The organism is Janthinobacterium sp. CG3 (assembly GCF_000344615.1).
Taxonomy (GTDB): Bacteria; Pseudomonadota; Gammaproteobacteria; order Burkholderiales; family Burkholderiaceae_D; genus Janthinobacterium.
In genome coordinates this window covers 3,311,583-3,422,949 of sequence record NZ_KB467824.1, presented here as the reverse complement: position 1 = coordinate 3,422,949, position 111,367 = coordinate 3,311,583, and the positions used below count along the sequence as shown (strand labels likewise).

Below are 111,367 nucleotides of genomic sequence, written 5' to 3'. Positions count from 1 at the left end.
GCTGCCGGGTTTCGTGCCGATGCAGGCGAGCGCAACCAAAGCCGAGACCTAAGCGTCCTTGCCGACAACGGAAACATGTTATTGACGAGGAGCTTACGCAATGTCCACGAGTCCAGTTCCCGGGTCGCCGGGTGCGCTATCCCCGTTTCACGCCGGCGAGCGCGCCGTACAGGAGCGGCTTGGCGTGCGCGCCAAACTTGAGGCGCACGCTAGTTCGTTCATCCGCGCGGAAATGCCGGATCAACATCGCGAATTCTTCGCGCAATTGCCTTTCGTCCTGGTCGGCAGCGTCGACCGCGCCGGGCAACCTTGGGCCTCGGTGCTGGTCGGGCGGCCCGGATTCATCGTCGCGCCGGACCCGACGCACCTGTCGATTAGCGCCCGTCCCTTGTTCGCCGACCCGCTGGCCGGGGCGCTGTCGCCGGGCGCGCCGCTGGGCCTGCTGGGCGTCGAGCCGCACACCAGGCGGCGCAACCGGGCCAACGTGACGGTGGAACGGCTGACGGAAGCCGGGTTCGCGGCGCGCCTCGACCAGAGTTTCGGCAACTGCCCGAAGTATATCCAGGCGCGCCAGCCGGCGCTGCTGGACGCCGCGGCGGGGCGGGGCGAGCGCCGGGTACGCCGCGGCGAGGGTCTCGACGGCGATATGCGGCGGCTGATCGGCGCGGCCGACACCTATTTCATCGCCAGCGCGTTTGCCGGCGACGCCGGGCAGCCGGCCGGCGTCGACGTGTCGCACCGCGGCGGCAAGCCGGGTTTTGTGCGGATCGACGACGAGCGGACCTTGTCGGCACCTGAGTTTTCCGGGAATTTCTTCTTCAATACGACCGGCAACCTGATGCTCGATCCGCGCGCCGGCTTGCTCTTCATCGATTTCGCCAGCGGCGACCTGCTGTACCTGGCGGTGAGGGCGCGCATCGTCTGGGACGGCGCCGAGGTTGACGCCTTCGTCGGCGCGCAGCGTCTGTTCCGCTTCGACATCGTGCGGGCCATTTTGGTGGAAAATTCCCTGCCTTTGCGCTGGGGCGAGGCGCAGATGTCGCCTTTGTTGGAGAGGACCGGATCATGGCCGCAGTCCGGCGCCGCGACGGACTAGTAAACCTTGCGGTTTCCCGGCACGGCGTTTAAATTGGGCGACTAACACGCAACCGCCTCGCTTCCATGTCCACTGCCGCCCTTCCGCGCGATGAAATCGTCTTGCGCATCCTCGCCGCCTTCCGCCAATACGGCTATGAGGGCGCCAGCCTGGGGCGTCTGTCGAGCGCCACCGGGCTGGGCCGCTCCAGTCTGTACCACCATTTTCCGAAGGGGAAGGAGGACATGGCCAACGCGGCGATGTCGGCGGTCAGCGCGTGGTTTGGCGAACACGTCCTCGCCACGCTGGCAGGAGAGGAGCCGGCGGCGCGCCGGCTGGAATGTTTTGCCGCCAAGCTCGCCGAGTTTTACCGCCAGGGTGAATCGTCCTGCCTGACCGACGTGTTCACCATCGGCGAGGCCGGCGCGGTTTTCCAGCAGCGCATCGGCGAACGGATGAAGCTGCTCATTGGCGCGCTGGCGAAGACGGCGCAGGGGGCCGGCGTGGCGCCGGGCGAGGCGCTGCGGCGCGCCGAGGACGCCGTGGTCAGCATCCAGGGTTCGCTGATCGTCGCGCGCGCGCTGGGCGACACCGCGCCGTTTCTGCGCGCGATGCAGCAGTTGCCGCGGCGCTTGCTGGGGGAGTGAATTTGGCGGTTGCGCCGCCGGTTTTGACTGGCGCGGCGGTGCTGTCGGGCCGGCGATGTCGGCTTGCGCGCCGCGCGCTAACCCGACCTGCAAAAGCGCGGCGGTGCGCCCTTACGCCAGCTTGGCGAAGACGCGCCGCGCCGCCTCGATGGTGGCGTCGATGACGGCGTCGTCGTGCTGCGCCGAGACGAAGCCCGCCTCGAACGCCGCCGGCGCGAAGTACACGCCCTCGTCGAGCATGGCGTGGAAGAAGGCGTTGAATTTGCCGCGGTCGCCCGCCATCATTTCGGCGTAGCTGGTCGGCACCGTTTCGCTGAAGTAGATGCCGAACATGCCGCCGATGGCGTCGGCGCAGAAGGTCACGCCGGCTTCCTTGGCCGCCGCCGTCAGGCCGCGCGCCAGTTTGTGCGCGGTCGCGCCGAGCGCCTCGTAGAAGCCGGGCGCCTGGATCAGTTTCAGGGTCGTCATGCCGGCCGCCACCGCCACCGGGTTGCCCGACAGCGTGCCGGCCTGGTAGACCGCGCCCAGCGGCGCCATGTGCTGCATCAGCGCCGCGCTGCCGCCAAACGCCGCCACCGGCAGGCCGCCGCCGATGACCTTGCCCAGCGCCGTCAGGTCCGGCCGGATGTTGTACAGCGCCTGGGCGCCGCCCAGCGCGACGCGGAAGCCGCACATCACCTCGTCGAAGATCAGGATCGCGCCGTGCTCGCTGCACAGCGCGCGCATCGCCTGCAGGAACGCCGGCGTGGCCTTGATCAGGTTCATGTTGCCGGCCACCGGCTCGACGATCACGCAGGCGATCTCGGCGCCGAAGCTGTCGAAGGCGTCCTGCAGTTGTTCGACGCTGTTGTAGTCCAGCACCAGGGTGTGCTTGACGAAGTCCTCCGGTACGCCGGCCGAGGTCGGGTTGCCGAAGGTCAGCAGGCCGCTGCCGGCCTTGACCAGCAGCGAGTCGGCGTGGCCGTGATAGCAGCCCTCGAACTTGACGATCTTGTCGCGCCCGGTGGCGCCGCGCGCCAGGCGCAGCGCGCTCATGGTCGCCTCGGTGCCCGACGAGACCAGGCGCACCTGCTCGATCGACGGCACCAGCTTGTGGATTTCCTCGGCCATCTCGATTTCACCCTCGGTCGGCGCGCCGAACGACAGGCCGCGCGCGGCCGCCCGCTGCACCGCCTCGACCACCTCGGGGTGGGCGTGGCCGACGATGGCCGGACCCCAGGAACCGATATAGTCGATGTAGCGCTTGCCGTCGGCGTCCCAGAAATAAGGGCCTTCGGCGCGCGTGATGAAGCGCGGCGTGCCGCCGACCGAACGGAAGGCGCGCACCGGCGAGTTGACGCCGCCCGGTGTGGTTTTCTGGGCGCGGGCGAACAGGGTGTCGTTTTTCGAGATGTTTGTCATGGTCGGGTTTTCCGAAAGTGAGTCGTTGAGCTGGATGGTCGTCGGGCTTGCTTTACGCGGCCAGGCCGAGCTGGCGGAACAGCCGGTTCGGCACCAGCTTGCCCATGCCGAAGCGCTGCGCGTGCGCCAGCGCGCCGGCGGTGTAGTCCTGCGCCGCCCGCAGCGCCAGCGCGGCGTCGCAGCCGCCGTCGCCCTGGCGCGCCATCAACGCCGTCAGCGCCGCCGACAGCGTCGCGCCGGCGCCGCTGAAACTGCCGGCCAGCGGCTGCCAGGGGTCGTGCCGCACCACGCCGTCGCTGCCGAACAGGGTGTTGGCGCGCAGCGCGTGCTCGCCCTGGCCCGGGTTCGGGGTGCCGGTGACGAGCACGAATTCGCAGCCCAAAGCCAGCAGGTAGTCGACGTCGGCGCGCAGCGTGTCGGCCGGGTCCGGGTCGCGCCAGGTTTCGGCCAGGCGCTCCAGTTCCACCTGCGACAGCAGCAGCACCGTCGTCTGCGGCACCAGCAACTGGCGCAGCGCGGTCAGCATTTCCTCGCCGTCGATGCCCTGTTCCGGCAGCGCCGAGGTGAACGGGTCGAGGATCAGCGGCACGTCCGGGTAGTCGGAGACGATTTCGGCGATCGCGGTGATGTGCTCGACGCCGAACGGCGCGCCGATCTTGATGGCCGCCACGGCCATGTCTTCGAGCAGCACGCGGGCCTGGTCGGAGACCCAGTCCGGGTCGACCTCCTGGATGTCTTCGACGCGCGCGGTGTCGCCGATCAGCAACGCGGTGCTGACCGTCAGGCCGTGGCAGCCGAAGGCGGAAAATACGGCCAGGTCGGCCTGGATGCCGATCGCGCCGACTGGATCGGACACGCCGAAGCTTAATATGAGGGGAGAAGTTTGGTTTTGCACGGCGGGTAGATTAAGATACCTAATTCAGCATTTTACTTGATTGAAGGGTGGCAGAACGTGAGTAGTAACGAAACAACGCAGCAATTCCAAACGTGGATGTGTCTTATTTGCGGCTGGGTTTATGACGAGGCGGCCGGTTTGCCGGACGAGGATATCGCGCCGGGCACGCGCTGGGCCGACGTGCCGATGAACTGGACCTGCCCGGAATGCGGCGCGCGCAAGGACGATTTCGAGATGGTGGTGATTTAGTTAATCTTGCCGCGGATCGGGAAAGGCGCCGGGTTTGCCCGCGCCTATGCTATCGTGTGGCTTCATGCCCCCAGTGAGCAAAAATGACGACAACGCCGCAGTCCACAGCCGTGCCGCAGGCCGGCTTGAAAATCATGGTGATCGACGATAGCAGCACGATCCGCCGCTCGGCCGAGATTTTCCTCAGCCAGGCCGGCTACCAGGTGGTGCTCGCCGAGGACGGCTTCGACGCGCTGGCGAAGATCAACGACCACCATCCGGCGCTGATCTTTTGCGACATCCTGATGCCGCGCCTGGACGGTTACCAGACCTGCGCGCTGATCAAGAAGAGCGCGAAATTCCACGCCACGCCGGTGCTGATGCTGTCCTCGAAGGACGGCTTGTTCGACCGCGCGCGCGGCGCGATGGTCGGTTCGGCCGCCTACCTGACCAAACCGTTTACCAAGGACAGCCTGCTGGCGGCCGTGCGCGAGCACAGCGCCGCGGCGGGCTAGAATGCGGCGCCGCGACCCCGGCTGGGGGCCGGGCGCGGCGCCGCACGTTTCGCACTTACACATACCAATAAAGCAGCAGGGGCGCACATGGCCATACATACAATTCTCATCGTCGACGACTCGCCCACCGAGCGCTACTACCTGACCGACATCCTGGTGCGCAACGGCTACGCCGTGACCACCGCCGACAACGGCGAGGAGGCGCTGCTGCAGATCAAGCTGCAAAAGCCGCAGCTGATCCTGATGGACGTCGTCATGCCCGGCGCCAACGGCTTCCAGGTCACGCGCTCGATCGCCCGCGACCCGGAACTGGCGGACGTGCCGATCATCATTTGCTCGAGCAAGAGCCAGGAAACCGACCGTATCTGGGGCATGCGCCAGGGCGCGCGCGACTACCTGGTCAAGCCGGTCGACCCGGCCGAGCTGCTGGCCAAAATCGCCGCGCTCGGCTAGCGATGGCGCCGCCCGGCCACCAGCCCCCCCCGGCCGCGCCCGACGGCGCCGAGCGCCGCAGCCGGCTGCGCCAGTACCAGGTGCAGCTGCTCGAACGCATGCAGGCGGCCAAGAGCGGCGCGGTCGACCGCAGCAAGCAGCTCGGCGTGCTGGTCGGCGCGCGCCACTGCCTGCTCGACCTGACCCAGGTCGGCGAGATCGTCGCGCTGGCGCCGATCGGCGCGGTGCCGCTGGCGCGCGACTGGTACCTGGGCCTGTGCAACCTGCGCGGCAACCTGACCGGCGTCGTCGACCTGGCGCGCTACCGCGGCGAGGCGGCCTGCGCCAGCGGGCCGGACAGCCGCGTCGTCACGTTCGCGCCGGCGCTGGGCTTCAACTGCGCGCTGCTGGCCGAGCGCGTGCTGGGGCTGCGCCAGAGCGGCCAGATGCAGGCGCAGCCGGACGCCGCCGCCGCGCCGGCGTGGGCGGCGCGGCACTTCGTCGACGCCGACGGCCAGGCTTGGAGCATGCTCGACCTGGCCCTGCTGGTGCGCGAGGCGCGCTTTTTACAGGTCGGTTTTTAAGATGACGAGCGCCGGCCGCCCGCCTTGGCGGCGCGGCCGGGCCACGAATACGCAACGCACACGCAGCAATTGGGAGATGGAATGGGATTGATATCAGCGATGTTCTCCAGGGCCAGGCCGGAGCCGGTTGACGAGCCGTCGGCGAACTCGGAGTTCGCCGACGCCGGCCCCGGCGCGCCGCCCCGGCCCGCCGCGGCGCCGGCCGCCGACGAGGCGCCGCTGCGCCTGCGCGACGCGCTCGGCAGCAAGAACCGCCGCGGGGCGCAGCGCGAGAGCAGCCGCGACAGTGACTTCCGCCTGCCGCTGGTCGGCCACCTGCCGTTGCAAAAGCAGCTCAGCGTGCTGTCGACGGTGCTGGCGCTGAGCCTGGCCACCAGCCTGCTGTTCGTCGCGCTGAACATCCGCCACAGCGCGGCGCTGTCGACCCAGACGCAAATCGCCAGCGACGCGCTGATGCACTCGCAGCGCGTCGGCAAGGCCGCGCCCAACGCGGTGCAGGGCAACGCCGAGGCCTTCCGCCAGCTCGAGCAGAGCCGCGCCGAATTGAGCCAGGACCTGGCGCTGATGGCCGGCGGCGGCAACTACCAGGGCCGCAACGTCGGCCAGGCCAGCGCCGCGCTGGCGCCGATGGTGGCCGACGCGCAAAAGAAATGGGCCAGCAGCGACAAGGCGGCGCAGGTGATCCTGCGCACCAAGGCCGAGCTGAGCGCCTTCGACCTGACGCTCGAGCAGTTGAACACGCTCTCGCCGGTGCTGCTCGACCAGAGCGAGGAGATCGTCGCGTTGAAGGTGCAGCGCGGCGCCAGCGCGCGCGAGATGGCGGTGCTGGGGCGCCTGATGATGCTGACCCAGCGCATGAGCCGCAACGCCAGCGAATTCCTCAGCTCCGGCGGCATCAGCTCGGAGACCGCGTTCCAGCTGGGCGGCGACACCACCTACTTCCGCGCCGCCATCGACGCCTTTTTGAACGGCAACGAGGCGCTGCAGGTCGGCGCCAGCCGCGACCCCGAGTTGCGCGACATGCTCAACGTGCTAAAAACCCGCTTCGACACCTACCAAAAGCTGGTCGCCTCGATCCTCGACAAGCTCGACAAGTACACCGCTGCCAAGGCGGCCGAGCAGCTGATCTTCAGCGAGAACGAGGGCGTGCGCCAGCGCCTGGCGCTGCTGCAGCAAACCTACCACAGCGACCAGGATTCGCTCGGCAAGGAATTTTGGGTGATGATCGCCTCGGCGCTGCTGACGCTGGTCGCGGCGGCCGGCATCGGCCGCGTGCTGCTGCAGGATTCCAGCAACCGCACCCGCGGCGCCGAGCGCCGGCGCCAGGACGCCGAGGCGCAGCGCCTGCTGTCGCAGCGCAAGGAGGAGCAGGCCAAGGCCACCAACGACCAGAACCAGGCGGCCATTTTGCGCCTGATGAACGAGTTGCAGGAGGTCGCCGACGGCGACCTGACGGTGCAGGCCACGGTGTCCGAGGACATCACCGGCGCCATCGCCGACTCGGTCAACTACACGGTCGAGGAATTGCGCGGCCTGGTCGGGCGCGTCACCGCCACCGCCGAGCAGGTCACGCGCGCCTCGACCCACGCCAACAGCATCTCCAGCGGCCTGCTGAGCGCTTCGCAGCAGCAGTCGCGCGAAATCCAGGACGCCAGCGCCACCGTCGTCAAGATGGCCAACGAGATCACCGACGTGTCGAAGTCGGCCAGCGAGTCGGCCGACGTGGCGCGCCAGTCGCTGGCGGCGGCGCGGCAGGGTTCGACGGCGGTGGAAAACGCCATCAAGGGCATGCACGAGATCCGCGAGCAGATCCAGGAAACCTCGAAGCGCATCAAGCGCCTGGGCGAGTCGTCGCAGGAAATCGGCGAAATCACCGAACTCATTTCCGACATCACCGAGCAAACCAACGTGCTGGCGCTGAACGCGGCGATCCAGGCCGCCTCGGCCGGCGAGGCCGGGCGCGGCTTCTCGGTGGTGGCCGAGGAGGTGCAGCGGCTGGCCGAGCGCTCGGCGGCGGCGGCCAAGCAGATCGGCGCGCTGGTGCGCACCATCCAGACCGACACCCACGACGCGGTGGCGGCGATGGAAAAGTCGACCCAGGGCGTGGTCGAGGGCGCGCGCCTGTCCGACGCGGCCGGCGCGGCGCTGTCGGACATCAGCCAGGTGTCGAACCGGCTGGCCGAGCTGATCCAGGGAATTTCCTACGCCACCGGGCTGCAGGCCACCTCGGCCAACGGCGTCGCGCTGAACATCCAGCACATCCTGGCAGTGACCGAACAGACCCAGGACGGCACCCAGCAGACCGCGCAGTCGATCCACAAGCTGTCGGTGCTGGCGCAGGAATTGAAAAACTCGGTGTCGCGTTTCCGCGTCGTCGCCTGACATGGCGCGGCCCCCATTGAATTGCCGAGGCAAGCATGAGCACAACTGATTTTTCGCCCGCGCCTGGCGCGCCCCACCCGGCCCCGGCCGGCTTCGACGCCGGCCCGCTGTCGTGGGTGATGGCGGAGGTGCGCGAAGCGCTGGGGCGCTCGCGCACCGCGCTGTTCGAGGCCGGCGGGCGCCAGTTGGAGGAGCGCGCCACCGCGCTGCAGCACGCCAAGTCGCACCTGCACCAGGCCCACGGCGCGCTGCTGATGGTCGACGTCGACGGCGTCGGCCTGCTGACCCAGGCGGCCGAGCAGGCGCTCGAGCGCTTCAAGCTCGGCAGCCTGGAATACAACGTCGACAACGCCCAGGCGGTGGCCGAGCTGTACCAGGGCGTCATCGAATACCTCGATGAGCTGCTGGCCGGCGCGCCGGCGCAACCGGCGCGGCTGTTCCCCTACTACCGCGCGCTGCAGACGCTGCTGGGGGCCGAACGCAGCCACCCGGCCGACCTGTTCTTCCCGCCGCCGCCGGGGGCGGTCAGCATCCGCGCCGCCGCCGAGCCGGCGCCGCAGGACTACCCGGCCTACCGCCAGCGTTTTGAAAAGGCCCTGCTGCCGTTCCTGAAAAGCGCCGCCGGCCCCGAGCAGGACGGCCACGCCAACGCGCTGCGCGAGGCCGTCAAGCTGGTCGCCGACGCCCAGCAGGACGGGCCGGCGCGCACCTTCTGGTGCGTGATGCAGAGTTTCGCCGAGCTGGTCGCCGCCGGCGAGCTGGCCAGCGGCCTGTACGTCAAGCAGTTGTTCGGCCTGATCAACCTGCAGATGCGCCGCCTGACCCAGGGCAGCGCGACCCAGCCCGAGGGCATGCTGCGCGACGCCCTGTTTTTCATCGCCAGCGTGGCGCGGCCGACGCCGGCCGCGCTGCAGATGCGCAAGGCCTACCGGCTCGACGGCCTGGTGCCGCCCGACTACGACGTCAAGCGCTACGGGCGTATCGACGCGGCCGCGCTGGAGCAGGCGCGCCAGGCGCTGGCGCAGGCCAAGGCGGCCTGGGGCAAGCTGGCCGAGGCCGCCGCCGACGCGCACGCGCCGGGCGGCGCCGCCGACCCGGCGCTGGAGGCCGCCTTCGCCCAGGCGCTGGCGCAGGTGGCGCGGCAGGCCGCGCTGTTGAAGGTGCCGGCGCTGGACGCGCTGATGCGCCAGCTCGGCGAGGTGGCCGCCGCGGCCGCGCGCCGCGGCCCCGACCTGGCCCTGGAGATGGCCACCGCGCTGCTGTTCGCCGAGCACGGCCTGGCGCAGATCCGCCGCCTGCCCGACGATTTCGCCGGCAACGCCGCCAGCATCGTCGCGCGGCTGGCCGCGCTGGTGGCCGGCGACGCGCCGCCGGCGCCGTCGCAGTGGCAGGGCGAGATGGCGCGCCGCATCGAGCAGGAGCAGACCGTGGCGGCGCTGGCGGCCGAGATGAAGGCCGGCCTGCGCCAGGTCGAGAAGGTGCTCGACGAATACTACGCCGACCCGGCCAGGCGCCCGGCGCTGGCGCAGGTCGACCCGCTGCTGCACCAGTTGCAGGGCGCCCTGGCGATACTCGACCAGGACCACGCGATGCGCGCCGCGCAGCACGTCCAGCAGGCGGTGCGCCGGCTGGCGCAGGGCCAGGACCAGCCGGGCGGCGCGGCGGGCGCGCTCGACGAGATCGCGCAAAACGTCGGCGCGCTGGGCTTTTTCGTCGATATGCTGGGCCGCAACGCCGAGGCGGCCAAGGGCCGCTTCCACTTCGACCCGGCCAACGGCGCCTTCCGCGCCATCCCGTACGGGAGGATCGCCGCGGCCGAGCCGGTGCCGCTGCTCGACGAGGAGCTGGCCGCGGCGCCGGCGCCGGCGGCGCCGCCCGAGGCGCCCGCGCCGCGGGGCGACGCCGCCGTCGAGGCCGAGCTGCTGGACATTTTCATCGGCGAGGCGCGCGACGCGCTGTCCTTCGTCGAGGGCACGCTGGCGCGCCCGCGAGCGCACAGCGCCGGCGCGGACCAGATGGCCATGCTGCGGCGCTCCTTCCACACGCTCAAGGGCAGCGGGCGCATGGTCGGCCTGAACCAGTTCGCCGAGGCCGCCGGCGCGGTCGAGCGCGTCATGAACGTCTGGCTGGCCGAGGACCGGGCGCCGAACGACGAGCTGTTCGGCCTGCTGGCGCACAGCTGGAGCCTGTTGAGCGACTGGCTCGCCGAGGTGGCCGACGGCGCCGCCTCGCAGCGCAGCGCCGCGGCGCTGGTGGCGGCCGCCGAGCGGGTCCAGCACGGCGCCGCGTTCGCGCCCGACGAGAGCGGCGCGCCGATCGGCGGCGTCGACCTCGACGAGGGCGCCGCGGCGGCGCGGCCGCCCGCGCCGGACAGCAACGTCATCGACTTCCCGACGGCGCCGAGCGCGCCGCGCGACGACAACCTGAAGCAGGTTGGCGAACTCGACATCAGCCTGCCGCTGTATAACATTTACGTGGCCGAAACGGACGAGTTGCTGCGCCTGCTCAGCGTCGACTTCAGCGAGTGGCGCCACGAACCGCGGCGCGCCGTCAGCGCCGAGGCGCTGCACGCGGCGCACACGCTGACCGGCTCGTCCGGCACGGTCGGCTTCAAGGCCTTGCGCGAACTGGCCCACGCGCTGGAGCAGGCGCTCGAAGTGGCGGTGCCGCCGGCGCCCGGCTTGAACGAGGCGCAGCGCGGCGTGCTCGACCAGGTCACCCAGCGCGTCGGCAAGATGCTGCAAAGTTTCGCGCTGGGCGAGCTGGCGCCGGAGCAGCCGCAACTGCTGGCGGCGTTGCAGCAGCTGCGCGAGCAGCTGTTGCAAGCCCCAGGCGAAGAGCAGGCCGCCCACCTCGACCAGATGGACCAGCTGGACCAGCTGGAAGGGCGCCTGAACGCGCTGTTCGCGGCGACCTACGACAGCATCGTCGGCGCCGGCGCGGCCGCGGCGCCGGCACCGGCACCGGCGCCGGCCGCGCCCGTGGCAACGCCGGCGCCGGCAAGCGAGCCGGCCGCCGCCGCGTTGTCGTCCGCTCCGGCCGAGCCGGCGTCGCAACTCGACGCGCTGTTCGCCGCCGCCTATCAGAGCATCGTCGGCAAGCCGCCGCAGCCCGGCGCCGCCGCCGATACCGCGGCCGACGAGGCGCCGACGGCCAAGCCGGCGCCGCCGCCGGCGTCCGACACCAGCGACGTCGACGATTTGTTCGACGCCATCTTCGACGACGCGCTGGCCGCGCCCTTGCTGACGCAGGCCGAACCGCTTGCCGAACTGGCGCCCGAGCCGCCGGCGCAAGTCGAGGCGGCAGCGCAGCCCGAGTCCGGGTCCGCGGCCGCGCCCGAACTTGGGGTGGAATCCGCGCCGGAGCGCGAAGCGATGATCCAGTCGCTGGCCGCGCCGGCGTTGGTCGAGGAAGTGCTGGTTGTCGCGGCGAGCCCGCGCGACGAACTGGACGTCGACCTGCTGCCGGTGTTCCTGGAGGAGGGCGCCGACCTGCTGCCGCAAATCGGCCAGGCGCTGCGCACCTGGCAGCACAACCCGGACGACCTGGCGCAGGCGCAGATGCTGCTGCGCCTGCTGCACACCGTCAAGGGCAGCGCGCGCATGGCCGGCGCGATGCGCCTGGGCCAGTACGCCCACGAGATTGAAACCCACATCGAGAACATGCTGCACGCGGGCATCGCCACGGCGCACGCCTTCGAGGAGCTGCTGGCCCACTACGACCACGCGCTGCTGCTGTTCGAACAGTTGCAGCAGGCCCCCGGGCAGGCCGCCGGGGCGGGCCAGGCCGGCGCGCCGGGCGAGGCCGCCCCGGCCGCCGACGCCAAGGTGGCGCTGGTGCGGGTGCGCGCCGACATCCTCGACCGCCTGGTGAACCAGGCCGGCGAGGTGTCGATTACCCGCTCCAAGCTGGAAAACGAAGTCGGCTCGCTGCGCTCGTCGCTGCTGGAATTCGCCGACAACCTGACGCGGCTGCGGCGCCAGTTGCGCGAAGTCGAAATGCAGGCCGAGTCGCAGATCGCCTCGCGCATGGCCATTTCCAGCGAGCGCGAGTTCGACCCGCTGGAATTCGACCGCTTCACGCGCCTGCAGGAACTCACGCGCATGATGGCCGAAAGCGTCAACGACGCCGCCTCCTTCCACGACAACCTGACCCGCACCGTCGACAGCGCCGCCGACGACCTGGTGCTGCAGGGGCGCCTGACGCGCGAGCTGCAACGCGACCTGATGCGGGTGCGCATGGTGCCGTTCGCCAGCATCGCCGAGCGCCTGTTCCGCGTCGCGCGGCAGAGCGCGAAAGAGGTCGACAAGCGCGTCAACCTCGACCTGCGCGGCGGCGCGGTGGAAATCGACCGCAGCGTGCTGGAACGCATGGCGGCGCCGTTCGAACACCTGCTGCGCAACGCCATCGCCCACGGCGTCGAGTCGCGCGCCGGGCGGGTCGCCGCCGGCAAGAGCGAGACCGGCGAACTGCTGGTGCAGGTCAGCCAGCAGGGCAACGAGGTGGTGATTGAATTTAGCGACGACGGCGCCGGGTTGGACCTGGCGCGGATCCGCGCCAAGGCGCGCAGCAGCGGTTTGCTGGGGCCGGACGAGGAGGTCGACGACGAGCGGGCCGGCGCGCTGATCTTCCAGCCGGGTTTCTCCACCGCCGACAGCCTGACCGAGTTGGCCGGGCGCGGCGTCGGCATGGACATCGTGCGCTCCGAGGCGCTGGCGCTGGGCGGACGGGTCGACATCCTGTCGCAGCCGGGCGTGGGCGCCTGCTTCACCGTGCATCTGCCGCTGACGCTGGCGGTGACGCAGGTGGTGCTGCTGTCGTGCGGCGGCACAACCTACGCGCTGCCGTCGCTGCTGGTCGAGCAGGTGCAGCAGTTGAAGGAGGCCGCGCTGGCCGCGGCGCACGCCGCCGGCGCGCTCGAGTCGCAGGGCCAGCAAGTGGCGCTGCACTACCTGTCGCACTTGCTGGGCGAGGAGGCGGCGCGCCCGCAGCTGCAGCGTTCCAGCCCGGTGCTGATGCTGCGCAACGGCAACGACCGGCTGGCGCTGCAAGTCGACGAGGTGCTGGGCAACCGCGAAGTCGTCATCAAGAACGTCGGGCCGCAACTGGCGCGCATGGCCGGCATCGCCGGCGCCACCGTGCTTGGTTCGGGCGACATCGTGTTGATTCTGAACCCGGTGGCGCTGGCGCAGCATCTCGCACTGCACCCGGAGCTGCGCGCCCACCATCCCGGCGCCGCCGCCGCCGGGCGGGCCGACGGCGGCGCGCCGCTGCCGCGCGACACGCTGATCATGGTGGTCGACGATTCGTTGACGGTGCGCCGCGTCACCCAGCGCCTGCTGGAACGCGAAGGCTACCAGGTGGCGCTGGCCAAGGACGGCGTCGACGCGCTCGAACAACTGCAGGGCGTGACGCCGGCGCTGATGCTGGTCGACATTGAAATGCCGCGCATGGACGGCTTCGACCTGACCCGCAACGTGCGCGGCGACGCCCGCACGCGCGCCATCCCGATCATCATGATCACCTCGCGCAGCGCCGACAAGCACCGCAACTACGCGATGGAGCTGGGCGTCAACGCCTACTTCGGCAAACCGTTCCAGGAGCCGCTGCTGCTGGCGGCCATCAGCGGTTTGTTGGCGCCGTAAGAAGCAGCGGCGTAACCCGGCCGGCGTCGGCGCAGGCTCGCCGGTCGGATTGCGCCCCGTGGGCTCATCCGACCGGCGCGATTACCTTCACCACCGCGTAGCGCTCCAGCGTGGTCTTGCGCGCGACGTCGTGCTGCACGATCGGTTCGGGGTAGTCGCGCCCCAGCCGGATGTTCTTTTGCTCCAGCAGCATCCGCGGCACCAGCCAGGGCGCGTGGATTTCCTTGTCGTGCAGCGCTTTCAGTTGCGGCAGGTAGCGCCGGATGAAGCGGCCGGCCGCGTCGAACTTTTCCGACTGCGTGACCGGGTTGAAGATGCGGAAGTAGGGCTGGGCGTCGCAGCCCGACGAGGCGGCCCACTGCCAGCCGCCGTTGTTGGAGGCCAGGTCGAAGTCGTTCAGGTGCAGCGCGAAGTAGGCTTCGCCGCGGCGCCAGTCGATGCCCAGGTCCTTGATCAGGAAGCAGGCCGTGACCATGCGCAGGCGGTTGTGCATGTAGCCGCTCTGGTTCAACTGCGCCATCGCCGCGTCCACCAGCGGGTAGCCGGTGCGGCCCTCGCACCAGGCGGCGAAGTCCTGCTCGGCCCGCGGCCCGCTTTCCCATTCGATGGCGTCGTAGGCCGGCTTGAAGGCGCGCTGCGCCACGTGCGGATGGTGGAACAGGATGGTGGCGTAGAACTCGCGCCAGATCAGCTCGGCGAGCCAGACCGGCGCGCCCTCGCCGCCGACGCCGCGGTCGATCAACTCGAGCACGGTGCGCACCAGGTGGCGCACCGACAGCGTGCCGAAGCGCAGGTGCAGCGACAGGTAGGACGGCCCCTTGACGGCCGGGAAGTCGCGCGCCGCGGCGTAGTTGGCCAGGCGCGGCAGGAAGTCCTCGATCAGCGCGGCGGCGCCCGACATGCCGGTGGGGATCGCCAGCTCGGCCAGGTTGCTCGGCTCGAAGCCCAGCTCGGCCAGCGTCGGCAGCGCCGCCTCCGGCATGGCCGGCGCGGCCAGGCGCGCCGCCAGCGGCTCGACCGACAGCGGCGCCGTGCAGTCCGGGTCGGCGCGCAGCTTTTTCAGCCAGGCGTTCTTGTACGGCGTGAACACCGAGAAGGTTTTGCCGGACAGCGTAGACACTTCGCTCTTTTCAAACACCACCTGGTCCTTAAAGCTGAACCACAGGCGGGCGTCGGCCGCCAGCGCCTGCGCCACGGCGGCGTCGCGCGCGATCGCCTGCGGCTCGTAGTCGTGGTTGGCGAACACCGCGTCGACGCCCAGTTCGGCCGCCAGTTGCGGGATCGCGGCGGCGGCGTCGGCGTGTCGCACGATCAGCTCGCCGCCCAGTTGGCGCAGCTCGGCGGCCAGTTCGGCCACGCTGGCGTGGATGAAGTCGACGCGCCGGTCGCGCCGCGGCAGGCCGGCCAGGATCGCCGTGTCGTAGACGAAGACGCAGTAGACGGCTTTGCTTTGCCGTAAGGCATGGTGCAGGGCGGCATGGTCGAAGACGCGTAAGTCGCGGCGCAACCAGACCAGGGATTTATCGAGTGTCATTTGCGTGTTCACGGTCAAGGTACCAGGCGGTTTTCATGCCTACCATCGGATGATGCCGAGGCACGCGGCGGCGCATACGCCGCCGCCGCGCCAATTCAGTGTAAACTGTAGGCAGTTGCGCGGCATGTCGCCGGCGTCGACGATCTTACCAGCAAAGCAGGATAAGCCAGCCAGCAGAGAGAGCAACGCGTATGAAAAAGAGCAAAATCGGCAAATCTCTACCTGTGCACGGATCGTTACAGGATCCCTCCGACCTTTTGGAGCCCGGCGGCGGCGGGGGCGCCCTCGCGCTGAATTTGGCGAACCATTTTCTAATCGCGATGCCGGCGATGCAAGACCCGATCTTCGGCGGCACCGTCGTGTATGTCTGCGAACACAATGAAAACGGCGTGCTCGGCGTGGTCATCAACAAGCCCACCGACATGACGATGCAGGTGCTGTTCGAGCGCATCGACCTCAAGCTCGGCGCCGGCATGGACACGCCGATGGTCAACGAGCCGATCATGTTCGGCGGGCCGGTGCAGGACGACCGCGGCTTCGTGCTGCACACGCCGGGGGGGCGCTATTCGTCGTCGCTAACGGTGACGGACGAGGTGGCCTTCACGACGTCGATCGACGTGCTCGAGGCGGTCGCCAACGGCGCCGGCCCGCAGCGCCTGCTGGTGTCGATCGGTTACGCCGGCTGGAGCCCCGGCCAGCTGGAGGACGAGATCGGCCGCAACGGCTGGCTCACCGTCGGCGCCGACGCCGACATCCTGTTCGACCTGCCGATCGAGGACCGCTACGTCGCCGCCATCAAGCTGCTCGGCATCGACCCCTTGATGCTCGCCTCCGAGGCCGGGCATGCTTGAACTTGACCTCGACCTCGACGTCGGCCTGTCCGTCGGCGCGGGCGCGCCCCTGTGAGCGCGGTGATTGACACCGTGCTCGGCTTCGACTTCGGCATCAAACGCATCGGCGTGGCGATCGGCAACACGATGATCCGCCAGGCCCAGCCCCTGTCCGTCATCGCCGCCATCGCCAACGAGCCGCGTTTCGCCGCCATCGCCGCCCTGGTCGACGAGTGGCAGCCGAGCCGCATCGTGGTCGGCCTGCCCAGCCATCCCGACGGCGTCGAGCATGAAATGAGCGCGCGCTGCCGCCGCTTCGCCAACCAGATGCACGGCCGCTTCGGCCTGCCGGTGGTGCTGGTCGACGAGCGCTACTCCTCGGCCGTGATCGCCGCCAAACGCGGCGAGGTCATCGACGACCGCGCCGCCGCCATCATTTTGCAACAATACTTTGACGACTATGCCCAATCCAACTAACCCTTCCCAACTCGACGCCGAGGCCCTGTACCAGGTCTTGCTGCAACAGGTACAGAGCGGCCTGTCCGGCGTGGCCGACGTCGCCATCATCGGCATCCACTCCGGCGGCGCCTGGCTGGCCGAGCGCCTCGCGGCCGACCTCGGCTTGCAAGCGCGCCTGGGCGTCATCGACGTCTCGTTCTACCGCGACGACTTCGCCCAGAAGGGCTTGCACGCCGACGTCAAGCCGACGCAAATCGGCTTCGACGTCAACGGCGCCACCATCCTGCTGGTCGACGACGTGCTCTACACCGGGCGCACCACGCGCGCGGCGATCAACGAGCTGTTCGACTACGGCCGCCCGGCGCGCATCATGCTCGCCGCGCTGGTCGACCGCGGCGAGCGCCAGCTGCCGGTGGCGGCCGACTTCGTCGCCGCCAGCGTCGCCATCGAGCCGGGCCGGGCGCTGGTGCTGCAGCGCGCCGACGCCGGACAATTCACGCTAACAATCGACAACGCCTAGACAACCACCATGCTTAATCCGCAACTGAACAAACACGGCGAGCTGCAGCATCTGCTGACGATCGAGGGCTTGCCGAAGACCATCGTCAACCACATCCTCGACACCGCCTCGTCCTTCGTCGGCGTCTCCGACCGGGACGTCAAGAAGGTGCCGCTGATGCGCGGCAAAAGCGTCTTCAACCTGTTTTTTGAAAACTCGACGCGCACCCGCACCACCTTCGAAATCGCCTCGAAACGGCTGTCGGCCGACGTCATCAACCTGAACATCCAGGCCTCGTCGGCGAGCAAGGGCGAGTCCCTGCTCGACACCATCGACAACCTGTCGGCCATGCACGCCGACATGTTCGTGGTGCGCCACGCCCAGTCCGGCGCGCCCTACCTGATCGCCAAGCACCTGCACGACACGCGGCAGAACCACGTCCACGTCGTCAACGCCGGCGACGGCCGGCACGCGCACCCGACCCAGGGGCTGCTCGACATGTACACGATCCGCCACTATAAAAAGGACTTCACCAAGCTGACGGTGGCCATCGTCGGCGACATCCTGCACAGCCGGGTGGCGCGTTCCGACATCCACGCGCTGACCACGCTGGGCGTGCCGGAAGTGCGGGCGATCGGCCCGCACACGCTGCTGCCGGGCGGCCTGGAGCAGATGGGCGTGCGCGTCTTCACCGACATGAACGAGGGCTTGAAGGGCGTCGACGTGATCATCATGCTGCGCCTGCAAAACGAGCGCATGAACGGCGCGCTGCTGCCGTCGGCGCAAGAGTACTTCAAAAACTACGGCCTGACGCCGGAGCGGCTGGCGCTGGCCAGGCCGGATGCGATCGTCATGCATCCGGGGCCGATGAACCGCGGCGTCGAAATCGACTCGGCGGTGGCGGACGGTCCGCAAGCGGTGATTCTGCCGCAGGTGACATTCGGCATCGCGGTGCGGATGGCAGTGATGAGCATTTTGGCGGGAAATCAAGGATGAACTTACATATCAAGAACGGCCACCTGATCGACCCGGCCAACGGCGTCGACAGCCTGCAAGACCTCTTCATCGCCGACGGCGCCGTGCTGGCCGTGGGCGCCATGCCGGCCGGCTTCGTTGCCGGGCGCGTCATCGACGCCAGCGGCCTGGTGGTCGCGCCCGGCCTGGTCGACCTGTCGGTGCGCCTGCGCGAGCCCGGCTACGAATACAAGGCCACGCTGGAGTCCGAACTGCGGGCGGCGATGCAGGGCGGCGTCACGCGCCTGGTCTGCCCGCCCGACACCGACCCGGTGCTCGACGAGCCGGGCCTGGTGGAAATGCTGAAATACCGCGCCAAGACCATGAACCTGGCCCACGTCCACCCGCTGGGCGCGCTGACCGTCGGCTTGAAGGGCAAGGCGCTCACCGAGATGGCCGAACTGACCGAGGCCGGCTGCATCGGCTTCGCCCAGGCCGAGGAGCCGGTCGAAGACACCACCGTGCTGCTGCGCGCCATGCAGTACGCCAACACCTTCGGCTACACCGTCTGGTTGCGCCCGCAGGACGCGCACATCGGCCGCGGCGGCATCGCCCACGCCGGACCGCTGGCCTCGCGCCTGGGCCTGTCGGGCGTGCCGGTGATGTCCGAAACCATCGCGCTGCACACCATCTTCGAACTGATGCGCGCCACCGGCGCCCGCGTGCACCTGTGCCGCATCTCGTCGGCGGCCGGGCTGGACCTGATCCGCGCGGCCAAGCGCGAAGGCTTGCCGGTCAGCTGCGACGTCGGCGTCCACCACGTCCACCTGACCGACGCCGACATCGGCTTCTTCGACCCGAACGCGCGCGTCACGCCGCCGTTCCGCAGCCAGCGCGACCGCGACGCCATCCGCCTCGGCCTGCTCGACGGCACCGTCGACGCGATCTGCTCGGACCACACCCCGGTCGACGACGACGAGAAGCTGCTGCCGTTCGGCGAAGCCTCGCCGGGCGCCACCGGCCTGGAACTGCTGCTGTCGCTGGCGCTGAAATGGGCCGACGACTACGCCGCCGGCCAGGCCACCGGCGAGCGCCGGCCGATCGCCCGCGCGCTGGCCAAGGTGACGGCTGACGCGGCGCGCGTCGCCGGCATCCCCGGCGGCAACCTGGCGCCGGGCAGCGTCGCCGACGTTTGCCTGTTCGACCCGGCGGCGCGCTGGACCGTGACGGGCGCGGCGCTGGCCAGCCAGGGCAAGCACACCCCCTTCCTCGGATACGAGTTGAGCGGTGTGGTGCGGGCGACCATCGTCGCCGGCCACGTCGCCTACCAGCGCTAGGTCGCGCAACAAGCCTCGGGTCAGGTCTCGATAGGACGGTTTTTGAAGCGGGAAAACCGCCCCAGGTGGACCCGACCCCGTTGTTGTTGTGTAAAAACCGTTATGCCGAGGCCGGTCCCGATGTTTGTTTGAACCGATGTTGTTGCGGCGCCGTGGCCGTGCTTATTTTTTGTTTGGTGTGATGTGAAACTATTGCTTATTTATCGGCTCGGGCGGGTCGCCGTGCATGTGGCGCTGGGTATGGCGACGTGCGCCGTGGTGTTTCCTTGGCTGGGCGCGCCGGCGCGCAACCGCCGTATCCGTATCTGGTCGCGCCAGTTGATGGCGGTCTGCGGCGTGCGCGTCGAACGCTCGGCCGGCTGGGAGCAGGCGCTGCCGCAGGCGATGGTGGTCGCCAACCATGTCTCGTGGCTGGATATTTTCGTCATCAACGCGGTGCATCCCTGCCGCTTCGTCGCCAAGGCCGAGATCCGCGACTGGCCGCTGCTGGGCTGGCTCAGCGCCAAGGCCGGCACCGTGTATATCGCGCGCGGCAAGCGCCGCGACCTGCGGCATATTTTCAAGGGCCTGGTCGACAAGCTGGTCGACGGCGAGCGCATCGGCTTCTTCCCCGAGGGCACCACGGCGCCGCAGGGGCAGTTGCTGCCGTTCCACGCCAATTTGTTCGAGGCGGCGATCGACGCCAAGGTGCCGGTGCAGCCGCTGGCGCTGTCCTACGTCGACGCCAGCGGCGGCTCGCATCCGTCGGTCGATTTCATCGGCGACATGAATTTCGCGCAGAGCCTGGTGGCCATCCTCAGCGGCCCGGCCGTGACGGCGCGGCTGGTCTGCCTGGCGCCGCTAGACAGCGTCGGCGCGCACCGGCGCGAGCTGGCGCTGGCCGCGCAACTGGCGGTGGCCGGCGCGCTCGGCATCGAGGCCGCCACGGCGGCGGCGGCCGAACCGGCCTGAGTGTGGCCCGAGTCCGGCCCGAGTTTGACCCAGGCGCGGCTTCAGCGCGCCGGCTCGCCGGCGTGCCGGCGGTAGCTCGGGCAGTCGACCTGCAGCAGCGTGCGATCCTCCAGGCACACCGCCGACAATTGGCCGCCCCACACGCAGCCGCTGTCGAGGCCGATTAAATTCGGCCGCAGCGTCAGGCCCAGCGCCGACCAGTGGCCGAACACCACGGTGTCGGCGGCGCTGCGCCGGCCCGGCACCTCGAACCACGGCAGCAGGCCCGACTCCGGCGCGGCGCTGCCGCTTTCCTTCATCTTGAAATCCATCACGCCGTCGGCGCTGCAAAAGCGCAGCCGCGTCAGCGCGTTGACGATGCAGCGCAGGCGCGCGTCGCCGCGCAGGCCGTCGTCCCAGGCGGCCGGCGCGTTGCCGTACATGCCGCGCAGGAAGTCGACCCAGTCCGGGCCGCGCAGCGCCGCCTCGACTTCGCCGGCCAGCGCCACGGCGCGCCGCGCGCTCCATTGCGGCAGCACGCCGGCGTGCACCAGCAGGTGGCCCTGGCGCAGCAGCGCCAGCGGGCGCCGGCGCAGCCAGTCGATCAGCGCGTCGCGGTCGGGCGCCCGCAGGATCTCGGCCAGCGTGTCGCTGGCGTGCGCCGGGCGGATGCCGCAGGCCACCGCCAGCAGATGCAGGTCGTGGTTGCCCAGCACGGCGTCGATCTCGACCTCGCCGTCGCCGCGCTGCGCCAGCGCGTGCACGTGGCGCAGCGTCGCCAGCGATTGCGGGCCGCGGTTGATCAGGTCGCCGGCGAACAGGATGCTGCGCGGACCGGGGCAGGCCAGTTCGATGCGCGCGAGCAGGGCCAGGGTTTGATCGTGGCAACCTTGCAGGTCGCCGATGACGTAGGTTTTCATGGTGATGGCTAATGTCTCTTGTTATTTTGTGGCGCGCCGCGCGCGGCCGGCAATTCTTGTCGCTTGGCGCGCATAAAATCACTTAAAATCGTACTTATCACTAATTTATGCTTTGGGCAGGATACTAAATGATTTTTGTAACTGGCGGTGCCGGCTTTATCGGATCGAATTTTGTGCTGGACTGGCTGGGCCAATGCGACGAGCCCGTGCTCAATTTCGACAAGCTCACCTACGCGGGCAATATGCACAACCTGGCCGCGCTGAAGGACGACGCGCGCCACCTGTTCGTGCGCGGCGATATCTGCGATGGCGAGCACGTGCTGGCGCTGCTGCGCCAGCACCGGCCGCGGGCGGTCCTGCATTTCGCCGCCGAGAGCCACGTCGACCGCTCGATCCACGCGCCGGGCGACTTCATCAACACCAACATCAACGGCACCTTCAGCCTGCTGGAGGCGACGCGCGCCTACTGGAGCGAGCTGGACGCCGACGCCAAGGCGGCGTTCCGCTTCCTGCACGTGTCCACCGACGAGGTCTACGGTACCCTCGGGCCGGACGACGCGCCGTTTTCCGAAACCACCGCCTACGCGCCGAACAGCCCGTATTCGGCCTCGAAGGCGGCGTCGGACCACCTGGTGCGCTCCTACCACCACACCTACGGCCTGCCGACGCTGACCACCAACTGCTCGAACAACTACGGCCCCTACCATTTCCCGGAAAAGCTGATTCCATTGGTGATCGCCAACGCCCTCGCCGGCAAGCCGCTGCCGATCTACGGCGACGGCCAGCAGGTGCGCGACTGGCTGTATGTGAGCGACCACTGCGCGGCGATCCGCCGGGTGCTCGACGCCGGCCGCCTGGGCGAAACCTACAACGTGGGCGGCTGGAATGAAATGGCCAACCTCGACGTGGTGCGCGCGCTGTGCACCATTCTCGACCGCCTGGCGCCCAAGGCCGGCGCGCCCGTCAGCTACCTGGAGCAGCTGACGTATGTGGCGGACCGCCCCGGCCACGACCGCCGCTACGCCATCGACGCCGGCAAGATCGAGCGCGAACTGGGTTGGAAACCGGCCGAAACCTTCGACAGCGGCATCTTTAAAACGGTGCAGTGGTACCTGAGCAACCAGGCCTGGGTCGCCGACGTGCAGTCGGGCGCCTACGCCAACTGGGTCGAGCAAAACTATCTGAACCGGGAGGCCGCAGCATGACGCGCCATCCGACCAACCGCAAAGGCATCATCCTGGCCGGCGGCTCCGGCACGCGCCTGTATCCGGTGACGATGTGCGTCTCCAAGCAATTGCTGCCGATCTACGACAAACCGATGATTTACTATCCGCTCAGCACGCTGATGCTGGCCGGCATACGCGATATCCTGATCATATCGACGCCGCAGGACACGCCGCGCTTCCGCGAACTGCTGGGCGACGGCAGCCAGTGGGGCGTCAGCTTGAGCTACGCGGTGCAGCCCTCGCCGGACGGCCTGGCGCAGGCCTTCATCATCGGCCGCGCCTTCGTCGGCGACGCGCCGTCGGCGCTGATCCTGGGCGACAACATCTATTACGGCAACGAACTGGACGCGCTGCTGGGCCAGGCCAACGGCCGCACCGACGGCGCCACCGTGTTCGCCTACCACGTGCAGGACCCGGAACGCTACGGCGTGGTCGACTTCGACGCCAACCGGCGCGCCGTCAGCATCGAGGAAAAACCGGCGCGGCCGAAATCGAACTACGCCGTCACCGGCCTGTATTTCTACGACAAGCAGGTGTGTGACATCGCCGCCGACATCGCCCCGTCGGCGCGCGGCGAGCTGGAAATCACCGACGTCAACCGGATGTATTTGGAGGCGCAGCAATTGAACGTCGAACTGATGGGCCGGGGCATGGCTTGGCTCGACACGGGCACCCACGATTCCCTGCTGGAGGCGTCGCAGTTTATTGCCACCATCGAGAAACGCCAAGGCTTGAAAGTGGCTTGTCTGGAAGAAATTGCCTACCGCAAAGGGTATATCGACGGCGCGCAGTTGGAGAAACTGGCGCTGCCGCTGAAAAAAAATGGTTACGGCCAGTATCTGCTGCAAATTCTTCAGGATAAAGTGATTCGATAATGAAGGTAACCCCGACCGCTATCGCCGACGTGTTGATCATCGAGCCGAACGTGTTTGGCGACGACCGCGGTTTTTTTTATGAGAGTTTCAACGCCCGCCGCTTCGCCGAACTGAGCGGCGTGCAGGTCGAATTCGTCCAGGATAACCATTCGAAGTCGGCGAAAAACGTCTTGCGCGGCCTGCATTACCAGATCGTCCAGCCGCAGGGCAAGCTGGTGCGCGTCACCGCCGGCGCGGTCTACGATGTCGCCGTCGATTTGCGCAAGAGCTCGGCGACGTTCGGCCACTGGGTCGGCGTCGAGTTGTCGGCCGAAAACCGGCGCCAGTTGTGGGTGCCGCCCGGCTTCGGCCACGGCTTCGTGGTCACCAGCGAGAGCGCCGAATTCCTCTACAAAACCACCGACTACTACGCCCCCGAGCACGAGCGGGCGATCCTGTGGAACGACGCGGCGCTGGGCATCAGCTGGCCGCTGGCCGGCGCGCCCATGCTCTCGGGCAAGGACCAGCAGGGCAAGCTGCTGGCCGAGGCCGAGGTGTTCGCGTGAAGATCCTGCTGACCGGCACCAGCGGCCAGCTCGGTTACGAGCTCGAGCGCAGCCTGCAGGGCCTGGGCCAGGTGGTCGCGCTCGACCGCGCCCGCTTCGACCTGTCCGACCTGGACCAGGTGCGCGACGTGATCCGCGCCGAGCGGCCGCAACTGATCGTCAACCCGGCCGCCTACACCGCCGTCGACAAGGCCGAGAGCGAGCCGCAACTGGCGTACCGCGTCAACGCCGAGGCGCCCGGCCTGATGGCCGGGGAGGCGGCGCGCCTGGGCGCGGTGATGGTGCATTACTCGACCGATTACGTGTTCAATGGCGCCAAGAGCGGCGCCTACGTCGAGGACGACCCCACCGCCCCGTTAAACGTCTACGGCGCCAGCAAGCTGGCCGGCGAGCAAGCCATCGCCGCCGCCGGGATACCCCACCTGATCTTCCGCACCAGCTGGGTGTATGGCATGCGCGGCAAAAATTTCCTGCTGACGATGCTGCGCCTGGCGCGCGAGCGCGACGAATTGCGCGTGGTCGACGACCAGCACGGCGCGCCGACCTGGAGCCGCACCATCGCCGACAGCACCGCGCTGATCCTGGCGCAGGCGCGCGCCGGCCAAGCCGACTGGTGGCGGGAGAACAGCGGCGTGTACCATCTGAGCAGCCAGGGCCGCACCACCTGGTTCGGCTTCACCGAGGCTATCCTGGCGGCGGCGCAGATCGATTGCCGGCTGATTCCGATCCCCAGCGCCGAGTATCCGGTGCCGGCGCCGCGGCCGTCCAATTCGGTGCTGTGCTCGGACCGCCTGATCGGACGCTTTTGCGATCTGCCCGATTGGCGCGAGGCGCTGCGATTATGCCTGGAGGAATAGGCGGCGGCGCGGAACGGCAAGGATGAAGAGAAACCGGGCGTCGCCCCCCCCGGTTCTTATTGCCGATAAATAATATTTATTTCAACCGCGCTTATCGCCGCGGCGGCATAGCGGCGCCATAGCGCGCGAATATATGCCGCGATGCCGGCATAATCCGATCCGATCGCGTATAGGATGCGCTTCGGATAAGAAGAACCGGTGTTGTCCTGATAATGTAGTATATTCCGCTCACCGCTAAGGTTTTATGCCTATAACTCGTACAAAAGGAATCACGATGGATTTATCGAATATGTCGGCGCCCGAGCTGCGCAACCTTCAGGACAAAATCAAGCAGGAAATGAAAAAGCGCGAGCACCGCGATATCGCCAAGGCGCGCGAGCAAATTCTGGCGATCGCCCAGAGCGTCGGCATTCCCTTGAAAGAGTTGGTCGCCAGCGGCGTGCGCGCCAAGACCGGCAGCGTGGCGGTGCGTTACCGCCACCCCGACGACGAGTCGCAGCAGTGGACCGGCCGCGGCCGCCAGCCGAAATGGGTGAAGCAATGGACCGATTCCGGCAAATCGATCGATCTGCTGCGGGTATAATTCGGTATACTTCCACGGCGCGCGGAACCGCAGTCCGGTTCGGCGAGCCGCCCTTGGTGCCGCGGCGGACGTCGTTTGACGCCGCCCGGGCCTTCCCGTTGATGTTTGGCGATACCGCGGCGCCGGCCGGTTTGGCATGGCGCGCGGCTTCGCGCGTTTTGAAAATACTATGGTCTCCCTGTCGAAAACAATCTTTAAAGCTTACGATATTCGCGGCATCATCGGCAAAACCCTCGATGCCGATGTGGCGCGGCAGATCGGCCGCGCCTTCGGCCGGGCCGCGCTGGCCAAGGGCCAGAGCCGCGTCGTCATCGGCCGCGACGGCCGCTTGTCCGGACCCGAACTGATCGCCGCGCTGGCCCAGGGTTTGCAGGCGGCCGGCGTCGACGTGATCGACCTGGGCGTGGTGGCCACGCCGATGGTCTACTACGGCACCAACGTGCTCGACACCCAGTCCGGCATCATGGTCACCGGCAGCCACAACCCGCCCGACTACAACGGCTTTAAAATGGTGTTGGCGGGCGAGGCGATCCACGGCGAGACGATCCAGGCGCTGTACCACGGCATCGTTGCGCACCAGGCCGACGCCGGCGCCGCCGACGCCGGCAAGACCGGCGCCTACTCGACCCATGACATCCGCGCCGCCTACCTTGAACGCATCCTCGGCGACGTCAAGCTGGCGCGCCCGATCAAGATCGCGGTGGACTGCGGCAACGGCGTCGCCGGCGCCTTCGCCGGCGACCTGTTCCGCGGCATGGGTTGCGAAGTGATCGAGCTGTTCTGCGAAGTCGACGGCACCTTCCCGAACCACCATCCCGACCCGGCCCATCCGGAGAATTTGCAAGACCTGATCCGCTGCCTGCGCGACTCCGACGCCGAGATCGGCATCGCCTTCGACGGCGACGGCGACCGCCTCGGCGTCGTCACCAAGGACGGCCAGATCATCTACCCGGACCGGCAAATGATGTTGTTCGCCGCCGACGTGCTGACGCGCCATCCTGGTGAGCAGATCTTGTACGACGTCAAATGCACGCGCCACCTGGCGCCGTATATCGCCAAGCACGGCGGCCGGCCGCTGATGTACAAGACCGGCCACTCGCTGGTCAAGGCCAAGCTGCGCGAAACCGGCGCCCCGCTGGGCGGCGAAATGAGCGGCCACATCTTCTTCAAGGACCGCTGGTACGGCTTCGACGACGGCATGTACGCCGGCGCCCGCCTGCTGGAAATCCTGACGCGCGAAAGCGACCCGTCGGCGCTGCTCAACAGCCTGCCGCAGTCCGACAGCACGCCCGAGCTGCACCTGGAGTTGAAGGAGGGCGAGAACGTCGCGCTGATGGAGCAGTTGCACGCCAACGCCGAGTTCCCCGGCCACCAGCAGATCATCACCATCGACGGCCTGCGCGTCGAGTACGCCGACGGCTTCGGCCTGGCGCGTTCGTCGAACACCACGCCGGTGATCGTGATGCGCTTCGAGGCTGAAACGCCGGCCGCGCTGGCGCGCATCCAGGCGCAGTTCAAGAGCGTCATCCTGGCCGCCAAGCCCGACGCGCAACTGCCCTTTTAAGTCGAATGGGGGCGCCTGCCGGCTCGGCCAAGCCGTTGAACATCCTGCTGGTGCGCGTCTCCTCGATGGGCGATGTGCTGCACAACCTGCCGATGGTGGCCGACATCGCCCGCCACTTCCCCGACGCCCGTATCGACTGGGTCGTCGAGGAGGCTTATACCAGCCTGGTGCGGCTGAACGGCCGGGTCGGCACGATCCTGCCGTTCGCGCTGCGGCGCTGGCGCAAAAGCCTGGGCAGCAAAGCCACCCGGGCCGAAATCGGCGCCTTCTTCAAGACCCTGCGTGAAAAACGCTACGACTACGTGTTCGACACCCAGGGCCTCTTGAAGACCGGCGTCGTCATGGGCGCGGCGCGGCTGGCGCCGGGCGGGCACAAGGTCGGCCTGGCCAACGGCAGCGAAGGCTCGGGCTACGAAGGCATCTCGCGCCTGTTCCACAGCAAGAGCATCGCGCTCGATCCGCGCACCCACGCGGTGGCGCGCGGCCGCCTGGTGGCCGGCGCCGCGCTCGGCTACCAGGTCGACACGCCGGCCGATTTCGGCCTGCCCGACGCGCCCCGGCCGGAACCGCGGCCGGATTGGATGCCGGCGCAACCGTACGCGGTGTATTTCCACGGCACCGCGCGCGACGCCAAGAAATGGGCGGCGCAAAACTGGATAGCCCTGGGCGCGCAACTGGCGCCGATGCCGATCCTGCTGCCCTGGGGTTCGGCCGCCGAGCTGGCCGAGGCCGAACTGCTGGCGGCGGCGCTGCCGAACGCGCGCGTGCTGCCGAAGCTGTCGATGGCCGACGCCGTCACGCTGGCGCGCCACGCCGCGCTGGCGGTCGGCGTCGACACCGGCCTGACCCACATCGCCGCGGCGTTCACGCGCCCGACGGTGGAACTGTACTGCGATTCGCCGCGCTGGAAAACCGAGGGCAACTGGTCGCCGATGATCATCAACCTGGGCGACCGCGGCGCGCCGCCGGGCGTGGCGCAAGTGCTGGCCGCGGCCAAGAGCTTGCTGGCCCAGAGTTTGCCGACGCCATAGTGTTACGCTTCTATTCCCTGATGTGGTGGTTGGCGCTGCCGCTGGTGTTGGCGCGGCTGTGGCTGCGCGGGCGCCGGGAACCCGGCTACCGCCTGCACTGGGCCGAGCGGCTCGGCTGCTACGGCCGGCGTCCGCCGGGCGCCGCGCCGATGACCGTCTGGCTGCACGCCGTTTCGGTCGGCGAGACCCGCGCCGCCGAGCCGCTGGTGGACGCCCTGCTGGCGGCCTGGCCCGAGTGCCGCATCGTGCTGACCCATATGACCCCGACCGGGCGCGCCGCCGGGCGCGCGCTGTTCGCCCGGCACGGCGCGCGCCTGCTGCAATCCTATCTGCCCTACGACACCGGCGGCATGGTGGCGCGCTTCATCGCCCGTTTCGAGCCGCGCCTGTGCATTTTGATGGAAACCGAGGTGTGGCCGAACCTGATCGCCCAGTGCGGCCGGCGCGGCGTGCCGGTGGCGCTGGTCAACGCGCGCCTGTCGCAGCGCTCGCTGGGCAAGGCGCGCCGCTTCGGCCGCCTGCTGCTGGACGCCGCGCGCGGCATCAGCCTGGTGGCGGCGCAGACCGAGGCCGACGCCGCCCGCGTGCGCGAGCTGGGCGTGGCGCGGGTCGCCGTCACCGGCAGCATCAAATTCGACGTCGCGCCGGCGCCCGCGGCGCTGGCCGCCGGCGCGCGCCTGCGCGGCCAGATCGGCGCCCGTCCGGTGCTGCTGTGCGCCAGCACGCGCGACGGCGAGGAGGCGCTGATCCTGGACGCCTACCGCCGCGCCGCGCTGCCGCCCGAGCTGCTGCTGGTGATCGTGCCGCGCCACCCGCAACGCTTCGACGAGGTCGCCGCGCTGGTCGACGGGCACGGCCTGGCGCTGCGCCGGCGCACGCAACTGGCGCCCGACGGCGCCGCGCTGGCGGCCGGCGTGCAGGTGCTGCTGGGCGACTCGATGGGTGAAATGTTCGCCTATTACGCCGCCTGCGACTGCGCCTTCGTCGGCGGCAGCCTGCTGCCGCTGGGCGGGCAGAATCTGATCGAGGCCTGCGCGCTGGGCAAGCCGGTGCTGACCGGGCCGCACACCTTCAACTTCGCGCTGGTGACGCAGGACGCCATCGAGGCCGGCGCCGCCGAACTGGCGGCCGACGCCGACGCGCTGCTGCGCCAGGCCGGCGCCCTGCTGCGAGACGAGGCCCGCCGCGCCGCGATGGGCGCCAGCGCGCTGGCCTTCGCCGGCCGGCACCGCGGCGCCACCGCGCGCACGCTGGCGCTGCTGCGGCCGCTGCTGGCGTAAGCCGACCGACGACAATCGCGCTAACCGGGCGGTGCGCTACCACAGCGCCGGCAGTTCCTGCGAGCGTTTGCGCAGCGCCTGCTTGGCGCCGTCGTAGTCCGGGTAGACCGATTCGACGGTGGCCCAGAAGCGCGCGCTATGGTTCATTTCCAGCAGGTGCGCCAGCTCGTGCGCGACGACGTAGTCGACCAGCGGCAGCGCGAAGTGGATCAGGCGCCAGTTCAGGCGGATTTTGCGCTGCACCGTGCACGAGCCCCAGCGCGTGCCGGCCGACGACAGCGCGAACGAGTGGAAGCTCACGCCCAGCTTGGCGGCGTAGACGTCGAGCCGCTCGGCGAACAAGCGCCTGGCCTCGTCCTGCAGCCAGGCGCGAACCTTCTCCTTCAATTGTTGTTCGGTGCCGGCCGGCGGGACCCAGACGTGCAGCTCGCCCGAGTCGCGGTTGATGCTGGCGCGGTGGCGCGCCGCGTAATGCAGGCGCAGCGTGATGGAGCCGCCCAGGTAGGGCAGCGCGGCGCCGTCCGTCCACACCACCGGCGGGCGTTGCAGGCGCTGGGCGCGGCGTTCGCGCCGTTCGTGCAGCTTGGACAAAATCCAGCCCTGCTTGGCGCGGATGGCGTTGTCGATTTCGGCCAGCGTGATGCGCTTGGGCGCGGTCACGCGCAGGCCGTCGTCGTCGATCATGAAGCCGATCGAGCGCCGCGTCGAGCGGCGCAATTCGTATTCGATGCTGTGCTGGCCCAGTTGCAGCTGGCGTAGCGGCGGCGCGTCGGGCGCGCGCGGCGGCGAGGGCAGGGCGGCCGGCGGCGGCGCGCTCCATAGCAGCGACGGTGGCGTCGATGGCGGTGCTGGCGGCGCCGATGACGGCGCGCCCGGCGCCTTGGCGGCGGCCGGGGCGTCCTGCGCGAACAAATCCAGTTGCTGACCGTTGACCTCGAGTGACTTCATTTGCTGTCGCAGTGTCGGTTCCTGGATCGTCGCGCCGATGCCGTCTAGCCAGCGCTGTAGGCGTGAGGCGAAATGACGCGCATTTCTGATTCTATCCAATTTTCCACCTGTTGCATCATGCTGTCCGGCGTGTGGCCTTCCGGCGAAATCGGTTTGCCTATCGAGACCGTGATCAAGCCCGGCCGCTTCAAAAACGATTGCTTGGGCCAGCATTCGCCCGAGTTGTGCGCAATCGGCACCACCACGGCGCCGGTGTCGATCGCCAGCCGGGTGCCGCCGCTTTTGTATTTGCCCTTCTGTCCGACCGGAATGCGCGTGCCTTCAGGGAACATGATAATCCATTGGCCGTCCGCCAGGCGGCGTTTGCCGTGCGCGACCACGTTCTTGAAGGCGTTCTTGCCCTGTTTGCGGTCGATCGGGATCATGCGCAGCAGCGCCATGGCCCAGCCGAAGAAGGGGATGTACAGGATTTCCTTCTTGAACACGTAGACCAGCGGGCGCGGCAGGCTGGGCAGCAGGAAGATGGTTTCCCAGGCCGACTGGTGCTTCGAGAGCACGATGGCCGGCGCGTCGGGGAAGTTGTCGGCGCCCTTGACCTGGTAGCGGATGCCGCAGATGACCTTGGCGCACCACAGGATGAAGACGTTCCAGCGCGAGGTCACCCAGTAGCGCTTGTTGTACGACAGCGGCGCGGCGAAAAAGCACACGCAGGCCCAGACGATGGTGGCGACGATCATGATGACCATGAACAGCAGGGAACGCAGAAACAGGGAAGTATTACGCAATGCGGGCTCCAGATTAAGTGCTAAGGGCGGTGTTCGGGGGCGCCGCCGGCGCCGTTTTCAACAGGTGGCCGACCATCCCCGCCAAGTCGGGGAAGACCAGGGTGCCGGGCGGCAGGCCGCCGTCGGCGTGGGTTTTCTCGCCCTTGCCGGTCAAAACCAGGTAGGGCGCGCAGCCGCTCTTGAAGCCGGCCTGCAGGTCGCGCAGCGAGTCGCCCACGGTCGGCACGCCTTTCAGCGTGGTCTTGTAGCGCTGCGAAATTTCATCGAACATGCCGGGCTTGGGCTTGCGGCAGTCGCAGCCGTCGACCGCCGCGTGCGGGCAGAAGAAGATCGCGTCGATGTTGGCGCCGACCTGCTGCGCCAGCGCGTGCATCTTCTGGTGAATCGCGTTGAGGATCGTCATGTCGAAGAACTCGCGCGCGATGCCGGACTGGTTGGACGCCACCACGACGCGGTAGCCGGCCTGGTTCAGGCGCGCGATCGCCTCCAGCGAGCCGGCGATGGGCAGCCATTCGGCCGGCGATTTGATGAAGTCCGGCGAGTCGTGGTTGATGACGCCGTCGCGGTCAAGGATGATCAGTTTCATCGCCGGTGCTCCCATCAGGCGGCCAGTTTCGAGATGTCGGCGACGCGGTTCATCATGCCGTGCAGCGACGACAGCAGCGCCAGGCGGTTGTTGCGCAGCGCCAGGTCCTCGGCCATTACCATGACGTCGTTGAAGAAGGCGTCGACGTCGTCGCGCAGCTGGGCCAGGGTCTTCAGCGTGCCGGCGAAGTCGCCGCCGGCGAACGCCGCGTCGACCTGCGGCTGTACCCGCAGCAGCGCCGCCGCCAGGTTCTTCTCGGCCGCGTCCCGCAGCAGCGCGGCGTTGACGCCGGCCGCCGCGACCTGGCTGAGCGCCTCCTCGTTCTTTTTCAGGATGTTGGTGATGCGCTTGTTGGCCGCGGCCAGCGAGGCGCTCTCCGGCAGCGCGGCGAAGGCTTGCACCGCCTCCAGGCGCTGCACGATGTCGTCCAGGCGGTCCGGGTTCTGCGCCACCACGGCCTCGATCTCGTTGGGCGAGAAGCCGCGCTCGCGCAGGATGCCGCGCAGGCGTTCGAGCATGAAGACGGTGACGTCGGCGACCGGGTCCTTGAAGCCGGGCAGCGCGGCGAAGGGCCGCGCGGCGTCGGCCAGCAGGCCGCCGATCGACAGCGGCAGGCGTTTTTCCAGCAGCATGCGCAGCACGCCCAGGGCGTGGCGGCGCAGCGCGAACGGGTCCTTGTCGCCGGTCGGCTGCAGGCCGATGCTCCAAATGCCGACCAGGGTTTCAAGCTTGTCGGCCAGCGCCACGGCGGTGCCGGTGGCGCTGCCCGGCAGGCCGTCGCCGGCGAAGCGCGGCTGGTAGTGCTCGGAGGCGGCCAGCGCCACCTCGTCGTGCTCGCCGTCGTGGCGCGCGTAGTAGGTGCCCATGATGCCCTGCAGCTCGGGGAACTCGCCGACCATGTCGGTCAGCAGGTCGGCCTTGGCCAGCATCGCGCCGCGCTCGGCCAGGCCGACGTCAAAGCCCAGCTTGGCGGCGATGGCGCCGGCCAGCGCCTTGACGCGCTGCATGCGCTGCGCCTGGCTGCCCAGCTTGTTGTGGTAGACCACGTTGGCCAGCAGCGGCAGGCGCGCCTCCAGGGTTTTTTTCTTGTCTTGCTCGAAGAAGAACTTGGCGTCCGACAGGCGCGGGCGCACCACCCGCTCGTTGCCGCCGACGATGTGCTCGGGCGTCGCCGTCTCGATGTTGGAGACGATCAGGAAGCGCGAACGCAGCTTGCCGGCGCTATCGGTCAGGGCGAAGTACTTCTGGTTGGTCTGCATCGTCAGGATCAGGCATTCCTGCGGCACGTCGAGGAACTCCTCCTCGAAATGGCACTCGTAGACCACCGGCCATTCGACCAGCGCGGTCACTTCGTCGAGCAGCGCTTCCGGCATCAACACCAGGTCGGCGCCGGCCTTGGCCAGCAGCTGGGCGCGGATGCTGTCCTTGCGCGCGTCGTTGCCGGCGACGACCTTGCCTTCGGCTTGCAGCTGCTCGGCGTAGTTGTCGGCGTGGGTGATGCTGACGGCGTGGGCGCGCTCGGCGCACAGGAAGCGGTGGCCCAGCGTGGTGCGGCCCGCTTGCAGGCCCAGCAGCGTGAGCGGCACGACGTTGATGCCGTGCAGCGCCAACAGGCTGTGCGCCGGGCGGACGAATTGCACGGTGCTGGCGTCGGGGCGCTGATAGCTCATCAGCTTGGGAATCGGCAGCTTGGCGGCCGACTCTTCCAGCGCGCCCTGCAGGCCGCTGGCCAGCGCGCTGCCGGGCGCGGTGTGGGTGTAGAAGAAGCTGTCGGCCTTGCCGTCGGCGGCGCGTTCCAGCTCGGCCACGGTGACGTGGGAAAAGCCCAGCGCCGCCAGTTTCTTGGCCAGCGGCGCGGTGCCGGCGCCGCTGGCGTCGAGCGCCACGCTGACCGGCAGGATTTTTTCGCGGATCGCCTTGTCGGGCGAGACTTCGCGCACGTTTGTGATGGCCACGGCCAGGCGGCGCGGCGTGGCGTAGGTGGTGGCGACGCTGTCGGCTTCGAGGAAGTCGCGCGCCTTGAGGCCGTTGTAAATGCCGGCGGCGAAGGCGGCGCCCAGTTTGGCCAGCGCTTTCGGCGGCAGTTCTTCGGTCAGCAGTTCGATGAGCAGTGTGTGGTTCATGGTGTCTTGGTGCGTTACGGTGAAGCGGCGCTTACGCGGCGCAGGGCGCGGCGGCTGGCGCGGCGGGGCGGTCGGCGGCGTCGAGCATCGGGAAGCCGAGGCGCTCGCGCGACTCGTAATACGCTTGCGCGACCAGGCGCGACAGCGTGCGCACCCGGCCGATATACGCGGCGCGCTCGGTCACCGAGATGGCGCCGCGGGCGTCGAGCATGTTGAAGCTGTGCGAAGCCTTCATGATTTTCTCGTAGGCCGGCAGGGTCAGCTGCAAGTCGATCAGGCGCTTGGCCTCGGCCTCGTAGTTGGCGAACTGGGCGAACAACAGCTCGGTGTTGGCGTGCTCGAAGTTGTAGGTCGACTGCTCCACCTCGTTCTGGTGGAAGACGTCGCCGTAGGTCAGCTTCTTGGCCACGCCGTTCTCTTCCCATTCGGTCCAGACCAGGTCGTAGACGTTTTCCACGCCCTGCAGGTACATCGCCAGGCGTTCGATGCCGTAGGTGATTTCGCCCAGCACCGGCTTGCAGTCGAGGCCGCCGACTTGCTGGAAGTAGGTGAACTGGGTCACTTCCATGCCGTTCAACCAGACTTCCCAGCCCAGGCCCCAGGCACCCAGGGTCGGGCTTTCCCAGTCGTCCTCGACGAAGCGCACGTCGTTTTGCTGCAAGTCCAGGCCGAGCGCGGCCAGCGAGCCGAGGTACAGGTCGAGGATGTTTTCCGGCGCCGGCTTCAACACCACCTGGTACTGGTAGTAGTGTTGCATGCGGTTCGGGTTGGCGCCGTAGCGGCCGTCCTTCGGCCGGCGCGACGGCTGCACGTAGGCGGCGCGCCAAGGCTCCGGTCCGATCGCGCGCAGGAAGGTGCCGGTGTGGAAGGTGCCGGCGCCGACTTCCATGTCGTAGGGTTGCAGCAGGGCACAGCCCTGTTTGTCCCAGTAGGATTGCAGCGTCAGGATAATTTGTTGAAATGTGAGCATCGTGTTTGGTCTCTACGCGAATGACGGCGCGCGCCGGGCGAGGGCCTGGCGTCGCAAAGCGCTTAATTTTAGCGGGTTTTAAAGGCAGGCTGTGACTCTTCCAGCAACTATCTGCCGACTATCAGCAAATTCGTGCGTTCAGGCGTCATCGGCCCGGTTGTTGCGTTTCATTGGGTCCGGCGCCGGCCCGCCTGCGCTGGCGCCGCGCCAGCAGGCCGGCGCCGGCCAGGGCCAGCGCGGCGATGGCGAGTATGAGTTTATTGCCAAACAATATATACGGCGTCACGCCGCCCATGCCCTGCACCGTCGCCGCCAGCGTGGCGCGGGTGTGCGGCGCCAGCGCGCTGGCGATGGCGCCGCGGCCGTCGACGACGGCGGTGCCGCCGGTGTTGCCGGCGCGGAGCATCGGCCGGCCCGTCTCCAGGCTGCGCATTTGCGAAATTTGCAGGTGTTGGGGCATCGCCGTCGAGTCGCCGAACCAGGCCAGGTTCGACATATTGATCAGGATCGAGGCCGGTTGCCGGCCGGCGCGGTGCGCCGCCGCCAGCTGGTCGGCGATTTCCTCGCCGAACAAGTCTTCGTAGCAGATGTTCGGCAGCACCAGTTGCTCGCGCACCGCGAACGGCGCCTGCACCGGCGCGCCGCGCTGCATGTCGCCCAGCGGAATGGCCATCATCGCCACCAGCCAGTGCAAGCCGTCCGGGGTCGATTCGCCGAACGGCACCAGGTGGTGCTTGTCGTAGCGGTAGGTTGGAGCGCCGTCGCGCGGGGCGAAGCCGACGGCGCTGTTGGCCACCTGCGACGGGCGTTCCAGCAGCGGCATGCCGAGCAGGACGTGGCTGTCCGACTTGACGGCGAATTGGGCCAGGCTGGGCAGGTATTCCGCCGGCAGCTGGTGCGGGAACAGCGTCACCGCCGTTTCCGGCGTGGCGATCAGGTTGGCCGGCGCGGCGGTGACGGCGCCGTGGTACATCCGCAGCGCGTCCTCGACGTTGGCGGGATTGAATTTCTGGTCTTGCGGCACGTTGCCCTGCACCAGGCGCACGCTGAGCGGGCGCCCGAACGGTGCGGTCCATTGGACCTGGGTCAGCGCGAAGCCGGCCGCGAAGGTGCCCAGCACCAGGGCGGCGGCGGCCAGGCGGGTGCGGTGCGCCAGCAGCAGCAGCGCGCCGGCGCTCAACGCCGCCAGCCAGCCCAGGCCGTAGACGCCGAGCAGCGGCGCGTAGCCGGCCAGCGGGCTGGCGTTGTGGGCGTAGCCGGCGACGACCCAGGGCAGGCCGGTGAAGAACCAGCCGCGGCACCATTCCTGCAGCGCCCACGCGGCCGGCAGCACCAGCAGGTTCATCAGCGGCAGCGGCAGCAGCCAGCGCCGGCGCAGCCAGGCCGCGCCGGCCATGGCCAGGCCGACGTACAGGCCCATCAGCGCCGCCAGCAGGGCCACCGCCAGCGCCGCCAGCGGCGCCGGCATGGCGCCGTAGCGGTGCATTGAGATGAACAACCAGTACATGCCGGCGCCGAACCAAGCCGCGCCGTAGGCCCAGCCGACCAGGAAGCCGCCCTTGACGGCGTTGGCGCGCAGCATTTGGTAGAACAGGATGGCCAGGCTGGCGATTTGCAGCGGCCAATAGCCGAACGGCGCGAACGCCAGCACGGCGCCGGCGCCGGCCAGCGCGGCGATCAGCATGCGCCCGCGGATGGGGCGGGGCGGGGCGGGCGGGGCGCCGGGGCGGGCGCGTCGAAAGCGCATTTAGACGTCGGACACGGCCGCGTCGGGCAGCTTTTCAACCAGCAGCACGTGGACCTGCCGGGCGTCGGCGCGCAACACCTCGAAGCGCAGGTTGCCCAGGTCGAACACGTCGCCCTTGTGCGGCATGCGCCCCAGGTGGTTCGAGACCAGGCCGCCGATGGTGTCGACGTCCTCGTCGGCCAGCGCGGCGCCGAGCGTGTCGTTGAACTGGCCGATCTCGGTGAGCGCCTTGATGCGCCAGCGCGGGCCGTGCTGGCCCTCCTTGATCGAGAGGATGTTGTCCTCCTCCTCGTCGAAGTCGTATTCGTCCTCGATGTCGCCGACGATCTGCTCGAGCACGTCCTCGATGGTGATCAGGCCGGCCACGCCGCTGTACTCGTCGACGACGATGGCCATGTGGTTGTGGTTGGCGCGGAAGTCGCGCAGCAGCACGTTCAGGCGTTTCGACTCGGGGATGAAGATGGCAGGGCGCAGCATGTCGCGCACGTCGAAGCTTTCCTCGGCGTAGTAGCGCAGCAGGTCTTTCGCCAGCAGGATGCCGATCACCTTGTCGCGCTCGCCCTCGATTGCCGGGAAGCGCGAGTGGGCCGTGGCCAACACGGTCGGCATCCATTCCTCGATGGGTTTGCTGATGTCGATCATGTCCATCTGCGAGCGCGGCACCATGATGTCGCGCGCGGACAGGTCGGACACCTGGAACACCCCCTCGATCATCGACAAGGCGTCGGCGTCGATCAGGTTGCGCTCGTGCGCATCGTGCAGGACTTCAAGAAGTTCCGCGCGGTTCTCTGGCTCGGGGGAAATCAGTGCGGTCAGGCGTTCAAACAGTGACCGGTGGGGCTTGGCGTCATTTTTGACGCCACTAGGGTGCTCTTGCATAGGAGGCGTGAGCCGTTGTTACGAAGGGGTATAGGATACACCAAAAGGCCGGCGTTGATGGATTTTGTCGGAAAGGCATGGCCGCGCCGGGCTAGGGGGCGTTTTTAATCGTGCGCGGCAACGCCGCGAAAGCGGGCCGGCGCGCCGCGAACGCTATGCCGCCACGCGCGCTTTCAGCGCCAGCACGGCGGCGCGCCACTCCTCGTAGTGCTCGCTTTCCTGCCATAGTTGGCGCAACTCGGACTGCTCGCCGAGGACCCGCTCGATGGCCCGCAGCGCCTTGCCGGCCAGCGCCGGCGAGACTTTCTGCTTGCGCTGGGCGACCCAGCGGTCGATGTCGGCGCCGCCGCCGTCGTCCGCGTCGCCGCCGCCGTTACCTTGTAGCCGCGCCAGCACGTCGATCGCCGCCAGCGCCTCGGCGCCGAACGGCGCCTCCAGCTCGCCGTCGCCGAGGGCGTAGTCGAGCGTGCTCTCGATTGGCTCCAGGTTGCCCGCCTCCTGCAAATCCTGCGCCCAGTCCAGCGCGTAATCGTTGCCGTATGTATCGACAGACCATGTACCCATGTAATGCTCCTTCAATGGCGATGTTCGTAGCCCGGCTTAGCCCGCCAGGGCGTAACCCGCCTGGCGCCGGCGGCCGCCAGGCGTCGGATGACGCCGCGCTAATCCGCGGCCTAGTGCGCGGCCTAGTGCGCGGCTTCTCAGCCTTGCGCTTCGGCGGCGTACGGGTCGGCGACGCCGAGCTTGGCCAGGATCTCGGTTTCCAGACCCTCCATCTCGGCGGCCTCTTCGTCGTCCATATGGTCGTAGCCCTGCGCGTGCAGCACGCCGTGGACGATCAGGTGCGCGGTGTGCGCCTCGACGGTTTTGTTCTGCTCGGCCGCCTCGCGCTCCAGCACGTCGGTGCACAGGACGATGTCGGCTTGGGTCGGCGCGTCGTCGGCCACGCCGCCGCCCATGTCCTCGCCCTCGTTGTAGGCGAACGTCAGCACGTTGGTCGCATAGTCCTTCTCGCGGTAGTCGCGGTTCAGGGTGCGGCCCTCGTCGGCGTCGACGAAGCGGATGGTCAGCTCGGCCGGGGCGAACAGCGCGGCCTTGACCCAGCGCCGCACCTTCGGCCGCGTGATGCTCCCTTGCAGGCGCGGGTCGGGGTATTGCACCGACAGGGATAATTTATTTTTTTCGATCATTTTTTTTCGTCGATGTCAGAAGGGGGGCGAGCTCGTGCGCCACCGCTTGCGCGCTCTGCGCGCTTTCATAGGCGTCGACGATGCGCGCCACCAGCGGATGGCGCACCACGTCGGCGCTGGTGAACTGGGTGAAGGCGATGCCGCGCACGTCCTTCAGCACGGAAATCGCGTCGATCAGGCCGCTCTTCTGGCTCTTCGCCAGGTCGACCTGGGTGACGTCGCCGGTGATCACCGCCTTGCTGCCGAAGCCGATCCGCGTCAGGAACATCTTCATCTGTTCGACCGTGGTGTTCTGCGCCTCGTCGAGGATGACGAAGGCGTGGTTCAAGGTGCGCCCGCGCATGTAGGCCAGCGGCGCGATCTCGATGACCTGTTTTTCAAACAGCTTCTGGGTGCGGTCGAAGCCGAGCAGGTCGTACAGCGCGTCGTACAGCGGGCGCAGGTAGGGGTCGACCTTTTGCGCCAGGTCGCCCGGCAGGAAGCCCAGCCGCTCGCCGGCTTCGACGGCCGGACGGGTCAGGATGATGCGCTTGACGGCGTCGCGTTCCAGCGCGTCGACGGCGCAGGCCACTGCCAGGTAGGTCTTGCCGGTGCCGGCCGGGCCGACGCCGAAGCTGATGTCGTGTTCCAGGATGGCGCGCAGGTAGGCGATCTGGTGCGGGGTGCGCCCGCGCAGGTCGCTGCGGCGCGTCTTCAGCACCGGGCTCTGGATGTCCGGTTCGACGAAGGGCGTGGCCGGGTTGTGCTCGGACGCGGCCGACAGGTTGGCGCGCTGCTCGACCAGGGCCAGTTGCACCTCTTCCAACGGCACCACCTTGTTGGCGATGGCGTAAAACTGTTCGAGGATGGCGACGGCGCGCTCGGCGTTGCTGCCGCCGACGATGAAGCGCTCGCCGCGGCGGAAGATGGTGACGTCGAGCGCGGCGGAGATTTGCCGCAGGTTTTCATCGAGCGGCCCGCACAGGTGGGCCAGCCGGCTGTTGTCGAGCGGCTCGGGGACGAAGTAGTGCGGCTGGGTCGGGGTCTTGGTTTTCAAGAGGCTCTTTTCAGGTCAACGGCGGCGGCCACCAGGTCGCCGCGCAGGGTGTAGGAGTGGCTGGCGCTGATGCGCACCTCGACCAGCTGGCCGATCAGGCGCGCCGCGTCGGCGCCGGCGTCGAAGTTGACGACGCGGTTGTTTTCGGTGCGCCCCTGCAGTTCGCCGGGGTCTTTCTTCGACGGCCCCTCGACCAGGATGCGCTGCACCGTGCCGACCATCGCCAGGCTGTACCGCTTGGTGTTGGCGTCGATCGCCGCCTGCAGTCTTTGCAGGCGCGCCAGCTTGACCTCGTGGGGGGTGTCGTCGGCCAGGCTGGCGGCCGGGGTGCCGGGGCGTTTGCTGAAGATGAAGCTGTAGCTGTTGTCGAAGCCGACGTCGGCGATCAGCTTCATCATCGCCTCGAAGTCGGCCTCGGTCTCGCCGGGGAAGCCGACGATGAAGTCGGACGAGATGGCGATGTTCGGCCGCACCGCGCGGATGCGCCGGATGATCGACTTGTATTCGAGCCCGGTGTAGCCGCGCTTCATGGCGCCGAGGATCTTGTCGCTGCCGTGCTGGGCCGGCAGGTACAGGTGGTCCACCAGTTGCGGGATCTTGGCGTAGGCGTCGATCAGGCGCTGGGTGAATTCCTTCGGATGGCTGGTGACGAAGCGGATGCGCTCGACGCCGGGGATGGCGGCGACGTATTCGAGCAGCAGCGCGAAGTCGGCCACCTCGCCGTCGCCGTCCATGACGCCGCGGAAGGCGTTGACGTTCTGCCCCAGCAGCGTGATTTCCTTGACGCCCTGGGCGGCCAGCCCGGCCACCTCGGCGAGCACGTCGCCGAAGCGCCGCGAGACCTCCTCGCCGCGGGTGTAGGGCACCACGCAATAGCTGCAATATTTGCTGCAGCCTTCCATGATCGAGACGAAGGCGGCGGCGCCGTCCACCTTGGCCGGCGGCAGGTGGTCGAACTTTTCGATTTCGGGGAAGCTGATGTCGACCTGCGGCTGGCCGCTGCTGCGGCGCGCGCTGATCATCTGCGGCAGGCGGTGCAGCGTTTGCGGGCCGAACACCATGTCGACGTAGGGCGCGCGCGCGACGATGGCGGCGCCCTCCTGCGAGGCGACGCAGCCGCCGACGCCGATCAGCAGGCCGGGTTTCGCCAGTTTCAGTTCGCGCAGCCGGCCCAGGTCGGAGAACACTTTCTCCTGCGCCTTCTCGCGCACCGAGCAGGTATTGAGCAGGATCACGTCGGCGTCTTCCGGATTGTCGGTGCGCACCAGGGCGTCGGAGGCGCCCAGCACGTCGGCCATCTTGTCCGAGTCGTACTCGTTCATTTGGCAACCGAATGTTTTGATGAAAACTTTTTTCTGCATGGAATAAGGCGCCTAAGGGTTGTGCCGGGGGCGCGCAGGCGGGCGCGGCGCTGTGCGCATGGCGAGCAATTCAGGACGCTAGTTTAGCGCAGTTTCGCGGCGCCGGCCACGGCGCGCCGGCCCGGCAAGCGGACCCGACGCTTTAAGGTACTGGCCTAAGCCGATGATTTGTAACAATTTCCTACGCGTCCTTGCGTGCGACGTTATCCATCCCTATGTGTTGAAATGACAGCGTTGCTCGGGATTCCAGCGGGTTGATTGATGTTGAACAACGTTCGCATCCGACGCTTAGGCTGCAAGCGGACGCTTTTGGCATAGAATATTGTTTAAAGGGCAATTTCACTGAAGAGATTGCCAACATGCCTCGCCCACGCCGACGCCCGCTCCATTTTATTCTTGGAGGAAATAAATCACGTGGGTCCGTTGTTTAACCCGCTGCTCAACCTGTAGTGCAACTCGTTCTTCAAACGTTTGTTCGATCCTGTTCAAGCGATATACGACACATTATTTGTGGAACTTATTTGGCGAAACTAAGTCTTCCTTAAGTTCGAAACGGCATTCTTTTCACAACTTACCAGACGAGGAAAATCATGGCACATCATTCTCTTGCTTCCCAAGAAAGCTACAACCCGAACCATCTGCTCGACATCCTGTTGGGCAAAATGCAGCTGAAAAACGACGCTGCGCTGTCGCGCCTGCTCGAAGTGGCGCCGCCGGTCATCAGCAAGATCCGCCACCACCGCCTGCCGGTCGGCGCCTCGCTGCTGATCCGCATGCACGAAGTGACCGGCATGAGCATCCGCGACCTGCGCGACCTGATGGGCGACCGCCGCACCAAGTACCGCCTGTCCGACGCGCAGGGCCGCCCCAAGGCGGAAGAGCGTCCGGATGCGTCGCAGGAGTCGTCGTCGAGCTATGCCCACTGAGGCCGGCGCGCTGTGGCGCTCGCTTGCCAACCGGCATAGTGCATCCGCCGCCGGGTCCTTCGGGTCCGGCGGCGGCCTCCCGCCCGTGCCCGTCTGACCTGACCGCGGCGACTTCCAGCCCGCCAACGCAAGTGCGCCAGCGCGCCCCGTATCGACCGCCCCGCTTGAGTGCGTCAAGGTCGCCCCACCGCTTTACGCCAGCAGTATCGTGGTGATCTCTTCGTACTGCAGCTCGGTTTCGCGGAACAGCTGCAAATACGCTTCCTCGTCCAGTCCGAGCGCGCTCCACGCCACCGTCGACACCCGCGGCACCAAGTCGTCGGCGCCGCCCGCCAGGTCGAGCGCGTAGACCACCGCGTCGGCCACGTGGATGATGGAGGCCAGGAAACCGGCGCCCGGCGCCTCCGGATCGTGGTGCCCGGCGATGGCCAGGCGCATCGTGTCGGAAAAATTCCAGTGTTCCGCCAACGCCAGCCCGGCGTCGACATGGTCGACCCCGAGCACGGCGCGTTCTGCCTGCAGCATGCTGCAGTCGTGCGCGGCGCGGTGGGCGATGGCCTCGCTGAAACGCTGCGGAAAACTCGTCACCAGCACCAGCCGGCCGATGTCGTGCAGCAGCCCGGCGGTGAAGGCGTAGTCCTGGTTGAAGCGGATCTGCCGCGCCAGCACCTTGGCGCAGGCGGCGGTGGCGATCGAGTGGCGCCAGAACGCCTTGTCGTCGAAGCCGGCGCAGCGCCCCTCCGGGAAGCAGCCGGTGACGGCGGCGGCGGTGATCAGGTTGCGCGTGGTCTGGAAGCCCAGGTAGGTGATGGCTTGCTGTATCGTGGTCACCTTGACCTGCAGGCCGTACAGCGAGGAATTGGCCAGGCGCAGGGTTTTCGCCGTCAGCGCCTGGTCGTGGGACACCTTCTTGGCCAGCACCGAGATGTCGATGTCCTCCTGGTCGATGCTGTTGAGCAGCTCCATCACCACCGCCGGCAGCGACGGCAGGTCGGCCAGGTTGTGTACGATATCGTCGCGGGTCAGCGGCGCGGCGCTCATGGCGCCGGCTCCTTGCCCAGGCGGTAGTCTTCGACGAAGCGGCGCAACAGGCCGCTGGCCCAGTCCTGCTGGTCGTCGGGGTCGTTGTGGCGGAACAGCCGCGCCAGGCGCTGCTGGGCGTGGCCGTGGGCGCTCGCCAGCTCCTCCTCCGAGACGGCGCCGTTGGCGATGGGCAGCATTTCAATGCCGTGGCGCGGCATCAGCGCCAGCATCGCCTCGCTCAACACGGTGCCCTGCGGCAGCAGCACGTGGCCCTGCACGTCGAGCAGCTCATCGGATAAAACCATTCCCGCTTGCACTTGCGCCAGTGCAAGGTGCCGGTAGCTTGCCGTCATCGCGTGTCCCCCTGTTGAATAGCTGCGATCTTACCACTCACGGAATGTTCCGGGGTTTGGTCTTGCCAGCGCCTGGCTGGCCGGCTGGCGGCACGAAGTCGTCCCGCCGCTCCGACGGCGCCAAGTATTTCCGGGCGGCCCTCGGCCCGCACTTGTCGAGATTGGCACATTGGCGGCACCACGTCCCCCCTTTTACGGATGAGGCAACCGCCTGCCACTCGTGTCCCCGATGGCACAGCCAGGACAATTTCTGCGCCAGGGTGACGACGTGCCCCGAAAGCAGATGGCCGCCGCGTTCCTTTGCCAGTTCCGAGAGTTGCGCGTGGCGTTCCGCCGCCGGCATCCTTCCGCTGCATCTGGGGCACCATTTGCCACCCATGATATTGGATGGGGACGCCGACCAAAGGTGGCCTTCGCCACATTGCCATTGCATTTTCCGGTGGGCGGTCGTGTAGTCGTCTGACAGGCATAGCCCGCCGCGCTCCCTGGCTACGGCGTGGTATTTCCGCATCAGCGTGGGAGTGTGTTTATCAATAATCCCGCACTGCGGGCACCAGCGCCCATGGGTTTTCACCGAGGCGAGCGTGGCGCCCCATTGATGGCCGCGGCGGCATTCCCAGGTCAGCTTATCGCGCGCACCGAGATAGCATGCCGAAACCAGCCGGCCGCCACGTTCAACGGCCAACTGGCTAAGGATCGCGTGATGTTCTTCCTTCGAGCCGCGTCCGTAGCACTTCGGACACCATTGCCCGCTCTTGATATTGCCGGGTGGCGCCTCGAAGGTATGACCCCGAGCGCAACGCCAAGCCAGCTTATTTCTATTGTCGAGGTAATGCGTCGACAGCAGTTGGCCGCCGCGCTCGAGCGCGATCTGGCGGCACTGCGCCAGCATTTCCTGCTTCGGCAAACGGCCGCGGCATCGCGGGCACCAGGAAGGGCCATTTTTTACCGAACCGGGGGACGCCATCCAGATGTGACCGTTCGCACACTGCCATTCCAGCAGATCGTGGCTGCCGACATAGACGGTGGAGAGCAACTGGCCGCCGCGCTCTTGCGCCAGGCGCGCCAACATGGCGTGTTGCTCGTCCGCCGGCATGTAACCGCGGCATTTGGGACACCATTTCCCTCTGCCGATATTGGCCGGCGTCGCCGGCCATTGGTGGCCCGCGGCACATTGCCATAGCAGTTGGGTGTGGGAATTCGCATATTCCGACGACAGGCACTGGCCATCGCGCTTCCCGGCTAAGCGCTGCATGTCTTCAATGGTGAGACGGCGCGACAAGCGCGTACAAGTAGCGCACCAAAAGCCTTTGAACAGAATTCTGAGTTCGGTTTCCCACTCATGTCCGCGGGCGCAACGCAGGCGGTAGCGTTGCCCGACGATGTGGGTAAAGCTCGGCGCCAGGCACGTTCCCCCATGCAGTTCGGCGATCGCCTGCAGCAACAGCAGTCCGTTTTGCTGACGCACCGCGGCCGCTCTGCCCAGGATGGGGTAACGGCTGCGCAAATCGGCAATAGCGCCCAATGGCGCGACTAATCTTGTTGGTCGAATGATGGCGGCGCTCCTATTTGGGCGCAATGCCGCCGATGGCGAAGTGGCTGGCGCCGACACTGACGACTTGACCGCCATGACTGCTAGGGTCGTTTAAGCGTATGACGCTACGCATGGCTATCCCTCATTTGGTAAAACAGTCATGCATTATTGTCCGGCACACTACACACGAGTTTGCGCAAAGACAAGACAATGAGTTTTCCCGCTGACGTGCTTGGCCAGCAACAGGTCGTCGTTGACGCCCTCGCCACTGCCCAGGCGCAGCCGGATAGGGCGGTTGGCTTCGCTCAGACCCGTGGGCACGGCCGGGCCGGATCGCTTGGTGGATGTCATGGAGGAGGGTCCTGGCTGCTGGGCGGCCTGGCGCGGCCGGAAAAATCGCCTGCATTGCAAACGACGCAATATGCTGGAAGTGTAAGCCGGTCCGGTCAACGGTATTTTGCTTTGAGGCAACATGTGCTGGCGTCCGTCATCTTTTAGTTTGCGCGAAATGCGGCCAAACCAGCTGCAAAGGCCGGGGGCGGACTGGAATGCCGCTAACTTAAATGAGCGCACGCGTAAGCCGACGCCAGTCGGGTTACGCCCTGGCGGGCTAACCGACCTACGAAAATCCTGAACTTAGCGGCATTGGGGGCAGACCCCGAGGGTCCGACCCCGCTTCGCGGCCGCCGGTTCTATGCCGCGCCGGTCTAGCGGTTCGTCTTGCCAAGACGCGGGCCATACCGTACATTGGGACGTTGCCGTCAAATTCGCTTCCGCCCGCGCCGCGGCGGCCGAAGCCCTGGCAGAGGGAGAGTGCACCGATGGTCCGTATTCAAGTCCGGCTGACGCTGCTATTCGTGGTCATCGTCACGCTGGTGCTCGCCATTTCCGGCAGTTATACCCAGTACTGCCTGGGCAAGGACCTCGAATCGGGCAGCCAGCGCCTGCGCGAGGGCGTGCTGACGCGCCTGCAAACGAGCCTGCCGTCGGCGCTGTGGGACCTCGACAAGTCCAAGGTCGACAGCATCGTCGCCGCCGAGATGCTGCCGCCCGAGCTGGTGGCGATCCGCGTCTACGACTCCTCGGTCGGTCTGTTCTCCGGCAAGGCCCGCGACGCCGCCGGGCGCATCGTCTCGATCGCCTCGGAGCTTGTGGTGGCCGGCGCGCCGGTCGAGGCCAACCTGGTGTTCCGCGATTCGGTGGCCGTGTCGGCGTCGAGCAAGCCGGTGACGGTGGGCAAGGTGGTGGTCAATTTCAGCCGCGCCCAGATCGACGCGGCGCTGGTGGCCGAGGTGCGCCGCAAGGTCATCGAGGTGCTGCTGCTGGACTCGATCCTGGTGGCGGCGCTGGCGCTGAGCCTGCGCATCGTCTTCGACCCGCTCAAGCAGTTGCGCGACGGCCTGGTCGACCTGGCCACGCGCGGCAGCGACGACGTCGAGGAGTTGCCCGACAACCGCCGCGACGAGCTCGGCGACGTGATCCGCGGCTTCAACGCGGTGCAGCGCAAGCTCAAGTCGATCATCGAGCGCATCCGCGAGGCCGAGGACGCGGCGCGCCGCTCGGAGCAGCAGACGGCGCGCGCGATGGACGAGCTGCGCCGGGCGCAGGAGTCGCTGCTGCAGTCGGAGCGGCTGGCCTCGCTGGGCAGCCTGGTGGCCGGCGTCGCCCACGAAATCAACACGCCGGTCGGCATCGCCCTGACCAGCGCCTCGGTGCTCAAGGAGGCCACCGACGAGGTGCTCGCCGCCGTCGGCGGCGGCAACGTCAAGAAGTCCGACATCCTGCGCTACCTCGAGACGGCCGGCGAAAGCGCGCGCCTGATCATGAACAACGCCTACCGCGCCGCGCACCTGATCCACAGCTTCAAACAGATCGCCGCCGACCAGGTCAGCGAGGCGCGCCGCCATTTCGAGCTGCGCGAGTACATCGGCGAGGTCGTCTCGAGCCTGCAGCCGTCGCTGAAGAAGACCCGCATCGGCATCGCCATCGACTGTCCCGACGACATCACGCTCGACAGCTACCCGGGCGCGCTGGCGCAGGTGCTCACCAACCTGACGCTCAATTGCGTCGAGCACGCCTTCGACGCCGACACCGAGGGCTTGATCGCCATCGGCGTGCGGCGCGACGGCAGTTGGATCGAGATGCAGGTCAGCGACAACGGCAAGGGCATCCCGGCCGACATGCTCGACAAGGTGTTCGACCCGTTCGTGACGACCCGCCGCGGCCAGGGCGGCACCGGCCTGGGTTTGAATATCGTGTTTAACTTGATCGTCAAGCAGTTTGGCGGCACTATTTCGGTCAGTAGCACGCCCGGACACGGCGCCCGCTTCACCTTGCGCATCCCGCGCCAGACGCCGGCGCCGGACGACGCGGCGGGCGCCGAGCCGGCCGCCGCCGCGGCGCTGCCGTAGCGCGGCGGCGCAGACCAGGAGGAGAAGGCGATGAACGCAGAGCAGCACGTGGCATTGTTGCGGGGGATAAATGTCGGGCGGGCCAAGCGCGTGGCGATGGCCGACCTGCGCAAACTGTTGGGCGAACTCGGTTACAGCGACGTGCGCACCTTGCTCAACAGCGGCAACGTGGTGTTCGGCGCGGCCGGCTTCACGCCGGCCGAGTCGGCCGCGCGCATCGAGGAGGCGCTGGTGCTCAAGCTGGGCGTGGCGGCGCGCGCGACCGTGCTCGACGCGGTGCGGTTCGGCGAGATCATCGCCGGCAACACCCTGCTGGCGCTGGCCGACGACCCGTCCAGGCTGCTGGTGTCGGTGTTCAAGCAGCCGGCCGACCTGGCGCGCCTGGCGCCGCTGCTGCGGCAGGACTGGGCGCCCGAGGCGCTGGCGGCCGGACCGTGGGCCGCCTACCTGTGGTGTCCGGCCGGGGTGCTGGCCAGCCGCGCGGCGGCGGCGCTGGGCGCGCTGCTGGGCGACGCGGTGACCTCGCGCAACTGGGCGACGATGCGCAAACTGCAGGCGCTGCTGGACGGGCCGCCGCCCCGCTGAGCGGGACGCCGCGGCGCCGCCGCCTCGCATACAATGGCGCTTTCGAAGGGAGGCGCGCGCAGGCGCGGGTGCCGCAATGAACAAAGAAATACTCAAGGGCGTGCTGATCGTGTTGTTCGGCGTCGCCGCGCTGCTTGGCCTGTCGGTGCTGATGGCCGATTCCGGGCCGGACAAGGCCGGTTGCATCGCCCGCGCGCTGAAGAGCAACGTCGCGGTCGGCAACATCGAGCGCGTGTGCAGTCTGCGCAGCTATCCGTAATGGCTGGCACCGCCCAAAAAAATCCCGCGCTCGGCGGGATTTTTTTTGGGGAGGGGGCGGGCGCTCAGGCTGGCGCGAACTTCTCGGTGTCGTTGCCGCGCGCCGTGCACAGCAGTAATACCAGGCCGAGCATCAGCATCGAATAGCTGCTCGGTTCCGGCACCGCCGACGCCACCGCGATATGGTCGATGAAGGCGGTGGCGTCGCCGCTGGCGTTGAGCCCGGCGAAACGCAGCACCCCCGGCGCCGCCGCGGCAAAGCTGAGCGCGTGGCCGGTCCAGCCGGCGCCAAAGCCGACCTGGACGGTTTCGAGCACGACGCCGTTGAACGACACTTGATAGGTTTCGGCGCCGCCGTAGTTGCCGCGGCCGGCGTCGGCCCAGGACAGCGCGTAGACGCCCGGCGCGGCCAGGGTCAGCGTCTGTTCCAGGTAGCTTTGGTTTTGCAGGCCGGCCAGCAGCGCGCCGTACGGCGAGTTCGGCACGCCCCACGGCGCGCTGTCGCTGTGGATCAGGGCGAACTGGCCGCTCCAGCCGGGCACCGCGCCGCACTCGTGGCCGGCCACGTTGAGATAGCAATAGGAACCGTCGACCATGTTGGCGCCGGCGTCTTCAAAGCTGCCGTTGGCGACGTGGCCGGTGGGCGCGGCGTGCGCTGCGCCGGCAAGGAAAAGTGTGACTAGTGCGGTGTGGACCAAGCAGAGCGGCTTCATTCTATGCTCCTGTTATCGACGTGGAAGGGTGTGGTACAGCCCGTCGCGGTCCGAAGCGTCCGCCCGGCGGGGGGCGGCTTGACTGTGATGCGCTGAAGTTTCCATTAGATCACAATCGCTAAAATTTTGATATCATTATTTTCTTTGTGTCATTATTGTTGCCTCCAGGGAAACTTTCAGGCGGCGCCGGCGGCCGCCGCGCTCAGCCCGGGAAGCTGGCGGCGAACGCTTGCCGCGCCGGGTGGTGGACGATGTCGCGCCGCCACACCAGCACCGTGGTGACGCCGGCCAGCGCCGCCGGCAACGGGTGCGCGCGGATGCTTTTCGCCAGGCTGCGCTGGCGCAACACTTCCTTGGGCATTAGCGCCACGCCCATGCCGGCGGCGACGCAGCCGATGATGGCCTCGAAGGTACCGAACTCGGCGACGCGGCCGACGCCGACGCCGGCGTCGCCGAACCAGGCCTCCAGGCGGCGCCGGTACGAACAGCCGGCGCGGAACACCAGCAGCGCCTTCCTGGCGACGTCGTGCGGCGTGGCGACCGGGCCGTGCGCCAGGTCGGTCAGCAGCACCAGCTCCTCCTCGAACACCGCCAGTTGCGCCAGTTCCGGGCGCGCCACCGGCGCCGCCACCAGCGCGCAGTCCAGGCGGTGCTGCACCACCGCCTGCACCAGGTAGTCGGTCGGGCCGGTGTCGAGCAACAGCTCGACGTCGGGGTGCAGGCGGTGGAAGGCCGCCAGCACCAGCGGCAGGCGGGCGGCGGCGGTGGTTTCCATCGCGCCGATCCGCAGCTTGCCCGACGGCGCGCGGCGCCCTTGCACCGCGGCGGCGGCCTCGTCGGCCAATTGCAGCAGCCGGTCGGCGTAGTCGAGCAGGCGCGCGCCCTCGGCCGTGATCAGCAGGCGCCGTGCGCTGCGGTGGAACAGCGCCACGCCCAGCGCCTCCTCCAGCTGGGCCAGGCGCGCCGAGACGTTCGACTGCACCCGGTTCAGCCGCGCCGCCGCCCGGGTGACGCTGCCTTCTTCCGCCACCGCCTTGAATATGCGCAACGCCGCCAAGTCCATCGCCGCCCTCGATTCTTAAAAAGTGATTGATGGGTTCATTATTATTCATTTTTTAAAATACGTGCGGCGATTTACAGTGCCCCATCCATCCACCCTACGCAAGGAGCAGGTATGCCATCGCTTCCCACCCCGGCGCCGGCGGTACTGCTGGCCAGCAGCTTCGCCTTCGTCGTCGTCCAGCTCGACGTCACCATCGTCAACGTCGCGCTGCCGCGGATCGGCCTCGAACTCGGCGCCGGCGTCGGCGCGCTGCAATGGGTGGTCGACGCCTACATGCTGGGCTTCGCCGCGCTGCTGCTGTCGGCCGGCGCGCTGGGCGACCGCTTCGGCCACCGCCGCGTGTTACTGGCCGGTTTCGCCTTGTTCGCCGCCACCTCGGCCGCCTGCGCGCTGGCGCCGCACGCGCCGGCGCTGAACGCGGCGCGCGCCGCCCAGGGCGTGGCCGCCGCGCTGCTGGTGCCGAGTTCGCTGGCGCTGCTGCGCGCCGCCTACGGCCACGACCGCCAGCGGCTGGCCGCGGCCGTGGCGTGCTGGACCGCCGCCGGCGGCGTGGCGATCGCCGCAGGTCCGCTGCTGGGCGGCTTGCTGCTATCGGTGGCCGGCTGGCGCAGCGTGTTCTGGGTCAACCTGCCGATCTGCGCGCTGGGCTTTGCGCTGACGCGCGCGCTGGCCGAGGCGGCGCCGGCGGCGCCGCCGGCCGGGACGCCGCGCCGCCCCTTCGACGTCGCCGGCCAGTTGCTGGCCATCGTCGCGCTGGTGGCCCTCATCGGCGCGCTGATCGAGGCCCAGTCGCTGGGGCAGTCGCACCCGCTGGTGCGCGGCGCCGCGCTGCTGGCGCTGCTGGCCGGCGCCGCCTTCGTCGCGGTCGAACGGCGCAGCGCCGCGCCCATGCTGCCGCTGCAACTGTTCGCCCGGCCCGGCTTCGCCGCCGCGGTGCTGTTCGGCGTCCTGCTCAACTTCGCCTACTACGGCGTGCTGTTCGTGCTGAGTTTTTACCTGCAGGCGCTGCGCCACTTCTCGGCGCTGCAGAGCGGCCTGATGTTCCTGCCGCTGACGGCCACCTTCATCGCCTCCAACCTGGCCGGCGGCTGGATGGCGGCGCGCGCCGGGGCGCCGGCGACGATGGTGCTCGGCGGCCTGATCGGTTGCACCGGCTACGCGCTGCTCGGCCTGCTCGGTGTGTCGGCCCGCGCCGGCTTCCTCGACATGCTGCCCGGCCTGGCCTTGATTCCGGCCGGCATGGGGCTGGCGGTGCCGGCCATGACCACGGTGATCCTGGCCGGCGTCGAGCCGCGCCTGGCCGGCACCGCCTCGGCCGTGCTGAACGCGGCGCGCCAGGTTGGCGGCGCCGCCGGGGTGGCGCTGTTCGGCGCGATGGCGGCGGCCGGCTCGCGCGTCGAGGCGATCGGCGCGGTGCGCGCGGCGATGGTGTGGTCGGCGCTGCTGCTGTTGCTGGCGGCGACGCTGGCCTACCGCTGCCGCGGCGGGCTGGGGGCGCCGCGCCCGGCCGCGCAACCCGCCTGACGGCCCCTGCCGACACTATGCCCAAGGATATAATGTCGGCTTGGGCACATGACGGGGGGGGGGCAATGGCGGGCGACGGCGGTTTCGATATGGCGGCGATGCGGCTGGCGGCCGGCAACGCCAGCGCGTTGCTGAAGGCGATGGCCAATCCGCAGCGCCTGCTGCTGCTGTGCCAGCTGGCGCAGGGCGAGCGCAGCGTCGGCGCGCTCGAGCAACTGCTCGGCATCGCCCAGCCGACGCTGTCGCAGCAGCTCGGCGTGCTGCGCGGCGAAGCGCTGGTGGCGAGCCGGCGCGAGGGCAAGCAAGTGTTTTACCGCGTCGCCAGCGCGCCGGCGCTGGCCGTGCTGCAACTGTTGTACAGCCAATTTTGCGCCGCCGAAGCGTTGCCGGACGCAGCGTAAAGCGCGCCGCCGATATACAATCGACGCCATTCCGACGACTTCGAACAGGCTGCCCCGACAATGATGAACACGACCGACAACGGCGCCGCGGCGCGCCCGGCGGCGCCGCTGCTGGCGGCGCTGGGCGCGCTGGCGCTGGCCGGCTGCGGCGCCGTCCAGCGCGCGCCGGCGCCGGCCGCGCCGCCGGCCAATCCGCAGGTGCTGCTGCTGGGCGAGGTGCACGACAACGCCGCCGGCCACCGCGCCCGCTTCGACGAGTTGCGCCTGCGCGTCGAGGCCGGCTGGCGCCCGGCCATCGCGATGGAGCAGTTCGACCGCGAACACCAGGCCCTGCTGAGCAAGGCGCAGCGCGACTGCGCCGACGCCGAGTGCGTGATCCGCGTAATGGCGGCGCCGCGCTGGGACTGGGCCTTGTACCGCCCGGTGATCAGCCTGGCGCTGCAATACGATCTGCCGCTGCTGGCCGCCAACCTGTCGCGCGCCGACGCCTCGCGCACGGTGCGCGACGGCATCAAGGCGAGCTTCGACGCCGCCACCGTCGCCGCCTACCAGCTGGACGCGCCGCTGCCGGCGGCGATCCGCGCCGGGCAGCAGCGCGAAATCGTCGCCGGCCACTGCAATATGCTGCCCGATTCGATGCTCGGCGGCATGGTCGACGCGCAGATCGCGCGCGACATCTGGATGGCCAAGATCGTGCGGGCGCAGGCGCCGCGCGACGTCGTTCTGCTGGCCGGCAACGGCCATGTGCGCAAGGACTTCGGCGTGGCGCGCTGGCTGGCGCGGACGGCGCCGGCGCTGACGTTGCGCAGCATCGGCTACCTTGAAGCGGGCGGCGCCGTCGCCGCCGATGCCTACGACGCCACCCGCACGGTGGCGCCGCAGACCCGGCCCGACCCCTGCGCCGGATTGACGGTGAAATAGAAGGTGCAATAGGTGCGACGGCCGCCGCCCGCGGCCATCGTTGAATCGACGCCATAGGAGTTGCCATGCAATGTGTATTCCCCCCACCGGCCCAGGCCACCGTCGCGGTCGTCGGCAGCGACGCCGTGTTTCCGGTCCACCGCATCTACTGCGTCGGGCGCAACTACGCCGAGCACGCCAGGGAGATGGGCCACAGCGGGCGCGAGGCGCCGTTTTTCTTCATGAAGCCGGCCGGCGCCGTGTTGCCGGTCGCCGCCGGCGCGCTGGGGCGCATGCCGTACCCCGCGATGACGGCCGACCTGCAACATGAAATCGAACTGGTGGTGGCGATCGGCAAGGGCGGGCGGGCCATCGCCGCCGCCGACGCGCCGGCCCACGTCTGGGGTTACGCGGTCGGTCTGGACATGACGCGGCGCGACCTGCAGGGCGAGGCCAAGCGGCTGGGGCGGCCCTGGTGCGCCGGCAAGGGCTTCGAGCATTCGGCGCCGATCGGACCGATCACCCCGGCGGCGGCGGCCGGCGCCATCGACGGCGCCGCCATTGCGCTGACGGTGAACGGCGCGGCGCGCCAGGGCAGCGCCATCAGCATGCTGATCTGGAACGTCGCCGACACCATCGCCCACCTGTCCACCTACTTCGAGCTACAGCCGGGCGACCTGATCTTCACCGGCACGCCGGCCGGCGTGGCGGCGGTGACGCGCGGCGACGTGCTCGAGGGCAGCATCGACGGCCTGGCCGGCCTGCGCGTCAAAATCGTCTGAGCGCGCCTGACTTGGCGGTCGCCGCCGGCTGGCCGGCCGCGCGCACGTCGGCCTTGCGCCGCGGAATCCGGCTGGCGCTGCTGTATTCGGCGTCGGCGCGCGCTGGCGCCGCCCAGGGCGCGCCTGGCGCGGCGGAAACGGCAAGCCGTTTCATGCGCGCGCGCTTGATTCAGCGCAAACGCGGCGCGGCGCGGCGCGCTTAGTCTGGACTCCAGCTCACCATTGCGCCACGGCGTGAAGGGCAGGAAACATGAAGGTCGACCAGGACCCATCGAAGCCGTGGCAGATACCGTTGTGGTATTGGTTGCTGCTGCCGCTCGTCATCCTGCTGGTGCAAGGCATCGGCGACGCCCGCACCACCGAGCAACTGGCCTACAGCGACTTCAAGCAGCTGCTCAAGGCCGGCAAGGTCGAGGAACTGCTGGTTGGCAACGACACGATCAAGGGCAAGCTGCTCACCGACGGGCTCGACAAGGTACTGCCGAAGCCGCGCGCCGACGCGCTGCGCCAGGAGGGCGCGCCGCGGCGCGATTTCATCACCGTGCGCGTCAGCGACCCGGAACTGACCGGCGAGCTGGACGCGGCCGGCGTCCACTACGCCGGCCAGGTCCGCAGCGAATGGCTGGCGACAATGCTGTCGTGGCTGCTGCCGCTGGCGCTGATCCTCTGGTTGTCGTCCTACCTGGGCCGGCGCGGCGGCGTGGGGGCCGGCTTGGCCTTCGATATCGGCAAGAGCAAGGCCCGCGCCTACGTCGAGAACGCGACCGGCGTCAGCTTCGACGACGTCGCCGGCATCGACGAGGCCAAGGAGGAATTGCGCGAAATCGTCGACTTCCTGAAAAACCCGCAGCGCTACCACCGCCTGGGCGGCAAGATCCCGAAGGGCGTGCTGATCGTCGGCGCGCCCGGCACCGGCAAGACGCTGCTGGCCAAGGCCGTCGCCGGCGAGGCCGGGGTGCCGTTCTTCTCCATCAGCGGCTCGGAATTCGTCGAAATGTTCGTTGGCGTCGGCGCCGCCCGCGTGCGCGACCTGTTCGCCCAGGCCGAGCAGAAGGCGCCGTGCATCGTCTTCATCGACGAACTCGACGCGCTGGGCAAGGCGCGCGGCAGCGGCTCGCTGCTGGGCGGGCACAGCGAGCAGGAGCAGACGCTCAACCAGTTGCTCGTTGAAATGGACGGCTTCGACGCCAACAAGGGCGTCATTATCCTGGCCGCCACCAACCGCCCGGAAATTCTCGACCCGGCGCTGCTGCGCCCGGGCCGCTTCGACCGCCACGTCGCCGTCGACCGGCCCGACCTGAAGGGGCGCGAACAAATCCTGCAAGTGCACGCGCGCCAGGTGCGGCTGGCGCCGCAGGTCGAGCTGGGCGTGATCGCCGCGCGCACCGCCGGCTTCGCCGGCGCCGACCTGGCCAACCTGGTCAACGAGGCGACCTTGCTGGCGGCGCGGCGCGGCAAGGACCAGGTCGACATGCGCGACTTCGACGAGGCGATCGACCGCGTCGTCGCCGGGCTGGAAAAGAAAACCCGCCTGATGAACCCGCAGGAAAAAGAGACCGTCGCCTACCACGAGGCCGGCCACGCGCTGATCGCCGAGTTTCGCCGCTACGCCGACCGCGTCGCGAAGATTTCCATCATCCCGCGCGGCCTCGCCGCGCTCGGCTACACGCAGCAACTGCCGACCGAGGACCGCTACCTGCTCAAACGCAGCGAGCTGTACGACCGCATCGACGTGCTGCTGGGCGGGCGCGTGGCCGAGGAGGTGGTGTTCGGCGACGTCTCGACCGGCGCCCAGAACGACCTGCAAACGGCCACCGGGTTGGCGCGCCACATGGTCACGCAATACGGGATGAGCGAGCGGCTGGGGCTGGCCACCTTCGAGCAGGCGCGCGCGCCCTACCTGAACCCGGCCGCTCCGGGCGAGCGGCAAAGCTACAGCGAGCACACCGCCGTGACCATCGACGCCGAAATCGCCAGGCTGCTCGACGAGGCGCACAAGCGCGTGCTGGCGACGCTGCGCGAGCGGCGCGGCCTGCTCGACGCGCTGGCGCGCATGCTGCTTGAGCACGAGACGGTGGACCGCGGCGCGCTCGACGCGCTGGTCCACGGCGCGGCCGGCGTCAAGCCGGCGGCGCTGGCCGCAGCGCCGCCGTAGCCCGCGCCGCCGATAAAAACCAGGGGCTTGATTTTTAGCGCGCTAAGTTGGCGCGATTTTCGTAGGCCGGGTTGGCCCGCAAGGGCCTAACCCGACTGGCGTCGACAGCGGCTCGGCGTCGGACGACTCCCGCCTCGTCGGCCGCCGCATCCGAGCTGCGGCGCGCCGATCGGATAAAAGGCGGGCGCCTAGCGCGCCGCCTTGGCGCGCAGCGCTTCCAGCGTCTTCGGCAGGCTGTCCTTGCTCAGACTATCGACGATCCAGCCCATGCCGATCGGCACCGGACCAGGATCGGTGTAGACAAAATACTTGACCACGGTTTTGCGCTTGTCGGCCGGGGCCGGCGTCAACTGCCAGTAGCCGGTGGTGTCGGCGATGGTCTGGTCCGGCGTCAAGCCGGCCGACGGCAGCATCTTCCACGACAGCTGGCACAACTGCGCGCTGCTCTTCGCGTCCATTTTCAAACGGTAGCGCTTGCTTTTACCCATCGGCAGTTTGAGCGTCATATCCACCAGCGTGGCGTCGGCGCCGCGCGTCACCACGGTTTTCGCCACGCTCGGCATGAAGCCCGGGTAGCCGGAAAAATCCTGGATGATGGCGCACAGCGCCGGCAGCGGCGCGTCGATGATGGTGGCGGCCAGGAAGGACTTGCCGGCGGCGCCGGCCTGGCTTGCGTCGAGCATCGCCACCTTGGACTCGGACAGCGTGGCCGTGTCGATGCCCGGCTCGGCGGCGGCCGGGACGGGGCCGGCCAGCAGGCAGGCGGGCAGCAATACCGCGGCGATCTTGCGCATAATTGTGTTTGGCATCAGTTTGGCATCATGTTGGTGGCCTGCTCAGGCTTGTTCGACGCCGCGGCGGATCGCCTCGACGTCGACCTTGCGCAGATAGCGTTCGATATTCTTCCACATCGTATGGTAGCCGTAGCCGCCGTTCTTGAGTTCGTCGAGCGCCTGCTCCTTGCTGCGCTGCTGGTACAGCACGCGGTACATGGCCGCGACCAGCCCGGTGCGGTCGGCGCCGTGCAGGCAGTGCAGCAAGACCGGGCCGTCGCGCTCGGCGCCGCGGATCGCCCGCAGCGCCTGCACCATCTGAGCGTCCTTGATATGCCAGGTATTGATCGGAATGCGCACCGTGCGGATGCCGCTGTTGGCCAGCAATTTGTCGTCGGAGTGCAGCGCGCGCAGGCTGACCACGGTTTTTACGCCCAGCGCCTGCAGCCGCACCACATCGGGCCGTTTCAGCCTGGCGCTGCGGTAAAAGGTCGGCGTCACCCGGTGCAGGTTCGAGGCCGCCTCGACCTGCGTGGCCCACAGCGGATCGCGGGCGGACTGCGCCGGCGCCGGCTCCTGGGCCGCCGCCGGCTTCCACGCGGCGAACCCGACGGCGCCGGCCGGCGCCAGCAGGGGAGCGGAAAGGCGTTTCGTTTTATTCCTATAAGAAAAAGTGAGCAGGGCGGCGGCCAGCGCCAGCGACACCCAGTAATCGGTCGGCGCCAGCCACAGCCAGTGCTTGTGCCAAGCCACGTGGACCGGGTCGAAGCGTGCCAGGCCATAGGCCGGATTCAGGACGAACCAGAGGAAGTCCTCGACGATCCAGAACAGCATGATGCAGCCGAGCGCGCGGCACTCCAGGCGCGGCGACCACTGTTGCATGAAAAAGAATGGAAAATGGAAAAACAGCGCGATGAAGGGGAACACCCAGGCGTGGTAGCCGGTCATCGCCCGCCCGCCCCAGAAGATGTCGAGCAGCCAGTGCTGCTCGACGCGCCAGGTCGGCAGGTTGGCGGCCCAGCCGGCCGGCCCCTCGATCTGGATCTCGGTCTGCGCAAAGAACAGGCCGAGCAGCAGCACCCAGGCCAGCGTCAGGGCGATGCGCAGCGCCTGCCGCCGCGGCGGCAATAACGGCGTCGACGGCGCCGTCATGCCGGCAAGCCGCCCAGCACCCGTCGCAGCACCTGGCGCGCGGCGTCGGGGCGGCCCAGCGCCCTGGCCTTGGCGGCCATCTCGGCCAGCTTGGCCGGATTCTCCAGCAGGTGGCGCACGCGGTACTCCAGCGTCACGGCGTCGAAGGCCTTCAGCGCCACGCCCTGTTCGAGCAGGAAGTCGGCGTTGCGCTCTTCCTGGCCGGGAATCGGCGAATTGACGATCATCGGCAAGCCCATCGCCAGGCATTCCGAGCTGGTCAGGCCGCCCGGCTTGGTCACCACCAGGTCGGCGCAAGCCATCAGCCGCTCGACTTTGTCGGTGAAGCCCTGCGCCAGCAACCGGCCCGGGTGGCGCGCCGCCAGCGCCTGCAAGGCCGCCAGCGCCGCGGCGTTCTTCCCGGCCAATACGATCAACTGGAAATCGCCGTCCAGCGCCAGCAGCCGTTCGGCCACCTCGTCCAGGCTGCCCAGTCCGGCGCCGCCGCCCATCAGCAGGAAGGTGGTGCGGGCCGGGTCGAGCCCGAACCCGCGGGCGCACTCGGCCCGGTCGTGCGCCCGGGCGAAGGCCGGCATGATTGGAATGCCCGTCACGTGGATGCGCTCGGGGCCGATGTCGCAGGCGCGCATGCGGAACGCCACCTCGTCGCTGGCGGCGAAATAGCCGCTCATATGCTCGTGCACCCACATCCGGTGCAGGTCGAAGTCGGTGACCTGGACCCAAACCGGGCAGTGCAGTTCGCCCTTGCGCAGCGCCCGCGACAGGATTTCGGCCGGCAGGAAGTGCGTGCAGACGATCGCGTCCGGCTTGAACGCGGCGATTTCCTTCAGCAGCGCGCGGGTGTTGAGGCGCTCGACGCCGCGCCGCAGCCGCTGCATCGAACTGTCGGGCTGGGCCTCGTTGGTGGCGTGGTACAGATAGCCCCACAGCGTCGGCGCCTTGTTCACCAGCGTGATGTAAAAGTCGGTATACAGCTTGCGAAAGCCGGCCGTCACGAAGTTCATCACGTCCAGATGGCTGGCGACGACGTCGGCGCCGGCGTGGGCGCGGATCGCCTCGGCCGCGCGCATGTGGCCGGCGCCTGCGGAAACGCTTAACAAGAGGATTTTTTTCGGTGTCATCGGAACAGTGGGGTGGTCCCGGCATGCGCCGGAGGTGAATCGGGTAGCGGGAATCGGCTGGCCGCCGGCGCGATCCGGGGCGTTGCCGCCGCCGCGCGTGCGCGGAAGCAATCATACCAGATTGCGTAATTGATAAGTCATCGCTGCTCAACGGGAAAAACCGCTAGACGGCGTAACTATCCCGAATCATTTTATGCCGCCAAATTCGGTAACGACTCTATAGCTCGACGACCGGCTATCGCCGCACTACCGAGGTTTGCCAGCTGCGAGAGCGCACCTCAGGACGATCGAACATCAGACGTGGGTGCGCTGGCGGCGGCAACTTGGCTTTTTTCGCTATCGGTGAGCGCGCTTCAAAAGCTTGTCTCGGCTGTGTAGGAAGCCGATGCGCTAGCAAATTTGCCAGTGCACACCTTGCCACCGGCGGCTTCGTCACCCGGCTTGGCGTGTCGAACCTGGACGTCGCTTAGCCGTAGCACGAGCTGTTGGCGCCATGGCTTGACGTTGGGATCCAAAAGGCCGGATGTCGGCGAACGTCCTCGAACGTCAGCGAACAAAAAACCCGCAGGTCTCAAAGGGAGAGCTGCGGGTTTTCGGCCTTCTTGCTACTTCTTAAGACTAATTCTTGGTGGTGATAGGTGGACTTGAACCACCGACCCCAGCATTATGAATGCTGTGCTCTAACCAACTGAGCTATATCACCCAACAGCCCGGCATGACCCGGTCGCTGGTAAAACAGAAATGGCGCAGTCTTGAACCGCTCCGTGCCGCCTCTGGATGTTCTTGGTGGTGATAGGTGGACTTGAACCACCGACCCCAGCATTATGAATGCTGTGCTCTAACCAACTGAGCTATATCACCCAACAGCCGAGCATTATCCGGGCTTCGCTTTTCTTTGTCAAGACAGGTGCCGGAAAAACTGCGTTTTCGCCTGCCGGCCGCTTCCAATGTTATTTATTTAACACCGCCATGTGCGCCAGCATCGCGCCGGCGGGGTCCGCGCCCAGGCAGTCGACGACGACGCGCTCGGGCATCGAGCGCAGCCAGGTCATCTGGCGCTTGGCCAGCTGGCGCGTGGCGATGATGCCGGTCTCGCGCAGCGCGGCGAAGTCGATGCGCCCGTCCAGGTAGTCCCAGGCCTGGCGGTAGCCGACGCAGCGCATCGACGGCAGGCCGGGGTGCAGGTCGCCGCGCCGGCGCAGCGTCTCCACTTCGCCGATCAGGCCGCCGTTGCCGTCGTCCTCGGCCAGCATCGCGTCGAAGCGCGCGGCGATGCGGGCGTGCAGCACGGCGCGCTCGGACGGTTCCAGCGCGAACGACAGCAGCGTGAACGGCAGCACGGTTTTTTCGCGCAGCGCCAGCAGCTCGGACATCGGCTTGCCGCACAGGGCGATGATTTCCAGCGCGCGCTGGATGCGCTGGGCGTCGTTCGGCGCCAGCCGCGCGCCGGTGGCCGGGTCCAGCGCCTGCAGGCGCGCGTGCATCGCCGGCCAGCCCACCACGGCCGCTTCGGCCTCCAGTTCGGCGCGCAGCACCGGGTCGGCGCCCGGCAGCTCGTCGAGGCCGTCGGCCAGGCCTTTGAAGTACAACATGGTGCCGCCGACCAGTAGCGGTAGCTTGCCGCGCGCCGTGATGTCGGCCACCAGGGCCAGCGTATCGGCGCGGAACTGCGCCACCGAGTAGGCGTCGAGCGGGTCGAGGATGTCGATCAGGTGGTGCGGCGCGCTGGCGAGTTCGGCGGCGGTGGGCTTGGCGGTGCCGATGTCCATGCCGCGGTACACCAGCGCAGAGTCGACCGAGATGATCTCGGACGGGATTTGGCGCGCGATGGCCAGCGCGGCGGCGGTCTTGCCGGACGCGGTCGGACCCATGATGGCGACGGCGAGCGGTTTGGTGGTGTTTGTCATGGTGCGGTTCTTTGAGACGTGTGGGTGTTAAAGCAAGGGCGCAAACCAGGGGCCAGACCCCTCGCGCCAAGGCGAGAAGGCATGGCCCCGGCTGGTTGCCCGGGGGTTTAATTTTTTTGCGGCGGCCCGCTTGCGCTTATTGGCCGCGCAGGAACAGTTTGTCGAGCGCGCCGATGTCAACTTGCACCCAGGTCGGCCGGCCGTGGTTGCACTGGTCGGCCCGCTCGGTATGCTCCATCTGGCGCAGCAGCGCGTTCATTTCCTGCACCGACAGGATGCGGTTGGCGCGCACCGCCGTGTGGCAGGCGAGGGTGCCGAGCAGTTCGTTCTGGCGCTCGATCAGCACGCGCGAGCCGCCGTATTCGCGCACGTCGCGCAGCACGTCGCGCGCCAGCGTCTGGGCGTCGGCGTTCTTCAGCAGCGTCGGCACCGAGCGCACCGCCAGCGTGGTCGGCGACAGCGCGGCGATGTCGAAGCCGAGCGCCTTCAGCGTCTCCTGGTTGTCGTTGGCGGTGGCCACTTCGATGGCGTCGGCGTAGAAGGTGATCGGAATCAGCAGCGCCTGCACCTGCATGTCCTGGCCGCAGACTTGCGCCTCCAGCGCCGTCTTCAACTGCTCGTACAGGATGCGCTCGTGCGCGGCGTGCATGTCGACCAGCACCAGGCCCTTGGTGTTCTGCGCCAGGATGTAGATGCCGTGCAGCTGCGCCAGCGCGAAGCCGAGCGGATGCTCGTCCTGCGCCATCGCCGCCGCCGAGGCCGTGTATGGCGTGGCCGGCTGCGCCGCCGCGGGGCCGGCGCCGGCGCCGAACAGCGCGCCGTAGCTGCTGCTGCTCTGGACCACGCCGCCGCCGGCGGCGGCGTCGTGCAGCGCGCGCGCCGACGGGCCGAACGGCGACGGCGAGAACGTCGCCGAGAACTGCGGTCCGAACGAGGTCTGGGTTTGCTCGCGGCGCCACATGCCGGCGCCGCCGCCCGCCGCCTGGTCCGCCGCGCCCGGCTCGGCCGCGCCGCCGCCCAGGCCGGCGCCGGCCGGTTGTGGCGACTGCACGCTGCCGAAGGCGGTGGCCGAGGTCTGCGCCAGCGCGCGCTGCACCGCGTGGAAGACGAACTGGTGCACCGCGCGGCCGTCGCGGAAACGCACCTCGATCTTCGACGGGTGGACGTTGACGTCGACCAGCGACGGGTCCAGGTCGAGCGCCAGCACGTACGAGGGGAAGCGGTCGCCGTGCAGCACGTCCTGGTAGGCCGCGCGCACCGCGTGCACCAGCAGTTTGTCGCGCACGTAGCGCCCGTTCACGTAGAAGAACTGGCCGTCGGCGCGCGCCTTGGAGGCGGTCGGCAGGCCGGCGAAGCCGTGCAGGCGCAGCGGCCCGGCCGTTTCGTCGAGCGCCAGCCGGGCCTGGGCGAAGCCGTCGCCGAGGATGTGGGCGCTGCGCCTGGCCATTTCGCTGACGTTCCAATGGTCGATGGCGCGGCCGTTGTGGGTCAGCGAGAACGACACGTCTGGGCGCGCCAGCGCGATGCGTCGCACCACCTCGGCGCAGTGGCCGAACTCGGTCTGCTCGGATTTCAGGAACTTGCGCCGCGCCGGCGTGTTGAAGTACAGGTCGAGCACGTCGACGGTGGTGCCGTGCGCGCCCGACGAGGGCGCCACGCCGCCGGTGTGCGAACCGACGATTTCCCAGGCGTGGGCGGCGTCGGCGGTGCGCGAGGTGACGGTGACGGCGGCGACCGAGGCGATCGAGGCCAGCGCCTCGCCGCGAAAGCCCAGCGTGCCGACGTTTTCCAGGTCGCTCAGCGAGGCGATCTTCGAGGTGGCGTGGCGCGCCAGCGCCAACGGCAACTGCTCGGGCGCGATGCCGCGGCCGTTGTCGGTGATGGCGATGCGCTTGACGCCGCCTTCCTCCAGCCGCACGGTGATCTGCGTCGCGCCCGAGTCGAGCGCGTTCTCCAGCAATTCCTTGACGACGGCGGACGGCCGCTCGACCACCTCGCCGGCGGCGATTTGCGAAATCAGTTGGTCGGGCAGGGCCTGGATCGGGCGGTGGGGCGTGATGGGAGCGTTCATGCCCAGATTATAGCGTTTTGGCGGGCCGCCGCGCCGCCGGGTTTTTCTCAGTTCCCGGCTTGCTCGCGCACCGGAATGGGCGCGTTGCATAGCTCGACGTAGCCGGCCGCGACCTTGCTCCATGGGCCGCCGCGGTTGCGCTGCGCCTCGACGGCGGCCTGGTAGGTCGCCGTCTCGGTGCGCATCACCTCGATATGGCTGCGCTCGGCCGGGGCGACGTCGGCGGCCAGGCGGATCGCGCTGATCGGCACGTTTTTCCCCGGCTGGTCGTAAAAGCCCATCGCCGCGGCGCCGCGCGGCAGCGTCGACAACAGCGGCATGCCGGCGACGACGCGGCCGATGACGGTGATGTTGCGGTCCAGGTGGCGCGGCGCGTGGCCGATCACCGCGTACAGCTCGGCGCCGCCGCCGCTGTCGCTGGCGTTGTCGCGTCCGACCCCGACCGTGCCGTAGCAGTGCGCCAGCCAGGCCGTGCCGCTTTTCGGGTCGCGCGCCGACGGGAAGCCGTTCGAGTGGCCGACCTGCGCCGCGTAGCCGTCGCGGTCGGGCAGGCGGGTGAAGGCGCCGGCGCTCTTCAGCGGCACGGTGAATTCGCCGGCCAGCGTGCGCTGCGCCGTTTTCATCGGCTTGAGGTTCTTCTCGTCCGGGTCGCCCCACTGCACCACCCAGTTGTCTTGCGAACGCAGGATCGCCAGGCCGTCGTAATACCGCTCCCGCACCAGCGCCTTGATGTTGGCGACGTGCCTGGGCGCGAACGCCGGCGCCATCTCGATAACGACGCGCCCGGCCGGGATCTCCAGGTACAGCGTGTGCTCCGCGTCGAGCGGGCGCCAGTCGGACGCCTTGGACGCCTTGATGACGTCGGCCAGGGTCGGCTTGGCGGCGGCCGGGCCGGCGCCGGCCAACGCCGGCACAAGGGCCAGCGCCAGCGTCGCGGCGGCGCGGCCGGTTGGTACGGAGGTGAAAGCGTGCATGTTGAAGTCTCCTGGCAGGGGCCGGAACGGGGCGGCGCCGCGGTCTCGGTTGCCGGCGATTGTAAACTGGAATATAGTCAATTAGGAAACTTCTGCCTTGGCCGGATTGGCGCCGGCGCCGCGTTGGCCGGCGCCGCCCCGGCCGATCACGCCGCCCGGCGACTATTACCGTGATAATCACGAAATATCCCGACGCGGAGCGCCGATCCGTCTCTGCCTTGGTGTATGATTCCGCCGCGACCTTTAGGAAAATATATGGATTTTGTGCAATTACTCGACATGCTCGTGCATGTCGACAAGACGCTTGGCATTCTCATCGCCCAATATGGCACGCTGGTCTACGCGGTGCTGTTCGCAATCATTTTTTGTGAAACCGGGGTGGTGTTTCTGTTTTTCTTCCCGGGCGACACGCTGCTGTTCATTGCCGGCGCCTTTTGCGCGACCGGGCACATGGACCTGCGCCTGTTGATGTTCCTACTAGTGACGGCCGCCGTTTCCGGCAGCACCCTCAATTATTGGATCGGCGAGGCCATCGGCCACCGCGTGTTCACCCACGACTACCGTTGGATCAACAAGGATGCGCTGCGCCGCACCCACGATTTCTTCGAAAAACACGGCGGCAAGACCATCATCCTGGCGCGCTTCGTGCCGGTGGTGCGCACCTTCGCGCCCTTCGTCGCCGGGGTTTCCGACATGACGCACACACGCTACCAGTTGTACAACGTCACCGGCGCGCTGATCTGGGTGGTCGGCCTGGTGACGGCGGGTTACTTCTTCGGCAATATCCCGCAGGTGCGCGACAACCTGACCCTGATCGTGCTGATCGGCGTCGGCGTGGCGGTTGTCCCGATCATGCTGGGCGGGCTGTGGAAGCTGAGCCGCAAAATGTTGCGCCGCTAAGCCATTTCCCGCACGCAAGGCTGCGGCGCCCGCCGCAGCCGGCCGTTTTCAAGATATTTCTCCAGTGCATGGCCGGCACGTCTCAAGTTTCCCCCTGTTACTGCCGTATACCAGAGTGTATTTTTCACTTTCTGGAATCCCATGCGCAACCTGATCGCCCTGTTAGCTGGCAGTTTCATCACGATGGCGGCGGGCGCGAACGACGCCCCGGCGCCGGCGGCCAAAACCATTACCGACTCGGCCTTGCCGAAGCAGATCTCGTCGCCGGTGATGCAAAAGAACGTGCTCGCGCCGGTCGGGCCGGGCGCCGCCGCGCTGTCCAGCCGCGCCAAGGAGGAACAGGCCGAGGTCGACCTGTCGGCGAAGATCGCCGCGCGCCTGGCCGAGATGCGCGCCACCCAGGCCGCGCGCGTGGCTGGCGCCGCGCGCGCCCGCAAGGCGGCCGGCGCCGCCGCGGCGCAGGCCGCGGCGGCGCCGGCGGTGGTCAAGAACCTCCACGGCAACCACTGGTCCTACGAGGGCGAAAGCGGGCCGGCCAACTGGAGCAAGATCAATTCCGACTGGACCCGCTGCGGCACCGGCTCGCGCCAGTCGCCGATCGACATCCGCGACGGCATGAAGGTCGACCTGGAACAGATCAGCTTTGACTACAAGCCGTCCTCGTTCAACGTCGTCGACAACGGCCACACGGTGCAGGTCGGCGTCGGCGGCGGCAACTACCTGACGGTGCAGGGGCGCATGTACGAGCTGCTGCAATTCCACTTCCACCGTCCGTCGGAGGAGCGCATCAACGGCAAGGGCTATGAAATGGTGGTGCACCTGGTGCACAAGGACGCCGAGGGCAAGCTGGCGGTGCTGGCGATCCTGCTGGAACGGGGCCGCCCGCAAAGCACCATCCAAACCGTGTGGAACAACCTGCCGCTGGAAAAGCACGAGGTGGCGTCGCCGTCCATCGTGCTCGATCCGATGGAGATGCTGCCGCAGCGGCGCGACTATTTCACCTATATGGGCTCGCTGACCACGCCGCCGTGCAGCGAGGGCGTGCTGTGGCTGGTGATGAAGGAGCCGCAACAGGCGTCGCCGGCGCAGATGGCGCTGTTCAGCCGCCTGTATCCGCTGAACGCGCGGCCGATCCAGACCAGCTCGGGGCGCATGATCAAGGAATCGAATTAGGCGTAATGTGGTCGTCGTGGGTCGGGTTAGCCCGTATGGGCGTAAGCCGACCGGCGTCGGCGGCGGCCCGGCGTCGGCTGACGCTGGCCTCGGCGGCCCCCGCGTCCGACCGACGCTTGGTTCCGGCTGCGGCGCCTAGCCCGCGACGATGCGCTGCAGGCCGGTCCATTCGGCGCCGGCGGCCAGCACGTCCGGTTCGATCAGCGCCGCCTCGACGCAGACGAAGCGGCGGTATTCCTCGTCTTCCATGTCGGTCAGCGCGGCCGCGTCGGCGGCGCCCGGATTCCACACCACCGCGTCGGTGAAGCCGTCTTGCTCCAGGCGCAGGCTGGCGTCGCCGCCGCGCAGCGTCAGCGCCACCGGCAACTGGTAGTAAATCCGGTCCAGCTTGTCGCTGAAAGCCAACGCCGGGGTTTCCTGCAGCGCCACGGCGCCGTTCTCGTCGCAATAGCGCACATGCTGCAGGCCGGCCAGTTCGCAGTGTTCCAGCTGGTCGACCAGGAAATAGCTGTGCAGCGCCGCCGAGAACGGGAACGCTTCGGTGCCGCTGTTGAGCACGCTAAACGACAGGTTCAGGCCGTCGCCGTGCAGCGCCACGCGCAACGTCAATTCGAAGGCGAACGGCCAGGCCGCCGCCAACTCGGGCGGCAGGTCGGCGGCGGCCAGGCTGAACCGGGCGAACTCGTCCTCGCCGTCGCGGCCGCCGCCGCTCAGGCGCCAGTGGCACACGCGCGCGAAGCCGTGGCGCAGGCCGTCGCCGCGGGCGCCGAATTGCGGGAAGATCAGCGGCACGCCGCCGCGGATGGCGCGGCTGCCGTCCAGCGCCGAGCGGGCGCTGCGGAACAGGCGCTCGCGCCCGTCCGCCGTTTGCCACGAGACCAGGTGGCCGCCGTACAGCGTGACGATGGCCTGGGCGCCGTCGGCGGCGCTGATGCGCACCGCCGGCAGCTTGCCGAATTCAATCATTTGCATCGGAAGTCCTTGTGCGTTTAGGTCTGGCGGCTTTTCGCCAGCGGCGGGTTTTTGGCGAAATAGCGCCGGATGCCGGTGACGATGGCCTCGGCCAGCTTGTCCTGGTAGGCGTTGTCGGTCAGTTTGGCCTCTTCCTCCGGGTTCGAGATGAACGCCGTCTCGATCAGGATGGAGGGAATGTCGGGCGCCTTCAACACCGCGAAGCCGGCCTGCTCGACCGAACCCTTGTGCAGCCGGTTGATGCCGCCGATTTCGTTGAGCACGGCCTTGCCCAGCTTCAGGCTGTCGTTGATCTGCGCCGTCGTCGACAGGTCGAACAGCACGCTGGCGAGCTGCTTGTCCTGGCTCTTGTTGATGTTGACGCCGCCGATCGAGTCGGCCAGGTTTTCCTTGTTCGCCAGCCAGCGCGCCGCCGTCGAGCTGGCGCCTTTTTCGGACAGCACGAACACCGACGAGCCGCGCGCGCTGGGTTCGACGAAGGCGTCGGCGTGGATCGAGACGAACAGGTCGGCTTGCACCTTGCGCGCCTTTTCCACGCGCATCCCCAGCGGCACGAAAAAGTCGGCGTCGCGGGTCATCATCACGCGGATGTTCGGCTGCTCTTCCAGCTTGGCCTTGAGGCGCTTGGCGATGGCCAGCACCACGTCCTTCTCGCGGCTGCCGCCGCGGCCGCTGGCGCCGGGGTCCTCGCCGCCGTGGCCGGGGTCGAGCGCGATGGTGATCATGCGCAGCACCTTTTGCGGCGCCGCCGGCTTGCCGTCGGGCCGGCGTTCGGGCTTGTGCTCGGGCTTGGGCGGCGCCGCCTCGGCCACGTCGGGCTTGGCAAGCTCCGGCAACGGCTGCGGCGCCACCGCAACCGGCGCCGGCGGCGCCGGCTGCTCCGGCGCGGCCGTCGTCAGCGGCGGTTTGGCGTCGCTCGACCATTCGCGCTTCTCGATCATGGCGGCGATCAGGTCCGGCTGGCGCACCGGGTACAGGTCGAAAATCAGGCGGTGCTGGTAGGCGCCGACCGGGGCCAGCGTAAACACCTGCGGCTTGACCTCCTCCTTCAGGTCGAACACCAGGCGCACCACGTTGGGCCGGTTCTGGCCGACCCTGACCTGCTGGATGTACGGGTCGCCCGACTGGATCTTGGCGACCAGGCCCTTCAAGGTCGGATTCAACTCCAGCCCCTCGATGTCGACGACCATGCGTTCGGGGTCCTTGACGATGAAGTGGGTGACCTTGAGCACGCTGTCGTTTTCCAGCGTGACGCGGGTATAGTCCTCGGCCGGCCAGACCCGCACCGCGAGGATTTGCGCGGCGTGGGCGGCGTGCGGCGCCAGCACCGACAGCAGCAGGGTGGCGCCGGCCTTGAGGACGGTGCGCCGGGTTACGGGCTGGGCGCTCACAGATTGGGGGCGAATTTGAGGCGTTGGAGGCATGACAGACCCAGTTCAGACGACGCTTGCAATTTTACATCACGGCCCTGGCCCGCCACTTCCAGGTAAATATCCAGGTCGGCCGGCGGCAGCACCGGCTCGGCCTTCTCCGGCCACTCGACGATGCAGATGTTGGCGCCGTCGAAGTCCTCGCGAAAGCCGGCGTCGAGGAATTCCTCCGGGCTGCCCATGCGGTACAGGTCGAAATGGATGACGTTGACGTCGCGCCCGTCCAGCGCCACGCGGTACGGCTCGGACAGGGTGTAGGTCGGGCTTTTGACGTGGCCGGCGTGGCCGGCCGCGTGCAGCAGCGCGCGCGTCAGCGCGGTCTTGCCGGCGCCGAGGTCGCCGTGCAGGTAAATCGCCAGGCCGGGCGCCAGCGCGCGCGCCAGCGCGGCGCCCAGGGCGGCGGTGCCGGCTTCGTCGTGGAGGTGGGCTGTAAAATGCTGCATCGAATAGAATGTCGTCTAATTGTCCGGGTGTCCGCGGTTGCGGCCTTGCCCATTGTAACCGCGAGTGAAACCGAAGTCCGAGCATGCCTGCCAACCAAACCGATTTAGCCGACCTGGCGCGCACCATCAAAAGCTGGGGGACGCAGCTGGGCTTCGCCGAAGTGCGCATCGCCGACGTCGACCTGGCGCACTGCGAGGCCGGCCTGCAAGCCTGGCTGGACGCCGGTTTCCACGGCGACATGGATTATATGGCAAGCCACGGCATGAAGCGCGCCCGTCCGGCCGAACTGGTGCCCGGCACGGTGCGCGCCATCTGCGCGCGCATGGACTACCTGCCGGCGGCGCTGGCGCCGGACTGGCGCGCGGCCGAGGCGGCGCGCCTGGCCGAGCCGGGCGCCGCCGTGGTCTCGGTGTACGCCCGCGGCCGCGACTACCACAAGGTGATGCGCGCGCGCCTGCAGCAGTTGGCCGAGCGCATCCGCGGCGTCGCCGGCGAGTTCGGCTTTCGCGTCTTCACCGACTCGGCGCCGGTGCTGGAGGCGGCGCTGGCCGAGAAGGCCGGCCTGGGCTGGCGCGGCAAGCACACGCTGTTGATCAACCGCCAGGGCGGCTCCTTCTTCTTCCTCGGCGAAATTTTGGTCGACCTGGCGCTGCCGGTGGACGCGCCGGAGACGCCGCACTGCGGCCAGTGCCAGGCCTGCATCACGGTGTGCCCGACCCGGGCCATCCTCGGGCCGGGGCGGGTCGACGCGCGCCGCTGCATCTCCTACCTGACGATCGAGCTGAAGGACAGCATCCCGGTCGAGCTGCGCCCGCTGATCGGCAACCGCGTCTACGGCTGCGACGATTGCCAGACCGCCTGCCCGTGGAACAAGTTCGCCCAGCGCGCGCTGCTGCCCGACTTCGACGAGCGCCACGGCCTGGGCCGGGCCTCGATGGTCGAGCTGTTCGCCTGGACCGAGGACGAGTTCAACAAGCGCATGGAGGGCAGCGCGGTGCGCCGCATCGGCCACCAGCGCTGGTTGCGCAACCTGGCCGTCGGCATGGGCAACGCCGCCGAACAGGCCAAGGGCGCGCCGGCGATTGTCGCCGCGCTGGAGTCGCGCCGCGGCGACGCCTCGGCGCTGGTGCGCGAGCACGTCGAATGGGCGCTGGCGCGCCACCGCTGAACCGCGGCCCGCCGAAACCTCATTTGTAGGACGGCCTAGCGCGGCGTAACCCGACACGTCCGCGGCGGTCGATAGGTCGGCGTCCCGGCCTACTTCAACAACCCGGCCAGTTCGACGGCGGTCTTGACGTGCATCTTGTCGAAGATGTTGGCGCGGTGCACCTCGACCGTGCGCATGCTGATGCCCAGCTTGTCGGCCACCACCTTGTTCATTTTGCCGGCCAGGATCAGTTCCAGCACTTCGCGTTCGCGCGCCGACAGCGTCGCCAGGCGCGCGTGCACCGCCGCCAGTTCGCCGGCCTGGCGCGCGCCGGCCAGGCCCTGCTCGACCCGGTCCATCAGGGCGTTGTCGTTGAACGGCTTCTCGAAAAAGTCGAAGGCGCCGCGCTTGAGGCTGTCGACCGCCATCGGCACGTCGCCGTGGCCGGTCAGGAAGATCACCGGCAGGCGCTGCGCCAGCCCCAGCCGCACCAGCTGGTCGAACACCGCCACGCCGTTCATGTCGGGCATGCGCACGTCCAGCAGCACGCAGTCGCCGAGCGGGTCGAACTGGCCGCCTGCGCCGTCCAGGAAGGCGCGCGCGCTGGTGTAGGTGCAGGCGGCGATGCCGCGCGAGCCGGCCAGCCAGGATAGCGAGGCGCGCACCACTTCTTCATCGTCGACAATATGCAGCATGGCAAAACTCCTAGTGCTCGCGCGCCGCCGGCAGCGCGAAGGTGAAGATGGTGCCGCCGTCCGGGTTGGCGGCGTGGCTCAGGGTGCCGCCGTGGAATTCGATGGCGGTGCGGCAGATGTTCAAGCCCATGCCCATGCCCTCGGCCTTGGTCGAGAAGAACGGCGAGAACAAGCGCTCGGCGACGTCGGCGGCGATGCCGTGGCCCTGGTCGATGACGGCCAGCGCCACCTGCGCCAGGGCGGCGTCGTAGCGCGCCTCGATGCGCATCACGCGCCGCTCCGGGGCGACGTGCTGCATCGCCTCGATGCCGTTGCGGGTCAGGTTCAGCAGCACCTGCTCGATCATTACGCGGTCGGCGCGCACCGGCGGCAGGCCGGCCGGGATGCGCGTTTGCACCACCACGTAGAACTGGCGCGCCTGCAGCTCGATCAGCGCTGCGATGCCTTCAAGCAGCGCGGCGATCGCCAGCCGCTGCCGTTCGGTGTCCCGTTTCTTGACGAACTCATGCACGCTGCGTATGATCTGGCCGGCTCTTTGCGCCTGCGCGCTGGCCTGTTCCAGGGCCGGTTTCAGCAGCGCGCTGTCGAGCCCCCGGCCGGCGCCGTCGGCGCGTTCGAGCAGGTTCAGCGCGCCGGTGGTGTAGCTGGAAATCGCCGCCAGCGGCTGGTTCAATTCGTGCGCCAGCATCGAGGCGATTTCGCCCATCGTTGCCAGGCGCGCGCTGGTCTGCAGCTTTTCCTGCTGCTGCCGGTTGAGCTCCTCGATCCGCTTGCGGTCCGAAATGTCGAGGATCGACCCCATCCACCCGGTTTGCCGCCCTTCGTTGTCGACCAGCGGCGCCTCGAAAATGAGCACCGGCACGCGGGCGCCGTCGCGGCGCTGGAAGATGGTCTCGAACTGAGGCGTGATGGTGCCGGCCAGCACGCCGGCGAAGCGCCGCTGGTAGTCGGCCATCGCCTCCGGCGCCCAGTACGGCATCGGCGGCAGCTTGCCCACCAGCTCATGCTCCGGGTAGCCGACGATCTGGCAGAAGGCCGGGTTGACGTAGGTGACGCGGCCCTCCAGGTCGCGCGCGCGCAGGCCCGTCACCAGCGAGTTTTCCATCGCCGTGCGAAACGACATCTGCTGGCGCAGCGCGCCCTCGGCGGCGAGCCGGCGCGAAATGTGGCGCCACAGCGCGTGCAGGCTCCACAGCAGTCCCAGCGAGAGCGCGATCACCGACCCCACCAGCAGGTTAGGCAGCAGCCGCGGTTCGCTCTTGACGCTGTCGGTAAACAGCGTCACGGAGGCGCCCGGCAGGTCGAGCGCGCGCTTGTGGGTGTAGACGCCGCGGCCCGGGCCGGCGGCGGCGCGCCGCGCCAGCGTCTGGTCGTCGCGGTCGATCAGGGTGATCTGGTTGTCCTGGGCGAACCACCACGGCACCATCTCGTCGAGCAGGCCGTCGACGCGGTAGGTGGCGACCAGGCTGCCGAGGTAGCGGCCGTCGCGCAACAGCGGCAGGTGGTAATCCATCAGCGCCGCGGCCGGCGCGGCGCCGGGCTGGCGCGGCGGCGGCGCCGGCTGGCTGTATTGGCCGCTGCGGGCGCGGCGCGCATGCTCGGCGGCGGCGGCCGAGGCGGCGCCGAACGGCACCGGCACCGGCGCCGGCGGGCTGGCCTCGCTCGAACCGGCCGGCCGGCCGCGCTCGTCGAGCCACAGCACGCGCTGCAGTTCGTGGCTGTTTTTCAGTAACTGGCGCAGGCGCGCGCGCACGGCGTCGGCGTCGAGCCGGCCGGCGCCGATGTCGGCGCCCAGGCCGGCCAGCGCCTCTTCGTTGCGCGCCAGCTGGAAACGGATGGTCTGCTCGACCCACAGGGTGTCGGCGATCAGTTGCTCCTGGCGCTCGTTGCTTTCCATCTGGCGCGCCTGCCACGGCAGCCAGAACAGGATCGCCAGGAAGAACAGCAGCAGTACGACCGGCAACAACCAGCGCAGGTGGCCGGTCAATTGTGCGCGGCGCGCGAGCGGAAACGGATTTATCATCGCAACAGGGTAGCGCTTTGTGGATCGCGCGCTATTGTGGTTTTCCACAGTGGCGGCGCGGCCGACTGTCAGACAGTATCAGCGAAACTCTTAGAATAAAAGTTTTTTTTCACCCAACCGGAGACACCATGAAATTGAAATTCCTGCTGGTCGCGCTGTGCGCGGCAATGAGCATCGACGTCTACGCGCAGGCACCGATCGTCATCAAGTTCAGCCATGTCGTGGCCACCGACACGCCGAAGGGCCAGGCCGCCGAACGCTTCAAGCAACTGGCCGAGAAGGCCACCAACGGCCGCGTCAAGGTCGAGTTGTACCCGAACAGCCAGCTGTACAAGGACAAGGAAGAGCTGGAAGCGCTGCAACTGGGCGCGGTGCAGATGCTGGCGCCGTCGCTGGCCAAGTTCGGCCCGCTGGGGGTGAAGGAGTTCGAGGCCTTCGACCTGCCGTTCATCTTTCCCAACAAGACCGCGCTGTACAACGTCACCGAGGGCGAGATCGGCAAGAGCTTGCTGAAAAAGCTGGAGCCGAAGGGCATCACCGGCCTGGCCTACTGGGACAACGGCTTCAAGGTCATGTCGGCTAACAAGCCCTTGCGCGTGCCGGCCGACTTCAAGGGCATGAAAATGCGCATCCAGTCGTCCAAGGTGCTCGACGCGCAGATGCGCACGCTGGGCGCCAACCCGCAGGTGCTGGCCTTCTCCGAGGTCTACCAGGCGTTGCAGACCGGCGTTGTCGACGGCACCGAGAACCCGCCGTCGAACATGTACACGCAGAAAATGCACGAGGTGCAAAAGCACCTGACGGTGTCGAACCACGGCTACCTCGGCTACGCCGTGATCGTCAACAAGAAGTTCTGGGACGGCTTGCCGGCCGACGTGCGCGGTCAGCTGGAAAAGGCGATGAAGGAGGCGACCACGTTTGAGAAGGCCATCGCCCAGCGCGACAACGACCTGGCCATGGACGCCATCAAGAAGGCCGGCAAGACGCAAATCTACGCGCTCAGCGTGCAGGAACAGGCCGAGTGGCGCCGCGTGCTGGCGCCGGTGCAAAAGCAAATGGAAGGGCGCATCGGCAGGGAGCTGCTCGCCGCCATCAACAAGGAAAGCGCGAAGTAATCCGGCCACCCGGTTCCGGGTCGTCCCCCGGCGCGCCGGCCCGGCGCGCCCGCCCTTTTTGAAAGCCATCCATCATGAAATACCTCGACCACCTGGAAGAGTGGCTGATCGCGTCCCTGATGGGCGCGGCCACCGTCATCATCTTCATCGCCGTGGTGCACCGCTACCTGTCCGGCCTGCCGATACCGGTGGTGCAAGACTACCTGATTCAAATGAACACCAGCTGGGCCCAGGAGCTGTGCATCTATATGTTCGTCTGGATGGCCAAGTTCGGCGCCGCGTATGGCGTGCGCACCGGCATCCACGTCGGCGTCGACGTGCTGATCAACCGCATGCGGCCCGAGTGGCACCGCAGGTTCGTGGTGCTGGGCCTGCTCTCGGGCGCGCTGTTTACCGGCATCGTCGGCACCCTCGGCGCCTCCTTCGTTTGGGAAATGAGCCACACCGACCAGACCTCGGCTGACCTGGAGTTGCCGATGTGGATAGTCTACCTGGCCGTGCCGCTGGGTTCCTACCTGATGTGCTTCCGCTTCCTGCAAGTGACGGTACAGTTCCTCAAAACCGGCAGCCTGCCGAAACACGACCACTCCTTCGTCGAAGGGCTCGACGAAGAGCTGGCCGCCGAAGGCAAAGGAGCCAAGGCATGAACGCGCTGATTATTTTCGTCCTGCTGCTGACCTTGATGCTGACCGGCATGCCGATCTCGATCTCGCTCGGCCTGACGGTGCTGACCTTCCTGTTCACGATGACGACGGTGCCGATCGAATCGGTGGCGTTGAAGATCTTCACCGGCATCGAGAAGTTCGAGATCATGGCGATCCCGTTCTTCATCCTGGCCGGCAACTTCCTCACCCACGGCGGGGTGGCGCGGCGCATGATCAACTTCGCCAGCTCGATGGTCGGCCACTGGCACGGCGGCCTGGCGCTGGCCGGCGTGATGGCTTGCGCGCTGTTCGCCGCGGTGTCCGGTTCGAGCCCGGCGACGGTGGTGGCGATCGGCTCGATCATCCTGCCGGCGATGGTCAAGCAGGGCTACCCGCGCGGCTTCGGCGCCGGCGTCATCACCACCTCGGGCGCGCTGGGCATCCTGATCCCGCCGTCGATCGTCATGGTGATGTACTCGGTCAGCACCGGCACCTCGGTGGGCGCGCTGTTCATGGCCGGCGTGGTGCCGGGCCTGATGCTGGCCTTCCTGCTGGGCCTGACCACCTGGTATTTGGCGCGCAAGCACAACTACCCGCGCATGCCGAAAGCCAGCTGGGGCGAGCGCTTCGTTACCTTCAAGAAGAGCGCCTGGGGGCTGCTGCTGATCGTCATCGTCATGGGCGGCATCTATTCCGGCGTGTTCACCGCCACCGAGGCGGCGGCGATGGCGGCGGTGTACGCCTTCATCATCGCCGTCTTCGTCTACAAGGACTTGAAGGTCAAACAGGTCGGCAAGGTCTTGCTCGACTCGGCGGCGATGTCGGCGATGCTGCTCTACATCATCACCAACGCGGTGCTGTTCTCGTTCCTGATGACCAGCGAAAACATTCCGCAGGCGATGGCCGAGTGGATCACCGGCAAGGGCTTGGGCGTGATCAGCTTCCTGCTGGTGGTAAACGTGTTGCTCTTGTTGGCCGGTAATGTGATGGAACCGTCGTCGATCGTGCTGATCATGGCGCCCATCCTGTTCCCGGTGGCGATGAAGCTGGGCATCGACCCTGTCCATTTCGGCATTTTGATCGTCGTCAACATGGAGGTCGGCATGTGCCATCCGCCGGTCGGCTTGAATCTCTACGTGGCCTCGGGCATCACCAAGATGGGTATTTCCGAGCTGACCGTGGCGGTGATGCCGTGGCTGCTGACGATGCTGGGCTTTTTGCTACTTGTGACTTATTTACCACAGATTTCCCTGTGGCTGCCGAATTTAATTTACAAGTAGGGGGATTGAAGGCGCCTTGCCGCAAAAAAAATGCGATATCGCTTATTAAGTACGCTATGATGGGCAACTTTTCGGGGATGCAGAACATAAGCTTATACGCAACTTGATGGACAAGTTGCTATCTTGGCCGATGCGACCCCGGCGGCAAGAACACGCAGTACGGTTGGTGGGGAGTGTATATAAGAACGGTATCGATACCGGAGATATATTGAGGAGACACACGTTTTACAGAATGCTGTTGGAGTCATCGCTGCAAGCTGCCACAAGCTAGCTACGGCGGGTCCCAAACGGCCGGAAACGTGAGGAAGATTTTGAAGCGCACCGCAAGGTGCGTTTTTTTTCGTCTATTTTTCGTCCCTTGTTTCGGCCTTGGCGACCGCGGCGGGCCTTGCCGGTCCGCCACGGGTGGCAATTCCGCCACAATGGAGTAAACTGGCGTGATGAAAAAACAACAGGGTAGCGAGTTCTTTTCGGCCATCGTGGCCGCGCCGTTCGGCGCCATGGGCATCCGCAGCGAGGCCGGGCGGGTGTGCGAGCTGGTCTACCTGCCGCCGCACTTCGCCGAGAAGGACGCCGCCGATCCGGTGTCGGCGCTGGCCGCCGAGCAGATCGCCCGCTACTGCGGCGATCCCGACTTCCGTTTCGCGCTGCCGCTGGCGCCGGCCGGCAGCGCCTTCCAGCAACGCGTGTGGGACGCCATCGCGGCGATTCCGCGCGGCGAGGTGCGCACCTACGGCCAGGTCGCCAAGCATATCGGCTCGGCCGCGCGCGCGGTCGGCCAGGCTTGCGGCGCCAACTGGTACCCGCTGGTCGTGCCCTGCCACCGGGTGACGGCGGCGGGCGGCCTGGGCGGCTTCTCCAACCACGACGACGCCAACGGCTTCCACCTCGGCGTCAAGCGCTGGCTGCTGCGCCACGAGGCGGCGGCGGGTTATCGCTGATGGCGCGCGACGACGCCGCGGTGGAGGCGGCCGGCAGCGCCGCGCTGATCGACGAGTTCTGCGACAGCCTGTGGCTGGAGGACGGCTTGTCGAAAAACTCGCTGGACGCCTACCGGCGCGACCTGCGCCTGTTCGCCCGCTGGCTGGAGCTGGCGCGCCCCGGCGTGGCCGACCTGCTGGCCGTCGCCAGCGCCGACATCGACGCCTATTTCGCCGCGCGCCACGAGGACACCAAGGCCAGTTCGTCGAACCGGCGCCTGTCGGTGCTCAAGCGCTTCTACCAGATGGCGCTGCGGCACAAGCGCATCCGCGTCGACCCCTGCCTGAACATGGCCTCGGCCAAGCAGCCGACGCGCTTCGTGCACACCCTCAGCGAGGCCCAGGTCGAGGCGCTGCTGGGCGCGCCCGACGTCGCCACGCCGCTCGGCCTGCGCGAGCGCACCATGCTTGAGCTGATGTACGCCAGCGGCTTGCGGGTGTCGGAGCTGGTGGCGCTGAAATCGGTGGAGATGAGCTTGAACGACGGCGTGCTGCGCGTCACCGGCAAGGGCGGCAAGACGCGCCTGGTGCCGTTCGGCGAGCAGGCCCGGCGCTGGATCGAGCGCTACCTGCGCGACGCCCGCGGCGTGATCCTCGACGGCCAGGTCGACGACGCGCTGTTCGTGACGGCGCGCGGCGGTCCGATGACGCGGCAGATGTTCTGGGTCTTGATCAAGAAGCACGCGCTCAAGGCCGAGATCACGGCGCCGCTGTCGCCGCACACGCTGCGCCACGCCTTCGCCACGCATTTGCTGAACCATGGCGCCGACCTGCGCGTGGTGCAGTTGCTGCTGGGGCACTCGGATATTTCAACGACGCAAATCTACACCCATGTGGCGCGCGAACGACTCAAACTGCTGCATGCGCAACATCATCCGCGGGGCTGAAATATTTGCATTTGTCATATCTGGGTCATAATGTGCGGTATGCACTCGCTTGTACCATCAAATTGAATAGAGGTTGTAAATGGCAAAGACAAATTTCCAGTACGAAAAACGGCAAAAAGAATTAGAAAAAAAGAAGAAAGCCGACGAAAAAGCCAAGCGCAAGCTGGAAGCGAAGAACAACCCGAAGCCGGCTGACGGCACGCCGGGCGAAGACGACGCCGACGAGGCCGACGAGCCCGCCGACGCGCCGGCGCAGCCGGAATAAGCCGGGCTACCCGCCGCCGGCGCCAGCAAAAGCCGGCGGCGCAGGGCCGGGGGCAGGCCTTCCCGCCTTGGCGCCCGGGGGCCTGACCCCGGTTTGACGCCGCCGGTTTGAAAGCGGGCGGCGGCCCCTTGGCCATTCGGCTTCGAGGGCACAAAAAAAGCGGCTTCATTGGAAGCCGCTTTTGCGTTCGCGCTTGGCGTTTCTCCTTGCCTACGCCGCTTCGGCGACCTTCTCCTTCTCTTCCTCCGCCACGTCGTCGGCATGCTCTTGCCCGGCGCCGAACCAGCGCGCCGCGCGTCGGCCCAGGTCGTCCAGGTAGGAGTAGGCCACCGGCACCACCACCAGCGTCAGCAGGGTCGAGGTGATCACGCCGCCGATCACCGCGCGCCCCATCGGCGCCTGCGACTCGCCGCCGTCGCCGGCGCCGATGGCCATCGGCAGCATGCCGAAGAGCATCGCCAGCGTCGTCATCAGGATGGGCCGCAGGCGCACCTGGCCGGCGTCGAGGATGGCCTGGCGTTGGCTCTTGCCGTCGCGCTGGCCGTGGTTGGTGAAGTCGACCAGCAGGATGGCGTTCTTGGTCACCAGGCCCATCAGCATGATGACGCCGATCACCGAGAAGATGTTCAGCGTGCTGCCCGTCGCCAGCAGCGCCAGCAGCACGCCGATCAGCGACAGCGGCAGCGACACCATGATGGCGATCGGCTGCAGGAAGCTGCCGAACTGCGACGCCAGCACCAGGTAGATGAAGATCACCGCGATGCCCAGCGCGGCGGCGGCGCCGGCCATGGTTTCCTGCATTTCCTGGGCCTGGCCGCCGACGTCGAAGCGCACGCCGGCCGGCAGGGCGATGCCGTCCATGGCCTTTTTGACGTCGGCGTCGACGTCGCCGCCGGGCCGGCCCTCGACGCCGGCGTAAATCGCCACGCGGCGCTGCAGCGCCTGGCGCTTGAGTACCTGCGGGCTCGACGAGGGCACGAACTCGACCACCTGGCGCAGCGGCACCATCAGCGCCTTGCCGTCGGCGCCAACCTGGCCCGACACCAGCGTCAGCGCGCCCAGGTCGGCCACCTTTTGCCGGCCCGACTTCGGCAACTGCACGTTGACCTCGTAGTTCTGGCCGTCGCCGGCGAGCCAGTGGCTGACGGTGTCGCCGGCAACGAAGGGCCGCAGCGCGCCGCCGATTTGCGCCGGCGTCAGGCCCAGGTCGCTGGCCAGCTCGTGCTTGATCTTCAGCGTCGTCGACGGCGTCGCGCCCTCCTGGCTGTACTCCAGGTCGGTCACGCCCTTGATCGCGCGCATCTGCGCCATCAGGCGCCGCGCCACCTGTTCCAGCTTGGCCTCGTCGGTGCCGAGGATGGCGATGAAGATCGGCTTGTCGCCGACCGACAGCGTGATGCCGGCGACCGGCAGCAGGCGCGCGCGGATCAGCGCTTCCAGCGCCTTTTGCGGGCGCCGCCGGGTGGCGTTGACGTCGCTTAACTTGAGGTCGACGCGCGCCGTGTTGCGGCCGTCCTCGGTGCCGACGGTGGCGATCACGCTGTCGATCTCGGGGAAGGCGCGCAGCGCCGCCTCGACCTGGCGCACCTTGCCGTCGGTGTAGGCGAGGCTGGAGCCGACCGGGGTCTTGAAGTGCAGGTTGATCCAACCCTGGTCGGTCTCGGGGAACATCTCGGCGCCGATCAGCGGCAGCAGCGCCAGGCTGGCGGCGAACAGCCCCGCGGCCAGCGCCAGCGTGGCCTTGCGCCAGCACAGCGCCAGCCCCAGCACCCGGCCGTACCACAGGTGCAGGCGGTCGATGCCGCGCTCGATGCGCGCCATCAGGCGGCCCAGCCGCGGCAGGTATTTGAAACGGTCGCGGGCCGGGTCGCGCCATACCGACGACAGCATCGGGTCGAGCGTGAAGCTGACGAACAGCGAGACCAGCACGGCGACCGCGACGGTGATGCCGAACTGCAGGAAGAAGCGGCCGATGACGCCCTTCATGAAGGCCACCGGCACGAACACGGCGACGATGGCGAAGGTCGTCGCCATCACCGCCAGGCCGATCTCGTTGGTGCCGTCGTTGGCCGCCCGGTAGTGGTTCTTGCCCATGCCGAGGTGGCGCACGATGTTTTCGCGCACCACGATGGCGTCGTCGATCAGCAGGCCGATGCACAGCGACAGCGCCATCAAGGTCAGGAAGTTGAGCGTGAAGCCGAACGCCTTCATGGCGATGAAGCTGGCCAGCACCGAGATCGGCAGCGTCAGGCCGGTGATGACGGTGCTGCGCCACGAGTGCAGGAACAGGAAGACGATCAGCATGGTCAGCAGCGCGCCCTCGACGATGGTGCGCTTGACGTTGTCGAGCTGGTTTTGCACGCGCTGCGACTCGTCGTCGACGAGGCGCAGCACGACGCCGGCCGGCAGCGCGGCGCGCAGCTCGGCGGCGACGCGCTGCACGCCGGCGCCGACTTCGACCACGTTGGCGTCCTGTACCTTGGTGATGCGCAGCGTGATGCCGGGCTGGCCGTCGACGCGCGAGATCGAGGTTTGCTCGCGCTCGCCGTCGACGATGTCGGCCAGCTGTTCGAGGTAGACCACGGCGCCGGCGCGGCGCGCGACGATGATGCGGCCGAAGCCGCGCGCGTCCTTGATGCGGCCCTCGACCCGCACCAACTGGTCGCTGGCGCCGTAGCTGATGTTGCCGGCGGGCAGGTTGCGGTTGGTTTCCTGGATCGCCCGCAGCAGCTCGTCGACGCCGACGCCGTGCGCCTGCATTTCGTCGGGCTTCAGGTTGACCAGGATTTGCCGCGTGCTGGTGCCGCTCAGCTTGACCTGGCCGACCCCGGCCACGCCCTGGAAGCGCTTGACGATGAGCTGCTCGGCCAGCGTCGACAGTTCGCGCAGCGCGCGCGTGTCCGAGGTCAGAACCAGTTCGGCGATCGGCCGTTCATTGTCGCCCTCGGCGCGGGCGATGAACGGCTCCTTGGCCTCCTTCGGGAACTGCGGGCGCACCAGCGCGACCTTGTCGCGCAGCTCCTGCATGGCCTTGTCCATATTCGTCGACAGCGCGAATTCCAGCGAAATGCCGCTGCGCCCCTCCCACGAGTTCGAACGCAGCGTCTTGACGCCGCTGACGGTGTTGATGACGTCCTCGAGCGGGCGGGTGATGTCGTTCTCGACCGCCTCGGGCGAGGCGCCCGGGTAGTTGGTCTCGACCCAGGCGAACGGCAGCGTGACGTTGGGCATGCTCTCGACGCCCAGGCCGCGGTAGGAGAACACCCCGAGCACCACCAGCGCCACCATGACCATGGTGGCGAAGACCGGGTTGTGAATACTGGTTTTGGTGATCCACATGGCTCAGCCCTTTGGCGCCGGCGCGGCCGGCGCGGCGAAAATGACGCGCTGGCCCGGCTTGACGCCGTCGAGCCGGCTGACGATGACGCTGGCGCCCGCCGCCAGGCCGGCGCTGACGGCGGCGTAACCCTGGTCGTCGTCGCGCAGCCCCAGCGTGACGGCGCGCGCCACCACCTGGCCGTCCTCGATGGCGTAGACCAGCGGCGCGGCGGCCGTGCCGCGCAGCGCCGCCAGCGGCAGCAGCGGCGCGACGGCGGCGTGCTCGGTGACGATGCCGCCCTTGGCGAACATGCCGCCGCGCAGCGCGCCGTCGGCGTTGTCGACGGCGATGTAGACCAGCATCGCCCGCGAGCCGGCCTCGGCGCTCGGGTTGATGCGCGCGACCGCGCCGGCGAAGGCGCGCCCGCCGAAGCCGTCGACCTGGAAACGCACCGGCTGGCCGACCTTGACGCGCGGGATCTCGGCGGCCGGCACCTGCGCCTCCAGCGTCAGCCGGGACAGGTCGACGATGCTGTAGACCGGCATGTCGGGCGCCAGCTTCTCGCCCGGCTGGACGTGGCGGCGGCTGACGATGCCGGCCAGCGGCGCGCGGATCACGCTGTCGGCCAGCGCGATGCGCGCCATCTGGCGTTGCGCGGCGGCGGCCTGGACCCCGGCGCGCGCCAGTTCGACGGCGTTTTGCGCGGCGTCGTAGGCGCTTTGCGAAATGTACTGTTGTTGCAGCAGCGTCAGGTGCTTGGCCTCGTGCCTGGTCGCCAGCGACAGGCGCGCCGTCGCCTCGTCGAGCGCGGCCTGCTGCTGCGCCAGGCGGGCGCGCGGCTCGGCGTCGTCGAGCCGCGCCAGCACCTGGCCGGCGGCCACCGCCGCGCCCTCGCGCGGCGCCGCCTCGGTGACTTGGCCGGAGACCTTGGCCTTGACGGTGGCCTGGTGCAGCGGCACCAGCGAACCCGACAGCGGCAGCGTCAGGCTCAGCGCGCCCGCGGCGACCGCCGCGACGTCGTCGCGCGCCAGCTCGTGCACCACGGCGGCGGGGGCGGCCTTGGCGGCGGCCGGCGGCGGCGTCGCCCGCGCCTGCAGCGCGGCCCAGCCGGCGCCGGCCGCGGCCAGCGCCAGCAGGGCCAGCGCCGGCGCGCGCCAGCGTCGAACCCGGACGGGGGCGGGGGAGGGGGTGTCGATGCTCATCGTGGTCTTCTTCGGGCTAAGGGGTGGAGCGGGGGGAGGGCGTGGCGGCGGCCCACAGCGGCGTGTGTGATGCACTTTACTATTGCGCAATGTTGCTGGCAATGACAAAGCGATAAAACGTCCGTTTGCCGACCTGGAACGTCGAAATGGCGGGCTGGCCGGCATGCCCGCGCGCGCCGGCGCACCCGCATGGAATTGTCATGCGGCAATGAAAGTTGTTTTACGGAGTCATGCCGCCGCCATCGTTGAGGGAACGCAAGGGCTGTTTTGACGGCGGCGCAAGAATGGCGTAGATGGTTGCGCGGCCGGCTTTCCCGGCCGCGGCGGCCGCTTGCCGCGGGGGTGTTCGGTGTCCGATCCGATTCTTGAAACAGGTCCGGCGCCGGACGGCGACGCGGCGGCGGGCGCCGGCACAGGGGTGGGCGCCGGGACAGAGGTGGGCGCCGGGACGGCGCAGGACGCGCTGGAATTGCTGTCGGGCCTGGTGACGGCGATCGACCGCAGCCCGATCCTGGCGGTACGCAGCGTCGACCGCGGCGGCGCGGTGCGCTACTGGAGCGGCGGTTGCGCCGAGCTGTACGGCACCCCGGCGGCGCTGGCGCTGGGCCGCCCTGACGCCAGCCTGCTGTCGCACGGCGAGCAGGACGGCGAGTTCGCCGCCGCCGTCGAGCAGGTCTGGCGCAGCGGCCAGGCGCAGCCGGCGCGCGACTGGCAGGTGCGCAGCGCCGCCGGGCGCCTGCTGTGGATCTACGCCAGCCTGTTTCCGGTGTTTCGCGGCGGCGTGCTGCAGCAGGTGTATTGCGTCGAGATCGACGTCAGCGCGCGGCGCCGGCAGGAGGACGCGCTGCGCGCCGCCGGCGACAATTTCCGCCAGTTGTTCGAGAAGTCGTCGGACGCCATCGTGCTGCTCGAGGGGGTGCGCATCGTCGACGTCAACCCGGCCGCGGTGGCGCTGTTCCACTGTCACGACAAGGGACGCATGGCCGGGCGGGTGCTGTGCGACTTCTCGCCGCTGCTGCAGCCCGACGGCGGCGATTCGTTGACGCTGGAGGCCCAGTTCGCCGAGCGCGCCCACCAGAACGGCAACTGCCGTTTCGACTGGCGCTACCGGCGCTGCGACGGCGCGGTGTTCTGGGCCGAGGTACTGCTGACCTCGATCACCTACGACCACAGCTACCTGTTTTACGCGGTGATCCGCGACATATCGGCGCGCAAGGCGGCCGAGCGCTCGCTGCACCTGGCGGCGCAGGTGTTCGAGAACGCCCGCGACGCCATCCTGGTCACCGACGCCGAGCGGCGCGTGGTGGCGGTCAACCGCGCCTACCTCGACGTCACCGGCTTCGACGCCCACGAGATGCTGGGGCGGCGCTTTCGCGTGCAGCGCGCCGGCGCCGACGAGCAGGCCTTCTTCCAGCAGGTCTGGGCCGGGCTGGCCGCCAGCGAGCACTGGCAGGGCGAAATCGAGGGCAAGCGCAAGAACGGCCAGCGGTATCCGGCCTGGCTGTCGCTGACGGCGATCCGCGACAGCGCCGGCGCCGTCAGCAACTACATGGGCATCGTCTCCGATATCACCGAGCGCAAGAAGTCGGAGGCGCACACCCGCCACCTGGCCGAGCACGACTTCCTGACCGACCTGCCGAACCGGGTGCTGCTGCTCGACCGCCTCAGCCTGGCGCTGGCGGCGGCGCGGCGCAAGCACAGCATGCTGGCGACCCTGTTCCTCGACCTCGACCACTTCAAGAACATCAACGACACCATGGGCCACCGGGTCGGCGACCTGCTGCTCAAGGAGGTGGCGCGCCGCCTGATCAAGTGCGTGCGCGGGGTCGACACCGTCAGCCGCCAGGGCGGCGACGAGTTCGTCATCATCCTGGCCGACCTGGGCGGCGTCGACCAGGCCGCGCACGTCGCCGCCAGCGTCCAGCACGCGGTCAGCCAGCCCTACCAGATCGACGGCCACGAGCTGTACATCTCGACCTCGATCGGCGTCAGCATCTTCCCCAGCGACGGCGGCGACATCGACACGCTGGTGAAAAACGCCGACATCGCCATGTACCACGCCAAGGAGGGCGGGCGCAACGGCTACCAGTTCTTCAACGCCGAGATGAACGCGCAAATCGTCGAACGCGTCAGCTTCGAGAACGGCTTGCGCCAGGCCATCGCGCGGGGCGAGTTCATCCTCGAATACCAGCCCGAGATCGACATCGCCAGCGGCGCCATGGTCGGCGCCGAGGCGCTGATCCGCTGGCGCCATCCGCAGTTGGGCCTGCTCAAGCCGGAGCGCTTCGTCGGCGTGGCCGAGGAGTGCGGCCTGATGGTGCCGATCGGCGACTGGGTGCTGCGCCAGGCTTGCGCCGAGGCGCGCCGCTGGCACGACGGCGGCCACCCGCTGGTGGTGGCGGTGAACCTGTCGGCCAGCCAGTTCATGCACCGCGACCTGGCGCTGAGCGTGGCCGAGGCGCTGCGGGCGGGCGGGCTGGCGCCGGCGCTGCTGGAGCTGGAGGTGACGGAGGCGGTGATCATGAAGGGCGGCGCCAAGGCCGTCGAGATCCTGGCGGCGCTGCGCCGGCTCGGCGTCAAGCTGACCATCGACGACTTCGGCACCGGCTACTCGCGCCTCGGCCAGCTGCGCCACTACCCGATCGACAAGCTGAAAATCGACCAGTCCTTCCTCGGCGCCATGAAAAGCGACCCGGACGACGCCAGCGTCGTCACCACCATCATCGCCATGGCCAAGGGGCTCAAGCTGAAGGTGATCGCCGAAGGGGTGGAAACGGCCGAGCAACTGGCGTTCCTGCGCGGCCAGGGCTGCGACCAGTACCAGGGCTTTTACGCCAGTTCCGCGGTGCTGGCGGCCGAGCTGGGCAAACTGATGCGCTGACCCCGGCGCGTTCACGCCGGCCGGCGCGCCTAGTTGGCGCCGTCGCGCGCGCCGTACAGGCGGATGCGCGCCAGCACCTGGCCGTGGTCCGACGCTTGCGGCAGCGCCTGCCGCAAGTGGTCGTTCAGGTACGTCACCTCGAGCACCTCGCCGATGGCGTTGCGCGACGCCGGGTTGAACTCCTCCGACACCAGGATATGGTCGATCGTCATGGCCTGGCCGTCGTGGATGTTGCTGTAGCCGAGGTGGCGCAGGCCGCCCTGGCACGCCTGGATGCGCTGGCTGTCGTACAGGCGCCCGGCCGGCTCCCGGCCCGGCTCGCAGCAGGCGCCGCCCAGCACGATGCTGGTGGTGACGGCGTCGGCGACGTCGTTGAAGTCGCCCAGCACCACCCGCGGGCGGCGGCCGCCGTCGCGCGCCAGCCCGGCCAGCAGCACCCGCAGCGCCACCGCCTCGGTGCCGCGGCGTATCAGCGAGCGCAGGTTGGCCATGGCCACCTGCAGCGGGTCGTCGCCGCAGTCGCCGTTGCGGTAGTCGGGGCGGCGCGACTTCAGGTGCACCACGACGACGTCGAGCGTGGGGCCGTGCGGCAGGGCGATCTGGGCGTGCAGCGGGGCGCGCGCGAAGCGGTCGGCGTCGCGGCTGCCGGGCGGCATCGCCACGCCGTCGGGGAAGTCGGCGCGAAACGCCACCGGCGCCGCCAGCGGCAGCCGCGACACCAGCGCCACGCCGGGCGTGAGGCGCTCGGCGGCCGGGTCGGGCGCCGCGCAGGCGTGCTGCGCGTCGCGGTAGCGGCGGCTGCGCGCGAGCACGTCGCGCAACACCAGCGGCGAGAAAATCTCTTGCAGGCCGATGACGTCGGCGTCGAGCTGGTCGAGCTGGTCCGCGGTCCAGTCGACCTTGGCCTGGTATTGCTCCACCGACAGCGGCTCCAGGTTGTCGTACAATTTGGCGCCGGGCGGCGCCAGGTTGCAGACATTGAAGGTGGCAAGGCGAATTTCTTGCTGCATAATTAGAAACTCCTCATTGAACGATCAGCGTATCACGCATGGCTAAAAAAGAGCACGTTTCAGAGACCCAGGCGACGCACATGCTGCGCAAACACCAGGTCGGCTTCAGCGAACACCCGTATGCCTACGAGGAGCGCGGCGGCACGGCGGTCTCGGCGCGCGAGCTGGGCGTGCCCGAGTACGCGGTCGTCAAGACCCTGGTAATGCAGGACGAGGCCGCCAAGCCGCTGATCGTGCTGATGCACGGCAACTGCAAGGTCTCGACCAAGAACCTGGCGCGGGCCATCGGCTGCAAGTCGGTCGAACCGTGCAAGCCCGAGGTGGCGCAGCGCCATTCCGGCTACCAGATCGGCGGCACCTCGCCGTTCGGCACACGCAAGGCCTTGCCGGTATACGTCGAGGATAGCATCCTGCGGCTAGAAAAGATTTATATCAATGGCGGGCGGCGCGGCTACCTGGTCGGCCTGGCGCCGCGGGCGCTGCTCGATTTGCTCGGCGCCAAGCCGGTGCAGTGCGCGCTGGCCGACTGAAAAGTTTTGGCGCGGCCACGCCATGGTGTATATTCAGCGGCCCCGGCGGATGGGCCCGGGTTGAAAAAACAAGAGGGATCAGATGAATACAGTATTGATGACGGTGGCCGCGTATTTGCTCGGCTCAATTTCGTTTGCCGTCGTGACCAGCAAGTTGTTCGGCCTGGCCGACCCGCGCACCTACGGCTCGAAGAATCCGGGCGCGACCAACGTGCTGCGCAGCGGCAACAAGGCGGCCGCCGCGCTAACCCTGCTGGGCGACGGCGCCAAGGGCTGGCTGGCGGTGTTCCTGGCCAGCCACTACCAGGTGCAACTGGGCGTGGGCGACCTGGCCGTCGCGCTGGTGGCCATCGCGGTGTTCCTCGGCCACCTGTGGCCGGTGTTTTCGCGCTTCGTCGGCGGCAAGGGCGTGGCGACCGAGCTGGGCGTGCTGCTCGGCCTGAACCCGATACTCGGCCTGGCCACGCTGGTGACCTGGCTGGTGATCGCCTACGCCTTCCGCTACTCGTCGCTGGCGGCGTTGGCGGCGGCGCTGTTCGCGCCGTTCTACTACGGCCTGCTGTTCGGCGTCGAGCCGCAATTGTTCGCGGTGGCGGCGATGAGCGCGCTGCTGGCGTGGCGCCACAGCGCCAACATCAGCAATCTGCTGGCCGGCAAGGAAAGCCGCATCGGCAGCAAGAAAGACGCCGCCAAGGCTGGCAAGAAGCAGTAAAGCCCGGGTATAGCGAAACACGCGGGCGCGGCGCAGATCTTTAGGCGGCGCCGGTTGCCGTAGCCCATCAGGATCAGCGAAATACGCTGCGGCCTCGAACGTTCCCAGCGCTTCGTTGGCGTGGTCGGCCTGCTCGGCGCGGCCCCTTGATTTTGATCAAAGCGGTACTATCTGTTGGTTTCGATTGCCGCGCCGCGCGGCGCTTCCCGACCAAGGCCCATGATGAACATCCCGATCAAAATCGATTTCGTTTCAGACGTTTCCTGCCCGTGGTGCGTGATCGGCCTGAAGTCGCTGGAACAGGCGCTGGCGCGCCTCGACGGCGTGGTCGAGGCGCAAATCCATTTCCAGCCCTTCGAGCTGAACCCCGACATGGGCGCCGAGGGCCAGGACCTGGCCGAGCACATCGCCGAGAAGTACGGCTACGGTGCCGAGCGGATGGCGCAGGCGCGCGAGGCGATCCGCGCCCGCGGCGCCGAGCTCGGCTTCGTCTTCGAGATGGGCCAGCGCACGCGCATCTACAACACCTTCGACGCCCACCGCCTGCTGCACTGGGCCGGCCTGGAAGGGCGCCAGCCGGCGTTGAAGCAGGCGTTGTTCGAGGCCTACTTCACGCTCGGTGGCAACCCGTCCTCGCCCGAGTTGCTAATGGCGCTGGCGCGCCAGGTCGGCCTGGACGGCGCCGCCGCCGCGCAGGTGCTGGCCTCGGGCGCCTACGCCGACGAAGTGCGGGCGCAGCAGCGCTTCTACCGCCAGCAGGGCATCAGCGCGGTGCCGGCGATTATCATCAACGAGCGCCACCTGATTTCCGGCGGGCAGAGCCCGGAGGTCTTCGAGCAGGCGCTGCGGCAGATCGCCGCCGGCGCCTGAGGCGCGCCGAAAGAGCGGGCCGCAACGGCCTTTTTGCGCTAAACTGAGCCCAGCGGCGCCTCGCCACCACCACAGGGAGGGCGCATGACAGCCACTGAACTGCCCACGGCGGCGCCAGCGCGCGCGCCGGACGAGTGGGTGCGCGAGAGCGTGCGCGTCAACGACATCGCCGGGGGCTACGGCGGCGACGCGCTGTACCGCGCCCAGCGCGGCGGGCGCAACCGCGTCGAGTGCTGAGCGGATTTCCACGCTGTTTCAACCCTGCAACCTTTGCCACGGGAACGCGCATGCCAACAGCAATCTGGAACGGCGCCGTCATCGCCGAAGCGGCCGACGACGCGGTGCGCATCGTCGAGAACAAGGTGTATTTCCCGCTGTCGGCGGTCAACCAGGCGTACCTGCAGCGCAGCAGCCACCACAGCGAGTGTCCGTGGAAGGGTACCGCGCACTATTACCACCTGACGGTCGGCGGCAAGTTCAACGACAACGCCGCCTGGTACTACCCGGCGCCGTACGAGGCCGCCAGCGAGATCGCCGGCCACGTCGCCTTCTGGCGCGGCGTCGAGGTGCGGCGCTGACGGCGCCGCCGCGCATGCCGGCTGGGCCGCCTTGATCCCGGCCACGCGCCCGACAGATTTCCATGGACGGCGCCGGCGCGCCTCGGCGATACTCGGCCCAGCCCTTGGCGCTGGCCCCCGCTCCAGCCCGAGCTTGAAATCCCCCGATAGCCACGGAGAACGTCCCATGGATGTGCGCCTTGCCCTGTACGAGCTGATGATCCGCCACAAACTCGACGCCGGCGCCGGTGCCGCGCTGCTGCGCCTGGCGGCGCTGGAGCGCGAGCCGGAAGCGCTGGCGCCGCTGCTGCGCCGCGGCGTCGCCGTGCTGGCCGCCGCGCTGGGCGGACTGGGGCTGATCCTGTGGATCGCCGCCAACTGGGAAACCTTCGGCCGCTTCGGCCGTTTCGCCCTGATCCAGGTCGTGTTTACCGCCATGTGCGCCGGCGCGCTGTGGCGCCCGGCCGCGCGGGTGCCGCTGGCCCTGCTGGCGCTGCTGGCCATCGGCGGCCTGTTCGCCTACTTCGGCCAGACCTACCAGACCGGGGCCGACCCCTGGCAACTGTTCGCGCTGTGGGCCGTGCTGGCGCTGCCGCTGTGCCTGGGCGCGCGCAGCGACGTGCTGTGGACGCCGTGGGCGCTGGTGGCGCTGACGGCGGTGTCGCTGTGGGTGCACGCGCACACCGGCCACAGCTGGCGCGTGCAAGCCGACGACCTGCCGGTGTACGCGCTGGGCTGGGGCGTTGCGCTGGCGCTGACGGCGCTGTTGGCGGCGCCGGCGCGGCGCCTCACCGGCGCCGGCATCTGGTCGCTGCGCGCGGCCGCGCTGCTGGCCATCGCCAGCGTCACGCTGACGGCGCTCGGCGCGCTGTTCAACGATGACATCGCGCCGCAATTCTGGCTGGCGCTGGTGTTGATGGCGCTGGCCGCGGCCGCGCTGTGCCAGCCGCGCCTGCACGAACTGTTCGCCCTGAGCGCGCTTGGCCTGGGCTTGGACGTGCTGCTGGTCGGCGCGATGGCGCACGCCCTGTTTGAAGGCAACAACAACGGCGGCAGCCTGATTGGCTCGCTGCTGCTGCTCGGCCTGGCCGCCGCCGCCCTGCTGGCGGGCACCGTGCGTTTCATCCTGCTGCAGTCGCGCCGCCACGCCGGCGCCGGGGAGGCGGCGTGAGCGGCGCGCGCCTCGCCCGCATCGTCCAACAGGCGCGGGCGGCGGGCGTGCTGCCGGCCGACGCCGTGGTGCCAGCGCGCGACAGCCGGCCCTGGCCGCTGTTGCTGATGTCGGCGCTGGGCGCCTGGCTGGCCGCGCTGCCGCTGTTGCTGGGGCTGGGCATCATGCTGGGCGAGGTGCTGATGCGCGGCCCGGGACCCTACCTGGTGGGCGCGGCGATGCTGGTGGCCGCGGCGATGGCGTTTCGCAGCAGCGGCCTGACGCTGTTTGCCGAGCAACTGGCCCTGCCGGCTTTGCTGGTGGGCCTGGGCATGCTGGCGTTCGGCCTGGGGCGCGACCTGCCGGAGCAAGTGGCCGCCGCCGTGCTGGCCGTGCTGGTCTGCGCGCTGGCCTGGCTGTTGCCGCGCGACTGGCTGCGCGTGCTGCTGGGCGCGGCCGCGTGCCTGCTGCTGGTGGCCGCCTGCGTGCTCGGTCGCGGCTTCCTTTCGCTGGAGCGCTACCCCTTCGGCTTCTGGCTGGCGTGGCAGGCGGCGCTGCTGTGCTGGGTCGGCGCGCAGCGCCTGCAGCGGCGCCTCGGCGGCGACGGCGCCGGCGCGCGCCACGCCGCGCTGCTGGAGTGCGTTGGCGCCGGTTGGTTGTTGGCCACGCTGGCCGGCCTGGCGCACTGGTCCGGCACGAGCTTCCTGGTCGGCGCCAGCTTTGGCGGCGCCGGCAGGGTGCTGTGGGGCGCCGCCGACGGCATGGGTTGGTACGGCGCGCTGATGCAGGCCGGCTCGGCCGCGCTGGCGCTGGCCGCCGCCGCCACGCTGGCGCGCGCCTGGCCGGGCCTGCGCCAGCCGTGGCTAGTCGGCGTGGCGCTGGTGCTGGTCGGGCTGGCCTGGCTGATGCCGGCGCTCGGTGCGCTCTGGCTGGCGCTGGCGCTGTGCGCGGCCAACGCACGCTGGCTGAGCGCCGCCGCCGCCGCGTGCGCGGCCGCCTGGGTCGTTGGCGGTTTTTATTATCAGTTGGAGTTGCCGCTGGCCACCAAGGCGCTGCTGTTGCTGGGCGCCGCCGTGGCGCTGGCCGCGCTGGTCTGGCTGGCGCCGACGTCCGGCGCCGCCGCCGCGGCGCCCGCCGCGGCGGCGGACCTCGGTGCGCGCCGGTCGCGGCTGGCCATCGGCGCCTGCGCGCTGGCTGTGCTGCTACTGGCCAATGGCGCCATCTGGCAAAAAGAGCAGCTGATTGCGCAGGGCCGGCCGGTGTATGTCGACCTGGTGCCGGTCGACCCGCGTTCGCTGATGCAGGGCGACTTCATGAGCCTGAGATTCCCCTTGCCGGAGGGCATGAACTGGCAACCGCAGCACTGGAGCGAGCAGCGCCCGTACGTGGTGGCGCACAGCGACGCGCGCGGCGTTGCCGCCATTAAGCGGGTACATGGCGTCGAGGCGCTCGCCGCCGGCGAGTTCCTGATGCAACTGACGCCGAAAAACGGCAGCTGGGTGCTGGTCACCGACGCCTGGTTCTTCAAGGAGGGCGAGGCGGAGCGCTGGAGCAAGGCCAGGTACGGCGAATTCCGCGTGGCGCCCGACGGCCGCGCGCTGCTGGTCGGCATGCGCGGGGCCAAGCTCGAGAAGCTCTGAGGTGGGGTGGGGCGGCGACCGGACTGCCGGGCGGGCGTGCCGGGCTGGGAGGTGCCGCGCCGGGATCTGTTGACGCCGGCGGCCGCGGCGCCGCCGCGGTAAGGCCGCGCGCCGACCGCCGATTCTGGCGTGCGTTTGCGCCAGACCGCATCGGCGCGCGGCCGCTTCGCTACACTGGGCCATGGCCACGCCACGCGACGACTACGATACGCCCTGGAAGGACGCCGTCACGCGCTATTTCTCGGCGTTCATGGCCTTCTATTTTCCGCAGGCGCACGCGCAGATTGACTGGTCGCGCGAGCCCGAGTTCCTCGAGCAGGAACTGGCGCAGGTGATGCGCGAGGCCGAACTGGGCAAGCGCGTGGCCGACAAGCTGGCCAAGGTTACCTTGCTCGGCGGCGCCGAGCGCTGGGTGCTGGTACATCTGGAAGTGCAGGGGAGGCGCGAGTGCCGCTTCGCCGAGCGCATGTTCGTCTGCAACTATCGCATTTACGACCACTACCGGCGCCCCGTCGCCAGCCTGGCGCTGCTGGCCGACGGCAGCGCGTCCTGGAAGCCGGATACGTTCGGCTATCGCCTGTTCGGCTGCGAGATGCGCTTCGGCTTTCCGGTGGTGAAGCTGAGCGATTACGCCGGCCACATCGAACAATTGCTGCGGGACGAAAACCCGTTCGCGCTGGTGACGGCGGCGCACTTGCTGACGCGCCAAACCAAGGGCGACGTGGCGTGCCGGGCGGCGGCGAAGCGCCGTCTTTTTGCGCTGCTATTCCAGCGAACTTGGGACAAACAACGTATCATCGACTTCCTCAATGTCATAGACTGGATGATGCAGTTGCCCGCCGAGTTGAACAATGAATTGTGGGCCGACATCCCTGCGATGGAAAGGAGCAATGCGATGCCTTACATGAGTTATTTTGAACGTAAGTTCCGCGGCGAAGGCGAGGAAATCGGCCGGCGCGAGGGACGCCAGGAAGGCCTTCGGAACATTCTCAAGCTGCAACTGGAAGAACGCTTTGGGGCGTTGTCGAAAGACGCGGGCGAGCGGCTGGCGGCGGCCAGCGACGAACAGTTGCTGGCCTGGGGCAAAGCGCTGCTGCGCGCGCCGACGCTGGAGCACGTGTTCCTTTGCGGCTAGCGCCGCTCGCGCACGGCTTTGCGCGGCCGCCCGCGGTGGCGGCGCACCTGCCTGTGCGACAATCGCGGCTACGCCATGGCGCATTCAAACGGGACCAGAGTGGAAGAGCAACACGCAATACCTTATCTGCGCGAGACGCTGCTGTTCCTGGCGCTGGCCGGTATTTTCATTCCGCTGCTGCAGCGCCTGCGCGTCAACCAGGTGCTGGGCTTTCTCGCCGTCGGCGCGCTGTTCGGCCCCTTCGGCGTCGGCCTGTGGGCGTCCAGCCTGCCCTGGCTCAGCCATTTCACCTTCGTGCGCGTCGAGCAGGTCGCCGGCCTGGCCGAACTGGGCGTGATGTTCCTGATGTTTATGATCGGCCTGGAACTGTCGACCGAGCGCCTGTGGTCGCTGCGGCGCTGGGTCTTCGGCGCCGGCGTCGCCCAGGTCGGCGTGTGCGCGGCGCTGCTGGGCGGCGCCGTCTACCTGTTCGGCCTGCGGCTGGAGGCGGCCATCGTGCTCGGCTGCGTGCTGTCGCTGTCGTCGACCGCCGTCGTGATGCAACTGCTCAACGAGCGGCGCGCGCTGCACACGCCGGCCGGCCAAGCCACCTTCTCGATCCTGATGCTGCAAGACCTGGCCGTGGTACCGCTGTTCATCCTGATCGGCGTGCTGGCCAGCGGCGACAGCGACAACCTGTTCTACCTGCTCGGCTTCACGATGGCCAAATCGGCCGCCGCCATCGTCCTGATCTACCTGCTGGGGCGGCGCGTGATCCGGCCGCTGTTCCAGTTCTTCGTCAAACGGCACCAGCCCGACGTGTTCATGGCGCTCACCTTGCTGAGCACCTTGGGCATCGCCGCCCTGACCGCCGCGGCCGGCCTGTCGATGGCGCTGGGCGCGCTGCTGGCCGGGCTGCTGCTGGCCGAAACCGAGTTCCGCCACGAGGTCGAGGTCACCATCGAACCGTTCAAGGGCCTGCTGATGGGCGTGTTTTTCATGTCGGTCGGCATGCAGATCGACGTGCGCGAAATCGCCCGCCAGCCGCTGCTGATCCCGCTGGCGGTGCTCGGCCTGTTCGCCGTCAAGACGGCGGTGGTCGGCGTGATCTTCCGCGTCGGCGGCTTCCCCTGGGGTCGCGCGCTCGAGTCCGGCGTGCTGCTGGGGCAGGGCGGCGAGTTCGCCTTCATCGTCGTCGGCTACGCGCTCAGCACCAAGCTGATCGCCGCGCCGGTGGCGCAGTTCGTCATGCTGGTGGTGGGCCTGAGCCTGTTCGCCACGCCGGCGCTGGCCAAGGCCGGCGTCGCCTTCGGCGACTGGTGGCAGCGCCGCCACAGCGAGCAGGTGGCCGACCTCGACGACGGCGCGGCGCCGCCGGCCGACAGCCGCGTCGTCATCGCCGGCTTCGGCCGCATCGGCCAGATGGTCGCCAAGATCCTGCAAGAGCAGGGCGTGCCCTACGTCGCCGTGGAGAACGACGCGCGCCTGGTCACGCGCCTGCACCCGCAGGGCTTTCCGGTCTACTTCGGCGACGCCTCGCGCGCCGAGCTGCTGCACAAGGTCCACGCCGGCAAGGCGGCGGCGGTGGTGCTGACGATGGACCATCCGGCGTCGGTGCTGCACGCGGTCAAGTCGATCCGCCGCGAGTTCCCGCAACTGCCGGTGTACGCCCGCGCCCGCGACGACAAGCACGCGGCCGCGCTGATGCACGCCGGCGCCACGCTGGTGGTGCCGGAGGCGCTCGAGTCGGGCCTGCAACTGTCGGTGACGGTGCTGCAGCGGCTCGGCTTCGCCGAGGCGCGCGCCTTCGAGCTGGTCAACGACGAGCGCGAGCTGCGCAACGCCGGCCTGCAGGACAAACGATTGCTGTAGCGCGGACGCCATCATGCGGCGTGATCGACCCGCTGGCCATCGTGCCGACCTACATCGGCCTGGTGTTCCCCGGCGCCCACGTGCTGATCGACGTGCGCATCCCGCGCCTGCTCCGCATCCTCAAGCTGAGCTCCTACGTGCGCGAATACGGCCCGCTGGGCCGCGCGCCGATGCATTGCGGCGCGCCGCCGCCGCCCTACCTGCACGACGAGTTGGCTAGCGAACAAGGGTATTGTTAAAAAGCATGTTATTGTTCGAAGTATCAGATTCTGGCGCCGCGCCACACGCATGGCGCTACGAATCACACAGACGCGAGCGTTCCTGTCGATCTGCCAAATGTAGTGCGACACTGGACCAGTGCGGCGGCGCCGCCGGTCCCGGCCCCGGCGGAACTTCCGCGGCGCGGCGAGCGTCGGCCCCGGCAGGCCGCGGCCCTATCAAGAAAGACATAAAGATGAATAACAATACACCTCCGGGCAGCCGCGCGGCGGCGGCGCCGGTATGAGCGCCGCGTTGATGCCGCTGCGCCTGCTCGCGGTCGGCAAGGCGCTGCCGTCGCAACTGGTAACGTCGGCCAGCCTCGACCAGCGCCTGGGCCGGCCGGCCGGCTACACCTTCGGCAAAAGCGGCGTGCAGTCGCGCTATTTCGCCGCGCCCGACGAATCGCAAAGCCAGCTCGGCGCCGCCGCCCTGCGCGACGCGCTGCGCAACGCCGCCCTCGAACCGGGCACGATCGACCTGCTGATCGGCGCCTGCGGCGTGGCCCAGCAAGCCTTGCCGAACACCGCCTGCTTCATCGCCGAGCGCGCCGGCCTGGCGCCGGGCACGCCGGCCTTCGACGTCAACGCCAGTTGCCTGAGCTTCGTGGCGGCGCTGCGCGTGGCCGCCGGCCTGCTGGCCGGCGGCGGCTTGCGACGCATCGCCATCGTCGCCGCCGACCTGGCCTCGCGCGGGCTCGACTGGGACGAGCCGGAAGCGTCGCTGATCTTCGGCGACGGCGCCGCCGCCGTCATCGTCGAGCGCGGCGACGCCGGCCAGGGCATTGCCGCGTTCAAGCTGGCGACCTTCCCCGAGGGCCGCCACTTTTGCGAAATCCGCGCCGGCGGCACCGGGCGCAACCCGCGCGCCGGCGCGGTCCCGGCCGACTACCTGTTCCGCATGGACGGCAAGGGCGTCTTCAAGCTGGCCCTGAAGGTGATGCCGCCCTTCCTCGACGCCCTGCTCGACGACTCCGGCGCCGGGCTGGAGGCGATCGACGTGGTGGTGCCGCACCAGGCCAGCGCGCTCGGCCTGGCGCACGCGTCGAAACGCCTCGGCGTGCCGGCGGCGAAGATCGTCGACATTTTCGCCACCCACGGCAACCAGGTCGCCGCCTCGATCCCCACCGCGCTGCACGAGGCGGTGATGAGCGGGCGCGCCAAGCCGGGCAGCCGGGTGCTGATGATGGGCACCGCCGCCGGCTTGACGCTGGGCGGCTTGATACTCGACCTATGAGCGCCGCCAACGCCGCCGCGCCGCCGCCGCGCATCCTGGTCACCGGCGCCACCGGCGGCCTGGGCCGCAACGCCGTGCGCCTGCTGCTGGCGCGCGGCGTCGCCGTGCGCGCCAGCGGGCGCAACGCCGGCGTCGGGCGCGAACTGGCGCGGCAGGGCGCGCAATTCGTCGCGCTCGACCTGGCGCTGGCGACGCCGGCGCAACTGGCCGAACTGCTGGCCGGGGTCGACGCGGTCTGGCACTGCGCCGCGCTGTCCTCGCCGTGGGGGCCGGCGGCCGACTTCGTCGCCGCCAACGTCGACGCCACCCGCGCCTTGCTGGCGGCGGCCGGGCAGGGCGGCGCGCGGCATTTCGTGCACATTTCCACCCCGGCGATCTACTTCGACTACCGCGACCGCGCCGACGTGCCGGAAAGCTTCCGGCCGGCGCGCTACGTCAACGACTACGCCCGCACCAAGGCGGCGGCCGAGGCGCTGGTGCAGGCGGCGGTGGCGCGCTTCCCGGCGATGCGCTGCGTGATCCTGCGCCCGCGCGCCATCTTCGGGCCGCACGACCAGGTGCTGATCCCGCGCCTGGACCGGCTGCTGCGCCGCGGCGCCGGCCGCCTGGCGCTGCCGCGCGGCGGCGCCGTGACGCTCGACGTCACCTACGTCGACAACGTCGTCGAGGCGATGTGGCTGGCCACCAGCCACGCCGCGCTGGCCTCGGGCAGCGCCTTCAACATCACCAACCACGAGCCGGTCACGCTGCGCGACGTGCTGCAACGCCTGTTCGTCGACGCGCTGGGGCGGCCGCTGCGCATCGTCGCGCTGCCGTATCCGCTGCTGGCCGGCGTCGCCCGCGCGCTGCAGGTGGCGGCGCGCTTCAGCGGCAAGGAACCGGCGCTGACGCCGTACAGCCTGGGCGCGATCAGCTACAACATGACACTGGATAATATGCACGCACGCGAAGTACTGGGCTACCTCCCGGCCGTCAGCCTGGCCGAGGGCATCGCCCGCACCGCCGCATGGATGCGCCAACATGGCTAAGATCACCGCCTTCCGGGTCGGCCACTGCACCCACCCGTCCTGCATGGCGCTCAAGGGCAGCGGCCTGCACAGCCTGTGCTTTCCGTCGCGCGCCTACCTGATCGACACCCGCAACGGCCTGTACCTGTGGGACACCGGCTACGCCGACCACTTCCGCCAGGCCACCGCCGGCGGCCTCAACCGGCTCTACGCCTGGGTCACCCCGGTGTCGTTCGAGCCGCGCGAATCGCTGCGCGGCCAGCTCAAGGACTACGGCGTCGACCCGGACGACATCCACACGCTGCTGCTGTCGCACTTCCACGCCGACCACATCGCCGGCATGCGCGACTTCCCGCGGGCGCGCCTGATGTGCTCGCAGCCGGGCTGGGACGCGGTGCGCCGCCTGTCCGGCGTGGCGGCGCTGCGCCAGGCCTTCGTGCCGCAACTGCTGCCGCCCGACGTCGAGGCGCGCATGGCATTCGTCGAAAGCTGCCCGGCGACCGCGCTGCCGGCGCAACTGCAGCCGTTCACGGCCGGGCGCGACGTCAGCGGCTGCGGCGAAATCTTCGTCGTCGACCTGCCGGGCCACGCCCGCGGCCACATCGGCGCCTTCGTGCGCGGCGAGCGGGGCTGGACCCTGCTGGCCTCGGACGCGGCCTGGCAGGCGCAAAGCTACCAGGAACTGCGCGGCCCGTCCGAACTGTCCTTCGTCATCCAGCACCGGCGCGCCAGCTACTACGAGACGCTGCGCAAGCTGCACGCGCTGCACCTGGGCGGCCAGGCGCAAATCCGCCTGACCCACGAGGGCGCGGCCGACACCGTGCCGTTGGCGGCGCCATGAAGCGCCTGTACTGGCTGCTGATGGCGTACTGGCGCACGCGCCGCCTGCGCTTCGCCGACCGCGCCGCGCTGGAAGCCTACCAAAGCGGCGCCCTGGCCGCCTTCACGGCGCGCCTGTGCGCCGCCAGCCCGTACTTCGCGCCGTTCGCCGGCGTGCCGCTGGCGCAGTGGCCGGGCATGGACAAGGCCCTGATGATGGCCAACTTCGGGCGCATGAACAGCGCCGGGCTGACCCTCGACGAGGTTATGCGCACGGCGCTGGACGCCGAGCGCAGCCGCGACTTCAGCCCGGCCATCGGCGCCGTCACGGTCGGCCTGTCGTCGGGCACCTCGGCGCAGCGCGGGGTGTTCGCCGTCAGCGCCCGCGAGCAGGCGCAGTGGGCCGGCGTGATGCTGGCCAAGGCGCTGCCCGACGGCCTGCTGGCCGGCGAGCGCGTCGCGCTGTTCCTGCGCGCCAACAGCAACCTGTACACGGCGGTGCGCAGCCCCTGGCTGACGTTCACCTTCTTCGACCTGTTGCAGCCGTTCGAGCGGCTGTGCGCCGACTTGGCGGCCTACCGGCCGACGGTGGTCGTGGCGCCGGCGCAGGTGCTGCGGCAACTCGCGCTGGCGCTGCTGGAGGGGCGCCTGGCGCTGGCGGCGGCGCCGAAGCGCGTGATCTCGGTGGCCGAGGTGCTGGAAGCGCAGGACCGCGCGCTGATCGAACAAGCCTTCGGCGCGGTGCACGAAATCTACCAGGCCACCGAGGGTTTCCTGGCCAGCACCTGCGCGCTCGGCCGGCTGCACCTGAACGAGGAGTACGTCCACGTCGAAGCGCAGTGGCTGGACGGCGGGCGGCGCCGCTTCGTGCCGGTGATTACCGATTTCAGCCGCCTGACCCAGCCGATCGTGCGCTACCGGCTCGACGACGTGCTGCTGGCCAGCGCCGCGCCGTGTCCGTGCGGGCGCGTCACGCGCGCCATCGACGCCATCGAAGGGCGCTGCGACGACATGCTGACGCTGCCGGACCGCGCCGGCGGCGGCGTCGCGGTGTTCGCCGACGCGCTCTCGCGCATGCTGGCGCAGTCGCTGCCGCGCCAGGCCGACTACCGGCTGGTGCAAAGCGGCGTCGCCACGCTGACGCTGCACGCCGAACTGGACGCGGCCGGGCTGGAGCAGGTGCGCCTGCGCCTGGCGTGCTTGCTGCGCGGCCTGGGCGTCGACGACACGCGGCTGGAATGGCGCCTCAGCACGCAGCTGCCGGCCTTCGACCCGACCCGCAAACGGCGCCGCATCGCGCGCCTGGCCGACACATGAACACAGCGAGCACCATGGATACCAGCGGCGGAATCGACGCCCACCACAGAATAAACACGGCGGCGATGACGCCGTGGTCGCGCCTGCGGCACCTGCTGCTGGGCTGGGGCGGCGTCGGCCTGGTGTATTTTTCGACCGGCTTCCTGGGCCGCCCCGCCACCGTGCTGCCGGAATTGGCGCTGGACCGCCTGATACCGTACAACCCGGCCGGCATCTGGTTGTACCTGTCGTTCTTCATCCTGATCCCCTACACCTACGCCAGCGTCGCGCCGCGGCGCGTGCGCTGGCTCAGCCGCGCCATGCCGCTGTGCGCGGCGCTCAGCGGCGTGGTCTTCCTGCTGTTCCCGACCACGCTGAACTACCCGCCGCTGGCGGCCGGCGGCGCCGACGCGCAACTGCTGCAACTGCTGCTGGCGTCCGACTCCAGCAGCAACTGCCTGCCGTCGCTGCACGGCGCGCTGACGGTGCTGTGCGTGTGGGCGCTGTGCGAGCCGGGCCGGCCGCTGCGCGCCGCGCTGGCGCTGCTGCTCGGCCTGGCCATCTGCTATTCCATCATCCAACTGCGGCGCCACCTCAGCATCGACCTCGGCGCCGGCGTGCTGGCCGGCCTGTTGTGCGGCGCGCTGCTCAAGCTGCGCGCGCCCGCGCCCGCGCCACTTTTTAACCGGGAGACCCCGCCGTGAACATGTTTGCCCTGTCCTTTGTCGCCATGCTCGCCTTCGTGCTGGCCGAACTGCTGGTGCTGCGCTTCGCCCGCCGCCAAGCGATTCCCTGGCGCGAGGTGATCTTCAACCTCAACTCCGGCCACATCCTGATGTGGGTGCTGCGCGGCGTCGAACTGGGCGCCTTCGCCCTTCTGCTGGCGCACGCCAACCTGCACATCGTCGACCGCTGGCCGCCGGCGGCGCAGTGGGCGTTCGCCTTCGTCGGCTGGGACTTCTGCTTTTACTGGATGCACCGGCTGCACCACAAGCTGCCGATTTTCTGGGCCGTGCACGTGGTGCACCACCAGGGCGAGCACTTCAACCTGTCGCTGGGCGTGCGCAATTCCTGGTACTCGTCGCTGACCTCGCTGCTGTTCGTGGCGGTGCTGGCGGTGCTCGGCGTGCCGCTTGAAATCTTCCTGCTGGTGTCCTCGTTCCACTACTCGGTGCAGCTATACAACCACAACGGCCTGGTCAACAAATCCGGCATCCTCGACCGCTTCCTGGTGACGCCGTCGAACCACCGGGTGCACCACGGCATCGACCCGCGCTACCTGAACAAGAATTTCGGCGGCACCCTGCTCGTCTGGGACAAGCTGTTCGGCACCTACCAGCCGGAGCTGGACGGCGTGCCGATGCAATACGGCGTGCCCGGCATGGTGGCCACCGACAATCCGCTGTGGGCCAGCAACGGCGCGCTGTTCGGCTGGGTGCGGCGGCGCTTTCCCGACCGGCGCGACGGCGCCAGCCCGGGCTTCGCCGTGCCGGAGCTGTTCATCGGCATCGGCGGCGTCATCCTGTTCGCGCTGGTCATCTACTACGTCGACAACGAGGGCCGCTATCCGGCCGCGCGCCAGCTGCTGCTGTTCGCGCTGATCTTCGCCGGCAGCATCGCCCTCGGCGGCCTGTCCGACGGCCGCCGCTGGGGCGCGCTGGGCTGGGCCGCCATTGCGCTGGCGCTGCCGCTGACCTTCATCGGCGGCTACGGCGTGCGCGAGCCGTGGGGCCTGTGCTGGCTGGCGCTGCTGCTGGCGCACGGGCTCGACACCGGCCGGCGCCTGCTGTCCGGGCGCGGCGGAGTGCCGGCGTGAGCGCGCCAACGAAGGGGCCGGGCGCGCCCCGGCCGCTGCCGCCGCTGCGCTTCAAGCCGGCGCGCGACTGCGCCTTCCGGCGCGCGTTGCAGGCCGAGGCCGAGGCCTACCTGCGCACCGACGGCGGCCACCGCTACGCCGACGGCTGGGTCTACCTGAAGGGCGCCGGCCTGGCCGGCGCGCTGCTGGCCAGCTATCTGCTGGTGTTGCGCGCCGACGCCGCGCTGCCGTTCGCGCTGGCGCTGGTGGCCTGCCTGTGCACGGCGATGGCGCTGGCGTTGAACATGCTGCACGACGCCGCCCACCTGGCGCTGTTCCGCTCGGACCGCCTGAACCGCGTCGTGCGGCGCGTGCTGGCGGTGCCGGTCGGCATCGACGCCGACTACTGGACCGTGCGCCACGTGCATTTCCACCACACCTACGCCAACATCGAAGGCTACGACCTCGACACCGAACCGAATCCCTTCCTGCGGCAAACCCCGTTCCAGGCCTGGTCGCCGCAATACCGCTACCAGCACCTGTACTGGCCGCTGGTCGCCGCGCTGTCGCTGCCCTACCTGAACTGGTACTCGGACTGGGCCGACCGCTTCGGCGCCACCCCGGTCGGCGCCCAGGGCAACGGGCCGGGCTGGCCGCTGTTTTTGACCGGCAAGCTGGCGCACGTGCTGCTGATGCTGGTGCTACCGATGTGGGCGGCGCAGCACGCCGGCATCGGCTGGGGCGTGGTGCTGGGCGCGTATTTGCTCGGCCAGATGCTGGCCTCCTGCGTGCTGGTCAGCCTGATCCTGGGCACGCACTGGTCCGAGGTCGAGTTCTTCCAGCCGGGCGCCGACGGCGCCATGCCGCACACCTGGTACCAGCACAGCTTCCACACCGCCTGCGACTGGACGCCGCGGCCGGCCTGGCTGGGCTACTTCCTGGGCGGCCTCGACAAGCACCTGACGCACCACCTGTTCCCGACCTGGAACCACCGCCACTATCCGGCGCTGGCGGCCATCGTCGCCCGGCTGGCGCCGCAACACCAGCTGCGCTACCGCAACCTGGGCTACCGCCAACTGCTCCAGGCGCAGCAGAGTTTCCTGAAATCGATGGGCGCGCCGCCCCGGACGGGCAAAAAAGCTTGACTTGCGTTCCATAAAAGACTCTAATTTCTGTGGTGACAGAAACGAGAGAAAATAATGGAACTGACTCCGACCACGCAAAAATACATCCTCCACTGGGGCGAGATGGGTACCCGCTGGGGCGTCAACCGCACGGTGGCGCAAATCCACGCGCTGCTGTTCCTGGCCAACGACCCGCTGACGGCCGAGGATATCGCCGACACGCTGACGGTGGCGCGTTCGAACGTCAGCAACAGCCTGAAGGAGTTGCAAAGCTGGGGCTTAGTGCGCGTGTCGCACGTGATGGGCGACCGGCGCGACCATTTCGTGGCCCTGCAAGACGTCTGGGAAATCTTCCGCGTCATCCTGGAGGAGCGCAAGCGGCGCGAAATCGACCCGACCCTGACGGTGCTGCGCGAATGCGCCATCGACGGCGAGCGCGACGCCGCGCTGGCGCCGGCCACGCTGGAACGCATGGGCGAGGTGCTGGCCTTCATGGAAATGCTCGGCAGCACCTACAACGACTACAAAAATCTGCCGCCGGCGACCATGCTGCGCTTCCTGAAGATGGGCGGCAAGATGGCGCGCTTCCTCAGCCCCGACGACAAGGACGCGCTAGCATGAGCGCCGCCCCGGTAGCCGGCGCGCCCAACCCTTTCATCCAAGGCCGCCCATGAGCGCGCATACGATACGTCTTTGGGCCGTGCGCTGGACCTACGCCAGCGCCGCCGCCCACCTGCTGGTGGCCGTGGCGCTGCCGTGGATCGCCGGCCTGGCGCTGCTCGACGGCTACCACGGCGGCATCGAAGCGGCGTTCTGGGGCCGCGCCGCGCCGGCCGCCGCGCGCGCCCAGCAACTGTGGTGGATAACCCTGTTCGGCGCGACCATGCAGTCGGTGGCGATCTGGATGGGCGCGCTGACCTGGATCGGCGACCGCGAGCGCAGCGCCGTCGCCTGGGGCGCGCTGATCGCCGGCATCGTCGTCTGGGCGCCGCAAGACATGGCCATCTCGCTGCGGGCCGACTGCTGGCCCCACGTCTGGCTCGATTGCTTCATCGTCGTGACGATGCTGCCGCCGCTGCTCTGGCTGCTGCTGCACGACCGCCGCCGGGTGGCAGCGTGAGCGGCGCCGCCGCGCCGCGCACGGCCGGGCCGTCCGAGGGCGAACTGTTCAAGCGCATCCTCGGCGCCGAATGGGGCAAGCTGCACCCCGACATCCAGCGCCGTTTCGGCAAGAATCCGGCGCCGGGCCTGCCGCTGTACTACCGCGGCGAGCTCAGCGAGCTGCGCTCCTCGCGCATCGCCAAGCTGCTCGGCTACCTCAGCATGCCGCTGATCCAGGGCGCGCTGATCCCCTACGACGACGCCCATTTCCCGGTCGATATCCAGGTGTATTCCAAGCCCGGCTGCGCCTTCATCTTCAAGCAGCGCATCTACCGCCTGACCCGGCGCAAGGCGATCCGCTTCACCTCGTACATGCGCGAAAGCGAAAAGGGCGAGGTGCTCGAATACGTCGGCATGGGGCTGGGCATGAAGCTGTTGCTGGCTGTGCGCGACGGCAATTTGCACTTCACCAGCGACGGCTATTTTTGGGACATCCTCGGCTGGCGCATGCCGCTGCCGGCGATCCTGACGCCGGGCACCACCTTCCTGCGCCACTGCAACGACAACCCGCAGCAGTTCAACATCCGCATCGACATCGAACATTGCCTGTTCGGCCGCACCTTCACCCAGGTCGGGGTGTTCCGCGAAATGCCGGACGCACAACATGAACAGGACGCCGCATGAACACCCATTTACTCGCATTGCAACTGATGGCCGCGCAAGGCTGCCTGGGCGCCTTCGACACGCTCTACCACCACGAGTTGACCGAGGCGCTGCCGCAGCGCGCCAGCGCCCGGCTGGAACTGGCGATCCACTCGGTGCGCGCGCTGATCTACAGCGTGATGTTCATCGGCCTGTCGGCCTGGTCCTGGCACGGCGCGTGGGCGCTGGCGCTGCTGGCCATCTTCGTCGTCGAAATCCTGCTGACGCTGTGGGACTTCGTCGTCGAGGACCGCACCCGCCTGCTGCCGGCCACCGAGCGCGTCACCCACACCGTGCTGGCGATCAACGGCGGCGCCTTCATCACGCTGCTGGTGCTGAACACGCCGCCATGGCTGGCCGAGCCGACGGCGCTGGTGTGGCAGCCGTTCGGCGCGCTCAGCGTGTTCCTGGCGCTGTGCGGCGTCGGCGTCGCCGCCTCCGGCGTGCGCGACGGCTTGGCCGCGCACCGGCTCGGGCGCGCCGGGCTGGCCGGCGCGCCCGAGCCGGTGCGCTTCAACGACGCCGAACAGCGCGTGCTGGTGACCGGCGCCACCGGTTTCATCGGCCAGAAGCTGGTGGCGGCGCTGCTGGCCGACGGCCACCAGGTGACGGTGCTGACGCGCCGGGTCAAGCAGGCGGCCTGGCTGTTCGACGGCCGCGTGCGCTGCGTCGACAGCATGGCGCAGTTGCCGGCGCGCGAGCGCATCGACGTCATCGTCAACCTGGCCGGCGCGCCCGTCCTCGGCCGGCGCTGGACGGCGGCGCGCCAGGCCCTGCTGCGGCGCAGCCGCAGCGGCCTGACGCTGGCGCTGGTGGCGTGGATCGCCCGGGCCGAGCACAAGCCGCGCCTGCTGGTGTCGGCCTCGGCCATCGGCTACTACGGCGCCCAGGCCCGGGGCGACGACAGCGTGCTGACGGAAGCGAGCGGGCCGCAGGCGGTCTTCATGTCGCAGCTGTGCAGCGAATGGGAGGCGGCGGCGCAGACGGCCACGGCGCACGGCGTGCGCGTCGCCTGCATGCGCCTGGGCCTGGTGTTCGGCCTGCAAGGTTCGCTACCCTTGATGATGCTGCCGATCAAGCTGGGGCTGGGCGGTCCGCTGGGCGGCGGACGCCAGTGGCTGTCGTGGATACACGTCGACGACGTGGTGCGCGGCGTCGCCCATTTGATGCGCCTGGACGACGCCGGCGGCGCCTACAACTTCACCGCGCCGGAAAGCTTGACGCAGGCGCGCTTCAGCCAAATCGCCGCGGCCCAGGCCGGCCGTCCGAGCGGCTTGCCGACGCCGGGCTGGCCGATGCGCCTGGCGCTGGGCGAGCAGGCCGACTTGCTGCTGGAGGGCCAGCGCGTGGCGCCGGCGCGGCTGCTGGCGGGCGGCTTCGCCTTCCGCTACCCGGACGTCAAAAGCGCGCTGCAAAGCGTCGCGTAACGCCGGCGCACCGCAAACCGGGGGGCGGCCCCCAGTGCCGCTAAGGGCCGATGATTATGCTGCGAAACGTCTGCCGCGCTTCCGGCAGCGCCTGGCAGGCGTCGTTGCCGTCGTCGCTGAGCACTTGCACGGTGTCGCTGCCGGGAACCGCGAAGATGGCTTCCGGGCGCAGCGTCCCGAGGTCCGCCCGCGGCAGCGCCACGGCGGCGTCGCCGCGCCGGCCCGACCAACGATACAATGCGAAAGCGCCGGCGTTGGCCGTCGGCCCGGCAACGATCAGGTAGGACGAGCCGACCCGTTCGACGCTGCGCACGCCGCGCCCGCCCAGGTCGAGTTCGAACGCCGCGCCGAACCTGGCCTGTTTTCCCTCGATTAATTCATCCGGGTTCAGCAGCGGCAACAGCAGCGCCTTGCCGGCCAATAGCGGACTGCGCAGGCCGATCAGCAACTGGCCTTGCGGCGTCGCCGCCAAGCCCTCTATGTTGAATCCGCCAGGCTGCTCCGGCCCCAGCGCGGCCGCCGCGGCGAGTCCCAGCGGGCGCAGTTCGGCCGCCGCCAGCATGTCTTCCTGTAGCCCGGCGTAGACCCTTCCCGTCAGCCGCGGGCGCGCCTGGCCGTCGCCGTCGTCGGTGGCGAAGAAGCGGTGGCGGCGCGCTTGCGCCTCGCCCCGCTTGTTGCGCCCGTGCGAGGAGATCCAGTAGATGCGCCGGCCGATCGCCGCGGCGCCCTCCAGGTCCGATTCCTTGTCCTTTTTGGTGTCAAGGAATTTCCACGCCTCGATGGCGTCGACGGCGTCGGCGACGCCGCGCCGGTAGATTTTCAGGGTGTTGCGCTCGTCGTCGGCGACGATAAAACGGTCCGGCCCCAGCGCGACGGCGGCCGAGGCGTCGCACAGGCCCCGGTAGACGAACTCTTGTTGCGCGGCGGCGCGCGGCGCGGCGGCTAGCAGGGCGGACGCGGCCAGCGCGCAGGCGGCGCGGCGAAGTCGATGGCTCATGTGATCAATTCCCGGTGGCGCCGACGCTCGCGGCGGTCCGGCCGGCGTTGGCTGCTACAAAGATAGGGCGAAACGGCGCGCGCGTCGACTTATTTATCGCCCGCGCTTGATCCCGGGCCGCGCGTCGCAGCGGTGCGTGCTGTTGGTGCGGCGCACAATATCGGTGCTGGAAAAACACTCACAGGGCTGAAAAGCGCGCTAAAACCGTTCGCCAACCGTGCGCCGCCGTCCTTGTCGAGCTGGCACACCAATTGCTGTTACCTGTTGAGTAGCTAGATGAAACGGCAAGCCGGACGCAGCAGCCCGCCGGCCTTGTCTCCGCAATTCCATGCACTCTACGAGGCCACAATGACAATCGAAACCCCCTTCAATCCGAGCCGCCGCAAGTTGCTGGTGGCCGGCGCCGGCGCCACCGCGCTGGCCGCGTTGCCGGGCGGCGGCGCCTGGGCCGCCGGCTCCGACAAGCCGGAAAAGGAGGAGGTCAAGGTCGGCTTCATCCCGCTGACCGACTGCGCCTCCGTGGTGATGGCGTCGGTGCTGGGCTTCGACAAGAAGTACGGCATCAAGATCGTGCTGAGCAAGGAGGCCTCGTGGCCGGGCGTGCGCGACAAGCTGGTCAATGGCGAGCTGGACGCGGCGCACGTGCTGTACGGCCTGCTGTACGGCGTGCACCTGGGCGCCGGCGGGCCGAAGAAGGACATGGCCGTGCTGATGAACCTGAACCACAACGGGCAGGCCATCACGCTGTCGAAAAAGGTGGCCGACAAGGGCGGCGTCGACGGCGCCTCGCTGGCCAAGCTAATGCGCACCGACAAGCGCGACTACACCTTCGCCCAGACCTTCCCGACCGGCACCCACGCGATGTGGTTGTACTACTGGCTGGCCAGCTACGGCATCGACCCGATGAAGGACGCCAAGGTGATCACGGTGCCGCCGCCGCAGATGGTGGCCAATATGCGCATCGGCAACATGGACGGTTTTTGCGTCGGCGAGCCGTGGAACCACCGCGCCATCGTCGACGGCGTCGGCGTCACCGCCGCCACCACCCAGGAGATTTGGCGCGACCATCCGGAAAAGGTGCTGGGCAGCACCGCCGAGTGGGTCAAGAAATACCCGAACACGGCGCGCGCGCTGACCGCCGCCGTGCTCGAGGCCGGCCGCTGGATCGACGCCTCGCTGTCGAACAAGAACAAGATGGCGCAAACCATCGCCGACAAGTCCTACGTCAACACCTCGGTCGACGTCATCAACCAGCGCATCCTGGGCCGCTACCAGAACGGCATGGGCAAGACCTGGGACGACCCGAACTACATGAAATTTTTCAACGACGGCAGCGTCAACTTCCCCTACCTGTCGGACGGCATGTGGTTTCTGACCCAGCAGAAGCGCTGGGGCTTGCTCAAGGCCGAGCCGGACTACCTGGCGGTGGCCACGGCGATCAACCAGATCGACGTCTACAAGGACGCCGCCGCGATGGCCCAGGTCAGCGTGCCGAAGTCGGCCATGCGCAGCGTGAAGATGATCGACGGCACCACCTGGGACGGCAAGAATCCCCAGGCCTACGCCGCGTCGTTCAAGATCAAAGCTTAAACCACGGAGGATGCGATGAGTGCAGTCATGGAAAACATCAACAAGGGAACCTTGCCGCTGGCCGACCCGGCTTTGAAGGGCGCCGGCAAGCCGCCGCGCAGCGAACGGCTGGCGGCGCGCGGCTACACGCTGGGCACCGGCAAGTCGCGCCTGCGCCCCGTCGTGTTGCGTTACCTGCCGCCGCTGCTGGGGCTGGCGATGCTGGTGCTGGTGTGGCAAATCATCGCCGCCAAAAACAGCAATTTCCCGACGCCGTGGGTGACCGCGCTGGAAGCCGTCAAGCTGTTCTCCGACCCCTTCTACAGCAAGGGGCCGAACGACCGGGGCATCGGCTGGAACATCCTGGCCTCGCTCCAGCGGGTCGCGCTCGGCTTCGGCATGGCGGCCGTGGTCGGTATTCCGCTGGGCTTCATGATCGGCCGCTTCAAGTTCCTGGCCGGCATGTTCAACCCCATCGTCGCGCTGCTGAAGCCGGTCTCGCCGCTGGCCTGGCTGCCGATCGGCCTGCTGGTATTCAAGGCCGCCGACCCAGCCGCGATCTGGTCGATCTTCATCTGCTCGATCTGGCCGATGGTCATCAACACCGCCGTCGGCGTGCAGCGCGTGCCGCAGGACTACATGAACGTGGCGCGCGTGCTGAACCTGTCGGAGTGGAAGATCATCACCAAGATCCTGTTCCCGGCCGTGCTGCCGTATATGTTGACCGGCGTGCGCCTGGCCATCGGCACCGCCTGGCTGGTAATCGTCGCCGCTGAAATGCTGACCGGCGGCGTCGGCATCGGCTTCTGGGTTTGGGACGAGTGGAACAACCTGAACGTGCCGCACATTATCATCGCCATCGTCGTCATCGGCGTGGTCGGGCTGCTGCTGGAACTGGCGCTGGTGGCATTGGCGAAATCATTCACCTACGAAGAAGTCGGGGGCTAAGCATGAACATGGGCGCGTACAAATTCATCGACATCCAACACGCCGACATGGTGTTCCCGACCAAGAAGGGGCCGTTCGTCGCGCTCGACGACGTCAGCCTGACGGTCGAGAAGGGCGAGTTCATCACCCTGATCGGCCACTCCGGCTGCGGCAAGTCGACGCTGCTGAACCTGATCGCCGGCCTGAGCACGGCCAGCGCCGGCGCCTTGATCTGCGGCGGGCGGGAAATCGCCGGGCCGTCGCCGGAGCGCGCCGTGGTGTTCCAGAACCACTCGCTGCTGCCGTGGCTGACCTGCTACGAAAACGTCCACCTGGGCGTGGAGCGGGTGTTCGGCGCCAGGGAGAGCGGCGGGCAATTGAAGGAGCGCGTGATGGGCGCGCTGGCGATGGTCGGCCTGACGGCGTCGGCGCACAAGCGGCCGCACGAGATTTCCGGCGGCATGAAGCAACGCGTCGGCATCGCCCGCGCCCTGTCGATGGAGCCGAAGGTGCTGCTGATGGACGAGCCCTTCGGCGCGCTCGACGCGCTCACCCGCGCCCACCTGCAGGACGAGCTGCTGCGCATTGTCGGCGCCACCGGGTCGACCGTGGTGATGGTGACGCACGACGTCGACGAGGCGGTGCTGCTGTCGGACCGCATCGTCATGATGACCAACGGGCCGGCGGCGACCATTGGCGAAATCCTGCAGGTGCGGCTGGCGCGTCCGCGCGAACGGCTGGCGCTGGCGCAAGACCCGCTGTATGCGAGCTACCGCACCAGCGTGCTCGACTTCCTGTACCGGCGCCAGGCGCGCCCGGTGAAAGAGGCGGCGTAGCCGGGTTTTGGCGGCGCCCGGCGGGCGTCAAACCTCTTTGATTTCGTCGAGCGGCCAGCGCGGGCGCACGTTGAACGCGTAATCGCGCTTGGCCGCCTGCGGGTTGATTTGCAGGCGCATCGCGCCGGCGAAGGCGATCATCGCGCCGTTGTCGGTGCAGAACTCCAGCTCGGGGTAGTAGACCTTGAAGTGCTTCTTGGCCGCCGCCGCGTTCAGCGCCGCGCGCAGCTGGGTGTTGGCGCCGACGCCGCCGGCGATCACCAGGCGCTTCAGGCCGGTGTGCTTGAGCGCGCTGACGCACTTGGCCGTCAGCACGTCGACGATGGCGTCGACGAAGCCGCGCGCGATGTCGGCCTTGTCCTGCTCGCAGATGTTGGCGACGACTTTTTCCTCGTGGTTCTTGACCACCGTCAGCACCGCCGTTTTCAGGCCGGAAAAGCTGAAGTTCAAATCCTTCGAATGGAGCATCGGCCGCGGCAGTTTGTAGGCGCTCGGGTCGCCGAATTCGGCCAGGCGCGAAATCGCCGGCCCGCCCGGGTAGCCCAGCCCCAGCAGCTTGGCCGACTTGTCGAAGGCCTCGCCGGCGGCGTCGTCGAGCGTCTCGCCCAGCAGCGTGTACTGGCCGACGCCGTCGACGCGCATCAGTTGCGTGTGGCCGCCCGACACCAGCAGCGCGATGAAGGGGAAGGCCGGCGGCTCGGACGCCAGCAGCGGCGACAGCAGGTGGCCCTCCAGATGGTGGATGCCGAGCACCGGCTTGTCGATCGCCAGGCCCAGGCTGCAGGCCACCGACGAGCCGACCAGCAGCGCGCCGGCCAGGCCGGGGCCCTGGGTGTAGGCGATCGCGTCGATGTCGGCCAGCGCCACGCCGGCCTTGGCCAGCGTCTCCTGCAGCAGCGGGATGGCGCGGCGGATATGGTCGCGCGAGGCCAGCTCCGGCACCACGCCGCCGTACTGCTCGTGCATCGCCACTTGCGAATAAAGGGCGTGCGACAACAGGCCGCGCCGGGTGTCGTACAACGCCAGGCCGGTTTCGTCACAGGAGGATTCGACGCCGAGAACAATCATGGGGAGCTAACAAATGCATTAAAGCCGACATTGTAAAGGAAAGCCGCGCGGCGGCGGACCCTCGGCGCCAAGGCGGGCAGGCCCAGCCCCTCGCCCCTGGATCGCAGCCGCCCACGCACCAAGCCGGCCCCGCCTTTTGGCGCGCGCCGCACCCCGTCAGTGCATTTCTTGCCGCTTTGCCATTGGAGCGTCGAACTGGCGTCCGGTTGCGCCGTCGCGCCGGCTTAGGGGGCTAAGCCGGAACCCCAGATTATTCCGGCCAAAGCGAATGCCAGTTGTTGGCTTGGTGGGAGCGAAGCTACCACCAGATGAAATTTGCTAGTGTTGCTTGTCCGCGCAAGGGCTGCAGTTGTGCCGCAGCTTGCTGCGGGCTAGCAGTCGCGTCCCCATTCATCGTTCAAGCCGGTGTCGTAACTGAAGTCGGCAGCGCGGTGACGGCCTTTTCTTACGGTGACGAAGTATTTCTACGCAGAATTAGCCCGTGGTGGCACCTATGCAGACTACGTGGCGGTCGATGCCGCGCAAGTTGCGCTGAAGCCCCGCACTGTGTCGTTCGCCACGGCGGCGGCTTTGCCCATACCGGGAGTGGCGGCCTGGAGGGCTTTGATCGAAACAGCCCAACTGGAGCGCGGTCTGCGCGTGTTGATCCGCGGTGGCGCCGGCGCGCCGGGCAGCGTGGCAGTGCAACTCGCCGATCTTGACCAGATCGCCACCGCACCGGCCGCAGGTGCATGAGTCCGACTCGTGCAGGCGCGCCACGCGTTCGATGTGGCCGGGCAGTGGCTGGCGGCCGGCGCGAGCGCGTTTCTTCCTTGGCGCGTCGACCCGGGCTTCCAGCTCGGCCAGATCCGCTTCCCACGTTTCCTGGAACAGGTCGCGCTGTTCGGACGAGAGCGCCTCGGCCTTGGCGCCGA

Annotated in this window: 104 protein-coding genes, 2 tRNA genes and 2 pseudogenes (2 of these 108 only partly in view); 67 read left to right on the top strand and 41 right to left on the bottom strand. The window is 68.6% G+C overall.

What is annotated here, in order from left to right:
- From JANGC3_RS0114990 to JANGC3_RS0114980, 3 genes are all read left to right on the top strand, one after another.
- On the top strand, window positions 1-52 hold the final stretch of the coding sequence (locus tag JANGC3_RS0114990; RefSeq protein WP_026133009.1) for a glutathione S-transferase family protein. It extends 587 nt beyond the left edge of the window; only the last 52 of its 639 coding nucleotides appear in the window; its start codon lies beyond the left edge, outside the window; the stop codon is at window positions 50-52.
- Window positions 53-184: 132 nt separating this feature from the next.
- A complete protein-coding gene (locus JANGC3_RS29390; protein ID WP_017877304.1) occupies window positions 185-1,096 on the top strand; it encodes a pyridoxamine 5'-phosphate oxidase family protein in 912 nt (303 codons plus the stop codon).
- 65 nt (window positions 1,097-1,161) lie between these two features.
- Window positions 1,162-1,722: a TetR/AcrR family transcriptional regulator gene (locus tag JANGC3_RS0114980; protein ID WP_017877303.1), complete on the top strand. Its 561-nt coding sequence runs from the start codon at window positions 1,162-1,164 to the stop codon at window positions 1,720-1,722.
- Window positions 1,723-1,833: 111 nt separating this feature from the next.
- On the opposite strand, the gene hemL is transcribed toward JANGC3_RS0114980, so the two are convergent.
- A complete protein-coding gene (hemL, locus tag JANGC3_RS0114975) occupies window positions 1,834-3,123 on the bottom strand; it encodes a glutamate-1-semialdehyde 2,1-aminomutase (RefSeq protein ID WP_017877302.1) in 1,290 nt (429 codons plus the stop codon).
- A gap of 52 nt (window positions 3,124-3,175) precedes the next feature.
- Complete coding sequence (gene thiD / locus JANGC3_RS0114970) at window positions 3,176-4,018, bottom strand: bifunctional hydroxymethylpyrimidine kinase/phosphomethylpyrimidine kinase (RefSeq protein ID WP_026133008.1); 843 nt, start codon at window positions 4,016-4,018, stop codon at window positions 3,176-3,178.
- Between the two features lie 96 nt (window positions 4,019-4,114).
- Between thiD and JANGC3_RS0114965 the strand changes: the two genes are divergently transcribed.
- The 6 genes from JANGC3_RS0114965 (at window position 4,115) to JANGC3_RS0114940 (ending at window position 13,804) form a co-directional block, all read left to right on the top strand.
- Window positions 4,115-4,267, top strand: coding sequence for a rubredoxin (locus tag JANGC3_RS0114965; protein ID WP_026133007.1), 153 nt, complete (start codon window positions 4,115-4,117; stop codon window positions 4,265-4,267).
- An 83-nt stretch (window positions 4,268-4,350) separates the two neighbouring features.
- Entirely contained in the window at window positions 4,351-4,761 is a 411-nt protein-coding gene (locus JANGC3_RS0114960; RefSeq protein WP_051068312.1) for a response regulator, read from the top strand.
- An 87-nt stretch (window positions 4,762-4,848) separates the two neighbouring features.
- The gene (locus JANGC3_RS0114955) at window positions 4,849-5,214 is read left to right on the top strand and encodes a response regulator transcription factor (protein WP_017877298.1); all 366 of its coding nucleotides are present in this window, start codon (window positions 4,849-4,851) and stop codon (window positions 5,212-5,214) included.
- 2 nt (window positions 5,215-5,216) lie between these two features.
- Window positions 5,217-5,777, top strand: a complete 561-nt coding sequence (locus tag JANGC3_RS0114950) for a chemotaxis protein CheW (protein WP_017877297.1) — start codon at window positions 5,217-5,219, stop codon at window positions 5,775-5,777.
- An 81-nt stretch (window positions 5,778-5,858) separates the two neighbouring features.
- Window positions 5,859-8,159, top strand: a complete 2,301-nt coding sequence (locus JANGC3_RS0114945; RefSeq protein ID WP_232429710.1) for a methyl-accepting chemotaxis protein — start codon at window positions 5,859-5,861, stop codon at window positions 8,157-8,159.
- 35 nt (window positions 8,160-8,194) lie between these two features.
- Window positions 8,195-13,804 (top strand): hybrid sensor histidine kinase/response regulator, encoded by a 5,610-nt coding sequence (locus tag JANGC3_RS0114940; protein WP_017877295.1) that lies wholly within the window; start codon window positions 8,195-8,197, stop codon window positions 13,802-13,804.
- Between the two features lie 64 nt (window positions 13,805-13,868).
- Here JANGC3_RS0114940 and JANGC3_RS0114935 read toward each other — a convergent pair whose 3' ends face one another.
- Entirely contained in the window at window positions 13,869-15,338 is a 1,470-nt protein-coding gene (locus JANGC3_RS0114935; protein ID WP_035788716.1) for a cryptochrome/photolyase family protein, read from the bottom strand.
- A gap of 191 nt (window positions 15,339-15,529) precedes the next feature.
- Here JANGC3_RS0114935 and JANGC3_RS0114930 point away from each other — a divergent pair, with 191 nt between their 5' ends.
- The 6 genes from JANGC3_RS0114930 to JANGC3_RS0114905 all read left to right on the top strand — a co-directional run bounded on the left by JANGC3_RS0114930 (window position 15,530) and on the right by JANGC3_RS0114905 (window position 20,368).
- Window positions 15,530-16,189, top strand: coding sequence for a YqgE/AlgH family protein (locus tag JANGC3_RS0114930; RefSeq protein ID WP_026133006.1), 660 nt, complete (start codon window positions 15,530-15,532; stop codon window positions 16,187-16,189).
- A gap of 63 nt (window positions 16,190-16,252) precedes the next feature.
- Window positions 16,253-16,645 carry a Holliday junction resolvase RuvX gene (ruvX, locus tag JANGC3_RS0114925; protein ID WP_026133005.1) on the top strand — a complete coding sequence of 131 codons (393 nt, stop codon included), beginning with the start codon at window positions 16,253-16,255 and terminating at the stop codon, window positions 16,643-16,645.
- Window positions 16,629-17,147: a bifunctional pyr operon transcriptional regulator/uracil phosphoribosyltransferase PyrR gene (gene pyrR / locus JANGC3_RS0114920; RefSeq protein ID WP_017877291.1), complete on the top strand. Its 519-nt coding sequence runs from the start codon at window positions 16,629-16,631 to the stop codon at window positions 17,145-17,147. The genes ruvX and pyrR overlap by 17 nt, the downstream gene beginning before the upstream one ends.
- Window positions 17,148-17,156: 9 nt before the next feature.
- Window positions 17,157-18,122 (top strand): aspartate carbamoyltransferase catalytic subunit, encoded by a 966-nt coding sequence (locus JANGC3_RS0114915; protein ID WP_017877290.1) that lies wholly within the window; start codon window positions 17,157-17,159, stop codon window positions 18,120-18,122.
- The gene (locus JANGC3_RS0114910; protein WP_017877289.1) at window positions 18,119-19,417 is read left to right on the top strand and encodes a dihydroorotase; all 1,299 of its coding nucleotides are present in this window, start codon (window positions 18,119-18,121) and stop codon (window positions 19,415-19,417) included. The genes JANGC3_RS0114915 and JANGC3_RS0114910 overlap by 4 nt, the downstream gene beginning before the upstream one ends.
- A 183-nt stretch (window positions 19,418-19,600) precedes the next feature.
- Entirely contained in the window at window positions 19,601-20,368 is a 768-nt protein-coding gene (locus JANGC3_RS0114905; protein WP_035787727.1) for a lysophospholipid acyltransferase family protein, read from the top strand.
- Window positions 20,369-20,409: 41 nt separating this feature from the next.
- Here the strand turns inward: JANGC3_RS0114905 and JANGC3_RS0114900 are convergent, their stop codons facing one another.
- Complete coding sequence (locus JANGC3_RS0114900; RefSeq protein ID WP_017877287.1) at window positions 20,410-21,267, bottom strand: symmetrical bis(5'-nucleosyl)-tetraphosphatase; 858 nt, start codon at window positions 21,265-21,267, stop codon at window positions 20,410-20,412.
- Between the two features lie 128 nt (window positions 21,268-21,395).
- On the opposite strand from JANGC3_RS0114900, the gene rfbB reads away from it, so the two are divergent.
- From rfbB to waaA, 8 genes are all read left to right on the top strand, one after another.
- Window positions 21,396-22,472 carry a dTDP-glucose 4,6-dehydratase gene (gene rfbB / locus JANGC3_RS0114895; protein WP_017877286.1) on the top strand — a complete coding sequence of 359 codons (1,077 nt, stop codon included), beginning with the start codon at window positions 21,396-21,398 and terminating at the stop codon, window positions 22,470-22,472.
- Complete coding sequence (gene rfbA / locus JANGC3_RS0114890) at window positions 22,469-23,368, top strand: glucose-1-phosphate thymidylyltransferase RfbA (RefSeq protein ID WP_017877285.1); 900 nt, start codon at window positions 22,469-22,471, stop codon at window positions 23,366-23,368. The genes rfbB and rfbA overlap by 4 nt, the downstream gene beginning before the upstream one ends.
- Entirely contained in the window at window positions 23,368-23,913 is a 546-nt protein-coding gene (gene rfbC, locus JANGC3_RS0114885; RefSeq protein ID WP_017877284.1) for a dTDP-4-dehydrorhamnose 3,5-epimerase, read from the top strand. The genes rfbA and rfbC overlap by 1 nt, the downstream gene beginning before the upstream one ends.
- Window positions 23,910-24,770, top strand: a complete 861-nt coding sequence (gene rfbD, locus JANGC3_RS0114880; protein WP_017877283.1) for a dTDP-4-dehydrorhamnose reductase — start codon at window positions 23,910-23,912, stop codon at window positions 24,768-24,770. The genes rfbC and rfbD overlap by 4 nt, the downstream gene beginning before the upstream one ends.
- Before the next feature lie 274 nt (window positions 24,771-25,044).
- Window positions 25,045-25,353: an H-NS histone family protein gene (locus tag JANGC3_RS0114875; protein ID WP_017877282.1), complete on the top strand. Its 309-nt coding sequence runs from the start codon at window positions 25,045-25,047 to the stop codon at window positions 25,351-25,353.
- A gap of 169 nt (window positions 25,354-25,522) precedes the next feature.
- On the top strand, window positions 25,523-26,917 hold the full coding sequence (locus JANGC3_RS0114870; protein WP_026133004.1) for a phosphomannomutase/phosphoglucomutase: 1,395 nt from the start codon (window positions 25,523-25,525) through the stop codon (window positions 26,915-26,917).
- A gap of 5 nt (window positions 26,918-26,922) precedes the next feature.
- On the top strand, window positions 26,923-27,948 hold the full coding sequence (gene waaC, locus JANGC3_RS0114865; protein WP_017877280.1) for a lipopolysaccharide heptosyltransferase I: 1,026 nt from the start codon (window positions 26,923-26,925) through the stop codon (window positions 27,946-27,948).
- On the top strand, window positions 27,948-29,228 hold the full coding sequence (gene waaA, locus JANGC3_RS0114860) for a lipid IV(A) 3-deoxy-D-manno-octulosonic acid transferase (protein ID WP_017877279.1): 1,281 nt from the start codon (window positions 27,948-27,950) through the stop codon (window positions 29,226-29,228). The genes waaC and waaA overlap by 1 nt, the downstream gene beginning before the upstream one ends.
- A gap of 36 nt (window positions 29,229-29,264) precedes the next feature.
- On the opposite strand, the gene JANGC3_RS0114855 is transcribed toward waaA, so the two are convergent.
- The 11 genes from JANGC3_RS0114855 to miaB form a co-directional block, all read right to left on the bottom strand.
- Window positions 29,265-30,176, bottom strand: coding sequence for a M48 family metallopeptidase (locus JANGC3_RS0114855; protein ID WP_017877278.1), 912 nt, complete (start codon window positions 30,174-30,176; stop codon window positions 29,265-29,267).
- Window positions 30,177-30,220: 44 nt separating this feature from the next.
- Entirely contained in the window at window positions 30,221-30,961 is a 741-nt protein-coding gene (locus tag JANGC3_RS0114850) for a lysophospholipid acyltransferase family protein (RefSeq protein WP_026133003.1), read from the bottom strand.
- 13 nt (window positions 30,962-30,974) lie between these two features.
- Window positions 30,975-31,547: a D-glycero-beta-D-manno-heptose 1,7-bisphosphate 7-phosphatase gene (gene gmhB / locus JANGC3_RS0114845; RefSeq protein ID WP_017877276.1), complete on the bottom strand. Its 573-nt coding sequence runs from the start codon at window positions 31,545-31,547 to the stop codon at window positions 30,975-30,977.
- Between the two features lie 14 nt (window positions 31,548-31,561).
- Window positions 31,562-33,670 carry a glycine--tRNA ligase subunit beta gene (gene glyS, locus JANGC3_RS0114840; RefSeq protein WP_017877275.1) on the bottom strand — a complete coding sequence of 703 codons (2,109 nt, stop codon included), beginning with the start codon at window positions 33,668-33,670 and terminating at the stop codon, window positions 31,562-31,564.
- 31 nt (window positions 33,671-33,701) lie between these two features.
- Window positions 33,702-34,640: a glycine--tRNA ligase subunit alpha gene (glyQ, locus tag JANGC3_RS0114835; protein ID WP_017877274.1), complete on the bottom strand. Its 939-nt coding sequence runs from the start codon at window positions 34,638-34,640 to the stop codon at window positions 33,702-33,704.
- A gap of 145 nt (window positions 34,641-34,785) precedes the next feature.
- A complete protein-coding gene (gene lnt / locus JANGC3_RS29385; protein ID WP_017877273.1) occupies window positions 34,786-36,324 on the bottom strand; it encodes an apolipoprotein N-acyltransferase in 1,539 nt (512 codons plus the stop codon).
- Window positions 36,325-36,387: 63 nt separating this feature from the next.
- Window positions 36,388-37,266 carry an HlyC/CorC family transporter gene (locus tag JANGC3_RS0114825; protein ID WP_017877272.1) on the bottom strand — a complete coding sequence of 293 codons (879 nt, stop codon included), beginning with the start codon at window positions 37,264-37,266 and terminating at the stop codon, window positions 36,388-36,390.
- A 153-nt stretch (window positions 37,267-37,419) separates the two neighbouring features.
- Window positions 37,420-37,830: a DUF4259 domain-containing protein gene (locus JANGC3_RS0114820; RefSeq protein WP_017877271.1), complete on the bottom strand. Its 411-nt coding sequence runs from the start codon at window positions 37,828-37,830 to the stop codon at window positions 37,420-37,422.
- 137 nt (window positions 37,831-37,967) lie between these two features.
- The gene (gene ybeY / locus JANGC3_RS0114815; RefSeq protein ID WP_017877270.1) at window positions 37,968-38,456 is read right to left on the bottom strand and encodes an rRNA maturation RNase YbeY; all 489 of its coding nucleotides are present in this window, start codon (window positions 38,454-38,456) and stop codon (window positions 37,968-37,970) included.
- The gene (locus JANGC3_RS0114810; RefSeq protein ID WP_017877269.1) at window positions 38,440-39,492 is read right to left on the bottom strand and encodes a PhoH family protein; all 1,053 of its coding nucleotides are present in this window, start codon (window positions 39,490-39,492) and stop codon (window positions 38,440-38,442) included. Before JANGC3_RS0114810 ends, ybeY begins: the two co-directional genes overlap by 17 nt.
- Complete coding sequence (miaB, locus tag JANGC3_RS0114805) at window positions 39,489-40,853, bottom strand: tRNA (N6-isopentenyl adenosine(37)-C2)-methylthiotransferase MiaB (RefSeq protein ID WP_017877268.1); 1,365 nt, start codon at window positions 40,851-40,853, stop codon at window positions 39,489-39,491. Before miaB ends, JANGC3_RS0114810 begins: the two co-directional genes overlap by 4 nt.
- A gap of 590 nt (window positions 40,854-41,443) precedes the next feature.
- Between miaB and JANGC3_RS0114800 the strand changes: the two genes are divergently transcribed.
- Entirely contained in the window at window positions 41,444-41,779 is a 336-nt protein-coding gene (locus JANGC3_RS0114800; RefSeq protein WP_026133001.1) for a hypothetical protein, read from the top strand.
- A 192-nt stretch (window positions 41,780-41,971) separates the two neighbouring features.
- Here JANGC3_RS0114800 and JANGC3_RS0114795 read toward each other — a convergent pair whose 3' ends face one another.
- The 4 genes from JANGC3_RS0114795 to JANGC3_RS32760 form a co-directional block, all read right to left on the bottom strand.
- Window positions 41,972-42,820: an HDOD domain-containing protein gene (locus JANGC3_RS0114795; protein ID WP_017877266.1), complete on the bottom strand. Its 849-nt coding sequence runs from the start codon at window positions 42,818-42,820 to the stop codon at window positions 41,972-41,974.
- Window positions 42,817-43,107, bottom strand: a complete 291-nt coding sequence (locus tag JANGC3_RS0114790; RefSeq protein WP_017877265.1) for a hypothetical protein — start codon at window positions 43,105-43,107, stop codon at window positions 42,817-42,819. Before JANGC3_RS0114790 ends, JANGC3_RS0114795 begins: the two co-directional genes overlap by 4 nt.
- A gap of 85 nt (window positions 43,108-43,192) precedes the next feature.
- On the bottom strand, window positions 43,193-44,680 hold the full coding sequence (locus JANGC3_RS32765) for a zinc-ribbon domain-containing protein (RefSeq protein ID WP_157406663.1): 1,488 nt from the start codon (window positions 44,678-44,680) through the stop codon (window positions 43,193-43,195).
- 189 nt (window positions 44,681-44,869) lie between these two features.
- Window positions 44,870-45,040, bottom strand: a complete 171-nt coding sequence (locus tag JANGC3_RS32760) for a hypothetical protein (protein ID WP_157406661.1) — start codon at window positions 45,038-45,040, stop codon at window positions 44,870-44,872.
- Between the two features lie 470 nt (window positions 45,041-45,510).
- On the opposite strand from JANGC3_RS32760, the gene JANGC3_RS0114775 reads away from it, so the two are divergent.
- The 3 genes from JANGC3_RS0114775 to JANGC3_RS0114765 all read left to right on the top strand — a co-directional run bounded on the left by JANGC3_RS0114775 (window position 45,511) and on the right by JANGC3_RS0114765 (window position 47,944).
- Complete coding sequence (locus JANGC3_RS0114775; RefSeq protein WP_035787725.1) at window positions 45,511-47,100, top strand: sensor histidine kinase; 1,590 nt, start codon at window positions 45,511-45,513, stop codon at window positions 47,098-47,100.
- 30 nt (window positions 47,101-47,130) lie between these two features.
- Complete coding sequence (locus tag JANGC3_RS0114770; protein ID WP_035787723.1) at window positions 47,131-47,685, top strand: DUF1697 domain-containing protein; 555 nt, start codon at window positions 47,131-47,133, stop codon at window positions 47,683-47,685.
- 76 nt (window positions 47,686-47,761) lie between these two features.
- Window positions 47,762-47,944 (top strand): hypothetical protein, encoded by a 183-nt coding sequence (locus JANGC3_RS0114765; protein ID WP_017877260.1) that lies wholly within the window; start codon window positions 47,762-47,764, stop codon window positions 47,942-47,944.
- A 64-nt stretch (window positions 47,945-48,008) separates the two neighbouring features.
- Here the strand turns inward: JANGC3_RS0114765 and JANGC3_RS0114760 are convergent, their stop codons facing one another.
- Window positions 48,009-48,656 carry a PEP-CTERM sorting domain-containing protein gene (locus JANGC3_RS0114760; protein ID WP_017877259.1) on the bottom strand — a complete coding sequence of 216 codons (648 nt, stop codon included), beginning with the start codon at window positions 48,654-48,656 and terminating at the stop codon, window positions 48,009-48,011.
- A gap of 202 nt (window positions 48,657-48,858) precedes the next feature.
- Window positions 48,859-49,719 carry a LysR family transcriptional regulator gene (locus tag JANGC3_RS0114755; RefSeq protein WP_017877258.1) on the bottom strand — a complete coding sequence of 287 codons (861 nt, stop codon included), beginning with the start codon at window positions 49,717-49,719 and terminating at the stop codon, window positions 48,859-48,861.
- Window positions 49,720-49,830: 111 nt separating this feature from the next.
- Between JANGC3_RS0114755 and JANGC3_RS0114750 the strand changes: the two genes are divergently transcribed.
- The 5 genes from JANGC3_RS0114750 (at window position 49,831) to ftsH (ending at window position 55,481) form a co-directional block, all read left to right on the top strand.
- Window positions 49,831-51,243: an MFS transporter gene (locus tag JANGC3_RS0114750; RefSeq protein WP_017877257.1), complete on the top strand. Its 1,413-nt coding sequence runs from the start codon at window positions 49,831-49,833 to the stop codon at window positions 51,241-51,243.
- Between the two features lie 65 nt (window positions 51,244-51,308).
- Entirely contained in the window at window positions 51,309-51,644 is a 336-nt protein-coding gene (locus tag JANGC3_RS0114745) for an ArsR/SmtB family transcription factor (protein ID WP_017877256.1), read from the top strand.
- 60 nt (window positions 51,645-51,704) lie between these two features.
- Window positions 51,705-52,565, top strand: coding sequence for a ChaN family lipoprotein (locus JANGC3_RS0114740; protein ID WP_017877255.1), 861 nt, complete (start codon window positions 51,705-51,707; stop codon window positions 52,563-52,565).
- Window positions 52,566-52,630: 65 nt separating this feature from the next.
- Window positions 52,631-53,326, top strand: a complete 696-nt coding sequence (locus JANGC3_RS0114735) for a fumarylacetoacetate hydrolase family protein (protein ID WP_017877254.1) — start codon at window positions 52,631-52,633, stop codon at window positions 53,324-53,326.
- 250 nt (window positions 53,327-53,576) lie between these two features.
- The gene (gene ftsH / locus JANGC3_RS0114725; protein WP_017877252.1) at window positions 53,577-55,481 is read left to right on the top strand and encodes an ATP-dependent zinc metalloprotease FtsH; all 1,905 of its coding nucleotides are present in this window, start codon (window positions 53,577-53,579) and stop codon (window positions 55,479-55,481) included.
- Between the two features lie 188 nt (window positions 55,482-55,669).
- Here the strand turns inward: ftsH and JANGC3_RS0114720 are convergent, their stop codons facing one another.
- The 9 genes and pseudogenes from JANGC3_RS0114720 to JANGC3_RS0114685 form a co-directional block, all read right to left on the bottom strand.
- Complete coding sequence (locus JANGC3_RS0114720) at window positions 55,670-56,290, bottom strand: hypothetical protein (protein ID WP_157406659.1); 621 nt, start codon at window positions 56,288-56,290, stop codon at window positions 55,670-55,672.
- Window positions 56,291-56,317: 27 nt separating this feature from the next.
- Window positions 56,318-56,755: a tyrosine-protein phosphatase gene (locus tag JANGC3_RS31650; protein WP_269746272.1), complete on the bottom strand. Its 438-nt coding sequence runs from the start codon at window positions 56,753-56,755 to the stop codon at window positions 56,318-56,320.
- A gap of 159 nt (window positions 56,756-56,914) precedes the next feature.
- A pseudogene (locus JANGC3_RS33285) lies at window positions 56,915-57,406 on the bottom strand (hypothetical protein); the annotation flags it as partial.
- Window positions 57,403-58,527: an MGDG synthase family glycosyltransferase gene (locus JANGC3_RS0114710; RefSeq protein WP_026132998.1), complete on the bottom strand. Its 1,125-nt coding sequence runs from the start codon at window positions 58,525-58,527 to the stop codon at window positions 57,403-57,405. The pseudogene JANGC3_RS33285 and the gene JANGC3_RS0114710, both read right to left, overlap by 4 nt.
- 626 nt (window positions 58,528-59,153) lie before the next feature.
- Window positions 59,154-59,230 (bottom strand) — tRNA-Met (locus JANGC3_RS0114705).
- 81 nt (window positions 59,231-59,311) lie between these two features.
- A tRNA-Met gene (locus JANGC3_RS0114700) sits at window positions 59,312-59,388 on the bottom strand.
- Window positions 59,389-59,477: 89 nt separating this feature from the next.
- Window positions 59,478-60,434, bottom strand: coding sequence for a tRNA (adenosine(37)-N6)-dimethylallyltransferase MiaA (gene miaA / locus JANGC3_RS0114695; RefSeq protein ID WP_017877248.1), 957 nt, complete (start codon window positions 60,432-60,434; stop codon window positions 59,478-59,480).
- Window positions 60,435-60,570: 136 nt separating this feature from the next.
- Complete coding sequence (gene mutL / locus JANGC3_RS0114690; RefSeq protein ID WP_017877247.1) at window positions 60,571-62,505, bottom strand: DNA mismatch repair endonuclease MutL; 1,935 nt, start codon at window positions 62,503-62,505, stop codon at window positions 60,571-60,573.
- A 47-nt stretch (window positions 62,506-62,552) separates the two neighbouring features.
- Window positions 62,553-63,479 (bottom strand): peptidylprolyl isomerase, encoded by a 927-nt coding sequence (locus JANGC3_RS0114685; RefSeq protein WP_017877246.1) that lies wholly within the window; start codon window positions 63,477-63,479, stop codon window positions 62,553-62,555.
- A 255-nt stretch (window positions 63,480-63,734) separates the two neighbouring features.
- Between JANGC3_RS0114685 and JANGC3_RS0114680 the strand changes: the two genes are divergently transcribed.
- Complete coding sequence (locus JANGC3_RS0114680) at window positions 63,735-64,379, top strand: VTT domain-containing protein (protein WP_017877245.1); 645 nt, start codon at window positions 63,735-63,737, stop codon at window positions 64,377-64,379.
- Between the two features lie 141 nt (window positions 64,380-64,520).
- A complete protein-coding gene (locus JANGC3_RS0114675; protein WP_017877244.1) occupies window positions 64,521-65,552 on the top strand; it encodes a carbonic anhydrase in 1,032 nt (343 codons plus the stop codon).
- A 135-nt stretch (window positions 65,553-65,687) separates the two neighbouring features.
- Here JANGC3_RS0114675 and JANGC3_RS0114670 read toward each other — a convergent pair whose 3' ends face one another.
- The 3 genes from JANGC3_RS0114670 to tsaE are packed head-to-tail and all read right to left on the bottom strand — an operon-like array spanning window position 65,688 to window position 68,397.
- The gene (locus tag JANGC3_RS0114670; protein WP_017877243.1) at window positions 65,688-66,524 is read right to left on the bottom strand and encodes a D-hexose-6-phosphate mutarotase; all 837 of its coding nucleotides are present in this window, start codon (window positions 66,522-66,524) and stop codon (window positions 65,688-65,690) included.
- A 17-nt stretch (window positions 66,525-66,541) separates the two neighbouring features.
- A complete protein-coding gene (locus tag JANGC3_RS0114665) occupies window positions 66,542-67,948 on the bottom strand; it encodes an N-acetylmuramoyl-L-alanine amidase (RefSeq protein ID WP_035787722.1) in 1,407 nt (468 codons plus the stop codon).
- Complete coding sequence (gene tsaE / locus JANGC3_RS0114660; protein WP_017877241.1) at window positions 67,912-68,397, bottom strand: tRNA (adenosine(37)-N6)-threonylcarbamoyltransferase complex ATPase subunit type 1 TsaE; 486 nt, start codon at window positions 68,395-68,397, stop codon at window positions 67,912-67,914. Before tsaE ends, JANGC3_RS0114665 begins: the two co-directional genes overlap by 37 nt.
- Window positions 68,398-68,480: 83 nt before the next feature.
- Between tsaE and queG the strand changes: the two genes are divergently transcribed.
- Window positions 68,481-69,566 carry a tRNA epoxyqueuosine(34) reductase QueG gene (gene queG / locus JANGC3_RS0114655; protein ID WP_017877240.1) on the top strand — a complete coding sequence of 362 codons (1,086 nt, stop codon included), beginning with the start codon at window positions 68,481-68,483 and terminating at the stop codon, window positions 69,564-69,566.
- Between the two features lie 89 nt (window positions 69,567-69,655).
- On the opposite strand, the gene JANGC3_RS0114650 is transcribed toward queG, so the two are convergent.
- Together JANGC3_RS0114650 and JANGC3_RS0114645 are read right to left on the bottom strand one after the other, a co-directional pair.
- A complete protein-coding gene (locus JANGC3_RS0114650) occupies window positions 69,656-70,240 on the bottom strand; it encodes a response regulator transcription factor (RefSeq protein ID WP_017877239.1) in 585 nt (194 codons plus the stop codon).
- A 10-nt stretch (window positions 70,241-70,250) separates the two neighbouring features.
- Complete coding sequence (locus tag JANGC3_RS0114645) at window positions 70,251-72,263, bottom strand: two-component system sensor histidine kinase NtrB (RefSeq protein WP_017877238.1); 2,013 nt, start codon at window positions 72,261-72,263, stop codon at window positions 70,251-70,253.
- 128 nt (window positions 72,264-72,391) lie between these two features.
- Between JANGC3_RS0114645 and JANGC3_RS0114640 the strand changes: the two genes are divergently transcribed.
- The 6 genes from JANGC3_RS0114640 (at window position 72,392) to JANGC3_RS0114615 (ending at window position 77,434) form a co-directional block, all read left to right on the top strand.
- Complete coding sequence (locus JANGC3_RS0114640) at window positions 72,392-73,378, top strand: TRAP transporter substrate-binding protein (RefSeq protein WP_017877237.1); 987 nt, start codon at window positions 72,392-72,394, stop codon at window positions 73,376-73,378.
- 74 nt (window positions 73,379-73,452) lie between these two features.
- Window positions 73,453-74,025, top strand: a complete 573-nt coding sequence (locus tag JANGC3_RS0114635) for a TRAP transporter small permease (protein ID WP_017877236.1) — start codon at window positions 73,453-73,455, stop codon at window positions 74,023-74,025.
- A complete protein-coding gene (locus JANGC3_RS0114630) occupies window positions 74,022-75,302 on the top strand; it encodes a TRAP transporter large permease (RefSeq protein ID WP_017877235.1) in 1,281 nt (426 codons plus the stop codon). Before JANGC3_RS0114635 ends, JANGC3_RS0114630 begins: the two co-directional genes overlap by 4 nt.
- Before the next feature lie 440 nt (window positions 75,303-75,742).
- Window positions 75,743-76,243, top strand: coding sequence for a methylated-DNA--[protein]-cysteine S-methyltransferase (locus tag JANGC3_RS0114625; RefSeq protein WP_017877234.1), 501 nt, complete (start codon window positions 75,743-75,745; stop codon window positions 76,241-76,243).
- The gene (xerD, locus tag JANGC3_RS0114620; protein WP_017877233.1) at window positions 76,243-77,169 is read left to right on the top strand and encodes a site-specific tyrosine recombinase XerD; all 927 of its coding nucleotides are present in this window, start codon (window positions 76,243-76,245) and stop codon (window positions 77,167-77,169) included. Before JANGC3_RS0114625 ends, xerD begins: the two co-directional genes overlap by 1 nt.
- Before the next feature lie 79 nt (window positions 77,170-77,248).
- Window positions 77,249-77,434, top strand: a complete 186-nt coding sequence (locus JANGC3_RS0114615; protein ID WP_017877232.1) for a hypothetical protein — start codon at window positions 77,249-77,251, stop codon at window positions 77,432-77,434.
- A 210-nt stretch (window positions 77,435-77,644) separates the two neighbouring features.
- On the opposite strand, the gene JANGC3_RS0114610 is transcribed toward JANGC3_RS0114615, so the two are convergent.
- Window positions 77,645-80,773, bottom strand: a complete 3,129-nt coding sequence (locus JANGC3_RS0114610; RefSeq protein ID WP_017877231.1) for an efflux RND transporter permease subunit — start codon at window positions 80,771-80,773, stop codon at window positions 77,645-77,647.
- 3 nt (window positions 80,774-80,776) lie between these two features.
- Window positions 80,777-81,955, bottom strand: coding sequence for an efflux RND transporter periplasmic adaptor subunit (locus tag JANGC3_RS0114605; protein ID WP_017877230.1), 1,179 nt, complete (start codon window positions 81,953-81,955; stop codon window positions 80,777-80,779).
- Window positions 81,956-82,304: 349 nt separating this feature from the next.
- Here JANGC3_RS0114605 and JANGC3_RS0114600 point away from each other — a divergent pair, with 349 nt between their 5' ends.
- Window positions 82,305-84,836 (top strand): sensor domain-containing protein, encoded by a 2,532-nt coding sequence (locus JANGC3_RS0114600; RefSeq protein ID WP_017877229.1) that lies wholly within the window; start codon window positions 82,305-82,307, stop codon window positions 84,834-84,836.
- A gap of 29 nt (window positions 84,837-84,865) precedes the next feature.
- Here JANGC3_RS0114600 and JANGC3_RS0114595 read toward each other — a convergent pair whose 3' ends face one another.
- Window positions 84,866-85,846, bottom strand: a complete 981-nt coding sequence (locus JANGC3_RS0114595; protein ID WP_017877228.1) for an endonuclease/exonuclease/phosphatase family protein — start codon at window positions 85,844-85,846, stop codon at window positions 84,866-84,868.
- Between the two features lie 38 nt (window positions 85,847-85,884).
- On the opposite strand from JANGC3_RS0114595, the gene JANGC3_RS0114590 reads away from it, so the two are divergent.
- From JANGC3_RS0114590 to JANGC3_RS0114490, 21 genes are all read left to right on the top strand, one after another.
- Window positions 85,885-86,376 (top strand): aminoacyl-tRNA deacylase, encoded by a 492-nt coding sequence (locus JANGC3_RS0114590; protein ID WP_026132996.1) that lies wholly within the window; start codon window positions 85,885-85,887, stop codon window positions 86,374-86,376.
- A gap of 82 nt (window positions 86,377-86,458) precedes the next feature.
- The gene (gene plsY / locus JANGC3_RS0114585; RefSeq protein ID WP_026132995.1) at window positions 86,459-87,088 is read left to right on the top strand and encodes a glycerol-3-phosphate 1-O-acyltransferase PlsY; all 630 of its coding nucleotides are present in this window, start codon (window positions 86,459-86,461) and stop codon (window positions 87,086-87,088) included.
- 222 nt (window positions 87,089-87,310) lie between these two features.
- Window positions 87,311-87,958: a DsbA family oxidoreductase gene (locus JANGC3_RS0114580; RefSeq protein WP_026132994.1), complete on the top strand. Its 648-nt coding sequence runs from the start codon at window positions 87,311-87,313 to the stop codon at window positions 87,956-87,958.
- A gap of 84 nt (window positions 87,959-88,042) precedes the next feature.
- Entirely contained in the window at window positions 88,043-88,195 is a 153-nt protein-coding gene (locus tag JANGC3_RS32755; protein WP_017877224.1) for a hypothetical protein, read from the top strand.
- Between the two features lie 50 nt (window positions 88,196-88,245).
- Complete coding sequence (locus tag JANGC3_RS0114570; RefSeq protein ID WP_017877223.1) at window positions 88,246-88,536, top strand: DUF427 domain-containing protein; 291 nt, start codon at window positions 88,246-88,248, stop codon at window positions 88,534-88,536.
- Between the two features lie 166 nt (window positions 88,537-88,702).
- The gene (locus JANGC3_RS0114565) at window positions 88,703-89,686 is read left to right on the top strand and encodes a DUF2157 domain-containing protein (protein ID WP_017877222.1); all 984 of its coding nucleotides are present in this window, start codon (window positions 88,703-88,705) and stop codon (window positions 89,684-89,686) included.
- Window positions 89,683-91,305: a GDYXXLXY domain-containing protein gene (locus JANGC3_RS0114560; RefSeq protein ID WP_017877221.1), complete on the top strand. Its 1,623-nt coding sequence runs from the start codon at window positions 89,683-89,685 to the stop codon at window positions 91,303-91,305. The genes JANGC3_RS0114565 and JANGC3_RS0114560 overlap by 4 nt, the downstream gene beginning before the upstream one ends.
- A gap of 181 nt (window positions 91,306-91,486) precedes the next feature.
- Entirely contained in the window at window positions 91,487-92,440 is a 954-nt protein-coding gene (locus tag JANGC3_RS0114555; protein WP_017877220.1) for a DUF4351 domain-containing protein, read from the top strand.
- A gap of 99 nt (window positions 92,441-92,539) precedes the next feature.
- Window positions 92,540-94,291 (top strand): monovalent cation:proton antiporter-2 (CPA2) family protein, encoded by a 1,752-nt coding sequence (locus JANGC3_RS0114550; RefSeq protein ID WP_017877219.1) that lies wholly within the window; start codon window positions 92,540-92,542, stop codon window positions 94,289-94,291.
- Window positions 94,292-94,311: 20 nt separating this feature from the next.
- A complete protein-coding gene (locus JANGC3_RS0114545) occupies window positions 94,312-94,530 on the top strand; it encodes a hypothetical protein (RefSeq protein ID WP_026132993.1) in 219 nt (72 codons plus the stop codon).
- 262 nt (window positions 94,531-94,792) lie between these two features.
- Complete coding sequence (locus tag JANGC3_RS0114540; RefSeq protein ID WP_017877218.1) at window positions 94,793-95,785, top strand: 3-oxoacyl-ACP synthase; 993 nt, start codon at window positions 94,793-94,795, stop codon at window positions 95,783-95,785.
- Entirely contained in the window at window positions 95,782-96,813 is a 1,032-nt protein-coding gene (locus JANGC3_RS0114535) for an NAD-dependent epimerase/dehydratase family protein (protein ID WP_017877217.1), read from the top strand. Before JANGC3_RS0114540 ends, JANGC3_RS0114535 begins: the two co-directional genes overlap by 4 nt.
- The gene (locus JANGC3_RS0114530) at window positions 96,806-97,633 is read left to right on the top strand and encodes an MBL fold metallo-hydrolase (protein WP_017877216.1); all 828 of its coding nucleotides are present in this window, start codon (window positions 96,806-96,808) and stop codon (window positions 97,631-97,633) included. The genes JANGC3_RS0114535 and JANGC3_RS0114530 overlap by 8 nt, the downstream gene beginning before the upstream one ends.
- Window positions 97,630-98,928 carry a F390 synthetase-related protein gene (locus tag JANGC3_RS0114525; RefSeq protein WP_017877215.1) on the top strand — a complete coding sequence of 433 codons (1,299 nt, stop codon included), beginning with the start codon at window positions 97,630-97,632 and terminating at the stop codon, window positions 98,926-98,928. The genes JANGC3_RS0114530 and JANGC3_RS0114525 overlap by 4 nt, the downstream gene beginning before the upstream one ends.
- Complete coding sequence (locus JANGC3_RS0114520; RefSeq protein WP_232429708.1) at window positions 98,925-99,611, top strand: phosphatase PAP2 family protein; 687 nt, start codon at window positions 98,925-98,927, stop codon at window positions 99,609-99,611. The genes JANGC3_RS0114525 and JANGC3_RS0114520 overlap by 4 nt, the downstream gene beginning before the upstream one ends.
- A gap of 2 nt (window positions 99,612-99,613) precedes the next feature.
- The gene (locus JANGC3_RS0114515; RefSeq protein WP_232429798.1) at window positions 99,614-100,723 is read left to right on the top strand and encodes a sterol desaturase family protein; all 1,110 of its coding nucleotides are present in this window, start codon (window positions 99,614-99,616) and stop codon (window positions 100,721-100,723) included.
- A complete protein-coding gene (locus tag JANGC3_RS0114510; RefSeq protein ID WP_017877212.1) occupies window positions 100,720-101,847 on the top strand; it encodes an acyl-CoA desaturase in 1,128 nt (375 codons plus the stop codon). Before JANGC3_RS0114515 ends, JANGC3_RS0114510 begins: the two co-directional genes overlap by 4 nt.
- A gap of 54 nt (window positions 101,848-101,901) precedes the next feature.
- On the top strand, window positions 101,902-102,447 hold the full coding sequence (locus tag JANGC3_RS0114505; RefSeq protein ID WP_017877211.1) for a GbsR/MarR family transcriptional regulator: 546 nt from the start codon (window positions 101,902-101,904) through the stop codon (window positions 102,445-102,447).
- Window positions 102,448-102,496: 49 nt separating this feature from the next.
- Window positions 102,497-102,946, top strand: a complete 450-nt coding sequence (locus JANGC3_RS0114500) for a hypothetical protein (RefSeq protein ID WP_017877210.1) — start codon at window positions 102,497-102,499, stop codon at window positions 102,944-102,946.
- Window positions 102,943-103,611, top strand: coding sequence for a DUF4166 domain-containing protein (locus JANGC3_RS0114495; protein ID WP_017877209.1), 669 nt, complete (start codon window positions 102,943-102,945; stop codon window positions 103,609-103,611). Before JANGC3_RS0114500 ends, JANGC3_RS0114495 begins: the two co-directional genes overlap by 4 nt.
- The gene (locus tag JANGC3_RS0114490) at window positions 103,608-105,056 is read left to right on the top strand and encodes a TIGR01777 family oxidoreductase (protein ID WP_026132991.1); all 1,449 of its coding nucleotides are present in this window, start codon (window positions 103,608-103,610) and stop codon (window positions 105,054-105,056) included. Before JANGC3_RS0114495 ends, JANGC3_RS0114490 begins: the two co-directional genes overlap by 4 nt.
- A gap of 40 nt (window positions 105,057-105,096) precedes the next feature.
- On the opposite strand, the gene JANGC3_RS0114485 is transcribed toward JANGC3_RS0114490, so the two are convergent.
- Window positions 105,097-106,053 (bottom strand): DUF3616 domain-containing protein, encoded by a 957-nt coding sequence (locus tag JANGC3_RS0114485; protein WP_017877207.1) that lies wholly within the window; start codon window positions 106,051-106,053, stop codon window positions 105,097-105,099.
- A gap of 348 nt (window positions 106,054-106,401) precedes the next feature.
- Here JANGC3_RS0114485 and JANGC3_RS0114480 point away from each other — a divergent pair, with 348 nt between their 5' ends.
- From JANGC3_RS0114480 to JANGC3_RS0114470, 3 genes are read left to right on the top strand one after another with little or no spacing between them, the layout of a single operon-like run.
- Window positions 106,402-107,643 (top strand): CmpA/NrtA family ABC transporter substrate-binding protein, encoded by a 1,242-nt coding sequence (locus tag JANGC3_RS0114480; RefSeq protein ID WP_017877206.1) that lies wholly within the window; start codon window positions 106,402-106,404, stop codon window positions 107,641-107,643.
- Between the two features lie 15 nt (window positions 107,644-107,658).
- Entirely contained in the window at window positions 107,659-108,570 is a 912-nt protein-coding gene (gene ntrB / locus JANGC3_RS0114475) for a nitrate ABC transporter permease (RefSeq protein WP_035787720.1), read from the top strand.
- An 8-nt stretch (window positions 108,571-108,578) separates the two neighbouring features.
- Entirely contained in the window at window positions 108,579-109,385 is an 807-nt protein-coding gene (locus tag JANGC3_RS0114470) for an ABC transporter ATP-binding protein (RefSeq protein WP_035788703.1), read from the top strand.
- A gap of 27 nt (window positions 109,386-109,412) precedes the next feature.
- Here JANGC3_RS0114470 and tsaD read toward each other — a convergent pair whose 3' ends face one another.
- Window positions 109,413-110,453 (bottom strand): tRNA (adenosine(37)-N6)-threonylcarbamoyltransferase complex transferase subunit TsaD, encoded by a 1,041-nt coding sequence (gene tsaD, locus JANGC3_RS0114465; protein WP_017877203.1) that lies wholly within the window; start codon window positions 110,451-110,453, stop codon window positions 109,413-109,415.
- A gap of 450 nt (window positions 110,454-110,903) precedes the next feature.
- Between tsaD and JANGC3_RS33815 the strand changes: the two genes are divergently transcribed.
- A complete protein-coding gene (locus tag JANGC3_RS33815) occupies window positions 110,904-111,188 on the top strand; it encodes a hypothetical protein (RefSeq protein ID WP_017877202.1) in 285 nt (94 codons plus the stop codon).
- Window positions 111,189-111,269: 81 nt separating this feature from the next.
- On the opposite strand, the pseudogene JANGC3_RS34345 reads toward JANGC3_RS33815, so the two are convergent.
- Window positions 111,270-111,367 (bottom strand): annotated as a pseudogene (locus JANGC3_RS34345) (transposase domain-containing protein) (its annotated part continues 202 nt past the right edge of the window); the annotation flags it as partial.

What these genes read in the sequence shown, in the direction of transcription:
- JANGC3_RS0114980 (WP_017877303.1), top strand. Translation starts at nt 1,162, where the DNA reads ATGTCCACTGCCGCCCTTCCGCGCGATGAAATCGTCTTGCGCATCCTC.
- hemL (WP_017877302.1), bottom strand. Translation starts at nt 3,123, where the DNA reads ATGACAAACATCTCGAAAAACGACACCCTGTTCGCCCGCGCCCAGAAA.
- JANGC3_RS0114965 (WP_026133007.1), top strand. Translation starts at nt 4,115, where the DNA reads ATGTGTCTTATTTGCGGCTGGGTTTATGACGAGGCGGCCGGTTTGCCG.
- JANGC3_RS0114960 (WP_051068312.1), top strand. Translation starts at nt 4,351, where the DNA reads ATGACGACAACGCCGCAGTCCACAGCCGTGCCGCAGGCCGGCTTGAAA.
- JANGC3_RS0114955 (WP_017877298.1), top strand. Translation starts at nt 4,849, where the DNA reads ATGGCCATACATACAATTCTCATCGTCGACGACTCGCCCACCGAGCGC.
- JANGC3_RS0114950 (WP_017877297.1), top strand. Translation starts at nt 5,217, where the DNA reads ATGGCGCCGCCCGGCCACCAGCCCCCCCCGGCCGCGCCCGACGGCGCC.
- JANGC3_RS0114945 (WP_232429710.1), top strand. Translation starts at nt 5,859, where the DNA reads ATGGGATTGATATCAGCGATGTTCTCCAGGGCCAGGCCGGAGCCGGTT.
- JANGC3_RS0114940 (WP_017877295.1), top strand. Translation starts at nt 8,195, where the DNA reads ATGAGCACAACTGATTTTTCGCCCGCGCCTGGCGCGCCCCACCCGGCC.
- JANGC3_RS0114935 (WP_035788716.1), bottom strand. Translation starts at nt 15,338, where the DNA reads ATGACACTCGATAAATCCCTGGTCTGGTTGCGCCGCGACTTACGCGTC.
- JANGC3_RS0114930 (WP_026133006.1), top strand. Translation starts at nt 15,530, where the DNA reads ATGAAAAAGAGCAAAATCGGCAAATCTCTACCTGTGCACGGATCGTTA.
- pyrR (WP_017877291.1), top strand. Translation starts at nt 16,629, where the DNA reads ATGCCCAATCCAACTAACCCTTCCCAACTCGACGCCGAGGCCCTGTAC.
- JANGC3_RS0114915 (WP_017877290.1), top strand. Translation starts at nt 17,157, where the DNA reads ATGCTTAATCCGCAACTGAACAAACACGGCGAGCTGCAGCATCTGCTG.
- JANGC3_RS0114910 (WP_017877289.1), top strand. Translation starts at nt 18,119, where the DNA reads ATGAACTTACATATCAAGAACGGCCACCTGATCGACCCGGCCAACGGC.
- JANGC3_RS0114900 (WP_017877287.1), bottom strand. Translation starts at nt 21,267, where the DNA reads ATGAAAACCTACGTCATCGGCGACCTGCAAGGTTGCCACGATCAAACC.
- rfbB (WP_017877286.1), top strand. Translation starts at nt 21,396, where the DNA reads ATGATTTTTGTAACTGGCGGTGCCGGCTTTATCGGATCGAATTTTGTG.
- rfbA (WP_017877285.1), top strand. Translation starts at nt 22,469, where the DNA reads ATGACGCGCCATCCGACCAACCGCAAAGGCATCATCCTGGCCGGCGGC.
- rfbC (WP_017877284.1), top strand. Translation starts at nt 23,368, where the DNA reads ATGAAGGTAACCCCGACCGCTATCGCCGACGTGTTGATCATCGAGCCG.
- JANGC3_RS0114875 (WP_017877282.1), top strand. Translation starts at nt 25,045, where the DNA reads ATGGATTTATCGAATATGTCGGCGCCCGAGCTGCGCAACCTTCAGGAC.
- JANGC3_RS0114870 (WP_026133004.1), top strand. Translation starts at nt 25,523, where the DNA reads ATGGTCTCCCTGTCGAAAACAATCTTTAAAGCTTACGATATTCGCGGC.
- waaC (WP_017877280.1), top strand. Translation starts at nt 26,923, where the DNA reads ATGGGGGCGCCTGCCGGCTCGGCCAAGCCGTTGAACATCCTGCTGGTG.
- JANGC3_RS0114855 (WP_017877278.1), bottom strand. Translation starts at nt 30,176, where the DNA reads ATGAAGTCACTCGAGGTCAACGGTCAGCAACTGGATTTGTTCGCGCAG.
- gmhB (WP_017877276.1), bottom strand. Translation starts at nt 31,547, where the DNA reads ATGAAACTGATCATCCTTGACCGCGACGGCGTCATCAACCACGACTCG.
- glyS (WP_017877275.1), bottom strand. Translation starts at nt 33,670, where the DNA reads ATGAACCACACACTGCTCATCGAACTGCTGACCGAAGAACTGCCGCCG.
- glyQ (WP_017877274.1), bottom strand. Translation starts at nt 34,640, where the DNA reads ATGCTCACATTTCAACAAATTATCCTGACGCTGCAATCCTACTGGGAC.
- lnt (WP_017877273.1), bottom strand. Translation starts at nt 36,324, where the DNA reads ATGCTGATCGCCGCGCTGGCCGGCGCCGGCGCCGTGCTGGCGTTCGCG.
- JANGC3_RS0114825 (WP_017877272.1), bottom strand. Translation starts at nt 37,266, where the DNA reads ATGCAAGAGCACCCTAGTGGCGTCAAAAATGACGCCAAGCCCCACCGG.
- JANGC3_RS0114820 (WP_017877271.1), bottom strand. Translation starts at nt 37,830, where the DNA reads ATGGGTACATGGTCTGTCGATACATACGGCAACGATTACGCGCTGGAC.
- ybeY (WP_017877270.1), bottom strand. Translation starts at nt 38,456, where the DNA reads ATGATCGAAAAAAATAAATTATCCCTGTCGGTGCAATACCCCGACCCG.
- miaB (WP_017877268.1), bottom strand. Translation starts at nt 40,853, where the DNA reads ATGCAGAAAAAAGTTTTCATCAAAACATTCGGTTGCCAAATGAACGAG.
- JANGC3_RS0114800 (WP_026133001.1), top strand. Translation starts at nt 41,444, where the DNA reads ATGGCACATCATTCTCTTGCTTCCCAAGAAAGCTACAACCCGAACCAT.
- JANGC3_RS0114795 (WP_017877266.1), bottom strand. Translation starts at nt 42,820, where the DNA reads ATGAGCGCCGCGCCGCTGACCCGCGACGATATCGTACACAACCTGGCC.
- JANGC3_RS0114790 (WP_017877265.1), bottom strand. Translation starts at nt 43,107, where the DNA reads ATGGTTTTATCCGATGAGCTGCTCGACGTGCAGGGCCACGTGCTGCTG.
- JANGC3_RS32760 (WP_157406661.1), bottom strand. Translation starts at nt 45,040, where the DNA reads ATGACATCCACCAAGCGATCCGGCCCGGCCGTGCCCACGGGTCTGAGC.
- JANGC3_RS0114775 (WP_035787725.1), top strand. Translation starts at nt 45,511, where the DNA reads ATGGTCCGTATTCAAGTCCGGCTGACGCTGCTATTCGTGGTCATCGTC.
- JANGC3_RS0114770 (WP_035787723.1), top strand. Translation starts at nt 47,131, where the DNA reads ATGAACGCAGAGCAGCACGTGGCATTGTTGCGGGGGATAAATGTCGGG.
- JANGC3_RS0114765 (WP_017877260.1), top strand. Translation starts at nt 47,762, where the DNA reads ATGAACAAAGAAATACTCAAGGGCGTGCTGATCGTGTTGTTCGGCGTC.
- JANGC3_RS0114760 (WP_017877259.1), bottom strand. Translation starts at nt 48,656, where the DNA reads ATGAAGCCGCTCTGCTTGGTCCACACCGCACTAGTCACACTTTTCCTT.
- JANGC3_RS0114755 (WP_017877258.1), bottom strand. Translation starts at nt 49,719, where the DNA reads ATGGACTTGGCGGCGTTGCGCATATTCAAGGCGGTGGCGGAAGAAGGC.
- JANGC3_RS0114750 (WP_017877257.1), top strand. Translation starts at nt 49,831, where the DNA reads ATGCCATCGCTTCCCACCCCGGCGCCGGCGGTACTGCTGGCCAGCAGC.
- JANGC3_RS0114745 (WP_017877256.1), top strand. Translation starts at nt 51,309, where the DNA reads ATGGCGGGCGACGGCGGTTTCGATATGGCGGCGATGCGGCTGGCGGCC.
- JANGC3_RS0114740 (WP_017877255.1), top strand. Translation starts at nt 51,705, where the DNA reads ATGATGAACACGACCGACAACGGCGCCGCGGCGCGCCCGGCGGCGCCG.
- JANGC3_RS0114735 (WP_017877254.1), top strand. Translation starts at nt 52,631, where the DNA reads ATGCAATGTGTATTCCCCCCACCGGCCCAGGCCACCGTCGCGGTCGTC.
- ftsH (WP_017877252.1), top strand. Translation starts at nt 53,577, where the DNA reads ATGAAGGTCGACCAGGACCCATCGAAGCCGTGGCAGATACCGTTGTGG.
- JANGC3_RS0114720 (WP_157406659.1), bottom strand. Translation starts at nt 56,290, where the DNA reads ATGCCAAACACAATTATGCGCAAGATCGCCGCGGTATTGCTGCCCGCC.
- JANGC3_RS0114710 (WP_026132998.1), bottom strand. Translation starts at nt 58,527, where the DNA reads ATGACACCGAAAAAAATCCTCTTGTTAAGCGTTTCCGCAGGCGCCGGC.
- miaA (WP_017877248.1), bottom strand. Translation starts at nt 60,434, where the DNA reads ATGACAAACACCACCAAACCGCTCGCCGTCGCCATCATGGGTCCGACC.
- mutL (WP_017877247.1), bottom strand. Translation starts at nt 62,505, where the DNA reads ATGAACGCTCCCATCACGCCCCACCGCCCGATCCAGGCCCTGCCCGAC.
- JANGC3_RS0114685 (WP_017877246.1), bottom strand. Translation starts at nt 63,479, where the DNA reads ATGCACGCTTTCACCTCCGTACCAACCGGCCGCGCCGCCGCGACGCTG.
- JANGC3_RS0114680 (WP_017877245.1), top strand. Translation starts at nt 63,735, where the DNA reads ATGGATTTTGTGCAATTACTCGACATGCTCGTGCATGTCGACAAGACG.
- JANGC3_RS0114675 (WP_017877244.1), top strand. Translation starts at nt 64,521, where the DNA reads ATGCGCAACCTGATCGCCCTGTTAGCTGGCAGTTTCATCACGATGGCG.
- JANGC3_RS0114670 (WP_017877243.1), bottom strand. Translation starts at nt 66,524, where the DNA reads ATGCAAATGATTGAATTCGGCAAGCTGCCGGCGGTGCGCATCAGCGCC.
- JANGC3_RS0114665 (WP_035787722.1), bottom strand. Translation starts at nt 67,948, where the DNA reads ATGCCTCCAACGCCTCAAATTCGCCCCCAATCTGTGAGCGCCCAGCCC.
- tsaE (WP_017877241.1), bottom strand. Translation starts at nt 68,397, where the DNA reads ATGCAGCATTTTACAGCCCACCTCCACGACGAAGCCGGCACCGCCGCC.
- queG (WP_017877240.1), top strand. Translation starts at nt 68,481, where the DNA reads ATGCCTGCCAACCAAACCGATTTAGCCGACCTGGCGCGCACCATCAAA.
- JANGC3_RS0114650 (WP_017877239.1), bottom strand. Translation starts at nt 70,240, where the DNA reads ATGCTGCATATTGTCGACGATGAAGAAGTGGTGCGCGCCTCGCTATCC.
- JANGC3_RS0114645 (WP_017877238.1), bottom strand. Translation starts at nt 72,263, where the DNA reads ATGATAAATCCGTTTCCGCTCGCGCGCCGCGCACAATTGACCGGCCAC.
- JANGC3_RS0114640 (WP_017877237.1), top strand. Translation starts at nt 72,392, where the DNA reads ATGAAATTGAAATTCCTGCTGGTCGCGCTGTGCGCGGCAATGAGCATC.
- JANGC3_RS0114635 (WP_017877236.1), top strand. Translation starts at nt 73,453, where the DNA reads ATGAAATACCTCGACCACCTGGAAGAGTGGCTGATCGCGTCCCTGATG.
- JANGC3_RS0114630 (WP_017877235.1), top strand. Translation starts at nt 74,022, where the DNA reads ATGAACGCGCTGATTATTTTCGTCCTGCTGCTGACCTTGATGCTGACC.
- JANGC3_RS0114625 (WP_017877234.1), top strand. Translation starts at nt 75,743, where the DNA reads ATGAAAAAACAACAGGGTAGCGAGTTCTTTTCGGCCATCGTGGCCGCG.
- xerD (WP_017877233.1), top strand. Translation starts at nt 76,243, where the DNA reads ATGGCGCGCGACGACGCCGCGGTGGAGGCGGCCGGCAGCGCCGCGCTG.
- JANGC3_RS0114615 (WP_017877232.1), top strand. Translation starts at nt 77,249, where the DNA reads ATGGCAAAGACAAATTTCCAGTACGAAAAACGGCAAAAAGAATTAGAA.
- JANGC3_RS0114610 (WP_017877231.1), bottom strand. Translation starts at nt 80,773, where the DNA reads ATGTGGATCACCAAAACCAGTATTCACAACCCGGTCTTCGCCACCATG.
- JANGC3_RS0114605 (WP_017877230.1), bottom strand. Translation starts at nt 81,955, where the DNA reads ATGAGCATCGACACCCCCTCCCCCGCCCCCGTCCGGGTTCGACGCTGG.
- JANGC3_RS0114595 (WP_017877228.1), bottom strand. Translation starts at nt 85,846, where the DNA reads ATGCAGCAAGAAATTCGCCTTGCCACCTTCAATGTCTGCAACCTGGCG.
- JANGC3_RS0114590 (WP_026132996.1), top strand. Translation starts at nt 85,885, where the DNA reads ATGGCTAAAAAAGAGCACGTTTCAGAGACCCAGGCGACGCACATGCTG.
- plsY (WP_026132995.1), top strand. Translation starts at nt 86,459, where the DNA reads ATGAATACAGTATTGATGACGGTGGCCGCGTATTTGCTCGGCTCAATT.
- JANGC3_RS0114580 (WP_026132994.1), top strand. Translation starts at nt 87,311, where the DNA reads ATGAACATCCCGATCAAAATCGATTTCGTTTCAGACGTTTCCTGCCCG.
- JANGC3_RS32755 (WP_017877224.1), top strand. Translation starts at nt 88,043, where the DNA reads ATGACAGCCACTGAACTGCCCACGGCGGCGCCAGCGCGCGCGCCGGAC.
- JANGC3_RS0114570 (WP_017877223.1), top strand. Translation starts at nt 88,246, where the DNA reads ATGCCAACAGCAATCTGGAACGGCGCCGTCATCGCCGAAGCGGCCGAC.
- JANGC3_RS0114565 (WP_017877222.1), top strand. Translation starts at nt 88,703, where the DNA reads ATGGATGTGCGCCTTGCCCTGTACGAGCTGATGATCCGCCACAAACTC.
- JANGC3_RS0114555 (WP_017877220.1), top strand. Translation starts at nt 91,487, where the DNA reads ATGGCCACGCCACGCGACGACTACGATACGCCCTGGAAGGACGCCGTC.
- JANGC3_RS0114540 (WP_017877218.1), top strand. Translation starts at nt 94,793, where the DNA reads ATGAGCGCCGCGTTGATGCCGCTGCGCCTGCTCGCGGTCGGCAAGGCG.
- JANGC3_RS0114535 (WP_017877217.1), top strand. Translation starts at nt 95,782, where the DNA reads ATGAGCGCCGCCAACGCCGCCGCGCCGCCGCCGCGCATCCTGGTCACC.
- JANGC3_RS0114530 (WP_017877216.1), top strand. Translation starts at nt 96,806, where the DNA reads ATGGCTAAGATCACCGCCTTCCGGGTCGGCCACTGCACCCACCCGTCC.
- JANGC3_RS0114525 (WP_017877215.1), top strand. Translation starts at nt 97,630, where the DNA reads ATGAAGCGCCTGTACTGGCTGCTGATGGCGTACTGGCGCACGCGCCGC.
- JANGC3_RS0114520 (WP_232429708.1), top strand. Translation starts at nt 98,925, where the DNA reads ATGAACACAGCGAGCACCATGGATACCAGCGGCGGAATCGACGCCCAC.
- JANGC3_RS0114515 (WP_232429798.1), top strand. Translation starts at nt 99,614, where the DNA reads ATGTTTGCCCTGTCCTTTGTCGCCATGCTCGCCTTCGTGCTGGCCGAA.
- JANGC3_RS0114505 (WP_017877211.1), top strand. Translation starts at nt 101,902, where the DNA reads ATGGAACTGACTCCGACCACGCAAAAATACATCCTCCACTGGGGCGAG.
- JANGC3_RS0114500 (WP_017877210.1), top strand. Translation starts at nt 102,497, where the DNA reads ATGAGCGCGCATACGATACGTCTTTGGGCCGTGCGCTGGACCTACGCC.
- JANGC3_RS0114490 (WP_026132991.1), top strand. Translation starts at nt 103,608, where the DNA reads ATGAACACCCATTTACTCGCATTGCAACTGATGGCCGCGCAAGGCTGC.
- JANGC3_RS0114485 (WP_017877207.1), bottom strand. Translation starts at nt 106,053, where the DNA reads ATGAGCCATCGACTTCGCCGCGCCGCCTGCGCGCTGGCCGCGTCCGCC.
- JANGC3_RS0114480 (WP_017877206.1), top strand. Translation starts at nt 106,402, where the DNA reads ATGACAATCGAAACCCCCTTCAATCCGAGCCGCCGCAAGTTGCTGGTG.
- ntrB (WP_035787720.1), top strand. Translation starts at nt 107,659, where the DNA reads ATGAGTGCAGTCATGGAAAACATCAACAAGGGAACCTTGCCGCTGGCC.
- JANGC3_RS0114470 (WP_035788703.1), top strand. Translation starts at nt 108,579, where the DNA reads ATGGGCGCGTACAAATTCATCGACATCCAACACGCCGACATGGTGTTC.
- tsaD (WP_017877203.1), bottom strand. Translation starts at nt 110,453, where the DNA reads ATGATTGTTCTCGGCGTCGAATCCTCCTGTGACGAAACCGGCCTGGCG.